Annotated in this window: 120 protein-coding genes and 1 other annotated feature (2 of these 121 running past the window's edge); of the genes, 86 read left to right on the forward strand and 34 right to left on the reverse strand. The window is 39.9% G+C overall.

What is annotated here, in order from left to right:
- Both brnQ and AWM68_RS14240 read right to left on the reverse strand, forming a co-directional pair.
- On the reverse strand, nt 1-537 hold the start of the coding sequence (brnQ, locus tag AWM68_RS14235; protein WP_066243059.1) for a branched-chain amino acid transport system II carrier protein. It extends 798 nt beyond the left edge of the window; only the first 537 of its 1,335 coding nucleotides appear in the window; it begins with the start codon at nt 535-537; its stop codon lies beyond the left edge, outside the window.
- A gap of 51 nt (nt 538-588) precedes the next feature.
- Nucleotides 589-834 (reverse strand) — a binding site (T-box leader).
- 127 nt (nt 835-961) lie between these two features.
- Nucleotides 962-1,486 (reverse strand): GNAT family N-acetyltransferase, encoded by a 525-nt coding sequence (locus AWM68_RS14240; RefSeq protein ID WP_066243062.1) that lies wholly within the window; start codon nt 1,484-1,486, stop codon nt 962-964.
- Between the two features lie 175 nt (nt 1,487-1,661).
- Between AWM68_RS14240 and AWM68_RS14245 the strand changes: the two genes are divergently transcribed.
- The 15 genes from AWM68_RS14245 (at nt 1,662) to AWM68_RS14315 (ending at nt 14,584) form a co-directional block, all read left to right on the forward strand.
- A complete protein-coding gene (locus AWM68_RS14245; RefSeq protein WP_082820718.1) occupies nt 1,662-2,408 on the forward strand; it encodes a L,D-transpeptidase family protein in 747 nt (248 codons plus the stop codon).
- A gap of 178 nt (nt 2,409-2,586) precedes the next feature.
- Nucleotides 2,587-3,399: an ABC transporter ATP-binding protein gene (locus AWM68_RS14250; protein ID WP_066243065.1), complete on the forward strand. Its 813-nt coding sequence runs from the start codon at nt 2,587-2,589 to the stop codon at nt 3,397-3,399.
- Between the two features lie 69 nt (nt 3,400-3,468).
- Entirely contained in the window at nt 3,469-4,419 is a 951-nt protein-coding gene (locus AWM68_RS14255) for an iron-hydroxamate ABC transporter substrate-binding protein (RefSeq protein WP_066243068.1), read from the forward strand.
- A gap of 28 nt (nt 4,420-4,447) precedes the next feature.
- Nucleotides 4,448-5,491 carry a FecCD family ABC transporter permease gene (locus AWM68_RS14260; protein WP_066243070.1) on the forward strand — a complete coding sequence of 348 codons (1,044 nt, stop codon included), beginning with the start codon at nt 4,448-4,450 and terminating at the stop codon, nt 5,489-5,491.
- Complete coding sequence (locus tag AWM68_RS14265; protein ID WP_156488415.1) at nt 5,488-6,495, forward strand: FecCD family ABC transporter permease; 1,008 nt, start codon at nt 5,488-5,490, stop codon at nt 6,493-6,495. The genes AWM68_RS14260 and AWM68_RS14265 overlap by 4 nt, the downstream gene beginning before the upstream one ends.
- Before the next feature lie 111 nt (nt 6,496-6,606).
- Nucleotides 6,607-7,128, forward strand: a complete 522-nt coding sequence (locus AWM68_RS14270; RefSeq protein WP_066243073.1) for a sigma-70 family RNA polymerase sigma factor — start codon at nt 6,607-6,609, stop codon at nt 7,126-7,128.
- A complete protein-coding gene (locus AWM68_RS14275) occupies nt 7,121-8,434 on the forward strand; it encodes a DUF4179 domain-containing protein (protein WP_066243076.1) in 1,314 nt (437 codons plus the stop codon). The genes AWM68_RS14270 and AWM68_RS14275 overlap by 8 nt, the downstream gene beginning before the upstream one ends.
- A gap of 97 nt (nt 8,435-8,531) precedes the next feature.
- Nucleotides 8,532-8,951 carry a VOC family protein gene (locus tag AWM68_RS14280; protein ID WP_066243078.1) on the forward strand — a complete coding sequence of 140 codons (420 nt, stop codon included), beginning with the start codon at nt 8,532-8,534 and terminating at the stop codon, nt 8,949-8,951.
- 92 nt (nt 8,952-9,043) lie between these two features.
- Nucleotides 9,044-10,000: a heme-dependent oxidative N-demethylase family protein gene (locus AWM68_RS14285; RefSeq protein ID WP_066243080.1), complete on the forward strand. Its 957-nt coding sequence runs from the start codon at nt 9,044-9,046 to the stop codon at nt 9,998-10,000.
- Nucleotides 9,997-10,452, forward strand: a complete 456-nt coding sequence (locus AWM68_RS14290; RefSeq protein ID WP_066243083.1) for a dimethylamine monooxygenase subunit DmmA family protein — start codon at nt 9,997-9,999, stop codon at nt 10,450-10,452. The genes AWM68_RS14285 and AWM68_RS14290 overlap by 4 nt, the downstream gene beginning before the upstream one ends.
- Nucleotides 10,453-10,465: 13 nt before the next feature.
- A complete protein-coding gene (locus AWM68_RS14295) occupies nt 10,466-11,425 on the forward strand; it encodes a PDR/VanB family oxidoreductase (protein ID WP_066243085.1) in 960 nt (319 codons plus the stop codon).
- Nucleotides 11,426-11,581: 156 nt separating this feature from the next.
- Nucleotides 11,582-12,754 carry an MFS transporter gene (locus AWM68_RS14300; protein WP_066243088.1) on the forward strand — a complete coding sequence of 391 codons (1,173 nt, stop codon included), beginning with the start codon at nt 11,582-11,584 and terminating at the stop codon, nt 12,752-12,754.
- A 90-nt stretch (nt 12,755-12,844) separates the two neighbouring features.
- Nucleotides 12,845-13,075, forward strand: coding sequence for an excisionase family DNA-binding protein (locus AWM68_RS14305; RefSeq protein ID WP_066243091.1), 231 nt, complete (start codon nt 12,845-12,847; stop codon nt 13,073-13,075).
- A 41-nt stretch (nt 13,076-13,116) separates the two neighbouring features.
- A complete protein-coding gene (locus AWM68_RS14310) occupies nt 13,117-13,950 on the forward strand; it encodes an STAS domain-containing protein (RefSeq protein WP_066243093.1) in 834 nt (277 codons plus the stop codon).
- A 136-nt stretch (nt 13,951-14,086) separates the two neighbouring features.
- Nucleotides 14,087-14,584: a M15 family metallopeptidase gene (locus AWM68_RS14315; RefSeq protein WP_231868440.1), complete on the forward strand. Its 498-nt coding sequence runs from the start codon at nt 14,087-14,089 to the stop codon at nt 14,582-14,584.
- A gap of 206 nt (nt 14,585-14,790) precedes the next feature.
- Here AWM68_RS14315 and AWM68_RS14320 read toward each other — a convergent pair whose 3' ends face one another.
- Nucleotides 14,791-16,452: a glutamine--tRNA ligase/YqeY domain fusion protein gene (locus AWM68_RS14320; protein ID WP_066243097.1), complete on the reverse strand. Its 1,662-nt coding sequence runs from the start codon at nt 16,450-16,452 to the stop codon at nt 14,791-14,793.
- A 126-nt stretch (nt 16,453-16,578) separates the two neighbouring features.
- On the opposite strand from AWM68_RS14320, the gene AWM68_RS14325 reads away from it, so the two are divergent.
- From AWM68_RS14325 to AWM68_RS14360, 8 genes are all read left to right on the forward strand, one after another.
- Nucleotides 16,579-17,508 carry a dipeptidase gene (locus AWM68_RS14325; RefSeq protein ID WP_066243099.1) on the forward strand — a complete coding sequence of 310 codons (930 nt, stop codon included), beginning with the start codon at nt 16,579-16,581 and terminating at the stop codon, nt 17,506-17,508.
- Between the two features lie 289 nt (nt 17,509-17,797).
- A complete protein-coding gene (locus AWM68_RS14330) occupies nt 17,798-18,481 on the forward strand; it encodes an SIMPL domain-containing protein (protein ID WP_066243102.1) in 684 nt (227 codons plus the stop codon).
- 77 nt (nt 18,482-18,558) lie between these two features.
- Nucleotides 18,559-18,864 (forward strand): ArsR/SmtB family transcription factor, encoded by a 306-nt coding sequence (locus AWM68_RS14335; RefSeq protein WP_231868434.1) that lies wholly within the window; start codon nt 18,559-18,561, stop codon nt 18,862-18,864.
- Between the two features lie 23 nt (nt 18,865-18,887).
- Nucleotides 18,888-19,817 carry an ABC transporter ATP-binding protein gene (locus AWM68_RS14340; protein WP_066243109.1) on the forward strand — a complete coding sequence of 310 codons (930 nt, stop codon included), beginning with the start codon at nt 18,888-18,890 and terminating at the stop codon, nt 19,815-19,817.
- Nucleotides 19,814-20,911, forward strand: coding sequence for an ABC transporter permease (locus tag AWM68_RS14345; RefSeq protein ID WP_066243111.1), 1,098 nt, complete (start codon nt 19,814-19,816; stop codon nt 20,909-20,911). The genes AWM68_RS14340 and AWM68_RS14345 overlap by 4 nt, the downstream gene beginning before the upstream one ends.
- Nucleotides 20,912-20,938: 27 nt before the next feature.
- The gene (locus AWM68_RS14350) at nt 20,939-21,361 is read left to right on the forward strand and encodes a DUF6526 family protein (protein ID WP_066243115.1); all 423 of its coding nucleotides are present in this window, start codon (nt 20,939-20,941) and stop codon (nt 21,359-21,361) included.
- Between the two features lie 150 nt (nt 21,362-21,511).
- Nucleotides 21,512-22,051 carry a sigma-70 family RNA polymerase sigma factor gene (locus AWM68_RS14355; RefSeq protein WP_082820719.1) on the forward strand — a complete coding sequence of 180 codons (540 nt, stop codon included), beginning with the start codon at nt 21,512-21,514 and terminating at the stop codon, nt 22,049-22,051.
- A complete protein-coding gene (locus tag AWM68_RS14360; RefSeq protein ID WP_066243118.1) occupies nt 22,032-23,048 on the forward strand; it encodes a DUF4179 domain-containing protein in 1,017 nt (338 codons plus the stop codon). Before AWM68_RS14355 ends, AWM68_RS14360 begins: the two co-directional genes overlap by 20 nt.
- A gap of 63 nt (nt 23,049-23,111) precedes the next feature.
- Here AWM68_RS14360 and AWM68_RS14365 read toward each other — a convergent pair whose 3' ends face one another.
- Nucleotides 23,112-24,053, reverse strand: a complete 942-nt coding sequence (locus AWM68_RS14365) for a LacI family DNA-binding transcriptional regulator (RefSeq protein WP_156488416.1) — start codon at nt 24,051-24,053, stop codon at nt 23,112-23,114.
- A 90-nt stretch (nt 24,054-24,143) separates the two neighbouring features.
- On the opposite strand from AWM68_RS14365, the gene AWM68_RS21495 reads away from it, so the two are divergent.
- From AWM68_RS21495 to AWM68_RS14415, 12 genes are all read left to right on the forward strand, one after another.
- Entirely contained in the window at nt 24,144-24,302 is a 159-nt protein-coding gene (locus AWM68_RS21495) for a hypothetical protein (RefSeq protein WP_156488417.1), read from the forward strand.
- 142 nt (nt 24,303-24,444) lie between these two features.
- On the forward strand, nt 24,445-25,206 hold the full coding sequence (locus tag AWM68_RS14370; RefSeq protein ID WP_066243119.1) for a threonine/serine exporter family protein: 762 nt from the start codon (nt 24,445-24,447) through the stop codon (nt 25,204-25,206).
- A gap of 15 nt (nt 25,207-25,221) precedes the next feature.
- A complete protein-coding gene (locus AWM68_RS14375) occupies nt 25,222-25,677 on the forward strand; it encodes a threonine/serine exporter family protein (RefSeq protein ID WP_066243121.1) in 456 nt (151 codons plus the stop codon).
- 381 nt (nt 25,678-26,058) lie between these two features.
- Nucleotides 26,059-27,480, forward strand: coding sequence for an alanine/glycine:cation symporter family protein (locus AWM68_RS14380; protein WP_066243393.1), 1,422 nt, complete (start codon nt 26,059-26,061; stop codon nt 27,478-27,480).
- Between the two features lie 111 nt (nt 27,481-27,591).
- A complete protein-coding gene (locus AWM68_RS14385; RefSeq protein ID WP_066243123.1) occupies nt 27,592-28,590 on the forward strand; it encodes a cation diffusion facilitator family transporter in 999 nt (332 codons plus the stop codon).
- A gap of 478 nt (nt 28,591-29,068) precedes the next feature.
- A complete protein-coding gene (locus AWM68_RS14390) occupies nt 29,069-30,826 on the forward strand; it encodes an ABC transporter ATP-binding protein (protein ID WP_066243125.1) in 1,758 nt (585 codons plus the stop codon).
- Entirely contained in the window at nt 30,792-32,591 is a 1,800-nt protein-coding gene (locus AWM68_RS14395) for an ABC transporter ATP-binding protein (protein ID WP_066243128.1), read from the forward strand. Before AWM68_RS14390 ends, AWM68_RS14395 begins: the two co-directional genes overlap by 35 nt.
- Before the next feature lie 131 nt (nt 32,592-32,722).
- Entirely contained in the window at nt 32,723-33,994 is a 1,272-nt protein-coding gene (locus tag AWM68_RS14400; protein ID WP_066243130.1) for an ATP-binding protein, read from the forward strand.
- Between the two features lie 43 nt (nt 33,995-34,037).
- Nucleotides 34,038-34,208: a hypothetical protein gene (locus AWM68_RS21500; protein ID WP_156488418.1), complete on the forward strand. Its 171-nt coding sequence runs from the start codon at nt 34,038-34,040 to the stop codon at nt 34,206-34,208.
- A gap of 281 nt (nt 34,209-34,489) precedes the next feature.
- Nucleotides 34,490-35,986: a phytoene desaturase family protein gene (locus AWM68_RS14405; protein WP_066243133.1), complete on the forward strand. Its 1,497-nt coding sequence runs from the start codon at nt 34,490-34,492 to the stop codon at nt 35,984-35,986.
- Nucleotides 35,983-37,422 carry a phytoene desaturase family protein gene (locus AWM68_RS14410; protein ID WP_066243146.1) on the forward strand — a complete coding sequence of 480 codons (1,440 nt, stop codon included), beginning with the start codon at nt 35,983-35,985 and terminating at the stop codon, nt 37,420-37,422. The genes AWM68_RS14405 and AWM68_RS14410 overlap by 4 nt, the downstream gene beginning before the upstream one ends.
- Nucleotides 37,423-37,427: 5 nt before the next feature.
- Nucleotides 37,428-38,270, forward strand: coding sequence for a phytoene/squalene synthase family protein (locus AWM68_RS14415; protein ID WP_082820720.1), 843 nt, complete (start codon nt 37,428-37,430; stop codon nt 38,268-38,270).
- Between the two features lie 345 nt (nt 38,271-38,615).
- Here AWM68_RS14415 and AWM68_RS14420 read toward each other — a convergent pair whose 3' ends face one another.
- From AWM68_RS14420 to AWM68_RS14440, 5 genes are all read right to left on the reverse strand, one after another.
- On the reverse strand, nt 38,616-39,119 hold the full coding sequence (locus tag AWM68_RS14420; RefSeq protein WP_066243151.1) for a GNAT family N-acetyltransferase: 504 nt from the start codon (nt 39,117-39,119) through the stop codon (nt 38,616-38,618).
- 113 nt (nt 39,120-39,232) lie between these two features.
- Nucleotides 39,233-40,729 carry a phytoene desaturase family protein gene (locus AWM68_RS14425; RefSeq protein ID WP_066243152.1) on the reverse strand — a complete coding sequence of 499 codons (1,497 nt, stop codon included), beginning with the start codon at nt 40,727-40,729 and terminating at the stop codon, nt 39,233-39,235.
- A complete protein-coding gene (locus AWM68_RS14430; protein ID WP_331710052.1) occupies nt 40,726-41,841 on the reverse strand; it encodes a glycosyltransferase family 2 protein in 1,116 nt (371 codons plus the stop codon). Before AWM68_RS14430 ends, AWM68_RS14425 begins: the two co-directional genes overlap by 4 nt.
- Nucleotides 41,838-42,674: a carotenoid biosynthesis protein gene (locus AWM68_RS14435; RefSeq protein WP_066243153.1), complete on the reverse strand. Its 837-nt coding sequence runs from the start codon at nt 42,672-42,674 to the stop codon at nt 41,838-41,840. Before AWM68_RS14435 ends, AWM68_RS14430 begins: the two co-directional genes overlap by 4 nt.
- 2 nt (nt 42,675-42,676) lie before the next feature.
- Complete coding sequence (locus AWM68_RS14440; RefSeq protein WP_066243157.1) at nt 42,677-44,182, reverse strand: phytoene desaturase family protein; 1,506 nt, start codon at nt 44,180-44,182, stop codon at nt 42,677-42,679.
- 311 nt (nt 44,183-44,493) lie between these two features.
- Here AWM68_RS14440 and AWM68_RS14445 point away from each other — a divergent pair, with 311 nt between their 5' ends.
- The 3 genes from AWM68_RS14445 to fni are packed head-to-tail and all read left to right on the forward strand — an operon-like array spanning nt 44,494 to nt 47,104.
- Complete coding sequence (locus AWM68_RS14445) at nt 44,494-45,546, forward strand: glycosyltransferase (protein ID WP_269446796.1); 1,053 nt, start codon at nt 44,494-44,496, stop codon at nt 45,544-45,546.
- Nucleotides 45,547-46,059, forward strand: coding sequence for a hypothetical protein (locus AWM68_RS14450; protein WP_066243162.1), 513 nt, complete (start codon nt 45,547-45,549; stop codon nt 46,057-46,059).
- A gap of 1 nt (nt 46,060) precedes the next feature.
- On the forward strand, nt 46,061-47,104 hold the full coding sequence (gene fni / locus AWM68_RS14455) for a type 2 isopentenyl-diphosphate Delta-isomerase (protein ID WP_156488419.1): 1,044 nt from the start codon (nt 46,061-46,063) through the stop codon (nt 47,102-47,104).
- A 37-nt stretch (nt 47,105-47,141) separates the two neighbouring features.
- Here the strand turns inward: fni and putP are convergent, their stop codons facing one another.
- A complete protein-coding gene (gene putP, locus AWM68_RS14460; RefSeq protein ID WP_066243168.1) occupies nt 47,142-48,617 on the reverse strand; it encodes a sodium/proline symporter PutP in 1,476 nt (491 codons plus the stop codon).
- A 417-nt stretch (nt 48,618-49,034) separates the two neighbouring features.
- Between putP and AWM68_RS14465 the strand changes: the two genes are divergently transcribed.
- Both AWM68_RS14465 and AWM68_RS14470 read left to right on the forward strand, forming a co-directional pair.
- Nucleotides 49,035-50,939: an ABC-F family ATP-binding cassette domain-containing protein gene (locus AWM68_RS14465; RefSeq protein ID WP_066243170.1), complete on the forward strand. Its 1,905-nt coding sequence runs from the start codon at nt 49,035-49,037 to the stop codon at nt 50,937-50,939.
- Nucleotides 50,940-51,213: 274 nt separating this feature from the next.
- The gene (locus tag AWM68_RS14470) at nt 51,214-52,194 is read left to right on the forward strand and encodes a nuclease-related domain-containing protein (RefSeq protein WP_066243173.1); all 981 of its coding nucleotides are present in this window, start codon (nt 51,214-51,216) and stop codon (nt 52,192-52,194) included.
- A 41-nt stretch (nt 52,195-52,235) separates the two neighbouring features.
- Here the strand turns inward: AWM68_RS14470 and AWM68_RS14475 are convergent, their stop codons facing one another.
- The 3 genes from AWM68_RS14475 to AWM68_RS14480 all read right to left on the reverse strand — a co-directional run bounded on the left by AWM68_RS14475 (nt 52,236) and on the right by AWM68_RS14480 (nt 54,609).
- The gene (locus AWM68_RS14475) at nt 52,236-53,792 is read right to left on the reverse strand and encodes an ABC-F family ATP-binding cassette domain-containing protein (RefSeq protein ID WP_066243175.1); all 1,557 of its coding nucleotides are present in this window, start codon (nt 53,790-53,792) and stop codon (nt 52,236-52,238) included.
- A 141-nt stretch (nt 53,793-53,933) separates the two neighbouring features.
- Nucleotides 53,934-54,095 carry a hypothetical protein gene (locus tag AWM68_RS21755; RefSeq protein WP_186320646.1) on the reverse strand — a complete coding sequence of 54 codons (162 nt, stop codon included), beginning with the start codon at nt 54,093-54,095 and terminating at the stop codon, nt 53,934-53,936.
- 61 nt (nt 54,096-54,156) lie between these two features.
- Entirely contained in the window at nt 54,157-54,609 is a 453-nt protein-coding gene (locus AWM68_RS14480; RefSeq protein ID WP_066243177.1) for a DUF2269 family protein, read from the reverse strand.
- 122 nt (nt 54,610-54,731) lie between these two features.
- Between AWM68_RS14480 and AWM68_RS14485 the strand changes: the two genes are divergently transcribed.
- On the forward strand, nt 54,732-55,451 hold the full coding sequence (locus AWM68_RS14485; protein WP_066243179.1) for a 5-formyltetrahydrofolate cyclo-ligase: 720 nt from the start codon (nt 54,732-54,734) through the stop codon (nt 55,449-55,451).
- Here the strand turns inward: AWM68_RS14485 and AWM68_RS14490 are convergent.
- A complete protein-coding gene (locus AWM68_RS14490) occupies nt 55,448-56,017 on the reverse strand; it encodes a DJ-1/PfpI family protein (RefSeq protein WP_066243182.1) in 570 nt (189 codons plus the stop codon). The genes AWM68_RS14485 and AWM68_RS14490 overlap by 4 nt on opposite strands.
- Nucleotides 56,018-56,344: 327 nt before the next feature.
- On the opposite strand from AWM68_RS14490, the gene AWM68_RS14495 reads away from it, so the two are divergent.
- From AWM68_RS14495 to qoxD, 5 genes are all read left to right on the forward strand, one after another.
- Complete coding sequence (locus AWM68_RS14495) at nt 56,345-57,697, forward strand: L-cystine transporter (RefSeq protein WP_197468187.1); 1,353 nt, start codon at nt 56,345-56,347, stop codon at nt 57,695-57,697.
- Between the two features lie 403 nt (nt 57,698-58,100).
- Nucleotides 58,101-59,075, forward strand: coding sequence for a cytochrome aa3 quinol oxidase subunit II (gene qoxA / locus AWM68_RS14500; RefSeq protein ID WP_082820723.1), 975 nt, complete (start codon nt 58,101-58,103; stop codon nt 59,073-59,075).
- Nucleotides 59,076-59,093: 18 nt separating this feature from the next.
- Nucleotides 59,094-61,034 carry a cytochrome aa3 quinol oxidase subunit I gene (gene qoxB / locus AWM68_RS14505; protein ID WP_066243191.1) on the forward strand — a complete coding sequence of 647 codons (1,941 nt, stop codon included), beginning with the start codon at nt 59,094-59,096 and terminating at the stop codon, nt 61,032-61,034.
- Between the two features lie 14 nt (nt 61,035-61,048).
- Nucleotides 61,049-61,669, forward strand: a complete 621-nt coding sequence (gene qoxC / locus AWM68_RS14510) for a cytochrome aa3 quinol oxidase subunit III (RefSeq protein ID WP_066243194.1) — start codon at nt 61,049-61,051, stop codon at nt 61,667-61,669.
- A complete protein-coding gene (qoxD, locus tag AWM68_RS14515; protein WP_082820724.1) occupies nt 61,662-62,093 on the forward strand; it encodes a cytochrome aa3 quinol oxidase subunit IV in 432 nt (143 codons plus the stop codon). The genes qoxC and qoxD overlap by 8 nt, the downstream gene beginning before the upstream one ends.
- A gap of 390 nt (nt 62,094-62,483) precedes the next feature.
- Here the strand turns inward: qoxD and AWM68_RS14520 are convergent, their stop codons facing one another.
- From AWM68_RS14520 to pdxK, 7 genes are all read right to left on the reverse strand, one after another.
- The gene (locus AWM68_RS14520; RefSeq protein ID WP_066243195.1) at nt 62,484-63,446 is read right to left on the reverse strand and encodes a nuclease-related domain-containing protein; all 963 of its coding nucleotides are present in this window, start codon (nt 63,444-63,446) and stop codon (nt 62,484-62,486) included.
- 135 nt (nt 63,447-63,581) lie between these two features.
- A complete protein-coding gene (locus AWM68_RS14525; RefSeq protein ID WP_066243197.1) occupies nt 63,582-64,853 on the reverse strand; it encodes a glutamate-5-semialdehyde dehydrogenase in 1,272 nt (423 codons plus the stop codon).
- Between the two features lie 45 nt (nt 64,854-64,898).
- The gene (gene proB / locus AWM68_RS14530; RefSeq protein WP_066243199.1) at nt 64,899-66,032 is read right to left on the reverse strand and encodes a glutamate 5-kinase; all 1,134 of its coding nucleotides are present in this window, start codon (nt 66,030-66,032) and stop codon (nt 64,899-64,901) included.
- A 289-nt stretch (nt 66,033-66,321) separates the two neighbouring features.
- On the reverse strand, nt 66,322-66,597 hold the full coding sequence (locus tag AWM68_RS14535; RefSeq protein ID WP_066243203.1) for a spore morphogenesis/germination protein YwcE: 276 nt from the start codon (nt 66,595-66,597) through the stop codon (nt 66,322-66,324).
- 202 nt (nt 66,598-66,799) lie between these two features.
- Entirely contained in the window at nt 66,800-67,447 is a 648-nt protein-coding gene (bshB2, locus tag AWM68_RS14540; protein WP_066243206.1) for a bacillithiol biosynthesis deacetylase BshB2, read from the reverse strand.
- 9 nt (nt 67,448-67,456) lie between these two features.
- Complete coding sequence (locus tag AWM68_RS14545) at nt 67,457-67,807, reverse strand: YojF family protein (protein ID WP_066243209.1); 351 nt, start codon at nt 67,805-67,807, stop codon at nt 67,457-67,459.
- A 408-nt stretch (nt 67,808-68,215) separates the two neighbouring features.
- On the reverse strand, nt 68,216-69,028 hold the full coding sequence (pdxK, locus tag AWM68_RS14550; protein ID WP_066243213.1) for a pyridoxine/pyridoxal/pyridoxamine kinase: 813 nt from the start codon (nt 69,026-69,028) through the stop codon (nt 68,216-68,218).
- A 304-nt stretch (nt 69,029-69,332) separates the two neighbouring features.
- Between pdxK and treP the strand changes: the two genes are divergently transcribed.
- From treP to AWM68_RS14585, 6 genes are all read left to right on the forward strand, one after another.
- Entirely contained in the window at nt 69,333-70,736 is a 1,404-nt protein-coding gene (gene treP, locus AWM68_RS14555; protein WP_066243216.1) for a PTS system trehalose-specific EIIBC component, read from the forward strand.
- 81 nt (nt 70,737-70,817) lie between these two features.
- Nucleotides 70,818-72,506 carry an alpha,alpha-phosphotrehalase gene (treC, locus tag AWM68_RS14560; protein ID WP_066243217.1) on the forward strand — a complete coding sequence of 563 codons (1,689 nt, stop codon included), beginning with the start codon at nt 70,818-70,820 and terminating at the stop codon, nt 72,504-72,506.
- Between the two features lie 26 nt (nt 72,507-72,532).
- A complete protein-coding gene (gene treR, locus AWM68_RS14565; protein ID WP_066243220.1) occupies nt 72,533-73,249 on the forward strand; it encodes a trehalose operon repressor in 717 nt (238 codons plus the stop codon).
- A gap of 499 nt (nt 73,250-73,748) precedes the next feature.
- Nucleotides 73,749-75,149: a Na+/H+ antiporter NhaC gene (nhaC, locus tag AWM68_RS14575; RefSeq protein WP_066243224.1), complete on the forward strand. Its 1,401-nt coding sequence runs from the start codon at nt 73,749-73,751 to the stop codon at nt 75,147-75,149.
- Between the two features lie 96 nt (nt 75,150-75,245).
- Nucleotides 75,246-75,785, forward strand: a complete 540-nt coding sequence (locus tag AWM68_RS14580) for a helix-turn-helix domain-containing protein (protein WP_066243227.1) — start codon at nt 75,246-75,248, stop codon at nt 75,783-75,785.
- Nucleotides 75,786-75,897: 112 nt separating this feature from the next.
- Entirely contained in the window at nt 75,898-76,683 is a 786-nt protein-coding gene (locus AWM68_RS14585; protein ID WP_066243230.1) for a phosphatidylserine decarboxylase, read from the forward strand.
- A 24-nt stretch (nt 76,684-76,707) separates the two neighbouring features.
- Here AWM68_RS14585 and AWM68_RS14590 read toward each other — a convergent pair whose 3' ends face one another.
- The 3 genes from AWM68_RS14590 to AWM68_RS14600 are packed head-to-tail and all read right to left on the reverse strand — an operon-like array spanning nt 76,708 to nt 80,290.
- Nucleotides 76,708-78,606: a PTS fructose transporter subunit IIABC gene (locus tag AWM68_RS14590; RefSeq protein WP_066243233.1), complete on the reverse strand. Its 1,899-nt coding sequence runs from the start codon at nt 78,604-78,606 to the stop codon at nt 76,708-76,710.
- Complete coding sequence (pfkB, locus tag AWM68_RS14595; protein ID WP_066243236.1) at nt 78,603-79,541, reverse strand: 1-phosphofructokinase; 939 nt, start codon at nt 79,539-79,541, stop codon at nt 78,603-78,605. Before pfkB ends, AWM68_RS14590 begins: the two co-directional genes overlap by 4 nt.
- Nucleotides 79,538-80,290: a DeoR/GlpR family DNA-binding transcription regulator gene (locus AWM68_RS14600; protein ID WP_066243238.1), complete on the reverse strand. Its 753-nt coding sequence runs from the start codon at nt 80,288-80,290 to the stop codon at nt 79,538-79,540. The genes pfkB and AWM68_RS14600 overlap by 4 nt, the downstream gene beginning before the upstream one ends.
- 157 nt (nt 80,291-80,447) lie before the next feature.
- Here AWM68_RS14600 and AWM68_RS14605 point away from each other — a divergent pair, with 157 nt between their 5' ends.
- A complete protein-coding gene (locus tag AWM68_RS14605) occupies nt 80,448-81,284 on the forward strand; it encodes an aminoglycoside N(3)-acetyltransferase (RefSeq protein ID WP_419865590.1) in 837 nt (278 codons plus the stop codon).
- Between the two features lie 56 nt (nt 81,285-81,340).
- Nucleotides 81,341-81,721: a YggT family protein gene (locus tag AWM68_RS14610; RefSeq protein WP_066243242.1), complete on the forward strand. Its 381-nt coding sequence runs from the start codon at nt 81,341-81,343 to the stop codon at nt 81,719-81,721.
- A 419-nt stretch (nt 81,722-82,140) separates the two neighbouring features.
- On the opposite strand, the gene AWM68_RS14615 is transcribed toward AWM68_RS14610, so the two are convergent.
- Nucleotides 82,141-82,482: a DsrE family protein gene (locus AWM68_RS14615; RefSeq protein ID WP_066243245.1), complete on the reverse strand. Its 342-nt coding sequence runs from the start codon at nt 82,480-82,482 to the stop codon at nt 82,141-82,143.
- A 116-nt stretch (nt 82,483-82,598) separates the two neighbouring features.
- Here AWM68_RS14615 and AWM68_RS14620 point away from each other — a divergent pair, with 116 nt between their 5' ends.
- On the forward strand, nt 82,599-83,342 hold the full coding sequence (locus AWM68_RS14620) for an AIM24 family protein (RefSeq protein WP_197468182.1): 744 nt from the start codon (nt 82,599-82,601) through the stop codon (nt 83,340-83,342).
- An 861-nt stretch (nt 83,343-84,203) separates the two neighbouring features.
- Here AWM68_RS14620 and AWM68_RS14625 read toward each other — a convergent pair.
- Nucleotides 84,204-84,704, reverse strand: coding sequence for an Hsp20/alpha crystallin family protein (locus AWM68_RS14625; RefSeq protein WP_066243248.1), 501 nt, complete (start codon nt 84,702-84,704; stop codon nt 84,204-84,206).
- 11 nt (nt 84,705-84,715) lie between these two features.
- Nucleotides 84,716-84,934, reverse strand: coding sequence for a spore germination protein (locus AWM68_RS14630; RefSeq protein WP_066243251.1), 219 nt, complete (start codon nt 84,932-84,934; stop codon nt 84,716-84,718).
- A 157-nt stretch (nt 84,935-85,091) separates the two neighbouring features.
- Here AWM68_RS14630 and AWM68_RS14635 point away from each other — a divergent pair, with 157 nt between their 5' ends.
- The 7 genes from AWM68_RS14635 to abc-f all read left to right on the forward strand — a co-directional run bounded on the left by AWM68_RS14635 (nt 85,092) and on the right by abc-f (nt 89,100).
- Complete coding sequence (locus AWM68_RS14635) at nt 85,092-85,313, forward strand: spore germination protein (protein ID WP_066243253.1); 222 nt, start codon at nt 85,092-85,094, stop codon at nt 85,311-85,313.
- Between the two features lie 55 nt (nt 85,314-85,368).
- Entirely contained in the window at nt 85,369-85,995 is a 627-nt protein-coding gene (gerPC, locus tag AWM68_RS14640) for a spore germination protein GerPC (protein WP_066243255.1), read from the forward strand.
- A complete protein-coding gene (locus AWM68_RS14645) occupies nt 85,970-86,140 on the forward strand; it encodes a spore gernimation protein GerPD (RefSeq protein ID WP_066243256.1) in 171 nt (56 codons plus the stop codon). The genes gerPC and AWM68_RS14645 overlap by 26 nt, the downstream gene beginning before the upstream one ends.
- Before the next feature lie 9 nt (nt 86,141-86,149).
- Nucleotides 86,150-86,545 (forward strand): spore germination protein GerPE, encoded by a 396-nt coding sequence (locus AWM68_RS14650; RefSeq protein WP_066243259.1) that lies wholly within the window; start codon nt 86,150-86,152, stop codon nt 86,543-86,545.
- A complete protein-coding gene (locus tag AWM68_RS14655; RefSeq protein ID WP_066243262.1) occupies nt 86,542-86,742 on the forward strand; it encodes a spore germination protein GerPB in 201 nt (66 codons plus the stop codon). Before AWM68_RS14650 ends, AWM68_RS14655 begins: the two co-directional genes overlap by 4 nt.
- A gap of 12 nt (nt 86,743-86,754) precedes the next feature.
- Entirely contained in the window at nt 86,755-87,195 is a 441-nt protein-coding gene (locus AWM68_RS14660) for an Hsp20/alpha crystallin family protein (protein WP_066243265.1), read from the forward strand.
- A 267-nt stretch (nt 87,196-87,462) separates the two neighbouring features.
- Nucleotides 87,463-89,100 (forward strand): ribosomal protection-like ABC-F family protein, encoded by a 1,638-nt coding sequence (abc-f, locus tag AWM68_RS14665; RefSeq protein WP_066243268.1) that lies wholly within the window; start codon nt 87,463-87,465, stop codon nt 89,098-89,100.
- Between the two features lie 26 nt (nt 89,101-89,126).
- On the opposite strand, the gene AWM68_RS14670 is transcribed toward abc-f, so the two are convergent.
- Nucleotides 89,127-89,309: a hypothetical protein gene (locus AWM68_RS14670; RefSeq protein ID WP_066243271.1), complete on the reverse strand. Its 183-nt coding sequence runs from the start codon at nt 89,307-89,309 to the stop codon at nt 89,127-89,129.
- Nucleotides 89,310-89,438: 129 nt separating this feature from the next.
- Between AWM68_RS14670 and AWM68_RS14675 the strand changes: the two genes are divergently transcribed.
- The 3 genes from AWM68_RS14675 (at nt 89,439) to AWM68_RS14680 (ending at nt 90,861) form a co-directional block, all read left to right on the forward strand.
- Nucleotides 89,439-89,882, forward strand: a complete 444-nt coding sequence (locus tag AWM68_RS14675) for a DUF6376 family protein (protein WP_066243275.1) — start codon at nt 89,439-89,441, stop codon at nt 89,880-89,882.
- 116 nt (nt 89,883-89,998) lie between these two features.
- Nucleotides 89,999-90,151, forward strand: a complete 153-nt coding sequence (locus AWM68_RS21505; RefSeq protein WP_156488420.1) for a hypothetical protein — start codon at nt 89,999-90,001, stop codon at nt 90,149-90,151.
- A 251-nt stretch (nt 90,152-90,402) separates the two neighbouring features.
- Nucleotides 90,403-90,861, forward strand: a complete 459-nt coding sequence (locus tag AWM68_RS14680; RefSeq protein ID WP_197468183.1) for a hypothetical protein — start codon at nt 90,403-90,405, stop codon at nt 90,859-90,861.
- A gap of 146 nt (nt 90,862-91,007) precedes the next feature.
- On the opposite strand, the gene AWM68_RS14685 is transcribed toward AWM68_RS14680, so the two are convergent.
- Nucleotides 91,008-91,739, reverse strand: coding sequence for a Bax inhibitor-1/YccA family protein (locus AWM68_RS14685; RefSeq protein ID WP_066243281.1), 732 nt, complete (start codon nt 91,737-91,739; stop codon nt 91,008-91,010).
- Between the two features lie 255 nt (nt 91,740-91,994).
- On the opposite strand from AWM68_RS14685, the gene AWM68_RS14690 reads away from it, so the two are divergent.
- From AWM68_RS14690 to AWM68_RS14755, 14 genes are all read left to right on the forward strand, one after another.
- Complete coding sequence (locus AWM68_RS14690) at nt 91,995-92,846, forward strand: hypothetical protein (RefSeq protein WP_066243284.1); 852 nt, start codon at nt 91,995-91,997, stop codon at nt 92,844-92,846.
- A 34-nt stretch (nt 92,847-92,880) separates the two neighbouring features.
- Nucleotides 92,881-94,500, forward strand: coding sequence for a hypothetical protein (locus AWM68_RS14695; RefSeq protein WP_066243287.1), 1,620 nt, complete (start codon nt 92,881-92,883; stop codon nt 94,498-94,500).
- Nucleotides 94,501-94,751: 251 nt separating this feature from the next.
- Nucleotides 94,752-95,219, forward strand: coding sequence for a redoxin domain-containing protein (locus tag AWM68_RS14705; RefSeq protein WP_419865591.1), 468 nt, complete (start codon nt 94,752-94,754; stop codon nt 95,217-95,219).
- Between the two features lie 2 nt (nt 95,220-95,221).
- Nucleotides 95,222-95,392 (forward strand): hypothetical protein, encoded by a 171-nt coding sequence (locus AWM68_RS21510; RefSeq protein ID WP_197468185.1) that lies wholly within the window; start codon nt 95,222-95,224, stop codon nt 95,390-95,392.
- A gap of 127 nt (nt 95,393-95,519) precedes the next feature.
- Entirely contained in the window at nt 95,520-96,575 is a 1,056-nt protein-coding gene (locus tag AWM68_RS14710; RefSeq protein ID WP_066243294.1) for an SDR family NAD(P)-dependent oxidoreductase, read from the forward strand.
- 352 nt (nt 96,576-96,927) lie between these two features.
- Nucleotides 96,928-97,989 carry a ribosome small subunit-dependent GTPase A gene (gene rsgA / locus AWM68_RS14715; RefSeq protein ID WP_231868437.1) on the forward strand — a complete coding sequence of 354 codons (1,062 nt, stop codon included), beginning with the start codon at nt 96,928-96,930 and terminating at the stop codon, nt 97,987-97,989.
- Between the two features lie 299 nt (nt 97,990-98,288).
- Nucleotides 98,289-98,690 (forward strand): secondary thiamine-phosphate synthase enzyme YjbQ, encoded by a 402-nt coding sequence (locus AWM68_RS14720; RefSeq protein ID WP_419865592.1) that lies wholly within the window; start codon nt 98,289-98,291, stop codon nt 98,688-98,690.
- A gap of 232 nt (nt 98,691-98,922) precedes the next feature.
- Nucleotides 98,923-100,119, forward strand: a complete 1,197-nt coding sequence (locus AWM68_RS14725) for a branched-chain amino acid ABC transporter substrate-binding protein (RefSeq protein WP_066243302.1) — start codon at nt 98,923-98,925, stop codon at nt 100,117-100,119.
- Nucleotides 100,120-100,212: 93 nt separating this feature from the next.
- The gene (locus tag AWM68_RS14730; protein ID WP_066243304.1) at nt 100,213-101,199 is read left to right on the forward strand and encodes a branched-chain amino acid ABC transporter permease; all 987 of its coding nucleotides are present in this window, start codon (nt 100,213-100,215) and stop codon (nt 101,197-101,199) included.
- Between the two features lie 10 nt (nt 101,200-101,209).
- Nucleotides 101,210-102,499, forward strand: a complete 1,290-nt coding sequence (locus tag AWM68_RS14735) for a branched-chain amino acid ABC transporter permease (protein ID WP_066243306.1) — start codon at nt 101,210-101,212, stop codon at nt 102,497-102,499.
- 14 nt (nt 102,500-102,513) lie between these two features.
- Nucleotides 102,514-103,290: an ABC transporter ATP-binding protein gene (locus AWM68_RS14740; RefSeq protein WP_066243308.1), complete on the forward strand. Its 777-nt coding sequence runs from the start codon at nt 102,514-102,516 to the stop codon at nt 103,288-103,290.
- 11 nt (nt 103,291-103,301) lie between these two features.
- On the forward strand, nt 103,302-104,009 hold the full coding sequence (locus AWM68_RS14745) for an ABC transporter ATP-binding protein (RefSeq protein ID WP_066243311.1): 708 nt from the start codon (nt 103,302-103,304) through the stop codon (nt 104,007-104,009).
- A gap of 598 nt (nt 104,010-104,607) precedes the next feature.
- Nucleotides 104,608-105,078, forward strand: a complete 471-nt coding sequence (locus AWM68_RS14750; RefSeq protein ID WP_066243314.1) for a low molecular weight protein-tyrosine-phosphatase — start codon at nt 104,608-104,610, stop codon at nt 105,076-105,078.
- 15 nt (nt 105,079-105,093) lie between these two features.
- Entirely contained in the window at nt 105,094-105,519 is a 426-nt protein-coding gene (locus tag AWM68_RS14755) for a GNAT family N-acetyltransferase (protein ID WP_066243317.1), read from the forward strand.
- 91 nt (nt 105,520-105,610) lie between these two features.
- Here AWM68_RS14755 and AWM68_RS14760 read toward each other — a convergent pair whose 3' ends face one another.
- Nucleotides 105,611-105,865 (reverse strand): GlsB/YeaQ/YmgE family stress response membrane protein, encoded by a 255-nt coding sequence (locus tag AWM68_RS14760; RefSeq protein WP_066243319.1) that lies wholly within the window; start codon nt 105,863-105,865, stop codon nt 105,611-105,613.
- A gap of 158 nt (nt 105,866-106,023) precedes the next feature.
- On the opposite strand from AWM68_RS14760, the gene AWM68_RS14765 reads away from it, so the two are divergent.
- The 3 genes from AWM68_RS14765 (at nt 106,024) to AWM68_RS14780 (ending at nt 108,459) form a co-directional block, all read left to right on the forward strand.
- Entirely contained in the window at nt 106,024-106,899 is an 876-nt protein-coding gene (locus tag AWM68_RS14765; protein ID WP_082820727.1) for a YihY/virulence factor BrkB family protein, read from the forward strand.
- A 393-nt stretch (nt 106,900-107,292) separates the two neighbouring features.
- A complete protein-coding gene (locus AWM68_RS14775) occupies nt 107,293-107,889 on the forward strand; it encodes a DedA family protein (RefSeq protein ID WP_066243326.1) in 597 nt (198 codons plus the stop codon).
- Nucleotides 107,890-108,009: 120 nt separating this feature from the next.
- Nucleotides 108,010-108,459 carry a VanZ family protein gene (locus AWM68_RS14780; RefSeq protein ID WP_066243329.1) on the forward strand — a complete coding sequence of 150 codons (450 nt, stop codon included), beginning with the start codon at nt 108,010-108,012 and terminating at the stop codon, nt 108,457-108,459.
- Between the two features lie 40 nt (nt 108,460-108,499).
- Here the strand turns inward: AWM68_RS14780 and AWM68_RS14785 are convergent, their stop codons facing one another.
- Complete coding sequence (locus tag AWM68_RS14785) at nt 108,500-108,949, reverse strand: redoxin domain-containing protein (protein ID WP_066243401.1); 450 nt, start codon at nt 108,947-108,949, stop codon at nt 108,500-108,502.
- A 112-nt stretch (nt 108,950-109,061) separates the two neighbouring features.
- Entirely contained in the window at nt 109,062-110,240 is a 1,179-nt protein-coding gene (locus tag AWM68_RS14790; protein ID WP_066243332.1) for an MFS transporter, read from the reverse strand.
- A 92-nt stretch (nt 110,241-110,332) separates the two neighbouring features.
- On the opposite strand from AWM68_RS14790, the gene AWM68_RS14795 reads away from it, so the two are divergent.
- Nucleotides 110,333-110,716 (forward strand): OsmC family protein, encoded by a 384-nt coding sequence (locus tag AWM68_RS14795; protein WP_066243335.1) that lies wholly within the window; start codon nt 110,333-110,335, stop codon nt 110,714-110,716.
- Nucleotides 110,717-110,843: 127 nt separating this feature from the next.
- Nucleotides 110,844-111,692: a YfkD famly protein gene (locus AWM68_RS14800; protein ID WP_082820729.1), complete on the forward strand. Its 849-nt coding sequence runs from the start codon at nt 110,844-110,846 to the stop codon at nt 111,690-111,692.
- A gap of 239 nt (nt 111,693-111,931) precedes the next feature.
- Here AWM68_RS14800 and AWM68_RS14805 read toward each other — a convergent pair whose 3' ends face one another.
- Both AWM68_RS14805 and yfkAB read right to left on the reverse strand, forming a co-directional pair.
- Nucleotides 111,932-112,249 (reverse strand): winged helix-turn-helix transcriptional regulator, encoded by a 318-nt coding sequence (locus AWM68_RS14805; protein ID WP_066243338.1) that lies wholly within the window; start codon nt 112,247-112,249, stop codon nt 111,932-111,934.
- 103 nt (nt 112,250-112,352) lie between these two features.
- Entirely contained in the window at nt 112,353-113,471 is a 1,119-nt protein-coding gene (gene yfkAB / locus AWM68_RS14810) for a radical SAM/CxCxxxxC motif protein YfkAB (RefSeq protein ID WP_066243340.1), read from the reverse strand.
- Between the two features lie 156 nt (nt 113,472-113,627).
- Here yfkAB and AWM68_RS14815 point away from each other — a divergent pair, with 156 nt between their 5' ends.
- Both AWM68_RS14815 and AWM68_RS14820 read left to right on the forward strand, forming a co-directional pair.
- Nucleotides 113,628-113,819, forward strand: coding sequence for an SE1561 family protein (locus AWM68_RS14815; protein WP_066243343.1), 192 nt, complete (start codon nt 113,628-113,630; stop codon nt 113,817-113,819).
- Between the two features lie 104 nt (nt 113,820-113,923).
- Nucleotides 113,924-115,343, forward strand: the 5' portion of a protein-coding gene (locus tag AWM68_RS14820) for a fumarate hydratase (RefSeq protein WP_066243345.1). Its footprint extends 128 nt past the window's final position; only the first 1,420 of its 1,548 coding nucleotides appear in the window; it begins with the start codon at nt 113,924-113,926; its stop codon lies beyond the right edge, outside the window.

The following is a 115,343-nucleotide window of genomic DNA, read 5'->3' on the forward strand; positions in this document are numbered from 1 at the left end:
GTTAGCAGATGGTGATTGAAGTGGAGCATCAAGTTTGAAAAATCCTACCGCACAAAGAACAACCATTGATAAGAGCAGTGTTGGTGTAATCCAGCGTCCCATATATTTCTCCATTTTTGATGGATTAAGGCTGACCGTATAAACAAGTGCGAAAAAGGCAACTGTGAATAATAAAAGAATAAGTGCTGCGTTAGAATTTGTGTTCAGGAATGGTTTAACTCCCATTTCATAAGCAACGTTTGCATTTCTCGGAATGGCTAGGAATGGCCCGATACTTAAGTAGATGATTACCATAAAGACGGTGCTGAAAACAGGATGTACGCGATTGCCGATTGTTTGGATGCCTCCTTTTACAAGGGAAACAGCAAATAATACAGCAAACGGAAGTCCGACTCCGGTTAAAATAAAGCCTGCCATCGCAAGCCAGTATGAGGATCCGGCTTCAGCCCCCAAGAATGGAGGGAAAATAAGATTTCCTGCTCCAAAAAACATTGAAAATAGCATAAGTCCAATAAAAACGGTGTCCATCTTTCTCATAAGTAATCTCTCCTTTTATTGTGTTTAAAACATAAAAAAACCCGTCCCTATAGAAGGGACGAGTTATCGCTCGCGTTACCACCCTAATTCCACAGCTTGTAAAATAAGCTTGCGGCACTCAGTCAACGTACAATCATACGTGTTTCCTTGTAACGGCGGACTACCCGTCAAAGCTTACATGTCAGCTTTGCATCTCAGAGATGATTTTCAGATAAGGACTGAACATCGGCTTTCACCAAGCGCCGATTCTCTGGGGAACAGTGATCAAATCTTACTCTTTCTCGTCATTGATTTTAATATTAATTGTTAATTTATCACCCGAAAAGAATAAAGTCAACAACATATTCTGAAAACAATGAAAAGTTGAAACAGTCAGTGCCCATTTCATCTACTCTAGTTTAATAACTCATTCTAGGGTGATACCTTATAAGAATAATCCCATTACAATGGTGTTTTGGTAATCTCCTCTAATGTAATTATCTTTCTTCAACAAACCTTCCTGTTCAAACCCTAACTTTCTATAAAGGTCAATCGCCTTCGTATTACTTTCATTCGTTACAAGGCTGATTTTCTTTGTAATACCATTCTGTTTTGCCCACTCTAAAAGCTCATTCATTAAGGCTTTACCCAAGCCCATGCCTGTGTATTTTTCAGAAATAACAATCCCAAGTGTTCCTACATGTTTTGTCCGCTCTTTTTGTGAGGAGTTAATGGTTGCAATACCGATAATTTTAGAATCGATCGTTGCAAGCAGCATGATAGAATTCGGTTCTTGTGAAGTGGCTGTGATGTAGTCTTTATATTCCTGAAGGTCTCGTTTAAATTCATTCGCACCAAAAGATAAATAATCACTTTCACCGCCAACCACATTATAAAAATCAATCATGTTTTGAGCATCATCTGTAGCTGCTCTTCGTATATGGACGTTATCAAGGTTGCGCATCATCATTTCAGCTTCTTTCTGTTTATGTATAAAACAAATATAACCTACTAGTCTATTCAAGATACAAGCTGAAATTTCATGTTTTTTTGATTAAATTTTTTAACAAAGTAGTAATGCAACTCCTATTCCCTCGCATAGAATATGAGGATTTGTTATTTCAATAAAGAATAGGAGAGACAGAATGAAAACGAAAAAGTTATGGATTGGGTTACTTATGTTTTGTTTTATGTTCTTACTCGTGCAGCCGGCAAAAGCAGCAGCGTCATCTTTCATCATCATAAACAAATCCACAAACCAGCTAGCATATTTCGAGAATAATAAATTATCAAAAGTATTTAAGGTAGCAACAGGAAAACTGCCGTCTTATACACCAGAAGGTTCATTCAAAATCGTGAACAAGATTACAAACAGGCCTTATTATACAGGTAATATTCCAGGGGGAGATCCGCGAAATCCGCTAGGGAATAGATGGCTCGGACTGAATGCCCGAGGAACTTGGGGAACCACATATGCGATCCATGGTAACAACAACGCGGATTCCATCGGCAAATATGTAAGTGCAGGCTGTATCCGCATGTACAACAACGAGGTGCAGTGGCTTTATGCAAGAATTTCTGTAAATACCCCTGTTGTCATTACGACTTCAAGTAAAACATTTCCTGCACTTGCTGCAGCAAATGGTTACAAAATAACGAACGGTTCAACTGTACCTGTTGTTTCAGTGGTGAACTTGAAAAAGGGAAGCCGTGGCGCAGAGGTTATGGAACTTCAGCGCAGACTGACCAGCTTAGGATACAATACAAAAGGAATTGACGGCGTGTTTGGTGCAAATACAGATGCGGCGGTTCGACAATTTCAAAAAGCCAAAAAGTTAACTGTTGATGGAATTGTAGGACCAGCGACAAAGAAGGCTTTGGGGATGTTTTAAATAGTTGTTAAGATCAGCCTTTAGCAAAAGGCTGATTTTTTTGTGAACAGTTAAAAAATTCCGTTGACACCTTGAACACCATCTAATAAAATGAAAGACGAGATTGATAATCATTTTCAATTAAATAATTATGTACTAAATAAATGGATCAACAACTGTTAAAAAGGAGGGCGAATAGGTGTCTAGACTATATGCTGAACATTTACAGATATCATATGGTGAACGAGACATAGTAAAAGATCTTACTATCTCCATTCCAGACGGAAAAATCACGACGATTATTGGACCGAATGGCTGTGGAAAATCGACGGTGTTGAAAACGTTGTCGCGTATACTCAACCCGAAATCGGGTGTCGTTTATCTGGATGGCAAAGCCGTTAGCAAGGAATCTACTAAGAAAATCGCTCAAAAGATGGCCATCCTGCCACAATCACCTGATTCCCCAGAAGGGCTCACGGTCGGAGAACTTGTTTCTTACGGAAGGTTTCCTTACCAAAAAGGGTTTGGCAAGCTTATGAAACGTGATTTTGAAGTCATTGACTGGGCTTTAGAGGTTACAGGGGTACTAGAATTCAAAGAGCGCCCAGTAGATGCTCTTTCAGGTGGTCAACGCCAAAGGGTATGGATTGCAATGGCATTAGCACAAGAAACTGATATAATCTTGCTGGATGAGCCTACTACATATTTAGATCTGTCTCATCAGTTAGAAGTTCTTGAGTTGCTGCACCAGTTAAATCGTGACGAGAAGAGAACGATCGTAATGGTCATACATGATTTAAACCATGCGGCGCGTTTTGCTCACCACATGGTCGCGATGAAAGACGGATCGATCTTAAAAGAGGGTACGGCTGAAGAGGTTATGACTCGTACGGTCCTTCGCAATGTGTTTAACATTGATGCAGAGATCGGTGTAGATCCAAGAACGAGAAAGCCAGTATGCCTTACTTACGATCTAATCAGAAATGTAAAGTTAGTTGAGAACTTGGCGTAATAAAATCGCCTTTCTTTTTTACAGTTAATTGAGAATGATTTTTATTGTCAAATATAGGGGGATATTAAAATGAACAAACGAACAAAACAATTACTCGTTAGCTTTATGACATTGCTCTTAGTTTTCGTACTAGCAGCATGCGGAAATAAATCAGAAGAAGGCGCAAGTTCTGGAGAGAAAGATTCTTCTAAAAACGAAACAAGAATTTATAAGGATGAAAAAGGTAAAGAAGTGGAAGTGCCAGCTGAACCAAAACGTGTTGCGATGATGGCGGCAACATATGCTGGTAACTTATTAGAGTTGGGAATTACCCCAATTGCAGTAAACGAATATCCAAAACAAAATAAGTTTTACGGAAACAAATTAGACAAAGCAGAAGTGGTAACGGCTGATTCTTATGAAAAGTTATTAGAACTTAAACCAGATCTAATCATTACGTATTCAGATGATAAAAATATTAAGAAGTATGAAGCTATTGCTCCAACCGTTACGATGACATATGACAAGTATGATTATATGGAACAGCACGTTGAAATTGGTAAAATGGTTAATAAAGAAAAAGAAGCAAAAACATGGGTTGAAGAGTGGAAGAAGAAAGCCGCTGACGCCCGTGAAAAAGTAAAAGCAGCAATCGGTGAAGACAAGACGTTCATGGTTATGGAAGCATACGGTAAAGATATGTATGTTTACGGTAACAACTGGGGCCGTGGAACAGAAGTAATCTATCAAGCTCTTGAACTTAAAGCGCCTAAAAAGTTAGAAGAAGATGTATTCGGTCCAGGATGGAAAGCCATTTCTACTGAAGTGATCCCAACTTACGCAGGAGACTATATTTTTGTTGGATCAGGTGCTGGTAATCCAGACAATTCATTCATGGAGTCAGATGTGTGGAAAGAGCTGCCGGCAGTAAAGAACGGTAACGCAATTAAGTTTGATTCAGAGTCATTCTATTTCAACGATCCGATCTCTCTCGAAAAAGAACTGGATATTATCGTTGAAGAGTTAACGAAAAAGAAATAAAAAGCTTTTATAAAAAAGGAAAAACGCCATGTTCAAAACAAAAACCAAGCTCATAAAAGATAATAAAGTGTATTCGAGACCAGCAGTGGGTTCAGCGATTCTTGTGATGGGTTTCGCCCTGCTCGTGTTAAGTATTGGGCTAGCCATATCAGTAGGTGCCGCTAAGATCAACTTTCTTACCGTATGGAACTCTATTTTAAACTATGATCCTGCGAGGGAAGCTGATCGTATCATTGTTAGTCTCCGATTACCAAGAGAGCTTGGTGCAGCAATTGTTGGTGCTGCGTTTGCAGTCAGTGGGGCAATCATGCAGGGGATGACACGAAATCCCCTTGCTGACCCTGGATTGCTGGGTTTGAACGCAGGCGCAAGTTTAGCACTTGCCTGTGTATTTGCGTTTCATACAGGAGCAAACTATCTTACAGTTATGGTGATTTCTTTTATTGGTGCAGGAATTGGTGCAGCGATGGTATTTGGATTAGGTTCGATGAGCCGAGGTGGATTAACACCGATTCGAATTACACTAGCAGGTGCCGCCGTTTCTGCGCTGCTTTCTTCGTTAGGAGAAGGTATTGCTTTATACTTTAAGCTTTCTCAAGACCTTGCTTTTTGGACAGCAGGTGGTGTGTCGGGAACGAACTGGGAACAGCTGAAAATCATTGTACCTGTTGTTATTGTTGGTATCGCGGTTGCTGTTATGTTCTCAAGGCAGCTAACGATTCTGAGCTTTGGTGAAGAAGTGGCAAAAGGTTTAGGACAGCGGACTTTATTAACAAAATGTATTTTGATGACTGTCGTGTTGATCCTGGCTGGAGCTGCAGTTTCATTAGTGGGTGCAATTGCCTTTGTCGGTCTGATGGTTCCTCATATTGTGCGATTCTTGGTGGGAACTGATTATCGTTGGATTATCCCTTGTTCTGCGATCTTCGGAAGTGTGTTAATGGTTTTAGCAGATACATTTGCTCGAACTGTAAATGCTCCATATGAAACACCAGTAGGTGCCGTTGTTGCCATGATTGGTGTTCCTTTCTTCCTTTATCTTGCACGAAAGGGAGGAAGAAAACTGTCATGATGAATGTGCGTAAGATGAAGAGAGTTAAAGTAACGACGTTTGCTGCACTATTTTTGTTAATCATTATATTTGTTGTCAGTGTGGCAACTGGTTTTGCTTCATTAACTCCTTCAGAACTATTCCGAACGATTATTGGACAAGGAACACCGAGAGAGAATCTGATTCTTTTTGAGTTCCGGTTACCACGTATATTTGTTGCAATCCTAGCGGGGATGGGGCTCGCAGTGTCTGGTGCCATCCTGCAAAGTATTACAAAGAACCCGCTTTCAGACCCTGGTATTTTAGGTATTAATGCCGGTGCTGGTCTGATGGTCGTCGTTTACATCATGTTTTTTACGGTAGAATCATCAAGTTTTCTGTACGTGTTGCCGCTATTTGCTTTAGCAGGCGGAATGGCTACAGCTGCTGTCATTTATGTGATGTCATATATTAAAGGGGAAGGCGTCGAACCAACAAGGCTAGTATTGGTTGGTGTTGGGTTGGCTGCAGCTCTATATGGGGCAACGTTAACGTTATCAACACGTTTGGATATGGAAGACTATTCATTTATGGCGAACTGGATGGCAGGTCGAATATGGGGTGACGATTGGACATTTGTTCTATCACTGCTGCCATGGATCCTGTTGCTTGTCCCATATACGATGTTTAAATCCAATGTGCTAAACACGTTAAACCTGCATGAGAATGTTTCTATTGGTGTTGGCGTGAATGTCGGAAGAGAAAGAATACTTCTGATCATAGTAGCAGTAGCACTTGCATCAGCATCAGTGGCGGTGAGTGGCGGAATTGCTTTTGTAGGGCTTATGTCTCCTCATATTGCCAGGTCACTCGTTGGCCCGCGTCATCAATCCTTTCTTCCTGTTGCCGCATTAATCGGAGCGATCCTTTTGCTTGCTGCAGACACGATAGGAAGAGTGATCTTAGATCCAAGCGGCATCCCCGCCGGAATCATCGTAACCATAATTGGTGCACCGTACTTTATGTACCTTTTGGCAAAAAAATAAGAGATGAAATAAAATCAGTCCTTCACCTATAGGGCTGATTTTTTTATTTTTTTAAAACTTTTTCCAAGTTCCACGGTCTAATATATAGGTAAGGGGTTAGGAGGCGAGAAATTGGGGACAGAACAGTTAGTGAAGAAGGCCATAAAGGGAAACGACGATGCATTTTTGCAGTTAATTCAGACCTATAAAGTGGATTTATATAAAACAGCGCTCTCTTTTTTAAGAAGCGAAGAGGAAGCGCTTGAGGCAATTCAGGAAGTAACATACCGTGCTTATAAAGGAATTCGAAAAATAAAAGAGGCTTCTTATTTTAAAACTTGGCTTATTCGGATTATGATCAACTATTGCAATGATCAGTTGAAAAGCAGAAAACGAGTGATCTTGAATGATGAGATGCTCAGTTCATTAGGAGTTTCAGAGAATCATACAGAGATGGAATTAAAAGATGCCATGCTGGGTCTCGACGAAAAGTCACGTGAGATTCTTACGTTAAAGTATTTTCATGATTTGAAGATTAAAGACATTGCAGATACGATGCAATGTCCTGAAGGTACCGTAAAAACATGGCTTAATAAAGCGTTAAAAGCACTTCGGGAAAAGCTTGAGGAGAAAGGAGGTAATGTGAATGTTTGAAAAAGAAGAAGAACAACTGACCAACTTAAAGAAGGAATTCGATAATGTCCCTATATCACTAGATTCTATTGATAACGCCATCCTAACAGGGTTTCAAAAAGCGAAGGCAGATGAACGAAAATCTATTCGAAAAAAGAAAAGCATCTATAGTTTCCTAGCAGCAGCACTATTATTACTCGGTTTATTTTCAACTATTCGCATTTCTCCTGCCTTTGCAAGTTACATTTCAGAGATACCGGGTATGGAAAAGATCGTGAAAATGATTCTCGATGATAAAGGAAGAATGGCCGCTGTTGAAAATAAATACTATCAGGAACAAGGTATTTATGATGAAGTCGGTGATTTGAAAGTAACGATTGACGGAACAATATCAGACGAAATGGGTATTGTACTGTTTTATACTATCGAATCAAAAGAGAAGATGAACGAAATGATGTTTGGTGACGTTAAGATAAGAGCGAAAGACGGAACCGTTTTGGACGAAGCTTTTATTTCATATGGTGAGTCTCACCACTCGGAAAAAGGAGAATATGCTTTTAGCGGTGAAATAGAATATTTTTTTGAAGTACCTATTGCACCGAAAGAATATATTGTTGATTTAAAATTAAAGAATAAAGAGTTCACCATACCGTTGACACTTAAAGAGTTTAAGGAAAAGAAGGAATATGCTGTACAGCAAACGATGGAGCTGGAAGGTCAAAAAATTATTGTTGAAAAAGTCACGATCTATCCTTTACGTGCAGCGGTGAAACTAAAAATGGATCCTAATAATAAAAAGCAAATTCTTCAGCTTGAGGATCTGCGACTAGTTGGTGAGAACAACGAGGTATGGGGAGGAATTGTTAATGGAATTACTGCATCGGGTGACAAAGATTCAGACCGAGAAATCTATTTGCAAAGCAATTACTTTAATGAACCGAAAGAGTTGTATTTGGTTTTAAATAAAGCTCAAGCAATTGACAAAGAAAATGCAGTCGTCGTCGTAGATACAGAAAAGATGAAAATCTTAAAACAGCCTGCTGGTAACAAACTTAGTAACGTTAGAAAAGAAGACGGTTACCTTGTTTTTGACCTTAATGTAGGCAAACATTCAAAGTATTCAGGTATGGGTTTCGGTACGATAAAAGATGTGCAGGGTAAAGAAATAGAATCTCATGCACAATCTATGAGTGCAGATGAAGAATCCAATATGAAGCGAGTTGGAATAGAACTTCCGATTTTAAAGGCTGAACAAAATCCAATAACAATTGAACTTGATTTTTATCCTTTATGGATTAAAGGCAACGAGAAAATCAGAATAAAGTAATCTATTAGAGGTTGCCTCTAACAAGGGGCTGCCTTTTTGCGTTTACTCCCTTAACCCTCTATAATTCAAGTCAGTAGATCAAGAAGAGGTGATCGCAATGAGACTGGACCATACAGGCATTGCCGTTAGAAGGATAGATGAAGCAATAGAATTCTATACAAACGTATTAGGCGGTAAGCTAACTGAACGATATACGAGTGAAAAACCTGGAGTGGAAACACATATTGCGGTAATTGAGTTGGAGAATCAGGTCATCGAACTGTTAGAGCCAACAAGCAAAACTTCGCCGATCGAGCGCTTTATCCGTCAGAAGGGAAAAGGAGTCCATCATCTCGCCTATGAGGTGGATGATCTGATTCAAACCATTGAAGAGTTTGAAAGTAGAGGATATACCTTTTTAAAAGGTACGTATCGCACCAATCCATATGGAAGACGGTTGATTTACATGAATCCCGCGCATTCACAGGGACAGATTATTGAACTGTGTGATTATCCAGAAAAGAAAAAGGAGAGGTAACTTGAAAAAGTGAGTTCTCCTTTTTTTGTCTTTTCATGTGAAACGAATTTCTTTACAATAAATTATAAGAATATTCTGTAAAGGGTGAAGATATGAAATGGACAGCTGATCTGGAGCACTTTCCCTACCCGTTTAAGGGATCAACCTACCGTTATTCGAATAACTCCATCCCGATGATTACACCAATTAGTGTAGAAATTACCCCAGACTACAAAAATGAAATGCTTCTAAAGCGGAACCTTTTAACCCATCATCCTGACCGCTGCTATCAATCACTTCCCCACACCAAGACAGCACAGTGGGAAATTGTTGAACTCGTTATTGATCACCTTGCCGCGCATTATCCAAATGAATTTACAATTGAGAAACAAAATTCAACCTGGATTTTTTCTAACAAACTTTTAGACGAGAAGGTAGAATTCGTCTTTGGTGATTTACAATCACTGCCCTGTGAGCCGTTAGCTTTTATAAGCCATCACGTGCAGGAAGACCTCATTCTAATGATGCAGCGTGACGATGACTTGTATCTTGATGCCGGACAGCTCTGTTTTCCTGCGAACTGGTCGCTTGCCTTTAATATAGGTATGAAGTTCAAAAACATTCATCATCCAATTCCAGGTTTTAAAGAGGAAGGGTTGGACGATCGGATCTTACAGTTTTTGTTGAGACTTGAAGCTGGGAACCCATGGGAACGAAAAAATTGGTCACTGATGGCAGGTGACAGGCTTGATACTTCACTGGAAACCTTCGATCAATGGGGTCAGCTTCGTAAACAGGTTACAAAAGAAAATGCAGGGAAGCTTGTTCATATTCGAGTGGAGGTACAGAAATTGTTTCGGTTATCACAAACAAACAACATACTTTTCACCATTCACACGCACTTGCTTTCTCTTGAACAATTAACTGCAATTCCAGAGTGGCTGCAGCAATTTTATGATATTCTGTCAAAACTTCCTCCTCATATTGTCGAGTACAAAGGCATTTCTCTCTATAAAAATGCCGTGTTGAAATACTTGGAGAAACAGCTGGAACGAGTGAAGGCCACATGAATAGTGAAGCTCTCTTTATTAATGGAAAGAGAAAGTATATCTTTTGTGGAGATGATCAAGGTTTAAAACTGTTAAGTAGCGTGATGGAAAAGGTAATAGAAGAAGGACTGATTCATGAACGATTTCTTCTCTCAGACCGGAAAATGCCCTTGTTGGAAGATTTCTTAAGATCTCAAAATATGGGCACTTTTCTGTATTTGGCTATCCCGTTCTCAGAGCTTCAGCGATTCCGTACAGCTATAGAGGATATCGGATATTCTGATGAAGAAGTGCAGTACATTGGCTATGGGGAGAAAATCATTTCCTTGTTTTGCTGCCGTTGTCATGAAATCAATAAAACAAAGCATGAGCAAAAAAGACTGTTTTGTCAGGGCTGTGGTTTAGATCTTGAAGTTTCAGACCATTATTCTGACTTGCACGACGCATTCCTAGGCTATGTTGCAAAACTATAGGAGGTGGGCTTAGTTGTATAACGAATCTACAATATCCGTTAGAATCACCTCCATTGTGCAAGAGACGGAGCAAGTTAAGAGGTTTACATTAGCGGCAGCAAACGGCGATGGCCTTCCGCGGTTTAGTGGAGGTTCGCATATCTCGACTTACCTTGAAACGCCGAAAGGATTACTCATTAGGCAGTACTCTTTGACCAGTCATCCTGATGAATGTTCACACTACGAGATCGCTGTTCGTTTAAGTGAAGCTTCTAAAGGGGGTTCACAGTTCTGGCATCAAGCAATGAAAGTTGGAGACAGTCTTCAGATCAGTTATCCGAAAAACCATTTTCCATTAAGTTTTAAAGCGCTGCATCATGTGTTTTATGCGGCTGGAATCGGGATTACGCCATTTCTTTCGATGATGCATGAGCTAAAGAAGAAAGGACAAACGTTTGAGCTTCATTACGCTTCCAAATCAATACAACACTCTTCGTTTTATGAATTTTTAAAAGAGCATTATTCAGGCCAATGTCATTTTTATTTTTCAGAGGAAAATCATAGGATAACTACTTCGTCATTAAAAGATCATCTAATCGGCACACATGTATATTTTTGTGGGCCTGAATCTTTTATAGAGGATTTCACTAAAGTGGCAAGCGATTTAGGTTATCCTAAAAAGTCTGTACACCTAGAGCGATTTTCACCGCCTCAACTAAAAACTGTAAAGCCCTTTAAGGTCACACTCAAAAGCGGGACTAAAATAGGGGTAGATAAAAAGCAAACCTTATTAGACGCTTTATTGCAAAATGGCTTAAATGTTCCCTATTCATGCCGGGTAGGGAGATGCGGAACGTGTGAGCTTCCAGTCATAGAAGGTGAAGTTGATCATTTTGATTTCTTTCTTAGTGAAGATCAACAGAATGCCCAAAATTGCATTTTGCCCTGTGTTTCACGAGCAAAGTCGGATAAATTAGTGATTGAGGTTGAATAAGTCTTTCGTTTAGGTGGATAAGGGCAGACCATTGAAAGCTAAATGGTTTATATAAAAGATTAATAAGGTGTATAATTTAAAAGTTGATGTATGTAGAGTCTGTCTGAAAGAAATTTCAGCAGATTTTTTTATTTTATCTAGTTAGGAGTTTTACTTGTGAAGCATCGTAAATTATTGGTCTACCTCGTTGCCTTTGCTGCGTTTCTTGGTCCGTTTTCACAGACCATTTACGTGCCTTTAATTCCAGAGGTAACAAAAGAACTTCATACTACATCTTTTTTGGTCAACTTTTCGATCTCGATTTATACAGTGTTCTTAGCACTCATGCAAATGGTCTATGGACCTCTTACAGATTCAGTCGGAAGACGTAAGGTGATGCTGACGGGCCTGCTGATCTACCTTGCCGCTACGATCGGATGTTATTTTTCTTCATCTATTGAATTTCTATTAATGTTTCGATCCTTACAAGCAGTAGGTATTGCTGCTGGATCTGTAGTAGCGGTAACCGTTATTGGTGACCTGTTTGAAGGCAGAGACCGGATCCAGCACATGGGAACATTTCAGATGATGGTATCACTTGGTCCTGTAGTCGGCCCAGTCGTTGGTGGTTTTTTAAGTGCTTCGTTTGATTTTCATATGATTTTTGTTGCTTTACTATGTGTTGGAGCTATCATTTTTGCAGGGAATTTTATTCTTTTACAAGAAACGAAACCAAACACTGTGAAAAAGCAGAGCTTCAGATTTTCTGATTTCCTTTCCATTTTGCAAAACCGTATAGGATATACAGTCATCGGTCTCGGATTTATCCAATATTACGCATTGTACAACTTTTTAGTGTTTTTGCCCGCTATTATGAGTGAGAGGTACTCATTAACCGTTGAACAAAAAGGACTTGTTTTTCTTCCACTCTCATTAGGAATAGTTGTCGGGAGTTTTATCGGTGGAAAAATGAAAAATTATAATGAACATAAAGTGATCGTATACTCTGCATTTCTTAATGTTATTTCCTTATTCCTGTTTATTCTAATCTCTCATGTTTCTCTTATTTTACTCATCATTTCTATCTCATTTTTCGGTCTTTTCTTAGGTATGTCATTACCCGTTCAAACAGCTCTTCTCACGCAAGAGTTCCAAGCCAATCGAGCTACAGCGATAGGAGCGTATAACTTTTTCAGATACATGGGGATGAGCGTCGGTCCACTCTTAGGCAGCTTCCTTTTCCATCTAGGGGGCTATAATCTGGTATATGGCTTTGTTGATGTGATCTTACTTCTTTTTGTTATTTTGATGAATAAACAACGAATGCTTAATAAAAAAATGGGTTATTAGATTTTAGAAGTTAGAAATTAGGGTATATTGAATCCATACCGTTCTTGCTGTAATCTAAAATTAAACAAAAGTTAGACAGGATGAATGAGGATGTACCTTACGATAAAAGAAACAGCTGAATATTTGTCGATGCCTGAAGCGGTAGTAGAGAGCTTAGTTCAGCAGAATAAAATCCGCACAATCTTTGATGGGAACCAGCACCTTATTAATAAAGAACAGTTCAATACTCATTTTGAACAGCTAGAAAAATATAAGAAAATGGTTGAGGAATACTTGAGTGAACCCATTCCTGAAGATTGGGATGCAAAAGACGAAGACTGAATTTATGATAATAAAGGGTAAATGGGGAGAGTGGGAAAGAAATGCATAGAGATAAGGCACTGCATTCTTTTTTAATTGAAAAAACATGGCAATTGACGGAAGAATGGTATCAATCAATTGATAAATCAAAAGCTACGGGGGTATATGCTTCCACTAATCCTAAAACAATAAAAACGCTTAAAGAACAAAACCATGAATTTCATGTGCATTTTTGTGAAGTGTTTATAACAGAAGAAAATAAATTCCTTAGAGATTTTGAAAAATGGGTGATTATGATTGCTCAAGATGAGGAGCACTTGAACACACCTGTTACAGTAATCATGGAAGAATTTTTCAAGGTCCAACAACAATATCTCAGTCTAGTACAAGAATTCGTTAGTCTTCATAAGGGAGAATACTCTCAAACGATTATTGATGCGTGGAATAAAATCATCATTGAAACGTTTAATAAAATCGTCACATGGTTTGTTGAAGAAAATCAAAAATATAGTGAAGAAAAATTAATTGCACAGCAAGAAATGATTAACGAATTAAGTTCACCTGTTATTGCACTTAATAATCATATGGGTCTGTTGCCGTTAATTGGGATCATTGATACGCAAAGAGCAAAGCTGATTGTTGAAAATACATTAGAACAGTGTACCGAAAAAGAAATTACCCATCTATTCATCGATCTTTCAGGTGTCTTGATCATTGATACGATGGTAGCTCAGCAAATCTTTTCACTCATTGAAACCTTAGGATTAATCGGAGTGAAGTGTACATTATCTGGAATTCGGCCAGAAATTGCGTTAACTGCAGTCCAATTAGGTCTCTCATTTGAAAATGTTTCAATTAAATCGAGTTTGGCTCAAGCGATTGGCTCACAACTATAAAACAGATATGAAGAAACCAGAGTGAAATCTGGTTTTTTTGTGTTCAACAATTGTTTCCCTCCTATACAATGAAAGTAGACGGTTAAACAATGAAGGAGTTTTCGTTAAAGTGAAAATTATAAAGGGTATACTTTTTATTGCTGTACTTGCTTCTATCTATTATGTAATAACACTAGAATGGAAAAAGAGAAATACACCATTGCCCACAGAACTGCATCCGATTGTGGCTGAAAATAGAGATATTCTTATCCAAAGAGCGGCTGCTAAAGGAATTAACATTGTGATTACGGATGACTTCCGCTCTGCAGCTGAGCAGGATCGATTATATGCGCGAGGACGAACGGAAGAAGGAACAATCGTTACTCATGTAGAGGGTGGGGAATCTTATCATAATTACGGATTAGCTATAGATTTCGCACTAAAGTTGGATGACGGAACCGTTGTCTGGGACTTAGAACGTGATGATAATAGGAACGGGAAGTCGGATTGGATGGAAGTTGTCTCGATTGCGAAAGAACTTGGCTTTGAGTGGGGTGGAGATTGGCGTGGTTTTAAAGATTACCCTCACCTGGAGATGGACTTTGGTCTCAGTATTCGGGAGTTGCAGTACGGTGAGAGACCGCCAGAGCAATAAAAAATCAAATAAGTTTGTACGGCGTGTTTGTCGAAAAGCCTATAAATCGATTTGAAGGCCCAGAAACCATTTTTAAGGGCCTATAAAAATTTTTGAAGACCTATAAATGTATTTGAAGGCCTATAATTTCAAGTTTAGGGCCTAGAAACATATGCGCACACAAAAAAAGAAGGGTCTCCACAGCTTGGATCCCTTCTTTTTTCTGATTAAAGTTTAAACGAACTCTTTAATGATACGATTTCGTTAAACACGATTTTATCTGCAGTCGTATGCTTCGGATCTACGTTAAAGTAGCCGTGGCGGAAGAACTGGAACTTGTCTTGAGGCTTTGCGTCCTTCATGTTTGCTTCAATATATCCTTGTTTTACGATAAGTGAATCTTTATTCACGTAATCCAAGAACGTTTTGCCTTCGATATCTTCTTCGTTTTCCATATCTTCATCTGAAATAAGCGGCAGGTACATACGGAACTCGGCTGGTACGGCTTGAGTCGCCTCTACCCAGTGAAGGGTTCCTTTTACTTTACGGCCTGTAAATCCAGTACCAGATTTTGTTTCAACATCATATGTGCAATGAAGTTCAACCACATTGCCGTTTTCATCTTTAATAAAATCTTCGCATTTAATGAAGTAAGCGTGCTTTAAGCGAACTTCATTGCCAGGGAAGAGACGGAAGTACTTTTTTGGAGGATCCTCCATAAAGTCTTCACGCTCAATGTAAATTTCGCGAGAGAACGGAATCTGACGAGATCCCATTTCAGGATTCTCTGGATTAATCTCAGCATCAAGCATCTCAACTTGTCCTTCAGGGTAGTTCGTGATCACTACTTTTAACGGATCAACAATCCCCATCGTACGAGGTGCTTTTACTTTAAGATCTTCACGGATAAAGTGCTCAAGCATAGCTGTGTCCGTTACACCAGATCCTTTTGAAACTCCAGCTGCTTTTACAAACTCGACGATTGACTCTGGCGTGTAGCCTTTACGGCGCAACCCTGAGATTGTAGGCATGCGAGGATCATCCCATCCGTCCACATAACCTTCATCTACAAGCTGCTTCAGTTTACGTTTACTCATTACCGTATTCGTTAGACCTAGGCGGCCGAACTCAATTTGCTGCGGCTGGCTTTCCATCTCACATTCTTCAACAACCCAGTTGTAAAGAGGGCGCTGGTCTTCGAACTCCGTTGTGCAAAGGGAATGAGTAACGCCTTCAATCGCATCCTCAATCGGGTGCGCGAATGCATACATTGGATAGATGCACCACTTGTCACCTGTATTGTGGTGGGTCGCATGAGAGACACGATAAATGACTGGGTCACGTAAGTTAATATTAGGTGAGCTCATATCGATCTTCGCACGAAGTACTTTTTGGCCGTTCTCAAACTCACCCTTACGCATGCGATCGAATAGGTCTAAGTTTTCTTCAACAGAACGATTTCGGTAAGGGCTCTCTTTTCCTGGCTCAGTTAGTGTTCCGCGGTATTCACGGATCTCGTCAGCAGTCAAATCATCCACATACGCTTTTTCTTTTTTAATTAAAGTAACAGCACGATCGTACATTTCTTCAAAATAATCGGAAGCAAAGCGAAGGTTTTCCCATTCAAAACCTAGCCACTCAACATCCTTTTTAATCGCATCAACGTACTCTTGATCTTCCTTTAATGGGTTCGTATCATCAAAGCGCAGATTCGTTTCTCCGCCAAACTCATCTGCGAGTCCGAAGTTAATTACAATTGATTTTGCGTGTCCAATATGAAGATATCCATTTGGCTCTGGAGGAAAACGTGTAACGATTTTCTTGTGTTTTCCGGATTCCAGATCGTTTTGGATGATTGTTTTAATAAAATTTGAAGAGCTATTCTCCATCCCGTATCAAGCCTTTCCTTATATGTAAACTAAGATATACTTTACATTATAACAAAAATAAATTTCAACTAAACGTATTCTTTTAGCGTTGTAGAGATTATTTAACATAGAAATGGTGGGATTAACATGAATGTGATCGACTTACATTGCGATGCATTATTAAAACTATGGGAAACGGACGGAAAACTGCGATTTGCGGATGCACCACAGCTAGCTACAAACAAAGAACGGCTGCAAAAGGGAAAAGTAAACGTTCAGTTTTTTGCTATTTTTATAGAACCTTTTATTCCGAGCGATCAAAAGTTTCAGTCTGCTCTTGAGCAAGTGAAGTATTTTTATAATGAAGTACTCGGTAAAAATCCAGAGATGAAGCATCTGAAAAATTGGAGTGATTTTCACACCTTAAAAGATGGAGAAATCGGGGCTGTGTTGACACTTGAAGGTGTGGATGCGATTGGTGATGATCTTACAAAGCTAAGTATTCTGCACCAACTTGGCGTGCTCTTGATCGGGCTAACTTGGAATCATGCGAACCTTGCTGCAGACGGGGCACAGGAACCGCGAGGCGCAGGACTTACGGTGTTTGGTAAAGAGGTGGTGAAGTTCAATAACAAGCATCATATTTTAACGGATGTTTCTCACTTATGTGATCGTGCTTTTTGGGATGTGATGGACATTGCCGATTATCCACTTGCGAGTCATTCTAATTCACGTGTACTGTGCGACCACCCGAGGAACTTAACGGATGAGATGGCGAAAGAGATGTTCAGTAAAGGTGGAGTGGTGCACGTAGTATATAACCCTCCATTTACGAAAAGTGAGGGTTCAGCGAGTATTCGTGACTTAATCAAGCATATTGACCATTTTTGTGGTCTAGGCGGGGTAAAACAAATTGGGCTCGGATCCGATTTTGACGGTATCTCGCAACTTATTACGGATTTGGAAGATGCCTCTATGACCCAAAACGTAATTAATGAACTATTAAAACATTATTCCGAAGAAGAAGTCCGAGGATTTGCTTCTCAGAACTTCTTGAATTTCATATCTAAAATTTGATTTGAGGGTAAGAGCTGACTCCGATGATTGAAATCGGATGTCAGCTTTTTTGAGTGAAGAATTATAGTGAGAGTGGCATGCGAGCGTAAAATTTTATAAACGAGCATAAAACCTCGTAGACGAGCATAAATCTCTGTGAACGAGCATAAATCCCCGCGAACGATCATAACTTCCAGCTTTATCCCCTGAAAATCAACTTCTCACCTGCAAACCATAACAATACACTCTTCTTTTCTCCCCCACACTCTCATAGCTTATATAGAATAAGTAGGCGGAAGGAGTCTGTTTTATGTATTACAACTACCCAGGTCTTCAACATACAGACGTGAGACAGCAAGATGACCACACAGTGAGAAATCGCCTTATTGTAACGGGTGAAGGGTCTGTATCAGCTGTTCCAGATCAAGCTCTTCTTACAATAGGGGTCATTACAGAGAACCAAAACTTAAGTACTGCACAAAAAGAGAATGCTGATAAAACAGCGTCTGTAATTCAATCGCTTCTATCACTAGGCATTCCTCAAAGTGATATTCAAACTTCCAGTTACCGCATCGAACCTCAGTATAACTATGAAAATGGCCAGCAAATATTTAGAGGATATCGTGTAGAGCACCAGCTGCAGGTAACGGTAAAGAATATTCGTCAAACAGGGCAGGCGATCGATCAAGCGGTAGCAAATGGCGCTAACTCGGTTTCGTCCATTCAATTTACTGTTTCAAGTCCTGATGCATTTTATAATGGAGCATTAGCACTGGCGATTCAGAATGCTCAGCAAAAAGCAGTCACGATGGCAAGAACATTGGGTGTTACACTGCAGCCTGTTCCGGTTGAAGTTCAAGAAACATCTCAACAGCTGCCGCCTAGACCCATTCCATTTCAAGCTGTTATGTATGCACAAAGTGCCGAAACACCTATACAGCCTGGGGAGAACAAGATTACAGCTTCTGTAAAAATCCAATACACATATAGTTAGGAAGGACAGGTACAAATTGACAGGAAGTTAAGAAACGCATTATACTTAACCAAATGGTTAAATATAATGCGGATAATTTGAATGATGTATTTTCTGTTCTGTCTGATCCTACGAGAAGAAGTATCATCGAGCAGCTATCAAATGGGGAAAGGAGTGTTCAAGAGTTAGCGGAACCTTTTGATATGTCGCTGCCTGCTATCTCTAAGCATTTAAAAGTATTAGAGAATGCAGGTCTTGTCACGCACCGAAAAGAAGGGCGTTACCGCTACTACTCGATACAGCCAGACGCAATGGACGGAGCCTGTGAATGGATGGAGACACTAAAACAGGTATGGGCAAAATTTGAAGGTATGTTTTGCTGCAGCAAAAATAAAAAGCAGTGAAGTGTATGTTTGGAGAGTGAAAAATGGAAACCCAGCAAGAAATTATTAAGGTAGAGGGACTTGTGAAACGATATGGAGACTTTACTGCAGTAGATGGCAGTGAGTTTTCCGTACATAATGGTGAGGTGTTCGGACTGCTCGGACCAAATGGAGCAGGGAAGACCACTACGCTTGAGATGCTGGTTGGTCTTCGGAAGCCTGATGAGGGTACAGCTATCGTTGGTGGTTTTGATATAACAAAAGAGCTTGACCAAGTGAAAGAAGTTATTGGCGTACAGCTTCAGTCTACCACTCTTTTTGAGTTGTTAACGGTTAACGAAATCCTGCATCTTTACGGAAGTTTTTACCGAGAACATATCTCTATTCCAGATCTAATTGATGACATGCTTTTAACAGAAAAAAAGAATAGCAGAATTAAAGGGTTGTCTGGTGGACAGAAGCAACGGCTTGCGATTGCGCTCGCGCTTGTTCACGATCCAGAGATTATATTCTTAGACGAACCGACAACAGGACTTGATCCACAAGCACGCCGTACGCTGTGGGATATTATTTTGCGATTGAAAGAGCGTGGAAAAACGGTTGTGCTGACGACTCATTATATGGACGAGGCACATGTGCTATGTGACCGTATCGCGATCATGGATCAAGGGAAGCTTATTGCACTCGACACGCCTAGTGAACTTGTAAAGAATCTGCAGTCTGACAGTGCTGTTGAATTCCGGTTTGACGAAGAAGAAGTGGATGTGAACTTGTCAGAGGTTGACGGGGTAAAGCAAGTGGGAAGTCAAAAGGATGTTCATGTGTTGTATACGGATGATTTGCAGAAGACACTAACAAGTTTAATCGCTCTAGCTTCTGAAAGAGAACTTAAACTCATAGATTTACAAACGAGAACAGCAACGCTTGAAGATGTATTTATTCATATGACAGGAAGAAGGTTAAGAGAAGGATGAGATCATACTATTTATTAACACTCGCTCAGCTTCGAATTTTTCTCAGAAACCGTCAAGTGTTGTTCTGGACACTTGCTTTTCCTATCGTTCTGATGGTGATGTTAGGCTCTTTCCTTGGTAATGGCAACGGTGTGTCGATAACGGCAGCTGTTGTGGATCAAGACAAAAGTGATCCGTCTAAGAATCTGATTAAAGAATTCGAAAAGACAGAAGTGATGTCGCTAGAAAATAAAATAACTGAAAAAGAAGCATTAGATAAGCTGAAAAAGGGAGATTTGACGTTAGTTATTACCATTCCCGAAGGTTACGGAGAAAGCCTTTCAGCAGAAAATAAAGCAGAGCCGTTTAAACTGCCAACCTATTATAACGAAACGAACATGGCCATGTCACAGGTCGGACTGCAACTCGTTACGAATACGGTTGATTCAATAAGTAAAAAACAGGTAGACTATCAGCCTGTTGTTGTTACAGAGTCTAAAGGTGTAGAAGCACTAAACCTGCGTTACATCGACTTCCTTGTACCGGGTATCGTAGCCATGATGATTATGAGCAATAACATGAACGGTGTTGCCGGTCAGATCTCTTCATGGCGCGAACGGGGAATTCTCCGTCGAATGCAAGGTACGACGCTTAAAGCTTCTACATTTATTGCTGCGCAGATTACAGCTCGTTTCATGCTGAACGGTTTACAGGCGATGATTGTACTCGCTGTAGCTTGGCTTGCTTTTGGCATTGAAGTCAGAGGTTCATGGTTAACCGTTATCGCGTTCGTAACGCTAGGAACGTTAGCATTTATGGCAATCGGCTTTATTATTGCCGGTATTGCCAAGACTCCAGAGAGTGCGGGACCGATCGCAGGCTTCTTGTCTTTTCCGATGCTGTTTCTAGGTGGGGTGTTCTTTCCGATAAGAGATATGCCTGAATTTCTGCAGCCATTTGTACAGATTTTGCCGATTGCCCATTTAAGTCATGCACTGCGAGAAACGATGAACGTTGGAGCTTCATTACTTGATCTTGGTATGGAAGCCATGATTTTAGGGGGATGGCTGATCGGAGCGTTTGTTGTAGCAAGCTTTACGTTTAAGTGGGAGTAAATCACTGAAAAGGAAAGAGGAGAAGAAATGGACACACAAAATGTTAAAAATCATGCACGGATGCATCCAATCTATCACTATGTATTGTCATTGTTAGTGCTTGGTGGATTGATACTGAGCATCGTTTACTTCTTTAAAGCAGAGAATTTATTTTTAGGAGTAATCTTAGTGGTGATGTCACTTGCATTGCTGATTATATTTACATTATTGCGTTTATACCCGTTAAAAGCACAAGACAGAGCCATTCGTGCTGAAGAAAATCTTCGTTATTATGTGTTGACAGGAAAACTTTTAGATGCAAATCTTACGCCAGCGCAGATTGTGGCACTGCGGTTTGCGCCAGATAATGAATTTCCGGGTTTAGCAGAAAGAGCAGCAGCAGAGAACATGAAACCCAAAGTGATTAAACAGGCCATTACGAACTGGAAAGCGGATCATTATAGAATTTAATCCTAAAGCCTGCAGAAGTTGATAACTTCTGCAGGTGTTTTTTTATGTGTAGCGTATTGGATAGAGTGGCGCAAATGAGTTGTCTTTATTTTATAACTTGAAACTTTTTTCTTCACCATCCTCTCTAATAGGTGAAAAGGGGGCTAGGAATTGATAGATGTTCAAATAGTAAAAAAAGCAATTAAGGGCAATGAAGAGGCTTTTGAACGGCTTATTAAACAAGAGAGCGACAAATTATATAAAACAGCGTTTCTCTATGTTCGGAATAAAGAAGACGCTTTAGATGTCCTTCAAGAGACCGTTTGTAAAGCTTTTGTTGGAATACACAAATTAAAAGAACCTAAATATTTCAGTACGTGGTTGATTAAAATTTTGATCCGTACAGCATATGAAGTCCTTCAAAAGAAAAAGAAAACCGTTTTAACGGGAGAAGCGTTTTTTCATCAACTTACTGATAATACGAGGATACAGCCTGAACAAGATTTAGATTTAACGTATGCCATATCTCATTTAGAGCAAAACTATCAAACCGTTATTGTTCTGTTCTATTTTCATGATTTATCGATAAAGACTATTTCAGAAAAAATGCAAAAGCCGGAGGGCACGATAAAAACGTATTTACATCGAGCAAAGATAGAATTACGAAGTTTGCTGGAGGGAGTAGGGACATATGGACATAAAATGGGTTGATAAGAAGAATCAGATTGAACTGCCAAGTGAAGATATTATTCGTGCTATCAAGAAAGGTATGAATGATGGAAGGAAGATTAAACAGAAAAAGAGAGTACGGGCCAGAGTGAAATTTTCTGCTTGGTTGTCTGGCACAGCAGCTGCGGTTGTTCTTGCTTCAGGGTTTGTCCTTTCACCTGTTAACACCGTGTTAGCTGAGATGCCTCTTATAGGGAAAATCTATCAAAAACTTGATGTTGAAATAGGTAAAGAGCTATTCAAGAGTAACCTTGTAACTGAGATTAATCAAAAAGCGACAAGCAACGGTGTTGATGTAACGGTTACGAGTGCTTATTACGATGGCAATGTAATAGGGGTAACAATAAAAGCAGAAGGTGAAGATCTTTCAGTTGAAGATATGAATAAGGAGAAGAGTCCTGAAACAGGGTATACAATCGGAGGGAAAGATCAAGATTTGCTTCCTGGATTGAGAGGGCCGCTTCAAAAGCTAAAAGAAGGCAGCTATATAGCTGCATTAGAGTTTGAATTGAATGAAAAAGAACTGCCCAAAGACTTCACGCTTCCTCTGCAATTTACGCATATAGCAAATAAGGTGGGCGACTGGAAGTTTTCAATCCCTGTTAAACAGTTGCCTGTAGAAACGATAAAGCTTGATGAAGTTAGTGCTTCAAAAGATGGTATGCATCAAATTCATATCAATCAATTATCGATTGGAAAAGCGACAGCTAGCTTGCACTACGAATTTCATCGTGCCAACACTGAAACAAACTTAGTCATGCATGTTAAAGTATTCGATGGAAACGGTAAAAGAGTGCCTTTAAGAAATGACCGTGTGGTGGATGTGACAAAAAAACCAGAAGGGGTTATTGAAAATAAAGAATTACAGATTGGAAAGATAGATGAAGATGTTGCCTACTTAATGGTATACCCTGAAGTTGTTTCGTTAACAAACCAGGATAGAATTCAACTTCCTGCCTTAAAGTTGCTTATAGATTAGTGGAAAATAAAGCATGGAGAGATCGCTCTCCATGCTTTTGCTTTTAAACCGTCTCCCTCTCAATTAAACGGACGTTGATTTCTTCATGTGTAACTTTTTTACCGTTAAGGCTTGCTGAAAAAGTTTTTTTCCGGTGACAACTAATGGAATCTCAAGCGTTGTAATATGCATAACTTTTGATATTGGCTGGTTGTCAAAGCTCATTATAGCCAAGTCTTTTGGTACGGATAACCCGCGTTCTCGGATGCTTGTTACTATTCCCGCAGCGACTTGATCGCTTGTTACGAGTAAAGCGGTTGGTCGATGCTGCATCTTCAATAGGGATTCGACCACATCAACGCCATCTTCAACATGAAAACGATCTGTAAAAATATGATTGATTTCAAATGGAAGACTGTGCTTGGATAGGAAATCTTTATACGCCCTTTCTCGTTGAGTGCTGTTTGTCCCAGTTTGTCTTCCGATTGAGTATCCGATTTGGCGATGTCCTTTTTCGTACAAATAATCTAGAGCCAAGGTAAATGCTTTATAGTGATCAATAAATGTGGAGGATATCTTCTCGTTTCTTGAATCTTCACAAAGTATGATTGGTCCATGAGCCAGATAACTTTCGATTACGTCCCACGAACTAATTCTAGAGCAGATAATGAGTGCATCGATCTGCTTGTCCTCAAGCATCTTTAAAGCTTCCATCTCTTTTGCTTTTTCATAGTTCGTTTGAATAAGTACGACCTTATAGTTGTGATCTAATGCCGCGTTTGCGATTCCCTCAATCAATAAACCAAAATAAGGGTGGTTAGAGAACGGAATCACTACACCGATCAAATGCGTCTTTCCTCTGCTTAAATGAACGGCATTTATGTTTCGATGATAGTTGTATTTTTTCATAGCTTCTTTAACAGCTGAGACTTTTTCAGCACTTACATATGGCTGGTTGTTGATCACACGGGACACGGTGGTTACAGAAACGCCAGCCAATCTAGCAATATCCCTTATATTAGCCATGCATTCACCTGCTTCTTTAAAAAGTTTTTCTTGCTTTGAAACGCGTTTCATATCATACGCTTTGCATAAGAAGATAAGGAGGGAAATTTTATGCTGATTTTTTCAGGAATCATAAGTCTAATCGTAATGTGCCTCTCTATAATTATTCTGTCTATGCTTCCCGTTTCATTGCATGAAAAAAACAAAATGAAAAGACCAAGGACAGAAAAAGACCCTTTCAGTTACTTATTTGATGTTTATGGTGACTAATACCTAAATCAATTGTAGTAACATCTGTAAACTTGTACAACTCCATTGCCGAAAACAGATACAATCAGTTAAACTGTTAAAATATTAACGGTCCGTTTTTGGATAGACTGAAGGTAAGTAATTAATTGGAGAGTATGCTTAAATGGAAATGGAGAAACAGGAAACCTATGATATCATGGCCGTTTGTCTTTTAGCAGGCAAGATTATGCTGCAAAGTGGAGCGGAGACTTATCGTGTTGAAGATACAATGATGCGGATTGCGGCTTCTTTTGGAGCTTATCAATCGCATCCTTATGTAACACCGACAGGTATACTTTTTTCAGTCGAAGGTTCAGAGCCAACAAAAACGAAGCTGATTCGTATCGTGGAACGGACAACAGACTTAGAAAAAGTTGCCGAAGTTAACGGAATATCGCGTAAAATAAGCGCAGGAGAATACACGATTGAAGAAGCTTACAAAGAACTGAAGAAAATCAGTGAATCCGGATCTCCTTATTCACTTTGGATCCATGTGCTAGCTGCGGCGATTTCTTCAGGCTGTTTCTTAATCATGTTTCAAGGGAATTGGGGAGACTTTATCCCTGCATTTATTACAGGGGGATTAGGCTTCTTATCTCTTTTGTATTTTCACCAGCTCGTTCCTATTAAATTTTTCTCAGAGTTTTCGGCTTCACTAATAATTGGCCTGCAGGCACACTTGTTTGTCTCAATAGGAATTGGCGGAGAACTTGATAAAATAATTATCGGATCAGTAATGCCGCTTGTCCCTGGGTTGCTTATCACGAATGCTGTTCGTGACTTGATGGCAGGACACCTGATCTCTGGACTGGCTAAAGGGGCAGATGCATTTTTAACAGCTTTTGCAATCGGGGCTGGAATTGCAGTTATGTTTTCATTTTTTTAAGGAGGGATGTTTACGATGACGATTATTGAGCAAATCATTACAAGTTTTATCGCGTCGGCGGCTTTTGTTATTATTTTTAACGGGCCAAAACGCTCTCTATTTCATTGCGGTCTAGTCGGGATGATCGGTTGGATTTTTTATTTTCTTTTAGAATCAAATGGTGTGGACATGGTATTAGCAACAGTTATCGCAGCGTTCTCGATTGCCATAGCTTCACAATACTTTGCAAAAAAATATAAAACACCTGTAATCATCTATAGCGTAGCAGGAATAATTCCACTTGTTCCAGGAGGCATAGCTTATAATGCGATGCGCAACTTTGTGCAGAATGATTATAATTTAGCCATTAATTTAGCAGCAAAAGCATTCATGATATCAGGATCGATTGCCATAGGTCTTGTTTTTTCAGAAGTGATTAATCAGATTATACGAAAATCGAAGCTTAAATCGATTGTAAACAAAACGCACTAGTATAAACCATCTGCCGGCCAGATGGTTTTTTTTATGGAAATAAAAGTTTTAAGGTTAGACTAGGCAGAAACCTTAAATGACTCTTTCCCTGCTTATATTCTACTAGTAATTTGTTGGTTTCTGGGATTCAACTAGTAACTTGTGCACGACTAAAGATACAAATGTCCACACTGGAAAGAATTTTATCTTGTTTTCTTACCAAGTCTAACGTCATAATAAGAGAATAAAATTGTTCATATATTGTCACAATTTGTAATCATATATGATTTATTTTATAATTAAAAATAGATAAAATTTTCAGTCAAATACAAGGGGGTAAAGTTTTTGAGCAACTTTGAAACGTTTGTAGGAGATGCAGTAGCGATTCTTTGGAGTCAGCCGATGATTTATTTTTGTTTAGGTGTAGGGCTATTATTTTCGATTTTAACTCGATTTTTGCAAGTGCGGCACTTTAAAGAAATGATCAAACTCATGATGGAAGGTAAAAGTTCAAAAGCTGGTGTTTCCTCTTTCCAAGCCTTAGCGATTGCGCTTTCTGGCCGTGTAGGAACTGGTAATATCGCTGGTACAGCGACAGCGATAGGCTTTGGTGGTCCTGGTGCAGTATTCTGGATGTGGATGATCGCTTTTATTGGTGCGTCCAGTGCATTTGTTGAATCAGCACTTGCTCAAGTATATAAAGTAAAGCAGGACGGGGAGTATCGTGGTGGACCTGCTTATTACATTGAAAAAGGAATCGGCTGGAAGTGGTACGGAATCATTTTCGCCATTTCAGCATTAGCTGCTATGGCATTACTAATGCCTGGTATTCAGTCTAACTCCATCGCTGCAGGGCTTGATAATGCTTTTAATATTAATCCATCTGTGACGGGTATTTTCTTAGTCATTATTTTAGCGGCTATCATTTTTGGTGGTGTTAAACGTATTGCGAACGTTGCACAATATGTAGTTCCATTTATGGCGATAGGCTATGTATTAGTATCGTTAATTATCGTTGCTTTTCATATCCCACAGGTCCCAGAGGTGCTTTCTCTTATTTTCAGAAGTGCATTCTCATTTGACTCTGCATTTGGCGGTATTGTTGGTTCGGCTATTATGTGGGGAGTAAAGCGCGGTATTTATTCCAATGAAGCAGGACAAGGTACTGGTCCTCATCCAGCTGCAGCTGCTGAGGTGTCACATCCTGCCAAACAAGGTCTAGTTCAAGCATTCTCTGTATATATCGATACATGGCTTGTATGTACAGCTACAGCTTTCATGATACTTTTTACAGGGATGTACAATGTACAGAACGAAGCAGATAAAACGTTTATTGTTGAGAATATTCCTAACGTAGAAGCAGGTACTGCTTTTACACAAGAAGCGATTGAATCAGTACTGCCTGGTTTCGGTTCTGCTTTTGTTGCAGTATCACTATTTTTCTTTGCCTTTACAACAATTATGGCTTACTACTATATTGCAGAAACGAATATTGCTTACCTCATGCGAGGCCGAAATAACAGAATTCCTATGTTCTTGCTGAAGATTGTATTGCTGGGAACAACGTATTACGGAGCTGTAAAAACAGCAGACCTTGCTTGGGCACTAGGAGATCTCGGTCTTGGTATCATGGTTTGGCTAAACTTGATTGCCATCTTAATTTTGGCAAAGCCAGCACTTCGTGTTTTAAAAGATTACGAAGAACAAAAGAAAGCTGGACTCGATCCTGTTTTTGATTCAACAAAACTTGGCATAAAAAATGCTGAGTATTGGGAAGGCGGATATAAAGAACCAGCTAGCCACTCGAAGGAAAAAGTATCATAAATGACTATGAAACAGGCTGTTTTTTTACAGCCTGTTTTCTTTATAGGGTTTAATTTATCTCCATTTCAGGAATTCTTATAAAAAAGACATAACAGAAGTGGAGGCAGACCCTTGATCGATCTACTTAAAAAAGGAAATAAGTCGTCTGGAATTGCTGCATTAGGAAACACGGTACTTGCTATAGCTAAAGGTATTGCTGCTTCAGTAAGTGGAAGTGGTGCCATGTTTGCAACAACACTGCATTCAGCTGCGGATGCCTTAAACCAGGCATTTGTCTTTTTCGGAAGTGCTCTTTCTGAAAAAGAGCCAACAAAGAAATTCCCATCAGGCTTTGGGCGTGTGGTTAATCTATTCGTATTGGTCGCAGTTATTGTCGTTTCTATCATGGCCTATGAAACGATATTAAAAGGATGGAAGCTTATCCAAGATCCGCATCCTTCTACAAATCTACTATTGAATATTGGCATCATGGTTTTAGCCATTTTAGTAGACGGTTTTATATTAATAAAAGCGATGAAGGAAATCGTACATGAAACACGAAGTGAAGCGAAGGGGTTCGGAATCGTAAAAGAATCCTTTAAAAATGTCGCATTGGCTGCACCGCCAACCCGTTTGGTATTTTACGAAGATTTGATCGCTACATCAGGTGCATTTCTTGCGCTCATCTCAATTGTACTTGCAGACCTAACAGGGGCCTATATTTTGGACGGAATCGGAACATTATTAATTGGAATTCTTCTTGTCGTTATTGCGTTTAAACTCGGAATTGAAAACACTAGAGGGTTAATCGGGGTCGCTGCGCCAAAAGTAGTGGAAGACCGCATTGCAGAGACGATTCTCTCAGATCAGGATGTTGTAGATATTAAAGAGCTTCGTATTATGCAAGAAGGAAGAAGATTTCATGTTGAAAGCTACATCGAGTTAAGAGAAGGTTTTACGCTTGCAGATGCTGATGATATTAAATTCCGTGTAAGAGATACGTTACTAGAAGACCCTGATATCGGTGACGTTACAATGGGGATTCTTGAAACAGACCACGTGAAAACATGGCCAAAAGAAGCTGAAATTGAAGTGAATGGGAAAGAAGACAGGACTGAGAAAACCCGCTAAAACAACGTTAGCGGGTTTTATGTTGGAGTGAGTTGGGGGAAGAGGGGGAGGAGCGAGAAGTTGCGTTGGCTGCAGATGATTAGGGGTGGGGGGTATAATGCAGGTCGATATATGGGCATAACTCGCGGAATTATGTCCAAAACTCGCGGAAAAAACTACAAAACTTGCGGAATTATGCAAGAGATTTCAGGGGATAGTAGCCTTATACCCTAGGTGGTCTGTGTAAAAGATAAGTTTCAAAAGCCATAACATGCATTATTCTGTTATTAAACCACTCTCTATCCAGCCTTTTTGTATGTGCAACAAAATAATTCACTTGGATCACTCCAATATCACAACAGGCAATGACCTAACAACCACTCGAATGATGATTCAATATATAGAGAAGTCGAAATAGTTAAATATTTTTATAAAAAAGGATAAAATAGAAGTAGATTGTTAAGTTTGTTAAACATCGGTGACGTTCGGGGGATAATTTATGCGGAAAGTGTTTTCTTATTTAAAAGCGTACCGGGTCGCGATCGGAGCAGCACTTTTTTTGACTCTATTGGAACTGGGCGTTGAATTGCTGCAGCCTTTAATTATGGCAAAGATCATTGATGACGGTATTTTAAAGAGCGATTTGAGCGTGGTTAAGTTTTGGGGCATTGTGATGTTTAGTCTTGCTTTAGCTGCTTTTGCAGCAGGAATCGCCAACTCGTTTTTTTCAGCTCATGTCAGCCAGAATTATGGATTTGATATAAGGCGGCTCGTGTTTGAAAAAGTACAATCTTTTTCGTTTGTGAATTTTAATAAATTTCCTGCTTCTTCGTTGATCACAAGAATGACGAATGATGTGACACAGCTTCAGAATACTGTATTTATGAGTTTGCGGATCATGCTAAGAGCACCGCTTTTATTAGCTGGTGGAGTGATCATGTCTCTTATTGTCAACTGGAAGCTAGCAATGGTATTGGTAGTGGCATTACCGTTTCTCTTGGTTTTTCTAAAATGGGTGCTTAATACTGCCGGCAGCATGTTTCGGGATGTGCAGGATAAGCTTGATGGCGTGAATCGGGTTATGCGTGAAAACTTAATGGGAATGCGTTTGATTAAGGCGTTTTTGAGAAGAGACTTTGAAAAAGACCGCTTCGAACAGGCGAGCGTCGATTTAAAAGTACGAACAGTTTCATCTCTTCGTTTAATAGAAGTTTCAATTCCAGTATTGTTGTTTGTAATGAATATTGCCATTCTGTTCATCCTTTGGTTCGGCAGCAGACAGGTGAACTTCGGCACGATTGAAGTAGGGGAAGTTGTCGCGATCGTTAATTACTCATTCAGAATCTCATCAGTACTAACGATCATTTCTTTTATCATTATGGCTTTCTCACGGGCAAAAGCATCAGCACAACGAATTGGGGAAGTACTGGATACAGAGGTGGATCTGATTGAGGCTGCTGGCGCTGATCGGTCATTATTATTAAAACAAGGAGCAGTAGAATTTAAGGATGTTTCTTTTAGTTATCCGGAAAGTGATGTGCCTGTTCTAAAAAACTTATCATTTTCGGTTAAGTCAGGAGAGACGCTAGCGATCCTTGGATCAACGGGTTCCGGAAAAACCTCGCTTTTTCAGCTTGTTCCTAGACTTTACGATGTTACAGCTGGTGAAGTACTCGTTGACGGAAAAAATGTAAATGAATATCCGATTGAAACGCTCAGAAAAGGAATTGGTGTTGTTCCACAGGAAGCAGTGCTATTTACAGGTTCAATTTCTGAAAACATCGGCTGGGGAAAAGAAGGAGCAAGTCAAAATGAAATCATTTCTGCAGCAAAAGATGCACAAATTCATGAAACAGTAGAAAAATTACCGAATCAATATGATACAAGAGTAGGACAGCGGGGTGTTAACCTGTCTGGCGGGCAGAAACAAAGGTTGTCCATTGCAAGAGCGTTAGTCCGCAAACCCAAAATTTTAATGCTGGATGACAGCACAAGTGCACTGGATCTAAAGACAGAAGCAAAGCTGTTGAAGGCGTTACGAACTTACTCATGTACCACGTTTATTATTACGCAAAAAATAAGTACAGCGATGGAAGCCGACCGTATTCTGCTTTTAGATGATGGTGCTGTTGAGGCTTGGGGAACACATGAAGAACTCCTTAAAAACTCTCCGTTGTATGTTAGAATCGTTCAATCACAGTTTGGGGAGGAGGACTTTCAGCATGTCAAAGGGTTCAAACAGACCTCATCCACATAATCATTTATTTGGTAAGAAAGTAAAACCGAAAAACTGGGCAAGTACAATAAGACGTATCGGAAGCTACTTTTCTGATCATAAATGGCTGTTAAGCTTGGTGCTGCTTATGGTGATTATCAGCTCTGCTTTAAGCTTACTTGGACCTTTTTTAATCGGAATGGCTATTGATTCTTACATTGTTAAAGAGAATGTGGACGGTTTAAATAAAATGTTAATAGGCCTTGTTTTTGTCTTTATAGGCCAATCACTTTCCATCTGGCTGCAAAACTATTGGATGATCGGGATTGCACAAGATACCGTATTAAAAATGAGAAACGATTTATTTAATCAATTTCATAGGCTTTCGATTTCATTCTTTGATAAAAGGCAGCACGGTGAATTGATGAGCCGAGTTACAAATGATATTGAAAATGTGAGTTCTACACTAAACAGTTCTTTCATTCAAGTGTTTTCCAGCATCCTAACGCTTATTGGAACAGTAGGTGTAATGATCTATTTAAGTCCCATCCTAACGCTGATCTCCCTTTCGATCGTACCCCTAATGTTCTTTGGGTTAAAGTGGATTACAAAGAGAACAGGTGCGAGGTTTAAAGAACAACAAAGAAATTTGGGTGAGATTAACGGATATATTGAAGAAATCACCTCTGGTCAGCGTATTGTGAAATCATTTTCACAGGAAAAAAGAGTGATTGAGGAATTTATGCAAAAAAATGAGAGATTGAAAGAGTCCGGGTATTGGGCTCAGACTTTCTCAGGTTTTATCCCGAAATTAATGAACGTTCTTAACAATGGGAGCTTTGCTTTAATTGCGGGTATCGGGGGAGTTCTTGCTCTTAATGGGAAAGTATCTATCGGTGTAATCGTCATTTTTGTTGAGTATTCACGACAGTTTACACGACCGCTTAATGATCTGGCGAACCAGTTTAATACGCTTTTGTCAGCTGTTGCAGGAGCAGAAAGAGTTTTCGAGATTCTTGATGAATCACAAGAGGAAATGGATGAGACAGGTGCTATTGAACTGCCTTCGGTAAAAGGAAAAGTAGATTTTCGTGACGTTGGTTTTTCTTATGAAAAAGATGAAATGACTGTAAAGGGATTAAGTTTTTCTGTAAAAGAAGGTGAAACAGTTGCACTAGTTGGTCCTACAGGTGCGGGCAAGACGACAATCGTGAATCTGCTCTCACGGTTTTATGATGCAGATTCTGGTCAAATCCTGATTGATGGGAACGATATAAAGAAAGTAAAAAGAAGTTCTCTCAGAAGTCATATGGGTTTTGTGTTGCAGGATTCTTTTTTATTTGAAGGAACCATTCTTGAAAATATTCGGTATGGGCGTTTGAGTGCCACAGACGATGAGGTTATTGCAGCTGCCAAACTAGCTAATGCTCTTTCCTTTATTACGAAACTGCCTAAAAGCTATAAAACGATCTTGAACCAAGAGGGCAGTGGGATCAGTCAAGGCCAAAAACAGCTCTTATCGATCGCACGAGCCATTTTAGCAGACCCTTCTCTGCTTATTTTAGATGAAGCAACAAGCTCTATCGATACAATAACTGAGATGAAGATCCAAGAAGCCTTGCAGCGCTTGATGCAAGGGAGAACGAGTTTTGTTATTGCACATCGATTGAACACGATTCAGCAAGCCGATCAGATTCTTGTTCTTCAGGATGGAAGTATCTCTGAAAAAGGGACTCACGAAGAATTGTTAAATAACAAAAAGTTTTATTACTCCTTGTATCATAGCCAGCTGAAGCAGGACGCATAACGCTGTCGATAAGTTACTACTTAAGTCTTATAAAAACAATGCTATAGTCACAAAAAAAGGGAGATTCTTGGAGGAATCGCCCTTTTTTTGTCGTATTCTTTATACAAGCCATTTGGACTGGGGAGTAGACCATGATTGTAGAAAAGCTGCTTTTACATGTATTAATTGTTCTTGCACCCGTATTAAGCTATAGCTTGCTGTTCGAAAATCGTAAAATAGGAAAGTCCCCATACTTTTTAGGTCTTTTATACGGAGCATCTGCGTCACTTTGTATGTATTTTGCTTATTATGATGCAGGTTTATATTGGGACCTGCGATATGTTCCTGTCGTTCTTTCTATCTTTTACGGTGGTCCGATATCTGGGATCATTACGATCACAGCGCTAATGATCACCAGAACCGCTATGGGCGGAGAGACACTTTTTTTAGCTTACATATCTGCAGTTGTTGCATGTGCGGTCCCTTACATCATTTATAAATACTTCTGGAAATCTGCACCGAAAAAAAGAATCTACCTCTCTATTATCATAGGTTCTTGGCCTGCGTTTGTTCAGCTCATCATTCTTCTAAGTTACCTTACCTTTATTAATAAAGACTTCATACAGTTAGATCAAGATTTATTTATATACATGACCGTTTTTGGCCTTATTCAAATGGTAACTTTTGTTTTTACCGCTATATTAAATGAGTCTGTCATTGAAAGAAATTTAATGAAAGACGAGATCAGGCGCTCAGAAAAGCAGCATACGCTTGGTGAACTCGCAGCTTCGATCGCTCATGAAGTTCGTAATCCATTAACAGTCGTTAAAGGATTTCTTCAGTTAATGGCAGGTGAGGATGAGCGGCATAAGCATTATTATCCGCTTATTTTAAGTGAGCTTGGAAGAGCTGAGAACATAATCAGTGATTATTTAAATTTTGCTAAACCCGAATTTAAGAAGATCGAGACGTTTCCTCTACCACTGCTTGTTATGGAACTTAGTATTTTATTAAATCCATACGCTTTAAAAGAAGGAATCTCACTGACCCATTCCATAGAATCAGATGCTGTTATTACAACGGATCGTAATCAGCTAAAGCAAGCGTTGATCAATATTTTGAAAAATGCTGTTGAAGCAACTCCAAAAGAGGGACGAGTCTCGATAAAGCTCATGGAAGATGGAGATCATGTAAAGATTATAATTAGGGATACAGGAAAAGGAATGACAAAGGAACAACTATCGCGTGTAGGCTCCCTTTTCTTTTCGACAAAAGAACAAGGTATGGGATTAGGTACCATGGTATCTACTCGCATTATTGAATCTATGGGTGGAAGAGTGGATTATACGAGCAAGGTTGGTAAGGGAACAAAAGTAAGTGTCACATTACCTTTAAATATGATGCTCGATGAACTGCAGGTTTAAAAGTAATTATAAAGGGGAAAATGCTGAGAAGAGGTGAAGCAGCATGGATAACTTTATGTCTGATGTTTTTCGGTTTTTAGGCGGCTTCTTAAATGTTAGCTTATTATTAGTGATTATTATTGTTATACTGATTGTTCGAAAGACTAGGAAGAAAAAGCCAAAAAATGAGGAAGAAGACTATCTTACTCATAAAGAAAGACATTCGAAAGAATAATGTTCCAAAAGCCTGCAGAATATGCGGGCTTTTTTTAGTCATTTTATTGGCATTTATGTTTTATGTTTAAAGTTTATTTCATTTAAGTATTTGAGAAGGTTTTCCATCCCTTTCGTCGAAATGAATTACATACCATATGTGAAACAGCACACATCAAGAAAACTTTTTTTGAGTGTGCTTTTTTATATCTTTTAAATTTGCTAATCTTAGAACACTCATCGTATAATTTTTGTATAATACATTGTATATATTTTGTAAAGGTAGATGGAAGGTGTGAAAACATGAAATCTGTAGCTGTCATTGGTGCAGGACCTGGTGGCTTAACGGCAGGAATGCTTTTAGCCAGCAAAGGTTATCAAGTAACAGTATACGAGAAACAACCGTTTATCGGAGGACGTACTTCTGCTTTACATAAAGAAGAGTATACGTTTGATCGAGGTCCCACGTTTCTTAATATGCCTCACATATTGGAGGAAATGTTTCACCTTGCCGGGCGGCGATTAGAAGATTATATCCAATTAAAAAAAATTGAGCCGATGTACCAGCTTAAATTCAAAGATGCGGTACTAGATGCTACGACAGATCAATCGGTCATGTATAAAAATATAGAAAAAGTCTTTCCTGGAAATGGCGAAGGTTACAGACGTTTCATGAAAAGAGAAAAAGAAAAGTTTGAAGCGTTAATGCCTATTTTGCAAAACAAGCATGACTCTCTTTTAGATTATCTGCAGTTTAAATTTATTAAAGCATTACCGAAGCTGACGATTACAGATTCTTTGCATGATCAGCTATCCACTTATTTTTCTGATGAAAGTCTCCGTCTTGCTTTCACGTTTCAGGCAAAATATTTAGGCATGTCGCCGTGGGAATGTCCTGGTGCGTTTACGATCTTATCTTATATGGAACACGCATATGGAGTCTATCATCCTATCGGCGGTGTTAATAAGATCACAGAAGCAATGGCAAAAGTGATTAAAGAATATGGCGGAAAAGTCGTTACGTCATGCGGAGTGAAAGAGCTTGTCATTGAAAAAGGGAAGGTTAATGGACTTAAACTAGATTCTTGTGAAACGGTGTATGCCGATGAAGTGGTCGTTAACGCAGACTTTGCACACGCTATGGAAAGGCTGATGCCCAAAGGCTCAACGAAGAAATACACCAGTGATAAATTGAGGAAGAAGAGCTATTCGTGCTCGGCGTTTATGCTGTATGTTGGCGTGAATCAAAAATACGATCTCCCTCACCATACCATTGTTTTCTCAGAAGACTATCGAAAAAACGTTGAAGAGATTACCAAAAAGAAAATCTTATCTCAAGATCCATCCATCTATATTCATAATCCTTCTGTTACAGATCCAACGCTTGCTCCTGAAGGGAAGTCGGCTCTATACATTTTAGCCCCTGTTCCAAATAACTTTAGCATGATTGACTGGGAACATCACAAGCATGATTTTAGAAAACTAGTTCTTCAGCAGCTTCAAGAACGAACAGAGTTCAAAGATCTTGAGAAATATATTGAAACGGAGCATATGTTTACGCCATTGGATTGGGAAACACAGCTTCATGTTTACAAGGGAGCCACGTTTAACCTCGGACATCAATTAACTCAAATGATGTATTTCAGACCGCACAATAAGCAAAACGAGATAGAAGGATTGTGGCTTGTAGGGGGAGGAACACACCCCGGAAGCGGTTTACCCACGATTATGGAATCGGCTCGTATTACAACTCGATTGATGACAGATAAACATAGCGCTATGGAGGTTCAATCAGTATGAATGCTGGAATTGTTGGCGGAGGAATTGGTGGCTTAATTACAGCACTCTACTTAAGAAAACAAGGTAAGGAAGTTACGATTTACGAGAAAAGCTCCGGACTAGGCGGAAGGCTGAATTTTTTTAAAACAGAAGGATATAGAATCGATAGCGGACCAACCATCGTTCTGCTTCCTGAGATGATTTATGAAATCTTAGATGAGATCGGCATCGAGCGTGAAGAAATAGAATTGATTCCATGCACGCCGATGTACAAATTAAACTATCCAGACGGTTCTCACTTTTATAAAACAAGTGATCTTCCTGGACAGTTGAATGAGATCAGTAGAATGTATCCTGGTGATGAACAAGGCTTCTTGAGATATGTAGCCGATATGTATGAACGTTTCCATCAAGGAAAAACAGCATTCTTGGATCGTTCTTTTGTGAATAAAAGGGATTTTTGGACACCTAAAAATCTCCACACGCTTACAAAACTGAAAGCCTATCAATCAGTTAAAGATTTCGCAAAAGTCTATTTTAACCATCCTAGAATGCAGGAAGCTTTTTCGTTTCAGACATTATATATTGGCGGATCACCTGAAAATTCACCTGCGATGTACTCGCTCGTGCCGTTCAGTGAGCATGCTCATGGCATTTGGTATATAAAAGGCGGCTATGCGAGTATCGTAGATTTATTGCAAAGAAAACTAGCTGAGCAAGGTGTCGAGATCAAAGTGAATACTCCAGTAAACTCCTTGCTGATAAACGGAAATGCATGCAATGGTGTGGTCACAAAAGAAGGTACCCAAATGCACGATATGGTGATCTACAATGGTGACTTTCCAGGCATTCAACATCTCATTCCAGGTCGTAAGCCGATTAAAAAAAGTTACCAATCTTCTTCCGGCTGCTTTTTATTGTACTTAGGGCTGGATCGAACATATGACGAAGCAGATGTGCATCAGTTCTTTATGACAGATTACTTTGATGCCCATATGCAGGAAGTCTTTGTACGTAAAAATCTGCCTCGTGATCCCGCGGTTTATACGTTCTACCCATCTAAAATAGATCCTTCTCTTGCACCAGAGGGAAAAAGTGTACTCTACGTGCTCGTTCCGGTTCCATCTGGAGATACGGTAGATTGGGAAGCTAAAAAGGAAACCTACGCAGATTTTATTTTGCAGCGGTTGGAAGACAGAGGATACCCAGGTCTTAAGAAAGCGATCACTTGGAAAGAAATCCGAACGCCGAATGACGCCCTAACAGACGGATTGTATCAAGGTGGCAGCTTCGGTATTGCTCCAACATTAAAACAATCAGGTGTGTTTCGTCCTCAGATTAAACCTCTGCCATATGAAAATCTGTATGCAGTTGGCGCATCCATACATCCTGGGGGAGGTGTACCCATCGTTATGCAGAGTGCGAAACATCTCGCAAAATATCTTGAAAGGGCGTGAAAAATTTGGTAACGGTACAGGAGTCTTATTCTTATTGTGAAGAAGTTATTAAAGTTCATTCTAAAACGTTCTATAAAGCATTTTCATTTTTGCCCGATGAGAAAAGACGCGCCGTTTGGGCGGTTTACTCATTTTGCAGAACTGTAGATGATATTGTAGACGAAGGGAAGCGGCCACTAGAAGAGCTTGCTGTTTTCAAAGAACAGTTTAAACAGTTCTTAAATGGCAAAATTCCTGCAACCGAACCAATGTGGATCGCGCTTCAGCATGTTTTTCAGCAGTTCGAGATGGAGGAACAAGCCTTTCTGGATATGATTAAAGGACAAGAAATGGATCTATACAAATCGCATTATGAAACAGTAGAAGAGTTGGAATATTACTCTTACCATGTGGCTAGCACAGTTGGCTTAATGCTGCTTCCTATTCTTGCTCCAGAACAAAAAGAGCTCGTTCGGAAAGGAGCTATTTATCTAGGGATTGGGATGCAGTTTACAAATGTACTTCGCGATATTGCAGAGGACTTAGATCGCGGCCGAGTGTATTTACCTTCGAGCATAATGGCTGAACACGGGTATACAGAGGATGACTTGAAAAAAGAAGTGGTCGATAATCGTTTTATAATGGCGTGGGAAAGTATTGCTATGCGTGCAGAAGTATTTTATGCGAAGTTTAACGAAACCCTAGATCATTACCCGATCGATTCAAGAATGCCTGTTCAGCTAGCGTCCATTTATTATCGAGAGATTTTAAATAAAGTCCGCAAGCAAAATTATAAAGTGTTTAGCAGCAGAGCGTTTGTATCGAGTGAGGAGAAAGGAGATCTATTTAAGAAGATTGCTGTGGAATAATTTTTAGTTTAGCTGAAAAGAGCTGATAACTAGGATGTGTACCTAGTTGTCGGCTCTTTTGTTATTTCTATGGTGCTTTTGAAAGTAGTTGATTTCCGCTCCAGGATGCTCGCTTTCCGGGGGGCGTGCGGTGAGCCTCCTAACGCTTTGCGCTTTCAGGAGTCTCACCTGTCCCGCTGATCCCCCAGGAGTCTCGCACCTTGCGCTCCAATCAACAAGTCAATGAAGAGAAAGTACAAAAAAATTAAATTCAACAATCTTTTAAATAAGAGATTAGAAAAAATAATAGAGTCAGTAAAGAGAAGAAATCAGGAGGTTCAGCCTGTTTGTCAGCTTTTTTGTTATCTAAAGAAACAACACCATATGCTCTTCATCTATAAAATGACCATCTACTTTAAGTGCTTTTTCTTCGTAACCATATGTCTTAAAGCCTAATGAGGTATATAAGTTCTTTGCTTTTTCATTATTAGCTGCTACAGTTAAGTTTAATTTTTCAATAACAGGAATGCTTTTTGCGTGTTCGATGACAGCTTTCATAAGAGCCTTTCCTACTCCAGCTTTACGGTTCTCGGTACTCACATACATGGCGTAGATATTGCCGCGATGCTGCATCTTTAAGCCCTTCTCTTGAACGAGGGTAACGTTGCCGACGAGCTTTTCTTCATGAAACATTCCAAACGTATAGCTGCCTTCTTCTTGCAATCTTTCTGCTACTTGTTTGATGGGTTCTTTTCTTTGTAAAGCTTCTTCATAGCTGGAAGAAAAAGCTTCGGGGCTTAGTTTTAACGCTTCAAGTCGAAGCTCCCAGTATGGCTTTGCATCTTCGGGTTTTAAAAGTCGAACTTCCATGTTCCATCCCCCAATATGGTTTTAGAAAATAGTGTACCACAAAATGGAAAGTGTATGAAAGAAGTTATTGAAAATGAGCAAATGCCTCCGGGCGTTTGCTCATTTTTGAGAATTTATGATAATTGTTTGGGGTCAGACCCCCACTGCTTTAGCACTTCACGGGCGACATTGCGGCCGCTGATGATTACCATCGGAGAGCCGCCGCCAGGATGTGTTGTACCTCCTGCAAAATACAAGTTGAGGATATCTTTTGAACGGTTAGAAGGGCGTAGGAACGTGTTCTTTCTTTCATTGGCTGATATACCGTATAAAGCTCCCCGATACGCTCCGAACTTCCGCTGAATATTATGCGGCGTGATCATTCTTTCTTGAACGATAAAGGGTCTTAACTTCAGACCGAACGATTCTAAACGATCATAAACAAGGTTTTTGTAGCGTTCATATTCAACTTGATCCTCTAGTTGTTCTTTTTGTATAGGTGGTGCGTTAACCAAAATAAACAGATTGTCCCCGTCGGGTGAAACAGATGGATCTGTTATAGAGGAATTCGATATATAAATCGTTGGATCATCTGGATATATGCCATTAAACAAAGTCTCAAATTCTTTTCTGTAGTCTTTTGAAAAATACACTTGATGATGAAGCGAGTTTTCCAGTCTTTTGTTTAGGCCAGCTAATAGTACAAAGGCTGAGATGGATGGAGAGTAACTCTCTACTTTTTTATTCCTCATAGACGGGCGAAATGGTTCCTCTACGAGCTTGGGATACGCTTCTAATAAATCACCGTTCATCACAACCGCATCGACCTCGAAATCATCACCATTCGAAAGTTTGATTGCTTTCGCGTAATGGTTCTTCACGTAAATTCTTTCAACCTTAACACTTGAATAAAGACGTACACCGAGCTTCTCTGCTAACTGCGCCATGCATTCAGCGATTTTTACATTGCCTCCCTTAACATAATACACACCTTGGATCATCTCTAAATAGGCGATTAATGCAAAAGTGGCAGGTGCTTGAAAAGGAGACGATCCAATATAGGTCGCATAACGGTTAAAGGTTTGGAGAAGAAGCGGATGCTTAAAAAACTTCTTGTGAAAGCTGTCCATATTTTGCAGGGGCCGTACTTTCATAAAAGCGCGAAAAAGAGAAGGAGACAGATAGTCTTTCATACTTGTAAAGGTCCTTGGGAAAAATTCTTTTTCAGCTAGATGATACAAACGTGTTACTTCATCAAGGTATTCAGGATATTTTTGTGCAGCATATGGGTCTAGTGTTTGCAGCTGACTCATCATTTTGTCCATTTCAGTCGACATATCAAAAACTTCTCCATTGCTGCTAATGTTCCGAGTGTGTGTTTTTAAAGGTATCCATTCAAAATAGTCTCTAGGATTCTCCCCAGCATCCCTAAATACTTGGTCAAAAACTTGAGGCATCGTAATCGTATTAGGTCCAAAGTCAAACGTATGTGTACCTAAAATAATTGGCATTAGCTTTCCGCCAAAATGCTCATTTTTTTCAAAAACATGAACTTCACAATCATTTGCAGCAAGTGAAATGGCTGCTGACAAACCACCTAGGCCGCCTCCGATAATTGCAACTTTCTTCACTGATAAAGACGCCCCTTCCATTCGTAGCCTTGTTTTTTGAGTCCGCGCCACATAGAGGCGTTCATAAGAACCACCAACCCTATTGCTGATAACGGCATGAGCAAGGAAAGAAGTGGTTTTTGTCCCGTTCGTAAGTCCACATATGCCTTTTGTATGACTGTGAACAGATAAGGTGTAACCCATAACAGCTGATGAGTTATGATGCCGTATATGAATAAAAATAATGGTGCGATGTAAAAGGTACTATAAAAAAGGGATAAAGAGATGACGAGTAAGATTGATCGACCTAACCCAGGAAAAAGGTTCTTTGTAAATCCGTTCCATACCTCTTTATTGCTTCGATACATATAACAAGAAACGTAACGTGTCACATTTGCTAGAACAACACGATAATCTGACTGTTTCATAGTCTTTGCTAAGTCTACATCATCTACGAGCGAACTTTTTATCGCAGCATGACCTCTTATTTCGTGATAGGCATCACTTTTAAACAACATAAAAGCACCATGTGCAGCTGTTGCTGGCGGCCATTTCGTTAAATTTGCAAGAAAAAGTGGCAGATGAAAAAGTATGATAAAATGCTGCAGTGGAACGATAAGTTTCTCGAAAAACAAGGAAACAGGAAACCTTGGAAAACCTGAAAGCAGACTTGCTCTCTTTTTCTTTAATAAAGACAATGCTCCTTGAATGGTATGGGGATGCAGCCGAACATCTGCATCTATAAACAGCAGGTAATCGCTCGTATGGGATTGACTAAGCTGGTGGCAAGCATGAACTTTTCCGGCCCATCCAGAGGGAAGAGGTTTACCTTGAATAACAGTAAAACGCTCGTCACCCTCAATATGCAGAAGGAGCTTCTTATATGTATCATCATCAGAATGGTCATCTAAGATCGAAAACGAAATATTACGATATGTTAGTCCTTTTAGTGTAGAAACAAGTTCGGCGACATTCTCCTCTTCATTACGCATCGGTACAAAAACAGCAACCCTCTCTGAATGTTCAGCCCCCGGTGAGGGCTTTTTTAGAGAGGGTAAAAAAAGACTATTTAAGATAGTTGCTGCTAAAAAGATTATGGAAAGGGAAGCAAAGAAAATGATCAAGAATATCACCTTTTTCCGAGACTGTATGCTGTGTCATTCTGAAGCTCTAATGGTTTGTTTTTAATTCGGTACAAACTCAATACGACTAGACTTATCATGGTTACACCAATCGATGCCAAGTAAAGTTTTGATGTGAACCCTAGCAAAATAAACATGCTCATTACCATGATGAAAACAGCTAGAGTACGAGAATGCCAGTATGGATGAGTGCTCGATTTTGTTTTCCTTGCAGCATACAAACCGATTACTAACAGAACATGAAACAAGCTAGCTAAAAGAAACCAGCCTACAAAGTTTTGAAAAGGTATTCCATAATAAGCGCCAGACCCATCCCAAAACCAGTATCCTTTTACTAGATAAGCAACAGGATCAATGATACCGTCCATCAAAACTGCTATTGAAGCGCCTGTTAGGATATAAAGTGGCAGCCGAATTGCTGCATGATCCTGAAATGGTTTTACAATACCAAGAGCGATGGCGTGAGAGACAGCTACGATCATTACCCACGCAAAGCCGATGGCTACAGGAACACTCAACCACTTAAATCCAAGCTTGTCGCTATAGTCGTAATGGCCGAAAATTAAACCTGTTTTCACACCGATACTTTCTGCAACAATGCTTCCAATCAAAACAAAAAACGTAAAAATAGCGCCGAAGTTACCGTAAGTCCGAAAAAAATACAGACCGCCCAATATGCCGCATATTATCAAAAATACGCTGTTCGCCCACTCCAAAGCCGGTGGGAGGATATCAAAGCCAAGAAGTATTAATCCTACGCTGTACCAAAAGATAAAGAACCTGAAGAGTACTTTATCTAATGTGCCATAATGTGCAGTTTGCAAAATTACCCGATCTCCTTTGAAACGGTTTTTAAGTCTTCTCCAATTAAATCAGCTGTTAGCTGACCCGATAGCGTTACCATTGGTACACCGCCGCCTGGGTGTGTAGAACCTCCAACAAAATATAAATTGGAAAATTGATTGCTTCGGCTCGGAATCTTAAATCCGCCGTTCATCTTTCGGTCTGTGCGAATTCCGTAGATGGAACCGCCGTTTGGTCCGTAGAGCTCTTTTAACGTGTCAGGTGTAAACGTATATTCCCACTCCACGTGCTTTCTTAGATCTGTTGCTCCCATTCTTTCAAGTTTGTTCAGCACGAGTTCACGGTAACTCTCGAGGTTGGTTTCCCATGTCTCTCCTTCTTTTAGAGGCGGAACATGTGTAAGGACGAACCAGTTATCTTTCCCTTCAGGAGCCTGGCTAGGGTCAGACTTTGAAGAAATGCCGACATAGATGGTAGGATCATCAGCTAATATGCCGGTGTTAAAGATATTATCGAATTCTCTTTCCTGACTTTGAGAGAAGAAGAAGTTATGATGTGCGAATTCATCGTACTTTTTATCAACACCAAGCAGCAATACAAGTCCAGAAACGGTAGGTTCGAACTTGCTAAGATCTTCTACTGCCTTTTTAGCATGTGGATGGTTGGAGAGTAGCGTTTTATAAGCTGGAATAGCTTCCAAGTTAGAAACGACAATATCAGCATAAAGCTCATCTCCGTTCTCAAGCTTCACGCCTTTAGCTGTCGAACCTTCCGTTAGAATGCCGGCCACTTTATGATTCGTACGAACATCAACGTTGAGATCATCTAGCACACTCAAAATAGATTCAGCAATTTTATACATGCCGCCCTCAACATAATAGATACCGAGACCTAATTGAACATGAATCAGCTGTGAGAGAACAGCTGGAGCCTGGTAAGGAGAGGAACCGATATACATGATGAAGAAATTAAATAGTTGTTGAAGATGTTTGTCTTTAATGAACTTCCTCGTTGCTTGATCCATCGATTTAACAGGATCCATTGCAAGAAGTTCTTTGAAACTATGAAGAGCACGCAGGTCGTTTAAGCCTGATAAGCTTTTCTTATAAAAGCTCTTCATGCTAAGTTCGTACATCTGGCTGCAATAGTCGAGATATTTGAAAAATGAGGCTGCATCTTGAGGGTTTACTTTGCCAATTTCTTTAAGCATCTGAGGCAGATCGCTCGTTACATCAATAACGGTGCCATCTTCAAAAAAAGTTCTCCATTGTGGTTCGATGCGCTGGATGTTTATGTAGTCGTGTATGTTCTTTCCAGCAGATTCGAAGAGCTGTTCAAGCACCCATGGCATCGTTAAGATCGAAGGCCCTGTATCAAACGTGTAGCCTTTACCAGATCGCTGATTAAGCTTACCGCCAATACGCTCATTTTTCTCGAGTATAGTTACCTCGTGTCCATCAGCCGCTAATCGAAGAGCTGCTGATAATCCTCCAAGTCCGCCGCCTACAACTAAAACTTTTTTCTTCATCAAATTCCTCCTCGGTATTGGTTATAAAAAGTTTCTAGAGTTTCTTAGCTGTTGCTGTACGCCTATTCATCTATATTGTATAGTTTATGTACAATGGTTGTAAAATTATTGGACACTTTTGAGAACATTCATCTGTAGAATTTTTATTATCATTCAGTTCTTGACTGAAGCTGATTATTCCTCTTTTTTCAAGAATTGTTTGAAAAAAGAATACAAAGCCAAAGATGTAAATAAAAGCTCTACAAAAGGAGATCGCCGAATTGTTTTCAACCCTTTTATACTTATCGATCATGTGGCTTTGTGGATGGTGCATGCTTATAAGTATCCGAGTTCTCACCTCAAATGGCCCAAGGCAATCTAAGTCTATCTCGGTTATTATTCCCGCCAGGAATGAGGAGGCAAACTTGAAAAAACTATTGCCTACTTTATTGAACCAGACGATTAAACTTCATGAGATTATCGTTGTTAATGATGATTCTCAAGATAGAACAGAAGAGGTTGCTAAAGAGGCGGGAGTGACGGTATTAAAGCCTGATTCTCTTCCGAGTGGATGGTTAGGTAAGCCGTGGGCTTGCTGGAACGGTGCAAACCATTCATCTGGAGACCTTTTGTTATTTTTAGATGCGGATCTTACTCTAGAAAAAGACGCAATTGAACGTTTATGCAGTGAATGGGAGTCAAGAGGTGGCATTATCAGTGTTCAGCCGTATCACCAAATGAATTCAGTTTCAGAAAGACTCTCTTCTCTCTTTAATATGATCGTGATGGCTGCCATGCAAAGTTTTACAATGTTTCGGAAAAAACCAGCTGGCGCGTTTGGACCCTGTCTTCTGATTGATCGGGGAAGTTACACGAAGATCGGAGGCCATGAAGGAATCAAACATCAAGTTCTTGAACATATGGAAATGGGAAGAGTTGCTCTGTCACAGCATGTTAAAGTTACTTGTTTTGCTGGGTATGATGCAGTTTATTTCCGAATGTACCCAGAAGGGCTAAAATCCTTGTTTAACGGATGGTGTAAAAGCTTTGCGCTAGGCTCTTCTAAAACGCCATTGATGTCACTCCTATTGTCTGTGGCTTGGATCACAGGAGGAATCAGTTTAACGCTTCAGCTGCCATTTTTAACTTTTCAAGATTTTAATGAAATGGTTATTTGGGGCGTTTTTTATATCCTTTATATGATACAGATTCACTATTTGATGCAGAAGGTTGGCACGTTTACTCTTATGTCAGCATTATGGCACCCTGTACACTTTTTATTCTTTTCGACTGTATACGTTTGGTCTTTTGTTTTAAGCGCCATTAAAAAAGAAGTAAAGTGGAAGGGAAGAGAAATTTCCGTTTCAGAAAAAGGAGATGTGTAGATGCTGATTGAACTTTCTCCGTTTTGGACGATTGTGAGTAATATTTTTGCTTGGCTGGTTCTTCATTTAAGTGTGGCCTATATCATACACAGAATTCCTTTTGCTTATTTTACAAAAGAACGGAAATGGGACGCGCCTTCCAAATGGGAAAGAAACGGACATTGGTATGAAACGCTGGGGATACGCAAATGGAAAACCATCCTGCCAGATGGTGGTGATTTTTATCGCGGAGGGTTTGCAAAGAAAACACTAGAGAAGGATTCTGTTGAGTATTTGGCTCGATTTTTAGCAGAGACCCGTCGTGCTGAATTGACTCACTGGTGTTCCATGCCTCCAGCCCTATTATTTTTTTTATGGAATCCTGTGTGGATCGGAAATATCATGATTGTTTATGCGCTTCTGTTCAATCTTCCTTTTATTTTTATCCAAAGATACAACAGGTTTAGATTGATTCGGGTTCTAACCTTGAAAAACAAAACACTTGAACGAAAAACGAGGAGAGGTGTTGGATAAGTTGGATCATTCGAAAGATCTTACAGAAAAGCGGAAAACAGAACATATTCATATTAGTCTAAATGAAGATGTTGAAGGTAAAAACATTACAACAGGTTTAGAGGAATATCGCTTTATTCCGAACGCATTGCCTGAGCTTTCTTTTGATGAGATTTCTCTTTCAGCTGCCTTTTTAGATAAAAAGCTGCGTACACCTTTCTTAATCAGTTCGATGACAGGCGGAACTGAAACTGCCTATAAGATCAATCGGAATTTAGCGATGGCTGCTCAAGAAAAAGGGTGGACGATCGGACTAGGTTCAATGAGAGCGGCAGTAGAGAACGAGGATCTTGGCTATACGTTTCAAATTCGTAAATGGGCGCCTGATGTACCCATTATCGCGAATATTGGCGCTGTTCAGCTCAATTATGACTTTGGAATCGCACAGTGTAAAAAAGCAGTAGAGATCGCTGAAGCTGATTTTCTTGTGTTGCACTTGAATACATTGCAGGAAGTTTTTCAGCCAGAAGGAGATACGAACTTCTCCAATCTGCTTTCTAAAATAGAAAAAATGGCGCAATCCTTACAAGTGCCTGTAGGTGTAAAGGAAGTTGGAATGGGAATCGATCAAGAAACGGCTTCGCGGCTTATATCAGCCGGGGTTCAGTTTATTGATGTTGCTGGTGCAGGGGGAACATCATGGATTCAAGTAGAGAGTTTCCGCTCAAAGAATTCAATCCGTAAAGAAGCGGCAAAAGCCTTCTTGGATTGGGGCATTCCGACTGCAGACAGTTTAGTGGCTGTTCGAAGGTTGAATAAGACGGTTCCCCTAGTTGCGAGCGGTGGATTAAAGCACGGTGTTGATGCGGCAAAATCTCTGGCATTAGGTGCAAATCTTGCTGGATTTGGCCGAATGCTCTTACCAGCTGCGGTAGAAAATGATGTTGAACCGCTTCTCGAACAAATGGAACGAATCGAGTTTGAGTTGAGAGCTGCCATGTTCGGAATTGGTGTTGGAAGTGTTGAAGAACTTGCTCAAACAAAACGTATTGTAAAGAAAACATAGAAAAGCGCTCCTGTTATCAGGAACGCTTTTTTCTATCTTATTTTAAATCATCCAATGTTTCTTCCATGTCATCGAATTGGTTTTGTACTTTTTTAGATGGATTTTTCGTCATTAAGCTTACGATAATAATTGCGATTAAACTTAAGAAGAATCCTGGAATCATTTCGTATACTTTTTCTTTTAAATCAGGGAACTGTACCCAAGTTAGTACAGTTACAGCACCAACGATGATTCCGGCCAATGCTCCCCACTTTGTCATCTTCTTCCAGAACAAGCTTAGAAGAACGAGTGGTCCGAATGCCGAACCGAAACCTGCCCATGCATATCCAACTAAACTCAGAATCGTATCACTAGGGTTTAGTGATAAAAGAACCGCAATAACGGCGACAATAAGGACGGCAATACGCCCTATTAAAACAAGCTGCTTTTGGGATGCGTCTTTTTTAATAAACTGTTTATAAAAGTCTTCTGTTACAGACGATGATGTTACTAACAGCTGCGATGAGATTGTACTCATGATTGCTGCCAATATCGCCGCTAGTAAGAAACCTGTGATGAGGGGGTGGAACAGTAAATTGGCGAACTGAATAAAGACCGTTTCAGGGTCAGCCAGTTCTCTTCCTTCTCTAGCAAACCAAGCTACACCAATCAATCCTGTTAGTGAAGCACCGATTAGAGAGATGATCATCCAGCTCATACCGATTCTTCTAGCTGTTTTAATATCTTTTACAGATGTAATCGCCATAAAACGAACGATGATATGCGGCTGGCCAAAATAACCTAATCCCCAAGCCAGTAATGAGATTAATCCAAGCGTTGTAAGTCCTTTAGTTGCTTGCAGAAGGGATGGATCAACACCCCGAATGGTATCTGTTATCGTTTTAGTATCCCCGATATCCGTAAAGGCAACAACGGGTACTAAAATTAAAGCGATAAACATGATACAGCCTTGAACGAAATCAGTCCAACTAACTGCCAAGAATCCCCCAAATAGTGTATAAGCTACAACTACCCCAACTGTAATCAGCATACCTGTTAGATAAGTTGTACCGAATGCACTTTCAAATAGTTTTCCGCCTGATACTAATCCTGCAGATGCATAAAGGGTAAAAAAGATAATGATAACAAGACCAGATACGATACGTAAAATTTTCTGCGTATCATTAAATCTGTTTTCAAGGTAGTCAGGAATCGTGATTGAATCATCGGCTACTTCGGTATACGTTCGAAGTCGTGGAGCTACTAGAATATAGTTTAAGTAGGCACCAATTGTTAAACCGACAGCGATCCAAATACTGCTGATTCCATCAGTAAACATCGCACCAGGAATACCCATCATCATCCAACCACTCATATCAGATGCACCGGCTGACAGTGCTGTAACAGCTGGACCCAGTCCTCTGCCACCTAACATGTAATCATTTAAATCAGATGTTTTTTTGTAAGCCCAGTAGCCGATGTACAGCATACCGGCCATGTAAATAACCAAAGAAATAATAACTCCTGTTTGCATGTAAAAATTTCTCTCCTTTTCTTTTTTCATGAAATGGGTCATGTTAGTTTGCTCAACGGATGACTTGTTTATGAAAAAGTTGGCAGGTCGAAAAAACTTGAGCTTTTTTATGCAAAAAAGAGCTTGCATGGAGTGAGAAAAAAACTTGAAGTCAAAAGCGCGGCGGAAAAAACGCATAAAATCTTTACTGGTTGTTTTGCTTATCCAGTATCAACAACAAGAAAAAAGCAAAGCCGAATTAAAAATTGAAAATAGCGGCATCCGTTTTGAGCAAAAAACGTGCCCACTCCTTTTCAGAACATGTTTATCACTATAACAAAAATGATGAAAAAACCCAAATGATTTGGGAAAGATGCTATTCTGACAGGGTTGAGCTACAATAGAAGCAAAGACTTTGAGCTAAGGAATGATATTGTTTTGAGTATTTTACTAGTTGAAAATTTATATAAAACTTATGGGGAAAAAACACTGTTCGATGATATTTCTTTTTCGATCAGCGATAAACAAAGAATCGGCTTGATTGGACCGAACGGAACCGGCAAGTCGTCATTATTAAAAGCTTTGGCAGAAATTGAGCCTGCTGAACGAGGTACGCTTTCACACGCCAATACATTTCAGATTGAGTATGTGGCACAGGAACCAGAACTAAATGAAGACCTTTCTGTATTGGACCAGATCTATTATGGGGATTCACTGATTATGAAAACGATGCGTGAATACGAGCAAGCTCTTCTTGATCTCGAATCAGACCCATCGAATGAAACGAAGCTTAAACGTTTGATGAATACCCAGCAAAAGATGGATGAAAATGAGGCATGGGAAGCCAATACAGTTGCAAAAACCGTATTGACGAAACTCGGCTTACGTGACTTTACACGGCAAGTGAAGCATTTAAGCGGTGGCCAAAAGAAACGGGTTGCCATTGCAAAAGCGTTAATTCAACCGGCAGATCTCCTTATTTTGGACGAACCGACAAACCATCTGGACAATGAAACGGTTGAATGGCTGGAAACCTTTTTAGGAAGCTATAAAGGAGCATTACTGATGGTTACCCATGACCGCTACTTCCTAAACCGCGTAACAAACCACATCTTTGAACTTGATAACGGGAAACTCTATGTCTATGAAGGCAACTACGAAACGTATTTAGAGAAAAAAGCTGAGCGTGAAGAAATTGCTCTGCAAAATGAAGATAAAAGGCAGAACACACTTCGCAGAGAGTTAGCTTGGCTGCGACGCGGTGCAAAAGCCCGTACGACAAAGCAAAAAGCTAGAATTCAGCGAGTGGAAAGTATGCAAGAAGAAACAGGACCAGCAGCAAAAGGATCAGTGGAATTTGCGATAGGTTCACAGCGGCTTGGGAAAAAAGTGATTGAAGTTGAAGCATTGAGTAAGAGCTTAGATGGAAAAGAGCTTGTAAGGGATCTGGATTATTTGATCGTCCCTGGTGAGCGTCTCGGGATTATTGGACCAAACGGGAGCGGGAAAACTACTTTATTAAATATGTTAGCAGGAAGAATGGCACCAGACGCAGGTTCAGTTGAAGTTGGTGAAACGGTTAAGATCGGCTATTATACGCAAGATCATGAAGAACTGGACGGCAATCTGCGTGTTGTCGATTATATAAAAGAAACCGCACAAGTGATCACAACTGTAGATGGACAGACGATTACAGCCGAACAGATGCTGGAACGATTCCTTTTTCCGCGCTATATGCAATATACGTACATTCGCAAACTTTCGGGTGGAGAGAAACGTAGATTGTATATGCTAAAAGTTCTGATGGAAGAACCAAATGTTCTATTTTTGGACGAGCCAACGAACGATTTGGATATTCAAACTTTGGGCATTCTTGAAGAATACCTAGAAAATTTCCCTGGAGTCGTGTTGACAGTTTCCCATGACCGGTACTTTTTAGACCGCGTCGTCGATCATCTGCTAGCTTTTGAAGGGACAGGGAAAGTTGTAAGATTCCAAAGAAGCTACTCGGATTATATGGAAGAGAAAAAAGAGCGTGACGAAGAGGCAGCGGCTGTGAAGAAACAAGCAGCAGTTGTAGAGGATGCGCCTGTAACTCCGCGAAAAGAAAAGAAGAAAAAGCTTTCGTATAAAGAGCAGCAGGATTGGGATACGATTGAAGACCGGATCATGACTTTGGAAGAGAAGAAAGAACAGATTGATGTGGCAATTGTTGCTGCAGGCAGTGATTTTGGCAAGATCAGCGAGCTTATGATTGAACAGAAAAAAGTGGAGAGCGAGCTTGAGGCCGCGATGGAGCGTTGGGAAGAGCTGTCTCTGTTGGTGGAAGAGTTGAATAGTTGATTGAGTGGGGGCACCTCTTGCGAAGAAGTTTTGCAGGGGGTGTTTTTTTGTGGCGGGGGTGGTTGTCGTAGTTTGTCGAAAAGCCTATAAATGATCTTGAAGGCTTATAAAAAGAAATTAAGGGACTATAAACTACTTTGAAGGCCTATAACTAGAAAATAAGGGCTTATAAATCTAATTTCAGGGCCTACAAAAATAATTATTACAAAAAAAGGATTCTCCACCGAAGTTCGCGAATGTTTGTAAAGTTGAATTTTTACTAGGATGTGATAAGTTGATAAAAAAAGCTAGAACAAAACCGTTAAAGCTACTAAAATATGAAGTTTTATTAGAACGAATTATCCCGAATCATACCCAAAAACCGATAATTGAGAGCAGCCATAGAAAATATTTAGCGGGTTATAAAGGAGAATTAACTTTAGACTATTTTCTAACAGATTTGGCTAGGGATGATTACCACATTTTCCACGATTTACGAATCCCCAGAAGTGAAAACAACCAACTTTATTTCCAACTAGATGCCCTCGTTATCCATTCGAAATTTTGTATCATCATTGAAGTTAAGAACTTAATAGGCAATTTGTATTTTGATCATCAATATGATCAAATCATACGTTCTAGAGAAGGGATAGATGAGACATTTCCTGACCCCGTAAATCAAGCTGAACTACAAAAGAATCATTTTTGTAACTGGCTGCTTAAACACAAGTTCCCCGTAATACCGTTACATACCCTTGTTGTAATCACAAATCCAAAATCTTATATTCGAATTTCGCCTAAGTACGGAAATAGGGCACAAAAAATTATCAGGGGAAGAACACTGGCTAATAAAATTAAAGAATTTAGAAGTATAGAAAGTGAAAATATCCTCCAAAAGAAAGATATTAAGAGGCTTTCTTCTATGCTGTTAAAAGAACATACACAGCATAATCCTGACATTCTAAAAATGTTCAATATTCATCACAATGATATATTAACAGGCGTTTTTTGCCCTAACTGTATACAGGGAGCAGTACTAATAAGAATAAAACGAAACTGGTTGTGTGCAAGCTGTTCCAAAACATATATGCATGCGCATAAAAAAGCAATCATAGATTATGCACTTTTGTTCAGTCCAACCGTCAAAAATAAAGATTTGCGCTCATTTCTACATATGGAATCACAAACATCAGTAAAAAAACTCCTCTATAGCATGAACCTTAAACCAACCGGCGCAAGAAAAGCCGCAACCTATACCATTCCTCTACCAGAATAGTAGACATAATAAAAACCCCCACCAAAGTGAGGGCCTCAGATTTAAAACACCTTTGTCGTCCAGCTTTCACAATTCCAGACGTCGTTTGCTACTTCTTTATAAAATTCAGGTTCGTGGGAGATCAATAGAACGCTGCCTTTGAATGCTTTCAACGCACGCATTAACTCATCTTTTGCCTCAACGTCCAAGTGGTTTGTTGGCTCATCCAGAACTAGAACATTATTTTCGTGGTTGATCAGCTTACATAAACGAACCTTCGCTTTTTCTCCACCACTAAGCACTTCAACTTTACTCTCGATATGTTTTGTCGTTAGTCCGCACTTCGCGAGAGCAGCGCGAACTTCATGATGAGAGAAGCCAGGGAACTCACTCCAGATTTCTTCGATACACGTGTTATAGTTTGCCGATTTCACTTCTTGCTCGAAGTATCCGATCTCTAGGTTCTCACCGCGTTCAACAGAACCTGAAACAGGCTTGATTTCCCCTAAGATACTGCGGAGCAATGTGGTTTTACCGATTCCGTTCGCACCGACTAAAGCAATTTTTTGACCGCGTTCCATACGCAAGTTCAGTGGTTTTGACAATGGCTCATCATATCCGATGACAAGGTCTTTCGTTTCAAAGATAAGCTTGCTTGGCGTGCGTGCTTCTTTGAAGTTGAACTCTGGCTTCGGCTTTTCTTTTGCCAGTTCAATCACTTCCATCTTATCGAGCTTCTTCTGACGTGACATCGCCATGTTACGAGTGGAAACACGCGCTTTATTACGGGCTACAAAATCCTTCAATCCTGCAATCTCCTGCTGCTGGCGCTTAAACGCTGCTTCCAGCTGGGATTTTTTCATCTCGTGAACCGATTTGAAGTGATCGTAATCGCCGACATAACGGTTCAGCTCTTGATTTTCCATGTGGTAGATCAAGTTAATAACGCTGTTTAAGAATGGAATATCATGCGAGATCAAAATAAAAGCATTTTCGTATTCCTGCAGATAGCGCTTCAGCCACTCGATATGCTGTTCATCCAGATAGTTTGTCGGCTCATCGAGCAATAGAATTTCCGGCTTTTCTAATAAAAGCTTAGCCAGCAATACCTTCGTACGCTGTCCACCGCTCAGATCGTGTACGTCACGATCTAAACCGATATCATCAAGACCTAATCCGCGTGCGATTTCTTCAACTTTTGCATCGATTACGTAAAAGTCGTTGTTCGTCAGTGTATCTTGAATAACCCCGACATCTTCTAGCAGCTTTTCAAGCTCTTCGGGTGTTACTTCACCCATCTTTTCATACATGCTGTTCATTTCTGTTTCCATGTCGAGCAAGTATTGAAACGCGCTTTTTAAAACGTCGCGAATAGACATTCCTTTTTGTAGAACGGTGTGCTGATCCAAGTAGCCAACACGCACCTTTTTTGCCCATTCCACTTTACCTTCATCAGGCTTTAATTTGCCTGTAATTATATTCATAAAGGTTGATTTACCTTCACCATTTGCACCGATTAAACCAATGTGCTCTCCTTTTAACAGACGGAAAGACACATCATTAAAGATCGCTCTGTCGCCAAAACCATGGCTTAAGCCTTGTACCGTTAGAATACTCATCTATATAACACCTTTTCTGTCAGTAATTTGTACCCTCTTGATTATAGTATTGAATGGGGAAGGAACTCAATAGGTGCAAGCCGAATCGTAAAAAAGAAAAAGCACCCATGGAAGATTTTCCAAGAGTGCTTTACCGATTAATTATTCCTGCTCACCAGTTCGATTTTTAAAGGCTTCTTTTGTAGCAAGATTTACTGAATCTGTTTCGTCGCTTTTCTCGACAAGTCTGTTTTGCAGAGTATTATCAGGAAATCTTCCTGGATGACCTTGTTTTTTATGTTCAAAAGATTTTCCGCGTGCCATGTTTTTCACTCCTCATCTCTTTAAAAGATATTGTGTCCAAGAGAAGAGCGATTTATGAACATTAAAAAGGCTTTACCACCATTAAAATGATAAGTAAGACAGCTAAACCGTGCAAAGAATATACATAAGGATCGAGCTCTTTATCTATTGTGCGATACGATTCAGGAAGATCATCCCCTTCATGAGAACCCAAAATATCGCTCATCTGTTTTTGTTTCTTAGGGATGATGCCAATAACAAGAACCTGTGCTATTACATAAATAACCAATGAAGTAACGTACCATACTTCGCTGAATAATGAAGGATTTAAAAAGCCTAATATAAGTCCGGTTGCAAGAAGTGTTAAGCTGCCAATCTTAGGCAATGTTTCAATCTTAGCGTTTACTTCGAGTGCATACCGTGCCTGACTGGCTGTTTTTGCAAATTTTGTAACGACTGGCATGGCAAAGCTTGCACCTAAACCGACTATGGCTGCCAAGATATGCAGCAAAACGAGAGCACTATAAAGAGTCATCCCAAAACTCCTCCTTTAAATATGTATGAATGAATACTTCTTCAATTTATTACGCTGAACAGGAAAATAGTCCTTCTTTTTGACTGTGGCTTTTATCCTAGTTATAAAAGGAGTAACTTAGAATGAAAACAAAACATGAAATCAGGGAAAAAGTGTGGAATAAGCTAGCTGAAGAAAAATTAGGTAGATTTCCGTTCCCATTAACGAATCGTATCCCTAATTTTAAAGGGGCAGAGGCTGCTGCAAGGTTTATTTCAGAAATGAAAGAGTATAAAGAAGCAAGTGTGATCAAGGTGAATCAAGATTCGCCGCAGCTGCCGCTTCGAGCACAGATTTTAAAAGATGGAAAAATGCTTCTCGTTCCAACACCTCGTTTAAAAGATGGCTTTATTCAGGTGAAACCAGAGTGGGTTCCAAAAGGAGAGGAGCGAAAAGCCGCAAGTCTATCGAGCATTTCGAATTATGGAAGAGTTTTGCCATTATCACAAATGCCAGAAATTGATTTAATTGTTGTTGGTTCGGTGGCGATTCATCGTGACGGCAGACGTCTTGGAAAGGGAGAAGGATACGCCGATCGAGAGTATGCAATCATCCGAGAGCTCGGTAACAAAGAAGTGCCTGTGATCACTTCGATTCAAAGTGCACAGCTCGTTGATGATGAAATCCCTGTTGATGTCTTTGATTTAACAGTTGACTGGATTGCAACGGAAAAAGGGTTAATCGAAACTTGCTCTCCTTATCCTAAACCAACAGGGATTGTTTGGGATGAAGTAAGTGAGGAGGATCTGAACATCATGCCTGTTTTAAAAGAAATTAAGGAACTGACAGTAAATAAACGTTAGGACATTGTAGGCACTTTAAAATATTTAAGCGGATTTTCCGTGTTGGCAGGAAAAACGTTTAGCCGGCGTAACACCTCTTCAGCGAACTGGATATAGTTAGAACCAGTTGCAGTGATTACATTTTGGTCACATACAAGGTGTTCTTCACGTTTATTGCTCCAGTTCATTACAGATGTATAGTTTGAGTCATCTTCAGTAAGAGACGCTGTGTATTGGATATGATTTAAAATACCAGTTGCACCTAACAGGACAGGTCCTCCACAGATCGCGCCGATCAGCTTGCCTTTATCAAAAAAAGTACGGATCATCTCGGTAACCGCTGAATTTTGCAAAAGAGGAAACGGTGTTCCGCCAGGGATAATAAGAGCAGCATAATCATCTGTTGCTACTTCATTTACGGATAGGTCAGGCTTAATTTTAAGCTTGCCTGCTGATGTGACGGTCTGGGTAGAAGAGTGAGGAGAGCAGGTAACAAGATCATATTCTGATCCGCTTAAACACGTATTTAATATAGCTACTTCGAATTCTGCAAAAGAATCGTAAACAAATAATAGAACTTTTTTCATAGAATTTACCTCCGTTTTAAATGCCTATATCCAAATTTTAGCACCTGCTCATAGTAATTTGCTACAAAAACAAGCATATATTGTTTTCAAAGTGAATATAACTGAATCACAACCGAATATTTCTTCTGAGATTTCAAGCATAAACACACTAATGACTGGCTAATTAATTAAAGCCTTGTCTTTTTTTGTGTGAGGAGGTGGCCGCTAAAAGTAATCCTGCAGTAATTCCTACTTGACAGATAGGTTTTATTGTATTAATTTATTTTAGTTAACTAAAGGGGGGACTTGTAGGTGACTACTTACTTAGTTTTATTGAACATTGCTATTATGCTAATTCTTTTAGGTGTATTGTATTACATGCAAAAAAAGCACGTTTCTTTCTCAAAGCGTGTGTTTACGGGTCTTGGATTAGGGATTCTCTTTGGTCTTGGACTACAATACGGCTATGGAGCTGATTCTGAGGTAGCTTCGAAATCAACTGACTGGTTTAATTTAGTCGGGGGTGGATACGTAACATTCTTAAAAATGATCGTAATGCCGCTCGTGTTTATTTCCATCCTTTCAGCGTTCACACGTTTGAACTTAAAAGGGAATATCGGAAAACTTAGCGGAATGATCATCGCCATTTTAATCGGAACAACTGCTATTGCAGCAGTTGTCGGTATCGCTACATCTGTTGCGTTTGACCTTGAAGCTGTTCAGATTGAACAAGGTGATGCGGAAACTGCTCGTGGTGAACAGATGGAAAGTACGTTTACAGAAGTAAAAGACTTAACACTTCCGCAACAGATTCTATCCTTGTTGCCAGCAAATCCATTTCTTGATTTCACAGGAGCTCGTCCAACTTCAACGATCGCAGTGGTTGTCTTTGCTGCATTCCTTGGAGTAGCTTATCTAGGGGTAAGACGAAAGCAAGAAGAGCATGCAGAATTGTTTGCCAAGATTGTTGATGCTTTCTATTCTGTGATCATGCGTGTTGTAACATTAATTCTTCGTTTAACACCATACGGAGTACTTGCTTTAATGACGAAAACAGTTGCGCTAAGTGATATGGGTGCGATCGCAAAGCTTGGAAAGTTTGTTATCGCGTCATATGTCGCACTGTTGATCATGTTCGGAATTCACTTATTGTTATTAACGTTCGCTGGTTTAAGCCCAGTTACGTATATGAAAAAAGCATTCCCGGTTCTATCCTTTGCCTTTACTTCGCGTACTAGTGCCGGAGCGCTACCATTAAACATCCGTACACAAAAGAGCATGGGTGTACCTGATGGAATCGCAAACTTCTCAGGTTCGTTCGGCCTTTCAATTGGTCAAAACGGGTGTGCCGGAATCTATCCTGCGATGCTTGCGGTTATGATTGCACCAACTGTCGGAATCGACCCATTATCACCATCTTTCTTATTGACGCTTGTTGTAGTTGTAGCGCTTAGTTCGTTTGGTGTTGCTGGTGTTGGAGGCGGAGCTACATTTGCTGCGATCCTCGTGTTATCAGCGATGGATCTTCCGATTGCCTTAGCAGGTCTATTGATCTCTGTTGAACCGCTGATCGACATGGGACGTACTGCTGTAAACGTAAGCGGTGCGATGACGTCAGGCCTTTTAACAAGTAAAGTTCAAAAACAATTAGACACAGACGTTTACAACGACAGCGAAAATCAAGTCGAAGTAAGTGCATAACCAATAATGAAACGATCTTGCCTTTCTGGCAGGGTCGTTTTTTATTTGTAAATTTTTCATATGAAGGTGTGAATTGGAGGGTTTAAGGGTAAAAATTAAAAACTGAACTTTCAAATAGAACAAGTTTCTTTTCCAGCTCAAGAAGGCTCTTCCATAATCGTGAACATTCTATGGCGAAACTGTGATAAAGTTGTGAGCTTTATTTGAAGTAATCGTGACATTTGTTGGGGAGCAGGTCACATTTATTAGGTTTCTGGTACTATGAGGGCAAAGGTTTTTTGTCATTTTGATTTTGCCTATGATATCCATTGTGATTTAATTCACAATACTCTATAATCACTCTTGGTTCGTTTTATTGGGCAAAAGTTAAATGCTTGTAAATAGAGAAAGGAAGGTGGACCTGGTGATGCGACGGTTGAAGCCGTTTTTAACATTCGGGTTAATGATGGCCGTGTTTATGCTAAGCGGCTGCAGCGATATGATTGTTTTAGATCCAAAAGGACCTGTAGGAGAAGAACAGAAGGATCTGATCATGTATTCTATCTGGTTTATGTTATTTATCCTGCTCGTTGTTTACGCACTTACTGCTTTTATTGTTTATAAATATCGTGATCACAAAAATCATAAAGGCTATGATCCAGATAACGAAGGAAGTCATCTTCTTGAGACGATTTGGTGGATCATTCCGATTATTATCGTTATTGCATTAGCGATTCCAACGGTTAATAGTATCTACTCTCTGGAGGGACCTCCTGAAGAGTCGAAAGATCAAAAGCCATTGGTGATTCATGCAACATCTGTAAACTGGAAATGGGTATTCTCATATCCAGAGCAAGATATTGAAACAGTTAACTATCTTCATATTCCCGAAGATCGACCTGTTTTGTTCAAACTGACTTCTGCTGATTCTATGGCATCCTTTTGGGTTCCTCAACTAGGTGGCCAAAAGTATGCGATGGCTGGCATGGAGACAGAGCTTTATCTGCAAGCTGACGAGCAAGGCACGTATGAAGGACGTAACTCTAACTTTACAGGAGAAGGATTTACTAACCATACGTTTGATGTGATGGCTATGTCTGATGCAGAGTTTGAAAAGTGGGCGAGTGAAACAAAAGCTGATGCTCCTGAGCTTTCGAAGGGGCAGTACGACAAGCTTATGCTTCCTGGTCACGTGAAACAAATGACTTTCTCTTCTACTCACTTAGATTGGGTAGACCACGCTAAAAACGCTGAGTACGCTTTAGATGCTCGCAAACGTTTAGGTTATGAAGAGAAGCTTCCTCACTCAAAAGCAGGGAAGGAAGAAAAGAAAAAGCGTGAAGAAGAGATGAAGAAGCTTGAAGAATCAGAGTCTCATGGGGATTCTCATGCCCATTAACAGAGGAGGCATTTCAATATGAAATGGGATGAATTTTTCGTAACAGGCGACCCGATGATTTATGGTGCTGACGTATCCATCGTACTAACGATGGTGGGTATCCTGTTCTATCTTACTAAATATAAAAAGTGGAAATGGTTGTGGGACGAATGGCTTACAACGGTTGACCACAAAAAACTCGGTATAATGTATATCGTTTCCGCTGTGCTTATGTTGTTCCGCGGTGGTGTCGATGCGCTCTTAATGCGTACACAGCTAGCGGTTCCTGAGGCGAAGTTCCTCGATTCACAGCACTATAACGAAATCTTTACAACACACGGTACGATCATGATTATCTTCATGGCGATGCCGTTCTTGATTGGTTTGATTAACGTCGTTGTTCCATTACAGATCGGGGCACGTGACGTAGCTTATCCTTATTTAAACGCAGTTAGTTTCTGGACGTTCTTTATCGGTGCGATGTTATTCAACATCTCATTCGTTATCGGTGGATCTCCATCAGCAGGTTGGACGAGTTACATGCCACTTGCGAGTAACGAGCTGAGTCCAGGACCTGGACAGAACTATTATTTGCTCGGACTGCAAATCGCAGGTATTGGTACGCTCTTAACGGGTATTAACTTCTTAGTTACAATCCTTAAGATGCGTGCACCGGGAATGACATTGTTCCGTATGCCAATGTTTACTTGGTCATCACTTGTAACAATGGTTATCATTATTTTCGCTTTCCCGATTCTAACTGTTGCACTGGCACTTATGACATTTGACCGTTTATTCGGAAGCCATTTCTTCACCCTGCAAGGAGCAGGAATGGATATGCTTTGGGCGAACCTTTTCTGGCTATGGGGTCACCCAGAGGTATATATCGTAATCCTTCCGGCGTTCGGTATGTTCTCTGAGATTATTTCTACTTTCTCTAGAAAAACGTTATTTGGTTACAAAGCCATGATCTGGTCTATGCTTTTAATCGCAGGATACAGCTTCTTGGTTTGGGTCCATCACTTCTTTACGATGGGTTCAGGAGCACTTGTTAACTCCGTATTCTCTATCACTACGATGGCGATCGGTATTCCGACAGGGGTTAAAATATTTAACTGGCTGTTCACGATGTACAGAGGTAAGATTCAATTTACGACACCTATGCTTTGGTCACTTGGATTTATTGTGAACTTCGTAATCGGTGGGGTTACAGGTGTCATGCTTGCAATGGCAGCTGCAGACTATCAGTATCACAACACATACTTCCTAGTATCTCACTTCCACTATGTATTGATCGCTGGTACAGTATTTGCTTGTTTCGCTGGTTTAATCTACTGGTATCCGAAGATGTTTGGTTACAAACTGAACGAACGTATCGGTAAGTGGGTATTCTGGATTTTCACTATTGGATTTAATGTATGTTTCTTCCCGCAATATTTCCTTGGTCTAGACGGTATGCCACGTCGTGTTTACACGTACAGTGAAGAGTCTGGCTGGGGTCCATTAAACATGGTATCTACGATCGGTGGATTCATGATGGGTATTGCATTCTTAGTTCTTGTTTACAACATGTACTACAGCTTCCGTTTCGCGAAGCGTGAAACAACTGGAGACGCTTGGGATGGCCGTACGCTTGAATGGTCTACTCCAACAGCAATGCCTCCATTCTATAACTTTGCTAAAATTCCAGAGGTAACAGGTCTTGACCACTTCTGGAGACAAAAGCAAGCAGGAAAAGTTGAGAAGTTAACAGCTAATGAACTTAAACCGATTCATATGCCTAGCAATTCTGGTGTACCGTTCATCATGGCATCATTCTTTTTCGTTGCCGGATTCGGTATGGTATTTGACTGGATGTGGATGGCGATCATCGGATTGGTTGGTGTATTCGGAACATTGATCTACCGTTCATTCGAGTATGATGACGGGTATTATGTAAGTGTTGAAGAGATTATCGAAACAGAAAAGATTTCTAAATAAGGAGGCGTGAAAAAATGGCACATGCAGAAACACACGACCCCAACACGCCTTTAGAGTATCGTTCGGAGATTGGGCGTCTAAACATTCTCGGTTTCTGGATTTTTCTAGGGGCAGAAATTGCGTTATTCTCAACATTGTTTGCAACGTATATGGTTTTAACACATCGTATTGCAGATGGTCCTGCACTTGGTGAGCTGTTTGAAGTGAAGAGTTTGTTAATTCAAACCTTCCTGCTTCTAACAAGTAGTTTCACTTGCGGACTTGCCGTTCATGAGATGCGACGCCACAATGTAAAAGGTTTGATCACGTGGATGGTCGTTACGCTTGGACTTGGTCTTGGATTCCTTTACTTCGAGATTCAAGAGTTCTTGCACTTCATCCATGAAGGTGCAAACATCGGTACGAGTGCAGCATGGTCAGGATTCTTCATTCTTGTAGGTACTCACGGTGCCCACGTAACGTTCGGTATCTTCTGGGTAACGATGGTCTTGATTCAAGTGGCGAAGCGCGGTCTTACGCCAGCCACTTCTGCAAAAGTTTTCATCACCAGTCTTTACTGGCACTTCTTAGACGTAGTGTGGATCTTTATCTTCACTGCCGTTTATCTGATGGGGATGGTGATGCATCATGGCTAATAAAACAGCAGCAAATGAACACCACGGTTTTCCGTGGAAACATTTAATCGGATTTGTGCTTTCCATCGTGCTTACGTTATTTGCACTATGGATCGCACTCGGAACTGACTTATCCTTAACATGGATTCTTATCATTATTTTTGGTTTTGCATTCTTGCAGGCAGCCTTGCAGCTGTTGATGTTCATGCACGTAACAGAGAACTCGACAAAGAGTAATCTCACAAGTCGCGTACAGATCGGTAACATATTGTTCGCGGCGTTCGTTGCGATCGTTATCGTAATTGGCTCAGTTTGGGTAATGGCAGCAGGCCACGCGAAGCACGACAAGCATAACCACGCACCGAAGACAGAGAACCATGAGAATCACGGTTCTCATGGTGGCGGAAGTGAACATGATTCCGGTGAACATGGAAGTCATGAATAAGATATGATTTGATTTGAAAAACCTCTTGCTGAGTGATGGCAGGAGGTTTTTTTATGTGAGAAGGTTCTAGTGTGATGAGAGCCTTCTTTTTTAGGTTCAGTAAGGTGGAAAGCGTACTGTGATTTTCATCTGATGCTCTCTCACGGAGATTTATGTTCGTTCACATTGGGTTTATGCTCGTTCACGGAGGGTTTATGCTTGCTCACGAAGGTTTTTGCTCGTTCCCAGAGATTTATGCTCGCTCACGGAGATTTATGCTCGTTCACAGAGATTTATGCTCGCTCACGGAGATTTATGCTCGTTCACAGAGGTTTATGCTCGCTCACAGAGATTTATGCTCGTTCACAAAAATTTGATGGCCAGTTCACAATATTTTATGGTTAGTATTACTTATTGTGGTTCTGGAAGATGATAAACTCTTCCTTTTCCTGACCCTGTTTGCTTTAAATTCATATCTGATAATAAACGAGTAGCTACATGTCGTGATGAAACTTGAAGAAAGTCACAGAACTGTTTGTTAGTGATTGTTGTCCCATATAAAAGAGCATAATCCTCAAGTGTAGGCAAATGAAGGTCATGAGCTTTATGCGAACATTTGGGACAAATCCATGTTCTGTATTGTCTCACCACAGGCATATAAAAGCATTCCGTACAATAAACTCCCTTGATAATGTCCTTTTCTTCAATCTGATACCTTTTTAATAAGTCAGGGTTTTCTGGTGTATGATGTTGGACGAGCATCTTGGACAGTTTACCAAACTCTCTTTTGTTAAGTTTCTCCACGCTATATATCTTATCAATGATCTTGATTCTTTCCTGCAAATAGGGACTATGCGTAATATATTGAGGGACGTCTTTACTTGAAGGAGGAGCTTGAATGATGGTTCTTGTATTACTCATAACTACTAGAGAGCGGACAGGAATGGGAGGAATGCGATTTCTTGCCATCCACTCGATCAAATGGGATTGCTGGCGTTTCACTTGGAAAATGGGATTCTTAAATGCTTCTTCAGTGCCGTCATCCTTCAATCGGATGACTTGGTTGAGGTGGTCGAAAACTAAAGTTCCGGTAATGTACTTCACTTCGAGGTTCAAAAGATAACGAGGGGAGAGCAGTAAGGTGTCGATTTGAAAATAACTTTCGTGCGCGGTAAGTCTTAAATCATGGAGAACAGAAAATTCCCGGAAAGGCTTCAAAAAATAATCATTCGACTGTTCGCCAAAATGTCCGGCTAATCTGCCGCTCAACTCATCTTCTATTGATAAATACCTTGGATGATGCCTAATAATTCTGCGCTGCATAACTTCCAGCTTCTTGATCCTAACAGACTTCGTACGCTCTTTTATTAACATAAACGACCTCCTTCTCTACATAAAAAATTCTGCCTCTATAGCCAATTACCCTGCTGCTTTTCTACAAAAATATACAAAAAAAGACAGCCCTCAACGGGACTGCCTTCAAATACATAAAGATTTTATCTAACCTGTTTATCTAATCTGTCCATCGCCAGTCATACGATACTTAATCGTTGTTAAAGCTGGCAATCCCATCGGTCCGCGTGCATGGAGCTTCTGTGTAGAGATACCAATCTCCGCTCCAAATCCAAGTGCTGATCCGTCTGTGAAACGGGTCGAGGCATTGTGGTATACTGCTGCTGCGTCAACGCTGTTTAAAAACGTTACAGCGTTCTCTGCATTCTCAGTCACAATGGCTTCTGAGTGTTTTGTACCATAACGCTCGATATGCGAGACAGCCTCTTCAACAGAACTTACTACTTTAACAGCGACCGCTAAGCTTAAATACTCTTCTGCCCAGTCTTTTTCGTTAGCAGGGATAACATCAGGCAGTAATTCTGCTGCTTTTTCGTCACCGTGTACTTCAATACCATGCTTTTCAAAAAGTTCCTGAACTTTACCTGCATTCTTCAACAACCATGCCTCATGGAAAATAAACGTTTCTGCAGCATTACAAACTGCTGGTCGGTCGGTTTTAGCATTCTCCATAATTCTAAGCGCTTTTTCCACATCTGCAAACTGATCAACATAAACATGACAGTTACCCACACCTGTCTCGAGGACAGGAACAGTAGCGTTTTCGACAACTGTCTTAATCAGGGCACCTCCACCACGAGGAATCAACACGTCGATGTGTTCTTTCATCGTAAACAATTGACTAGCAGCTTCTCTGTCAGTAGAAGCGATAAATTGAACAGCAGTTTCAGGTATTTTTGTTGTAGCTAATGCCTTATGAATGACAGAAACAATAGCCGAATTAGAGTGAATGGCGTTTGAACCGCCCTTCAGCACGATCGCATTACCTGATTTTAATGCTAAACCCGTTGCATCGACTGTTACGTTCGGACGAGCTTCGTAAATCATACCGATCACGCCTAATGGAACGCGTACTTGTTCCACTTTTAGTCCGTTATCGAGCGTCCAGTCTGACAAAATCTCGCCAACAGGGTCATGTAGCTCCACAACCTCACGCAAGCCATCTGCAAATTCCTTCACACGTTTTTCGGTTAATCGTAAACGGTCCATCAGTGCTTCAGAAAAGCCTTTATCTTCACCGTTATCCAAATCTTTTTGGTTTTCTTTTAAAATATATTCAGATTCTTTTTCAAGAATATCCGCAATCGTTAATAATGCTTCGTTTTTTTCTTTTTCACTCAACAGCGCTAGCTTTTTAGAAGCTTGCTGTGCTAATTTTGCTTGATCTTTAACGTTAATTTGTTTGGTTGTACTAGTAAAAGTACTCATCCAACGCCTCCTTGTATTTTTCAATCATTCCTTTTCATTTCAGAATTAGTGAATAGGAACTGCTAATCGCGTGTGACAGACTAAATCGTTATTATTGATCGCCTCTTCAGGACCTACATTGTTCAATTCGTCGGTTGAGATTCCTTTGATCTTGATCAACTGTTTAGACGAATAGTTGGAAACGCCAAGACCTACTTCATTTCCGTCCAAGTCTTTAATACGAACAACTGAGCCTTTTTTGAAGTGGCCACTCACATAACGAATGCCAGTAGGGTAAAGGCTTTTTAGTTCATCAATCCCTTGTTTGGCTTTATTGGATACAACAATCTCGCCTTCTGGACCTGAATGAAAGGCGATCCATTGACGCTTTGTATCCAGGTTGAACTCATTTTTATCAGGTACAAAATACGTACCGCGCGCATTGCCTTCAACAGCCCCATGAATAATATCTGTTGAAGTAGCGTTGCCGAGGAATGAAGAGATACCAGAAGCCATAGCAATCTTAACAGCATCAATTTTAGAACGCATTCCGCCAGTTCCCACTTCACTGCCTGGTTCGCCAGCTGACTCTTCGATTTCTGGCGTAATCTCGCTTACTCTCGTTAATAACTTAGCTTCTGGATTTTTTCGTGGGTCTTCTGTATAGAGACCGTCAATATCAGAAAGGATGATGAGCTGGTCTGCATCAACAAGACCTGCAACCTTTGCCGAAAGCGTATCGTTGTCACCAAACTTCAAGCGCTCTACGGTAACCGTGTCGTTTTCGTTTACGATCGGAATGATGCCCCGGTCTAAAAGGACATTGATAGTATTACGAGCGTTGTGGTACCGATCTCGGTCTGAAAAATCACTTCTTGTTATTAAGATTTGTGACGCAGTATAACCGTGAGATACGAATCGCTCAGAATAAGCTTCCATTAACAGGCCTTGGCCGATTGAAGCTGCTGCTTGTTTTTCTGCTAAGGAAGTTGGCCGATTTAAACAGCCTAAACGTCTATAGCCAGCAGCGACTGCACCAGAAGATACGAGCAACACTTCATGACCCTCATCTTTTAATTTCACAACTTCATCTACTAGGCGTTCAAGTTTTCTTCGACTGATGTCTCCAAGTCTGCTAGTTAAAGAACTCGATCCAATTTTAATAACAATGCGTTTATTCGTTGAATTATTTAAATCCATATCTAGTTAGAATCACTCCTGTTTTGTTAATGGTACAAATTTGTTTACCGGTCAAAATTACAACGGTAACGAGTATAACATGGTGAGATTCAAACACAACAGGGTTTGGTGAGATAGTGTAGGAAACGGGCAAAAAGTGAAGAAAACGGTAGATAAGAGGGTTATTTTGAACATAGGGAGTGATAGGCTCGCAGGAAGGTTTAAAACTATATATACAGAGATATTCCGGTAGATAATTTTTCCATAAAATGCAAAAACCCCTCTAAAAAAGAGGGGAATAAAGTTAATATTAATATTTTGCTTTTTCCATTTTTCGTTTCGCCAGATATGGACGACCCCATACGATATATGCTGCGTAATGAGCAAATACGACGTTTGCAATGAATACTGTGATGAAGAAACTATGAACGAATAAGCTTAAACTGTCATTAGCCATAAATAACACGACGTAAGTCCATAACAGGGCGATGAACGGCGTTTGCCATAAGGCTAACTTGCGACTATCATTCCACAAAAATAGCGGTGTGGCAGTCGCTACAAATAAGTAAACCATAAAAACATCCATTACTAATCAACCCCTTGAAGTATTGTTTACGCTTACAATTTTGACGAATTAGCGTCTAAAATGTGAACGATTTGTTACAATTAGTATACCACAATAGGAGGAAAATGCCACATGGATTTGTACATTTTTTTGAAAATTCAAGTTTCTGAACAAAAAAAGAGCTCGAAGCCCTGTCAGGGCAACGAGTTCTTGATGAATAATATTATAATGGATAACGCCAAAACCTCTCATGCTTTACCCATTCTAGCATAGCAGGATCCTTCTTAACACTCTCTACGAGCCATTGGGTTTGTGATTTATGCGCTTTAATGCAATTCATTTTTTCCTCAAAAACATCAGATATATCTGTCACAATGTGTGGTGCACCAAGCTCAGCCTCAGAGTTTTTTGCAAAAGCTACACATAAGAGTTCAGGACGCTCCAACTCCGGCATGCTTTTAACTGCCCGAACGACAGCTCTTGCTGTAGCTTCGTGATCAGGATGGACGCTATATCCTGGATAAAAAGTGATCAGCTTAGTAGGTTTTACCTCTTCAATTACAGATAAAAATTTGTCAGCTAATCCTTTTTCATCTTCAAATTCTACTGTCTTATCACGCAATCCGAACTGGCGCAAATCGTCAATGCCTACAGCCGCACAAGCATCTTCCAGTTCTTTTTGACGAATAAGAGGAAGGGATTCCCTTGTTGCAAAAGGCGGATTTCCCATGTTTCTTCCCATCTGGCCAAGGGTTAAGCAAATGTAGGTAACAGGTGACCCTTTTTTCGTATGTTGAGCAATCGTTCCTGACACCCCAAAAGCTTCATCATCGGGGTGAGGGAAGATCACCAATAAATGATCGTTCATCATGTAACCTCCTTATACATCAAATGGGGAAGAGCTAAGCTGCAGTGCAACTGCAAGACGACCTTCTTGATCATGGCCTGCCATCAATAATCTTCCTTTAGAATCAATTTCCCAATGTGTTAATCCTTCAGCATAAATCCAGCCGAGTTCGATCTTTAAGCCCACTCTAAAAGGACCATTTCCCATAATCTTTCCTGACAGGGGGGTCACTTTTCCATTTCGGATATATGCGTTAACGGTAAGGACACTATCGTTATTGTGATTGGCATAAGCGCCATTGGTGGTTTCTAAATGTAGATAAAGTTCTTTTCCAATAAGCTGATCCAGTGTGTTCTGGACTTCATTGGCTTGTATGAGCTGCATATCTTCACACTCCTGTGCAGAATAGATGTATTTATTATAATTCAAAACTCAAAATAACGTGTATGATATGCCTGTATTGTTTACTCTTTGTAGTTTGAAAGTAGTTGATTTCCACTCCAGGTGCTCGCTTTCCGCGGGGCAGGCGGTGAGCCACATTTGTACGTTTCACTTTTAAGTGTCTCACCCGCCAGCCTGTCCCGCAGGAGTCTCGCACCTTACGCTTCAATCAACTAGTCAATGAAGAGATTGAAAAACAAATGCAAATACTACTAGTTTTAAGAATAGTTAACCTTCGCACCAGTATGCTCGCTTTTCTCATGGCGACGGTGAGCCTTCTTGATCTTACACTTGACCTATATTTACTATGATAAAAAAGAGACTAATCAACAAGATCAGTCTCTCCAAAAATTAATTGTTTAATTTTTCACGGTAAGCGCCATGCCATGTTGGCCCAACGTATTTGTTTAATTCAAACCCTGCTGCGATTGATTCTGTGATGAAGTCTTTTGCAGTAAGGATGGCTTCACGTACAGGTTTTCCTTTTGCAAGCTCAGCTGTAATGGCTGCTGAGAATGTACAACCCGCTCCGTGTGTCCACGTTGTTTCAATTCGATCAGATTCTATTACTTCGAATTCTTCTCCATCATATAAAACGTCAACTGCACTTTCGTGGTCTAATTTACCGCCGCCTTTGACGATTACATATTTCGCTCCATTAGCTTGAATCTTTTGAGCAGCTTCCATCATTTGTTCTACTGTTGTGATTGGTGCCATACCTGCTAGCTGTGCAGCTTCAAAAAGGTTTGGAGTTACTACAGTTGCTTTAGGGACTAATACATTTTGAAGAGTGCTCGCCAGTTCTGGGTGAAGAGGCTCTGCACCTTTACAAACCATAACCGGGTCAACCACTACATTTTGAAGATTGTGCTTCTCGATTAAATCAGCTGTTGTTTGAATCACTTCAACGGAAGCGAGCATACCTGTTTTTAGTGCATCAACGCCAATTCCAGATATAACCGTTTCTAATTGAGCTTTAAAAAGATCGAGTGGAAGCATGAATACTTCATGGAACCATTCGCGGTGTGGGTCTTGAGCAACCACAACATTTAAAGCGGTCATCCCGTAAACGCCTAGCTCCTGGAATGTTTTTAAATCGGCTTGAATACCAGCGCCGCCGCTTGTATCTGAACCTGCAATTGTTAGTGCTTTGTTAGGTGCCATCATTAAAATCTCCTTTATTCTCGTTTCTCTACCTGTAACAGATTATAGCAAAAGTTAAAGGGAAAAGGAAAAATTGAAGATTGCGGCATACAGGAAAATAGTACCATTGAAAACGTAACCATTGACTTATTTGTATATACAGGTTAAATTAGTTTTATGATTTGTATATACAAGTAGAACATCAAGAAAACATATATACACATTTGATTAAAGTACTAGTTTTCATCAAATGATAAATAAGGGTACAGAGGTATAAGGCTTTTTTTATCAAGTCGATTGGAAACGGTTTCTAGGAGGGAACTTCATGAGCAAAATTCGTGAATCAGCTGAACAAATCGTCGAGGCTCTCGGTGGTAAAGAGAATATTTCAGCAGCAACGCACTGTGTTACGCGCCTTCGTCTCGCTCTTAAAGATGAAGGGAAAGTGGACGAAAAAGCGTTGGAGAACATTGACCTTGTAAAAGGATCATTCTCCACAAATGGACAATATCAAGTCGTAATCGGTCAGGGTACAGTTGATAAAGTGTATAACGAGTTTATCGATATTACTGGAACAGGCCGAGCTTCGAAAGAAGACATCAAAGACGAAGCAAGCAAGAAGCTTAATCCTCTTCAAAGAGCGATCAAAGCTCTTGCAGATATTTTTATTCCGATCCTTCCTGCTATCGTAACGGCAGGTTTATTGATGGGGATCAACAACATTCTTACAGGTCCAGGAATCTTCTATGATGAGAAGTCTTTTATAGATGTTCATAAAAACTGGGCAGATCTAGCGGGTATCATTAATTTGATCGCGAATACTGCGTTCGTATTTTTGCCAGGGCTGATCGGTTGGTCAGCGGTTAAGAAGTTTGGCGGAAGTCCGTTACTTGGTATCGTTCTTGGATTGATGCTTGTCCATCCAGACCTTTTAAATGCTTGGGACTATGGGAAGACAAAAGAAATTCCAACATGGAACTTATTCGGTCTTCCGATTGAAAAAGTAGGTTACCAAGGTCAAGTACTGCCAGTATTGATTGCGTCCTATGTTCTGGCAAAAATAGAGCTTTTCTTGAAAAAACGTATTCCAGATGCACTTCAGCTTTTGTTAGTAGCACCAATCACACTACTCGTAACAGGATTTTTAGCATTTATCGTTATCGGACCAATAACTTTCACGATCGGTAATAGCATTACAGACTTCTTCGTATCGATCTTTGATAACTTTGCTTGGTTAGGCGGATTGATCTATGGCGGTTTCTATTCATTGCTCGTTGTAACAGGGATGCACCATACGTTCTTAGCTGTCGATCTGCAGCTTATTTCAAACACTGGCGGCACATTCTTATGGCCGATGCTAGCACTATCTAATATTGCTCAAGGTTCAGCAGCACTTGCTATGTTTGTTGCATCGCGTGACGAAAAGCTTAAAGGACTAGCTGGTACTTCAGCATTATCCGCTTATCTTGGAATCACAGAACCAGCAATGTTCGGGGTAAACTTACGCTTCCGATATCCGTTCATTTTCGCAATGATCGGTTCTGCGATTGCAGGTATTGTAATTACGATTGCGGGAGTTCGCGCTTCATCTATTGGGGTCGGCGGTATTCCTGGTTTCCTTTCAATCTTGCCTGGCGGCTGGGGATCATTCTTTATCGGAATGGGAATTGCACTTGTCGTCCCATTTGTACTGACATACCTTTATGCAAAAGTAAAAAAAGCTAAGTAAAACAAATTAACAAACAACCGGAGAGCACAATTTATTTCCGGTTGTTTTCATGATTACAACAATTTTATGGCGGTGATAAATATGAAGAAAGAACCATGGTGGAAGCGCTCGGTCGTATATCAAATCTATCCAAAGAGTTTCAACGACACGACAGGGAACGGAACAGGAGATATTCAAGGAATCATCGATAAGCTTGATTACCTGAAGAGTTTAGGAGTAGACGTTTTATGGCTGACGCCAATCTATGATTCTCCACAGCGTGATAACGGCTATGATATTCGTGACTACTATAAGATCTTTGAAGATTATGGAACGATGGAAGACTTTGATCGACTATTAGCAGAAGCCCATAAACGAGAACTGAAGATCATTATGGATATTGTAGTGAATCATACAAGTACAGAACATGAATGGTTTCAATCATCACGTCTTTCTAAAGAGAATCCTTACCGTGACTTTTATATTTGGAAAAACCCTGTTGAAGATGGGGAACCGACAAACTGGGTATCAAAGTTTGGCGGATCGGCTTGGAAACTTGATGAGGAAACGGGTCAATATTATCTGCATCTCTTTGACGTAACTCAAGCAGATTTAAATTGGGAAAACACTGAGGTTCGTCAGAAGGTGTATGAAATGATGAACTATTGGTTTGAAAAAGGGGTAGATGGCTTCCGTCTGGATGTGATCAATCTTATTTCCAAGAATCAGGAGTTTCCGAACGACGATGGATCTGTAGCCCCTGGTGATGGACGTAAATTCTATACAGATGGACCGCGGGTTCACGAATATATGCAGGAGATGAACCGTGAAGTTTTCTCAAAATATGACGTTCTTACAGTAGGGGAAATGTCATCGACCACGATCGATAACTGTGTAAAGTATACAAACCCTGATAGTAATGAATTAAGCATGACATTTAACTTCCACCATTTAAAAGTGGATTACCCAAACGGTGAGAAGTGGAGTGTGGCTGATTTTGACTTCTTAAAGCTAAAAGAAATCTTGTCAACCTGGCAAGTTGAAATGCATAAGGGAGGAGGTTGGAACGCACTTTTCTGGTGTAATCACGATCAGCCGCGAATTGTTTCCCGCTATGGAGATGACGGGAAGTATCGTGTGGAATCAGCGAAAATGCTCGCAACAGCCATCCACATGATGCAAGGAACGCCTTATATCTATCAAGGTGAAGAATTCGGAATGACGAATCCAAAGTTTGATTCTATTCACCAATATAGAGATGTTGAGTCGTTAAACATGTTCAGCCTTTTAAAAGAAGAAGGACGCAGTGAAGACGAGATCTTAGAAATTCTAAAACACAAATCACGTGACAATTCGCGTACGCCTGTGCAATGGGATGACAGTGTCAATGCTGGTTTCACGTCAGGTGAACCCTGGATCCCAGTAGCTGAGAACTATAAAGAAATCAATGCAGAAGCTGCAGTTAACGATAAAGACTCCATTTTTTACCATTACAAAAAGTTAAATCAGCTTAGAAAAGATGTGGATGTCATAACATACGGAGATTACCAGCTGATTTTAGAAGAACACCCTGAGATCTTCGCATTTGTTCGTAACGCAGAGAATGGGGAGAAACTGCTAGTTGTTAACAACTTCTATGGGAAAGAAGCAGAATTTAATCTTCCAGAGGGTGTTGATGTTTCAGGACTTAATCCAAATGTGCTGATCAGCAATTACGAGTCTCTGCCAGAAGATTTAACTTCATTTACATTAAGACCGTATGAATCTGTCGTTTTTCACTTAAAAAAATAATGCTACAATATACATGGTGAATAATGATGCGAAAAAATAAATTTCAAGAAATCTATCAAGAACTATCAATTCAAATACAAGAAGGCAAGCTGCGTGCGAATACGCAGCTTCCTTCAGAACATGACCTTGCTGACCAATACGACACCTCAAGGGAAACAGTCAGAAAAGCACTCAATCTTTTATCGCAAAACGGATTTATCCAAAAGATCCGTGGTAAAGGATCGATCGTCTTAGAAACAAATAAGTTCAGCTTTCCTGTTTCAGGTCTAGTAAGTTTTCAAGAGCTTTCAGTAACGATGGGGAAAAGCAGTGTAACGACGGTTCATGATTTTAGATTGATCGAACCGGATCAGTTTCTACAGCAGCAGTTGCAGACAGATTCAAACGAGTTGATATGGAAGGTTCTTCGTTCAAGGCAAATTGATGGCGAAACCATCATTTTGGACAAAGATTATTTTTTGAAAAAATACGTTTCAAAGCTTACAAAGGAAATTGCAGAGAAGTCCATTTACGATTATCTGGAAAATGAGTTAGGACTGAAGATCAGTTTTGCGAAAAAAGAAATCGTAGTCGTTGATTGTACGGAAGAAGATAAGCGATTGCTGGATCTAGGTGGGTTCGAACATATTGTAGTTGTAAAAAACTATGTGTATCTAGAGGACGCCAGCCTTTTTCAATACACAGAGTCACGACATCGATTAGATAAGTTCCGATTCGTAGATTTTGCGAGACGGGGAAGATAATAAGGAAGGAGCAGGTCATGATGCCTGCTCTTTTTGTCTTTTTAAAAGGCTATTTGCGTATTCAATGGTTGCTTTTAAGAGTAGTTGATTTCCATTCCAGGTGCTTCGCTTTCCGCGGGGCAGGCGGTGAGCCACATTCGATCATTTCATTCTTAAGTGTCTCACCTGTCCGCCTGTCCCGCAGGAGTCTCGCACCTTCCACTACAATCAACCGTTCAGAGAAGAAATTAAAAAGATTCAAAAGCAACAACCTTTGAAAAAAGAGCCTTATAAAATAACAGTGAATTAATGTCACCAACAGGGTTGTCTTATCATTTAATCTGCTGGATTCAAATCCGACACCCTTCGCATTCTCTTCTTTAATTTACCATGCTTGTGTTGACAGCTTCTGTAAAGTCCGTTATCATAATAAACAGTTACTAACATGCTTCAACGCATAAAAGCGTTTAAGTAAAACAGTAGATTGATCTTATGATTAATACGAACGGAGAGATTCATCATGAAAAGACAAATGACATTACCCGTGGCACTCGTTTTATTTGCAGCGATATTTGCTGTTATGTTTACGAGCCTTGTGTATATAAAAGTAGAACCTCATATCCCGTTGTTAGCCTGCTTAGTCTTGCTCGGAGCTATTGGCGCAGCGTTTGGAGCTTCGTGGAAAACAATTGAGAAAGGAATTCTAAACGGAATTATCTCTGGCTTGCAACCCATTATGATTTTATTGACAGTTGGACTTGTCATTGCAAGCTGGATGTTAAGTGGAACAGTCCCAACGCTATTGTTTTACGGTATGGATATCATACAACCAGAGTGGTTCGCAGTAAGTGCACTATTCATTACCGTGATTGTTTCTTCATTTACTGGAAGTTCTTTCACGACAGTTGGTACGGTTGGTGTAGCACTTATGGGGATAAGCCACGTGCTTGGCGTTAACCCGGCATTAGCAGCGGGTGCAATTGTATCTGGTGCATGCTTTGGAGATAAGATGTCACCATTATCAGATTCGACGAACTTTGCACCTGGGGTTGTAGGAGTAAATATGTTTGAACACATCCGTCATATGATGTGGACGACTGTTCCTGCATTTATCTTGACAGCTATCGCTTTCTTTTTACTTGGAGGAAGTGGCGGTAACGCAAATCTTCAAGAGATCAAAGAAATTCAAACTGTGTTATCAAGTGAATTTCCGATTCATGCTTTAACCCTTGTGTCACCCATTATTGTTTTGGTTTTAGCTTTCCGCAAATTGCCGATCATTCCTATCTTGCTAGCTGGAGTAATTGTTTCCATTGCCGTAGCCTTCTTTTTAGTACCTGATCTGACATTGCAAAAAGTGATCAATGTGATGCAAAACGGGTTACAGGCTGAAACAGGGAACGCGACAGTAGATAGCATAGTCAACAAAGGCGGATTGATGTCTATGATGTGGTCGATCTCACTTGTTTTGGTGGCTCTAGCATTAGGTGGAGTCATTCAAGCACTTGGAATGTTCGATCTTTTATTTGGAGCTGTAAAAGACACAACACAAAAAGCAGGGAAATTGATTGCGACAACACTAGCTTCTTCTGTTGGTATCAATTTGCTTGCAGGTGAAATGTATCTTTCAATCCTTTTACCAGGACAGGCGTTAAAAGATGCTTATGTAAAATCGGGAGTCCCATTAAAAAATTTATCTCGCACAGTAGAAGATGGCGGAACACTTGTTAATCCTCTCGTACCTTGGAGTGTAAGTGGTGCATTCTTCGCTTCAACTTTAGGAGTATCCGTTGTTGAATATATCCCATTCGCTTTATTCTTATGGCTATCACCAATGTTTACGTTATTACTAGCGTTTACAGGCTGGAGTATCGGTCAAAGTAAAAGTGATGAAAGAAATAATGAACATGCAGCAGCTTGAAGATGAAGAAGCGTCCTTAACAGGGCGCTTTTTTAGATTGAAAAAATTATCAATTATTGTTATCATTATCGATAACAATAACAAAAGGATGATTTTATGAAGCAGAAAAGTAGAGCGGATTTAATTTTACATCCTGTTCGCATGAAGATCATACAACATCTTGCAAAGGGTTCAGCTACCGTTTCTGAATTAAGAGAATGGATTTCAGATGTTCCGCAGGCTACATTATATCGGCATTTAAATGTACTTTATAAGAGTGAAATTATTTTTGTATCGGATGAGCGGAAGGTTCGTGGAGCTGTTGAACGAACATATGCCCTTGACCAGAATACGGCTTATATTTCAGCAGAAGAAGCGGTTAATCTAACTAGAGAAGAACATATGAAAATGTTCATGACATTTATATCCAATATAACCGGAGAAGTAGAAGCTTATTTAAAAGGCGATACAAATCTAAGTACAGATATCTTTGGGTATAATCAGTTAGATCTTTATTTAGACGAAGAAGAGTGGGAAGACTTAAGTAGTGGAATGCAGGAGTTAATCAGTAAATATGTATCCAACCGGCCTTCTAAACAAAATAAAAAGGTAACCCTCGTACAGATGTTAATACCAGAACCAAAAGAGAAACAATAGAAAGGCTGATATATTTTGCAGAATGATTTATACTTTGCATATAATGTATTTCCAACATCAGGAACCGTTATCGAAAATGATAACATTCATTTTAGTAGGGTAGGTGTTAGTAATGAATATGACTCGTTTTTATAGAAATCTATTCGAATTGAACGGTCATCCAATCGTGGCACGTTCATTAAAAAAATTCGCTCAGTCCAAAGTAAGCAAGCCTTTAATCCCGCATTTTGTGAAATTGTATAAAATTAATATGAACGAAGCGACTCGCAAGCTTCATGAATATCGTTCACTTCATGACGTTTTCATACGTGATTTAAAGCTAGACGCTCGCCCGGTTACATCAGAAACGAATGCGTTTGTGAGTCCTTGTGACGGCGTTTTATCCGTTGTAGATGAACTTACAGCTGAAAGCCGCTTTACTGTAAAAGGACAAGAGTATACAGTTGCTGAACTTTTAGGTTCTGAAACAGAAGCAGAGAAATATTCTGGCGGACAAGTATTTGTTTTTTATTTAAGCCCTACAGATTATCATCAAGTGCATGTTCCGGTAGACGCTGAAGTTGAGTCGGTATATACGCTTGGACGCGAAGCTGCACCAGTTAATGAACTAGGTCTTCGCCATGGAATACGGCCTTTGACCCGCAATTACAGGCTGGTTTCTAAACTCAATGCTGCTGGTCAGCCACTTGCACATGTTATGGTAGGTGCGTTGAATGTTAATACCATTGAGCGAACAAATCATGAGCCTGTTGTGAAAAGAGGAGATTCGTATGGCTATTTCTCATTTGGTTCTACAGTCGTACTATGCATTCCAAAAGGAGCGTTAAACTTCACAGGAAGAAAAGGATCAGTCAAAATGGGTGAGATCTTGGGGCAATGGATTCCAAAGGGAGTTTAATCAACATATTAAAAAAGAACACGCTTAGGCAGCGCGTTCTTTTTTGTCTTCTTGTACTTCTTTCTTTAATCCACCAGCGATAAGCGCAGTCACGATCGAACCGATCAGAATCGCTAATACATAAAGCAATGGATTTCCATTCACGATCGGAATGACGAACGCTCCTCCGTGCGGGGCAGGAAGTCCGATGCCAAACACCATTGAAAGCGCCCCAGCTATAGCTGAGCCTGCGATTGCTGCAGGAATTACACGGCCAGGATCGGCTGCTGCAAATGGTATTGCACCCTCAGTAATGAATGAAGCTCCCATAATATAATTTGTTTTACCTGCTTCTCTTTCAGCTTTTGTATATTTCCTTTTAAAAATGGTAGTGGATAAAGCAAGCCCAAGTGGGGGAACCATTCCACCAGCCATGATCGCAGCATGTGGAGCAAAGTTACCGGCATCGATCATGGCAATCCCAAACGTGAAAGCTGCTTTATTGATAGGTCCACCCATATCGACCGCCATCATTCCGCCTAAAATCAAACCAAGCAAGACAAGGTTTCCAGTACCCATTCCTTTTAACCAAACGGTTAATCCATCGTTCAATGCTTTTACAGGTTCAATGACAACGAACATCATGATGAGACCGGTTAAAAGAATGCCAAACAGCGGATATAGAAGTACAGGTTTGATCCCTTCTAGCGAATTCGGCAAATTGCTGAAAATCTTTTTCAACCCAACTACAAGATAACCAGCTAAGAAACCAGCGATTAAGCCGCCTAAGAAACCAGCTCCACCTGTTGCTGCCATAAATCCTCCAACCATACCTGGTGCAAACCCAGGCCGATCAGCTATACTCATCGCGATAAATCCAGCCAGTACAGGAATCATAAGAGCAAAAGCGTTCCCGCCACCAATTGTACTAAGTGCTTCAGCAATCGGGTGATAAGATGGATCATTCGGATCGGCTGCTTTTATGCCAAAGATAAATGAGATGGCGATTAAGATTCCGCCTCCAACAACAAAGGGAAGCATGTTGGAAACACCGCTCATCAAGTGTTTATAAAATCCGCTTCTTCCGGGCCGGGCAGTCACTGTATCTTCGTCAGACGAAGATTTCCCAGTACTTTTGTAAATAGGTGCATCTTGATTCAGTGCTTTTTGGATTAGTTCTTGAGGTTTTCTGATTCCTTGTGCAACTGGAACTTGAATGACATGCTTGCCGTTAAAGCGTTCCATGTCCACCTGCTTATCTGCTGCGACGATAATTGCATCTGCTTCTTCAATGTCCTTTGAAGTAAGCTCATTCTTCACTCCGCTGGACCCGTTTGTTTCCACTTTAATGAAAACATCCATTTCCTTTGCTTTTGCTTTTAAAGCATCTGCGGCCATATACGTATGAGCGATTCCTGTTGGACATGCAGTAACAGCTAGAATTTTTTGTTTAGAAAAAGCAACGGGTTGCTCGTCATCTTTCTCCATCTCTTTTTCTTTTGCATCAATCGCTTGTAAGATTTCTTCAGCTGAACTCGCAGAGTCAAGTTTGGACCTGAACTCAGCATCCATTAAGAAGCTGGAAAGACGTGAAAGAGTGGCTAGATGATCGTTGTTAGCGCCTTCATAAGCGGCAATCATAAAGAATAAGTGTGCATTCTGACCATCTAGGGATTCATAATCAATCCCAGCTTGTGAGCGTCCGAAAGCGATGGCAGGTTCTCTGACCGCATTTGTTTTTGCGTGAGGAATTGCGATTCCCTCACCAATGCCAGTAGTGCTCTGATTTTCTCTTGCTAGAATCGCCTTTTTGTATTCAATTTTATCATTGAGTTTCCCAGCAGATTCTAATTTTTCAATAAGTTCGTCAATAACGGCTTCCTTGGATTGAGCTTCTAAAGACAGTAAGATCGTATTTTTTGTTAGTAGATCAGTGATTTTCATTTTAACTCCTCCTCGAAGTTAGCTGATAGCTCTTCTATATGAATCTGTTTTCGTAAAATTTCAACTTGTTCCTTTGTGCAAAGGTCCTCTGAAAAGGCAGTAGCACTTCCTGAGGCAACGCCGTATTGAAACGCGGTTATTAATTCTCTGTCTTGGATGATTTGTGAAAGAAATCCTGCTACAACTGAATCTCCAGCACCAACAGAGTTTTTCACTGACCCAACAGGTACGTTAGCCAAAAGTACGTGATCTTTACTTATCAAAATGGCACCTTCTCCGGCCATAGAGACGATTACATGCTGGACACCTTCTTCAAGCAGTTTTTTGCCGTAAAAAATAGCATCTTCTTTATCTACAATCGTGGCTTGAAAAAGATCCCCAAGTTCATGGTGATTCGGCTTAATTAAGAATGGTTTATGTTTGAACGTCTTTCTTAAAGCTTCACCAGACGTGTCAATAACAGCCTTAATCCCTTTTTGAGTACATTTGTCTGTGATCTGTGCGTAAAAATCATCCGAGATGGAGGGAGGGATACTTCCTGCTAAAACGAGAATGTCTCCTTCGCTCATCACATCTATCTTTTGAAACAAGGAAACTTGATTTTCATTCGTTATGGATGGTCCTTGCCCATTAATCTCTGTTTCTTGTTGGGCTTTGAGTTTTACATTAATTCTTGTAACTTCTGTCACATCAATAAAGTCGTGCAAAATATCCTCATCTGTTAAAAAGTCCTTAACGAATGCCCCAGTAAAGCCGCCTGTGTAACCAAGTGCCGTACTCTTGATGCCTAAACGCTTAAGAACTCTTGAAACGTTGATGCCTTTTCCGCCTGGGTAGATGTGTGTGCTTGTTGTTCGGTTTAATTCGCCTTCTTTAAAGTTTTCTACGCTTGCTACATAATCGATGGATGGATTGAGTGTGCAAGTATAAATCATGATGTCACAACCCTTATATCTGTTTTGTCTTGGTAATCGTAAGCAACCTCTTCGTCAACTTCATTAGTGATAATAATCGCTTCGTTTAATTCAGCTACTTTTGAAAAAGATGCTTCGTTAAATTTTGTATGGTCAGCTAGCACGAACGCTTTCTGTGAAAGCGATATAGCTAGTTGTTTAACTGCGGCTTCTTCAGGATCTGGTGTAGTAAATCCTGCATGAAGATGAATGCCGTTTATTCCGAGAAACACTTTATCAAACCTGTACGAATTTAAGCTTTTTAATGCTGCACTCCCAACGAGTGCTTTTGTTTTTGATTTTACGAGACCGCCTATCAAATAGGTTTTGATCTCGTATTCATTCAAAGCGTCAAGATGGGAGATCGCATTTGTTACGACAGTTACTTCTTTATCTTGTAAGAATGGAATCATCTTCAGCGTTGTAGTACCTGCATCGAGGTAGATGCAATCACCTTTATCAATAAAATCACTGGCGAATTGAGCGATTTGCTCTTTTTCAGAAGCATTTCTTGCGGATTTTTCTACTACACTCAACTCTTCGCTTTTTTGATGGAGGAGAGACGCACCGCCGTGTACGCGTTTTAATTTCTTTTCTTTTTGGAGCTGACTTAAATCTCTTCTTATTGTAGATTCAGAGGACACTGTAGCATCCACTAATTCTTGTATGGTTACGACTTGCTTTTCGCCTAATACTTCAATAATTTTCCGATGTCTTTCAGGTGTTAGCATCCTGACACCTCCATAGCTTCAGTTTCGTTGACATCATTGTAACGTAAGCCCTTACATTTTTCAATCAAAAACAATCAAAAATAATCAAAAACAATCATATCCAAATGTATCCACCCAGTTTGGTATAATAATGAAAACATCGTAAAACAAGAAAGCAGTGAGTAAATTGACAGATAGAGAATTAAACACAGATTATCCGAAAACAAGAGCTTCATTGGCTGATGATCTTAAGGCATTGGGATTAATAAAAGGGATGACAGTTATCGTCCATTCAAGTTTAAAGTCTTTAGGATGGGTGGTTGGCGGCCCTGTTGCTGTCGTGCAGGCTTTGATGGATGTTGTAACGGAAGAGGGCACTTTAGTCATGCCAACACATACTGCTCATTACTCAGATCCAGCAGGTTGGTTGAACCCGCCAGTACCAAAAGAGTGGTGGCCAGTGATTCGAGAAGAAATGCCTGCCTTTGATCCAGAGATTACTCCGACTTATTTTATGGGGGCGATCGTTGAGGCATTTAGAACGTTCCCTGGTGTAATCAGAAGTAATCATCCGACAGAATCGTTTGCTGCTTGGGGGAAGAATAAAGAAACGATCATAAACGATCATTCCTTGGATTTTGGATTGGGTGAACAATCACCATTAGGAAAAATGTACAGATTGGAAGGTTTCGTATTGTTAGTAGGTGTTGGCTATGATTCAAACACAACCATGCATCTTGCTGAACACCGTATCCCAAATTTCAAAAGCGAAGTAAATGCTGGACCATTTTATAAAGATGGAAAAAGAGTTTGGGAGTCGTTCACTCAGGTTAGTTATCGAGAAGAACTATTTGAAGAGATTGGAATGGCATACGAAAAAACAGGTCACCCTGTAAGCAAAGGAAAGGCTGGACTCGCTGAGTGCAGGTTGATGCCACAGAAAGAATTAGTGGAGTTTACAGAGAATTGGCTGCTTCAGCATGACAAGAACAGCAAGCCTATTCATCATGCTTAATATTGGTTAAAACAGGGTATGTACATAAGCAAATCCAATGAAATGAGGGACTTGCTATGAGACGTACAGTACCCGCTACAATTATTTCATTTATTGTTGGTATCATTCAGCTTATCTTAGTTTTACGATTCATTTTTCAGTTGTTTAATGCAAATGAAGGAGCGACATTCGCACAGCTTATTTACGGACTAAGTCAACCGCTGCTGTTACCTTTTGCAGCCATTTTTCCTAACCTAGAACTCGCAAATGGGTTCGTGGTTGAATTGTCCACGATCGTTGCGATTATTGTGTATGGAGTAGTGGGCATGCTTCTGAAACGACTCTTCTCTGTAAGAAAAGAACCTGTTCACAGAGAGACCGTTATCAGAGAAGAACCAGGCATCCGTAACGAACAGACAGCACGTGAGAAAAGAATTATCAGGGAAGAAAGAAGATAAATAGGAAAAAAGCGTACATCTGACATATGAGATGTACGCTTTTTCATGGTCAGGAAACTATACTAAAGATCAAGCTTGTATAGCCAAACAGTCATGCATAGAAGTCAGAAAAATTGCCTATATTGTTCCGCGTAAATAGCTGTGCTGTGCGCGCAAATTACAATTGACGCTTGGATGTGCGTAGACTGCATTCTACTGCGCGGATGCAAAGAATAGTTGCGCGAATGTTTTTCTAAAAGCTTGTTGCTTTCAAATGTTATCTCCTATTATTGTTGATTGTAGTGTAAGGTGCGAGACTCCTGCAGGACAGGCGGGCAGGTGAGACACTTAAGAGTGAAACGTCCAAATGTGGCTCACCGCCTGCCCTGCGGAAAGCGAGCACCTGAAACGGAAATCAACTACTTTCAAAAGGGTATGTACTACGCGATCGTGATGACTTCGTACTTCGCGGAAAGCTCTACAAAATGCGCCATTCCGGAAATTTCTCCTGCAGCAAGTTCCTTTTCCACATTATAATGGTCAACGCAAGTTTTACAGCCGAACACTTTCACACCTTTATCTTCCATTTCCTTAAGATGCAGCGAACAAAGAGATTGTTCTGTGAGACAGTAAACGCCACGATTCATAAAAAAGATAGCAGCCGGCAGATCGGATTGTTGTTTTAATACGGTAAAATACGTTTCCATTACGTTTTCACCAAGAGCAGAGTCGTTACCAGTACCAAATGAATCAGTCGTTACTAGAATGATTTTATTTTGCATTCAAAATCACACCTCTCTTTTATAACTTTTGGCGTTAGCCAGGTTATGTGAATTATACCATGCTTTGTTTACGCAAAGTCACACTTTGGTATGCTAATAAGAGGAGGGTGATAATTGTGAATGAATCTCTTTTTACTGTAATAGAAAAAGAAGAAGGGCGTCGCGCAACATTTGAAGTCCTCGAATATAAACAATTACCCGTTACTAGTGCGGGTTCAAGTTCTTCGTATTATGCAAAAGAAACCGGAATAACGTTAAAGCAAGTCCGCATTACGTTACGACAGGGAGCTGTGCAGGCTGAAGCGGGGGCACTGCAGTTCATGAAAGGTGACCTTGGGTTGAAAAGCAATGCAGGCGGAGTAGGCGGATTTATGAAGAAGATGGCATCCAACATGTTAACAGAAGAATCCCTCTTTAAACCTTTATATGAAGGAACAGGTGAAATCTACCTTGAACCTTCTTACGGTCATTATCTATTACTGAATCTAAATGATGAAGAAGTTGTCGCAGATAGGGGAATGTTTTACGCAGCGGAGCCTTCTGTCCAATTAGGGGTGGCAAGGCAAAAACTTATTTCCTCTATAAAAGGGGACGAAGGGCTGTTTCAAACAAAGCTAAAAGGATCCGGCTTTTGTGTCCTTCAAAGTCCAGTACCATTGCAGCAAGTTATGAAAGTACAGCTTCATAACGAAAAACTCCAAGTGGATGGCAATTTTGCGCTTTTAAGAAAAGGGGATATCGATTTTTCTGTAAAACGAGCCTCCTCATCTATCATTGGCTCAGCTACTAGTGGAGAAGGATATCTTCATGTTTTTGAAGGAACAGGTGAGGTTTGGTTGGCGCCAACATTAGGAAAATAAAAAAAGATGAGCTCCTCTTTCGACTAATGGGTTCTCTTTGAGGAAGGAACAAGAAGACACGAGCCATCGCATAGAATTAAGATTATAAATCGCAACGGAAATTCGTTGCGTTTTTTTTTCGCTTTCTAGAGAATTTAATAAAAAATCCAGTTTTAAATTATCACCCAGATTACCACACGTTATAGAAAAAAATTAAATTGCTTCTTTTAAGTAAAAAACAGTATTTTGATCCGTATTTAGAAATGAATCTTACAGCAATTATTTAAAATATCGTATTTTAATCCACGAGATTAGATTGTTACTCAATATGTAGTCGTCAAAGTAAGGTGAAAGCTTAATAAATCTACGCTACCTGAGCGAAAACAGCTCTGTTGTGAGCGAAACGGAGCTCCGACTGAGCGAAAACCACATTCGATTGAGCGAAACGGAGCCCTGACTGAGCGAAAACCTAATTCGATTGAGCGAAAGTGTAATAAATAAAAGAACACGTACCGTAAAAAATGATGCTGTATCAATTTTCTGTAAGCGGGGTGCTTTAATTGAATTAAATAAGAATATAAGAAAAAGACCAGAAAAAACTCTGGTCTTTTTAATGTCAATTCCATATCCGATTATAGTGCTATCTTACCTGCTGAATGGTTTGTTGTGACTACATTTCTTCTCCAAATGAGGACAGTTTTCTTGAGACGGGAGCTACTCTTTTTTATTCAGTCCCGTTGCCGTTGTTAGTAGCGTTAGTATTGTTCGGTGTCATAGATTTGCCAGTAGTCGTATTCATGTTATTGGCCTCACTAGTATTTCCGTTTCCTGCATTGCTACTACCAGCAGCAACGCTAGGGTGAGCAGCTGCAGAAACCATTGCTACTCGCGCTGCCCCTTGCCTTTGCCACCTTTACCACTGTTTTCGTTCGTGACCTCAATCGGAACAGTTGGATTCACCACTTCCCCGCCATTTTTGTTGACGGCTATCGTAAGAATTCCATTTGTATATTGAGCCTTTACATCTTCATTTCGAAACATAAAAGGCAGCTGAACGAACCGCTCAGTGCGTTTCATGGCCTTTCTTTCTTGAAAATGTCCCGTTCGTTTATTTTTCATCGTTCGGATCTCTTCTCTTTGAGCTTTGATTTGAAGTCCTTGGTTGAGAACTTCAATCTGAATATCTTCGGGGTTATATTCTTTTAAATTTGCATACACCCGATAATCTTCTGTTGTTTCTTCTGTATCAACCTCAAAAGACATTTGTTCCGCATATTGCTCGAATTGGGACATTCCTTTATTTACGAACTGCTCAAAAGATTTTAGCCAGTCATCCATAGAACGGTTATTAAAAAAAGGCATCAATGGTCCTTTGTCAAACATCCGTATTCCCCCTACGCATTGCCGGCATTGTTCGAATCAAAAACATCAGGGTCCAGCGTATTTGTAGCACTGACCACATTTATTGTTTGTATAAAGTTCCCTGTATTTCCTCCGCCGGAACCGTTGTATCCTTTGCCTGACGTTTTTGGATTGATTACTAATGTATCACCGAAATTTACAACCCCTTCTGCTGCATTAATGTTAATAGGAGCAACAATTAAACAGGGCACTTCAGCACCCCCCTTATTTTTATTTACGAGTGTGACGTCGTCCTTTACAGATAAGTTATGTAGGTAGAAGCCTAAAGGTGAATGTTTAAGTGCAGGCACAGAAAGATGGGCGAATGCATACTATGTGGGGAGTACTTGAAAGTGGGGATGAACGTATATGCCAGCTATAGTCGGATCTATATCAGTAAACTCCATATCGAGCGGCAGTATCTTTCATGTAGGCGATGTCCAGACAATCTGCCCTGTTAGTTATGCAAAAACGTATGCTGGAGCGGGTTCTTTTAACACGGGTGATAATCTTCGTCTGCATAATGGCTACAATGTGACGTATACGCATGATCCTGATGTAAATGACAACAGTCCAACAGCAAATTTTTAAACGACTAGCAAATTCCTTAGGAAGAGGGCATACATCTTACTAAGGAGCTGATCGTATGAACGAAGAAAATAACTATTATTTAAGTAAGCTTCAGCAGATGATACAAGATCAGAATGACAAGATCAGAGAGATGGAGCTTCAAATAAAAAGACTGCAAAAACAAGTGAAAGAAATCTCTTCAAAACCTCAAACGGTAGAATACAAGTTTGATCAGTTAAAAGTCGAGAAGCTCGAAGGGACTCTTCATATTGGTCTTGGGCATTCTGCGGAAAGCAAAGACTTGATCGAACAATTCAATTTAGGCCAGAATACAGTTCAAATGCCAGGAGAAATGCAGCGAAGTTCGATCGAAAACCCAAACTACCGTGAGATGATACAAGTGATGGATGATTTTTTCGCAAAAGAAGCTCCAGTTTATTTAAAATCTCTTGAAAATAAAATCAATGTTCCATTAGATGAGAACTATCGAATTTTTATATTGGAGGATGTGCAGCGTCAGGTTCCTGGCCGCATTAAACACTACCTTACGAAATATGAACCGAAAGATGAAAAAGGCAGAAGAGATATTATTCAAAAAACAAAAGAAGACATCTATCGCGGAATCGAAACATTTATCGTCCATTTAAGAGATTCAAAGTCTAATGGAGGTGACAAGAATGAAATTTTGCGTAACCAACCATGAGTTGTATGTTGGGGAAATCAGCATTATTGGTGTGGGCTTATCTTCAGTAGTATTAATCGGAGACGTAGATTGCATCAGCCTTGGATCGGCTTTTGACACACCGCCTGAATCACTTGTTTTAGGAACATCACTTGTTCCCTTATAGAGGTGACTTATGTACAGAACATCAGTGGTTGACTGTGTAATCCTTAATTCTCTTTCATCTTCTTCTGTTTTTCAGACAGGAGATTCAGATAGAATCAATTGTTATTCTGCAGCTCTTGCCATACAAAGGGAAAGTACAAAGTTCGGTACTTTTAATGTTCCTTACAGTAAATACAAAATTTTCTCACAGCCTGTTTTAGTGCCCGTATGTCCCCCGTATAAGATCAAAGAATCGTATAATGCGAACCATTTCATTAGGGTGGGGAAAGTAGATATTCTAGGGGTATCTAGTTCCGCGCTTCTTCATATCGGTTCAGTCAATGATATAAAGCTTCAATCTCGTGTTAAACATATTCGTAACTTTTTGACCAATCCTTATCCGGAAAGTGAGGAGGAGGAAGAATGAATCTCTTTGTTAGTCAGACGATCGTCATTCAGCAAATTAGAGTCGATGGTATACAAAACTCATCTGTACTGCAAGTAGGGAGTGCAGGGGTTATTCAGCCGATTTCGCAACTATTTAACACTGGCGGTTTTACAGGTCCTGCCCCTCAGATTCCGGATCCAGATGCTCCTTCTGTTCCTTTAGGGCCGCCTTCATAAGAGGTGATTGAATTGGACACTTGGAAGCAAATGATGGACTGGAAGAGGATGGCTGAAGAATATTTCGGAGATCAGTTCTTTACGCCTAACCAAGGAACGAAAGCCGATATAAGAAATGAAAGCCCTCTTTGCAACATTTATGAAACACCTCAGGAAATATGCTGTGTATTCGCTCTTCCTGGATTGAATCGAACCGAAGATGTTGAGGTTATGGTCGATCCGTTCAAACTGACTGTACAAGGGAAATTGTCATTAACGATGGATTCTTACCGGCTAAATGCCGAGGAATTTCAGCTTGGAGAATTTCAGCGTGAGGTCACACTTCCTGTAAAAGTTCTGCAGGAACCTGTGCAGGCTTTTTATCGGAAAGGGCTATTATTTATTAGATTATTAAAAGACTCGCGGCCTGGAGCAAACCAGCGAAAGGTAAATCTGAACTGGGTGCAGGAATGATGCAAGGACGCTTGACTAATTTACAGGATATCGATTACAATTTAGAAAAATAACGGAAGGAACAGGTGTATACGTCCAATGCGCAATTAATCTTATTTTAGCCATTTACTTGAATAAAAAAGTAGAATGCTAGATAGGATTTCTCTGCCCATTTTTAGGACTTAACAACAGCCTGTTTTTTGTTGCGAAAAAACGTGTAATCACGTTTTTTAGTGATATCATTTCGGCTACGGGCAGACCTCTCTAGTAATAACGGGAGGTTTTTTTATGCTTTTATTAGAAGCAAACAGACTAGAAAAGTCATATAAAGGAAATTTAATCTTGAGACAAACAGAGCCATTGCAACTTTTTTCTGAAGATCGTATCGGCTTGGTCGGAATGAACGGAGCAGGAAAATCCACATTCTTGAAGCTGCTTACAGGAACAGAGGATGCAGATGCAGGAACTGTTCGTCATTACGGGTCATTTTCCGTCGTAAGCCAGTTTGATGACGTGGAGAAAGAGATAAACGCCAAAAGTGAAGGAGTTTGGGACCTGAAAGGTAAAACGTACGAAACGATGAGTGGCGGTGAAAAAACACGTACTCAGATCGCTGCTGCACTCGAACAAAATCCTGATATTTTAATCCTTGATGAACCTACTTCCCACTTAGATATTGAGGGAATGGATCAGCTTACAAAAGTTCTTACTCACTTTAAGGGAGCTGTATTGTTCGTTTCTCATGATAGAGTGTTTCTCGATATGGTGTGCACAAAGATCATCGAATTAGATCAGCAAACGTTCACAGCTTATACCGGCAATTACTCAGAATATCTCATCCAAAAGAAACAAAAAGATGAGCGCAAACAGTTTGAATATGAACAGTATAGGAAAGAAAAAACAAGGCTGGAGAATACGGCCAAAGAAAAAGCATCAAAAGCAAAAAGCATGAAAGGTAAACCAGCACGCATGTCATACAGTGAAGCGAAGTTAGGAAAGGGTAAGCTTCAGGGTGCAAAACGATCACTTGAAAAAAAGTCAAAGGTAATCGAAAAAAGAATAGAGATGCTTGATAAAAAAGAAAAACCAGTGGATTTGCAAAAAGTTGAATTTAATATACAGCGCTTTTCTGTTATTCATGGGAAACAAGCACTCTCCGTAAAGGAACTCTCAGTCGGGTTTGATCAGCGTCAGTTGTTTCGGAAACTTTCTTTTTCGATTAAACCAGGAATGAAGATTGTTTTAACCGGAAAGAATGGGACTGGAAAATCAACGCTGCTTCAAGAGATCTATAGAGGGAATGAAAAGATTATAAAATCTAAACAACTTAAAGTTGGTTATTTTCATCAGCATCTAGAGCTATTAAACCCTGCCAAAACGATTCTTGAGAACGTGATGGAGAACAGTTTATACGATGAGACATGGGTAAGGACCATACTGGCAAGAATGCTGTTTAAACGTGAGGATGTATTTAAAAAAGTTGAAGTGTTAAGTGGCGGAGAAAAAATGAAAACAGCATTAGCAAAGATTTTTCTGAGTGATTATAATTTGTTATTGCTGGATGAGCCAACGAACTATCTAGATCTTTTCACGAGAGAAGCGCTGGAAGATGTCTTGATGGCTTACCCAGGAACTTTTATTCTCGCTACTCATGACAGAAGGTTAATCGAAAAGACGGCAACACATATCTTGGAGTTGCAGCCTCCAAAAGCAATATGGTTCGAGGGGAATTATAACGAATTCAAATCATCGGGCGTAAAGCAGGAGAAGGATGAAACTGCTCAAGAAGAAGAGATCCTTAAACTGAAGCTCGAGATGACTGAGCTAATCAGCCAGCTTTCCATTTGTACGAATGAGAGTGAAAAAGTTAAGCTTGATCATCGATACGAAGAGGTTCTAAGTGAATTAAGGAAGCTGAAGTCATAAGAAAGAGCCGTTCCAAAGGAGCGGCTCTACTTATTTTTGTCTGCTTTTATTGGTGGATCTTCCTGATCGGTGATTCCTGAATCATAGCTGATCTGTCTTAAATCTTCTTCGTCGGCAACAGTACCTCCTGCCATTCCTTCGTTTATCATCCTGTCGATGTCTAAATAAAGATCTCTTTTACCTTCATATTCTTTATCTTTTTCAGTCACGTTTTTCCCAGCCTTTCTTTTATAGTTACATCTCTAGGTTGTCCTATTTTGAATCTTTCTTTCGGCCAATTCGTATTTAAGATAAGGTAAGATAAGATTCTTAATATCACAAAGAAAAGAGGAGATCCTATGAAAAGTATATTAATTGCTGTTTTATTATCGTTTAGTGTTTTAACAGGTTGTTCGGTGGTAGAAGACGTGACGAACGGTGTGAATTATGTACCAGCAGCAACTGAATATATCAATGATGTACAACAATTTTCAAAAGACATTCCTGGCTTAGCTGAAAAGGCAATCTCTGATCAAAATGCTCGTGTTGAACTTGAAAAAGCACTTCAAGATATAAATGCAGATATAAAAGATTTTAACGAATTGACACCGCCGTCCGTTTTTGAAGATATTCATAATCAGGTGTTGGATCATAATCAAACATTGCAAGATGGCATTGATCAATATCTTACTGCAGTAAAGAATGGAGAATTTAGCCCGGATTTCCTGAAGGAAAGTGGTTTGTTAGATGACATTGCAGTATACACTGATTTGTTAAACGATATTAAAAAGCTCGGGGAGTAATATCTATTCTCGGAAGATTACTCACTACAACCACTGATTTTTTAATTTTTCATGTTACATTCCGACTCATTTCGGGAATATGACAATGAGATAATTGGTGAGGGTGGGTAAATAGAATGGATGATTATCATATGAAGATTGAAGATTACATGCAGTTGTTAAAAAAGAGATACAAAAAAGGCAGGATTCAAGCGAAACAATATCGGAAACGATTAGAGCTCATACACCTATGGCACATACGGGGTGTTGTTAAAGTGCCAAAGGAATAGTTAACAAAAGACTCTTTTTTGACGATAAATGTATAAACACGACTCGTCTTGGCAGGTGCAGCATGTTTCCAATAAATACTACATTCGTAAGGCTTGAGCATACAAAATATGATTATATCTTTCATATTGCGTTTGCCGTTCTTCTCTGTTTATATAGCTTTTTGATTCTCTTTTCCAGCAAACTGCTGGGTTTTTTGTTTTTTTGTTATGGTTTATTCTTGTTAGGTTTCACCGTTTGGAAAGGAATAAGAATGATTTACTCGATACCAGGAGTATTGGTGGGCTTAACCGCATTATTTTTTAGCAGATTGTTGTGGATGGACGCATTTCAAATTCTGCCTAATTTCTTTTATGAGATCTTTCAAGTTGTATTCTTTCTCGGATTTGGTGTTGGAATCACATTATTGTACAACTTAGCCAGCAAATCGGCTCCATTTTCAAATATATATCAAAGACATGGGATTCATGGAATGTACTTTGCTACAGGTATTTTGCTTTTCCCTTATACGTGGATCTTTAGTTATGGAGCTCTCAAGCAGGGTAATTATAATAGTTTAGTATGGGCGGTACTTATCCTCATACTATGGGGTATCTTATATGCTTTGCAGCTGATTACCCCTCCTAAGAAAGGAATGGGGATCGCACTTTACGCTGTAAATATAGGCGTGGGGTGCTGGACGATCTATAGATGGATAATGATAGTAACGTAAAAAAAAGAGAAGCCGTGATCGGCTTCTCTTTTTTATTCTATAACTTGTTAGCACAGTGATTTTCGGCGTGGCAACAAGTTTAGGATAACAGCATAAGGACAACTAAGGCTGACGCGAAAATGACCAGGCGTCAGCCAAGTTTTTTTTTAACGGTTTCTTAATTTAGCAAGCAGATGCAAAATCTCAAAATACAGCCAGATCAATGTGACCATAAGCCCGAATGCTCCGTACCACTCCATATACTTAGGTGCACCTCGATCTGCTCCGTATTCAATAAAGTCAAAATCAAGCACAAGATTCAGTGCGGCGATCACGACGATGAATAAGCTGATTCCTATACCGATCGGCCCTGTACTGTGAAGATAAGGAACGCTCATTCCGAAAAAGCCTAATATAAAACTAGTTAAGTAAACAAGCATAATTCCCATTGTTGCAGAGAATACAATCAATCGAAAGTTATGGGTTACTTTAATGATTCTGAACATATAAGCAAGCAGCAAGGCAAACAGAGTCCCGAATGTTAATGCTACAGCTTGCAATGTGATTCCATTAAATTGCGACTCGAAGTTAGCTGAGATTCCTCCGACAGCAAGACCTTCCAACGCAGCATATACCGGGGCAAGCAAAGGGGCGGTTTTAGGAACGAAAGCAACGATTAAAGCTGTTACGAGTCCTCCAATCATACCGATAACAATATAATGGCCGACCGGGTTTCCTAAATGGTACTGATACCATGTAAATATCGCAGTTGCCATCAATACAACAAGTAAAATAAACGTCTTATAAACGGTTCCTGACAGTGTCATTCTTTTACTGTAAGACGTTCCTCTAAATTTATCAAAAGTTGAACCTTTCAATGCAGGATTCGCACTTCTCATATAAAAACCTCCTTACCTCTCTAAGAGAAATATACGATATCTTAACACGAAAGTTTCATATACTGCATGTAAAAAATTGTTAGCTCCAGAATGTTTGCTTTCTGATGATGTGCAAAAACATTTTTAAGACAAAATCCCTCTTGCTTTTAATTGAAATATTGGCTTGATTAGGAAGGATTGACTATTTTGGACAAAGACCGACAAATACTTCATGTACTGTATGTATTATATAGTTGAAAGAAGGGAGGTGAATTTATGCGAATACCAAACCTCATTATGCAGAGTTTGATCGCGGGTGCCGTCCTTTTTATACCTGCTGAAGTTTTTGCTGAGAAGGAACCTGCAGCGAAACAAAACCCAGCTGCTGAACAAAATAGTCAGCAAGCCGGCCAACAAGGAAAAGCAAAAGAACAATCGTCAGAACCAGCAACAAAACAACAAGAGAGAATGGCGAAAACACAGTCTTCGGAAGTTGTTAGAAAGAAAGCTGATGCGACTAGACCTGACTCTAAAGGTTCTGAGGTAAGTTCTGAAGTGAGAAAAGTGAAACCTAGTGCTGTTTCAAAGCAGAAAACGGTTCCGGATACTAAGAACGTACGCAGTGTAAAAAAACCAGTTCCTCAAAGACATATTGAAAAGAATGTTCCAATAAAACAGCCTCAAATAAAACAGGCTGAAACAACAAACGTTTTACATAGAAAATTACCTTTAACCCATGCTGAAATGCTTAAAGAAACAGTTACGGAACAAAGGGAGAAGGGCGTTTCTAAGAATAAGAAAGTGATACAGCAGAAAAACGCTGTGTCTAAACTTCCTCAGAAGCTGCCTTTTAAACCAAATCCAAAACCACAAGATTCTAAGGCAATTCCAGCGACATCAGGACAAGGATCTTCCCAATCATCCACAAACACGGATGGCGGGACAGGTGCAACTTCTTTAGCTAATGTAAAAGCTAATTTAGTTCTGCCTTTGATCTTTGCTGACAATGAAAAGGTTTCTGTGTATTTTAACAGAATGGACCTCTTAAGAAGTCAATGGGTGAACGCACCGCCATCGAAACCACCAGAAAAAAGCTCTTTAATTTTTCAAAAAGATTGTGTGATGTAAAACAACTATCTGAAAATTTAAGGAGCGAATTATAATGAAAAAAGTCAACCGTACATTTGTAAAATCTTTAGTATTTGCTGGAACATTAACTCTTGCAGCTGTTGTAGGAACAGGTGCTGCTGAAGCGGCTGGTCATAAATCTGAGAAAGCGATTGCTGCTCAAAACGCAAATGCATCTCAAGGAAATGTACAAGCTAAGGAAGAAAACCTTGCAAAACCAGCTAAGGTTACAGTAAAGGTTCAAAAGCCAGCTAAAGCTGAAAAGCCAGTTAAAACGGAAAAAACGGCTAAACCAGCTAAAGCTGAAAAGCCTGTGAAAGACAAGAGTCATTCTCAAGCAGCTGCACATGCAAGTGAAACTGCAAAGAAACATGCTGCTCCAAACTCAGCGGTTCATGCTGTACCAACAAAGACAGAAGAACCAGTTGTAACAGAACCTGTAACTGAAGAACCAGCAGAAGAAGTTGTAGTACCTGTTGAGGAAGAAGTAATTGAAATTGACATTCCTGAGACAGATACTGAAGATGGTAAAACAGAAGATACAGTGACTGAAGAAGAGGATGCTACTCGCAACGAAGATTCTGATGTTGACTCTGACGAAAAAGTTATCAAAGAAGATGATGAAGACGAAGACTCAGAAGATAAAGCGGTTCAAGAGGAAAATGAAGATAATCCAGTTAAAAAAGAAGATCAACCAGATGTAATTGCTGACGAGGATGCAGTTAAAGAAGATGACGATTCTGACGAAGACGATTCTGAAGATGTTGAAGAAGTAAAAGAAAACAAATCTCTTCAAAACAAAGTCAATTCTAATGCATTTGAGCGTTCAAGTGAAAACGCAAAATTGCATGCTGTACCAAACGCGGCTGTACATGCTGAAACAACAGAAGAAGCACCAGCAGCTGAAGAAACAACAACAGAAGAAGAAGTAACAGAAGAAGCATCGGCAACTGAAGAAACTACGACTGAGGAAGAAGTAACTGAGGAAGCTCCGGCAACTGAAGAGACTACAACAGAAGAAGTTGTTGAACAAGAAGTAAAAGAAAACAAATCTCTTCAAAACAAAATTAATTCTAATGCATTTGAGCGTTCAAGTGAAAACGCAAAATTGCATGCTGCACCAAACGCTGCTGTTCATGCTGAAACAACGACTGAAGAAGTAACCGAAGAAGCACCAGCAACTGAAGAGACTACGACTGAAGAAGAAGTAACGGAAGAAGCACCAGCAACTGAAGAGACTACTACTGAAGAAGAAGTAACGGAAGAAGCTCCGGCAACTGAAGAGACTACTACTGAAGAAGAAGTAACAGAGGGAGCTCCGGCAACTGAAGAAACTGCGACTGAGGAAGAAGTAACAGAGGAAGCTCCGGCAACTGAAGAAACTGCGACTGAGGAAGAAGTAACAGAGGAAGCTCCGGCAACTGAAGAAACAACAACTAAGGAAGAAGTTGCTGCACTTTTGAACAAGATTCGTTCATTAGCAGCTGAGCACGCTTCTGAGAATGCAAAGCTTCATGCAGCAATCAACGCAGCCATTTTAGCAGTTGAAGATGTGGTTGAAGAAAATGCACCGGAAGTGGTTGAAGTTCCAGCTACTGAAGAAGATACAACTGAAGAAACAGTTAACATTGTAGTAGAAACTGAAACAAAATAGTAAGAATGAAGTCAGGGATTCGCGGTCCCTGGCTTTTTTGTACTGTAGTTTTCTTTTATAAGTCTTGAAAAAATTTTATAAGTCTTTAAATTTTTTTATAAGTCCTCAAAAAAATTTATAAGTCTTGATGCTTATTTATAGGTCTTCAGCGTTTCATTCAGCTTTCTAGTCATCACAATTACTAAATATTCCAACGTTTTCTTTTATGTGATCAGGGAAGTATATTCTTATGATGCAAGGAGGTGGGTTTATTGTTAAAAAAGGGTGATCATGCACCAGAATTCACATTGCCATCCACATTGAAAAAAGATATTTCGTTATCTGACTTTAAAGGGAAGAAAAATGTACTTGTGGCCTTCTACCCTTTGGATTTCACTCCTGGGTGAATAAAGGAAATAACCTCTTGGAAAGAGGATTACCAACGTTTTAAAGATGCCAATACTGAAGTGCTTGCGATTAGTGTTGACCATATTTATTCTCATAATGTTTTTGCTGCAGCACTTGGAACCCTTCCGTACCCACTTTTAGCAGATTGGCATAAAAAAGTGACAAAACAGTTCGGTGTCTTAAACGAAGAAAATGGGACTGCCATACGTTCTTGTTTTGTTATTGACCAGAATGGAATTGTGCAATTCTGCAACTACACATTCGATGCCAATGAAACATTACAATATGAAGAAGTATTTAATGCTTGTGAAGCATGTGGAAAGGAAGAGTAGCTGTGGACAACAAAAGAAAGAATAAACCATATGAAGATCCAACTGCTCATGCAGAGCAGGAGATCAATGCCTATTTTTATGATGAAAATCAAGAAACAGATGGGCATCCTACTGATTACATGAATAGTGAGATGGCCGCTGTTAATATAGCGAAACCAGATGATGAAAAATAAGGCTGCTTATCGCAGCTTTATTTTTTTGCTATATCTTGCATATCTTATGAAACCGGCACCATCGTAGTGATGTTGTGTTATTCTATATAAGAAGTATGCTGATATAGGAATAGGAAGGAACGGCTTAATGAATATTTTTCTTACCGGAGCAACTGGTTTTTTAGGTGGTCGCTTAATTCAAAACTTAGCACGTGAAGGACATACTCTTTATGTGCTGGCGCGAAACTTACAAAAAGCTGAACAGCTTCTTTTGAAGACGGCTGAATGGAACAGCGATATTCATATTATTCAAGGGGATATTACACTCCCTCATTTAGGTATGACTCAAGAAACAGAACAAGATCTTGCGGGTAAAATCGATGTTTTTTATCACATGGCCGCTCTTGTGAAGTTTGATTTGGATCTTAAAGATGAACTTTTTGAAATAAATTATACGGGAACACACCATTCCCTTGATGCAGCAAAGAAAATGGGTGTTTCCCAATTCTATTATGTAAGCACAGCTTATACGCTTGGGAAGGACGAGTTTGCAAAAGAAGAGCTGCATGATATAGATAATCACTTTAACAACCCTTACGAAGAGAGTAAATGTAAAGCGGAACATCTCTGTATGGAATATAAGGATCACTTTCATGTAACAATCTTAAGACCGGCAATCATAATTGGTGATTCGGTGACAGGGGAAGCGGATTCTAAGTTCACATTGTACGGTCTGCTTAGAAGTCTTGAAGTATTTAAGAAGAGATTTCAGCGTAAAGGAATCGGTAATCGTGTTTTTCACTTGCTGTGTGAAGAAGATAGTACACAAAATCTTGTGCCGGTTGACTATGTAGCAGATGTTTTGTCGGGTGTGTTAAAAAAGGGCAGAGAAAGTAACATATACCACATTACAAATAGCAAAGCACCCCTGAGTGCTGATGTTTTTCAGATCATGAGGGACAAAGCGGGACTCGGGCTCTTTAAGCTTGCTCCTTACGATTATGAACCATTTTTAAACGAAGAGGAAAAGCTGTTAAACGGTGTTATTGATGTTTATAAAAATTATCTGAATCGCAACATTACATTTGATGACTCTAACACGCAGCAATTACTAAAAGAGATCGAAGCTAAACCATTAAATATGGATATAGCGATGATTAAGCGAATTATAACTGGGTATAAAGGAAATTCGGTTTCAAAATAAAAAATATGCATCTATTTACAATTTATGCATATACTGTTATAGTGGAGAAGTGAAGTAAGTAATTTTAATGAAACCCAAGGAGGGATGTATGATGAGACAACTTAATGGATTGACTTCAGAGAGTGTATTTCATGTACAGCCTATTGGGACAATGGAGAAACGCAAATAATTTTTTTGCGTATGTCATTCTTCGCTTAAATTTGTCATTCGAACCATGGGCTGTACTCCAGTGCCATGGTTTTTTATATGAAGAAGGGGTATTTGTGTACCCATCTTTTTGTAAAGAACCTAAGTAGATAGGTTCTTTTTCTTTTATAAAAAAATTGACAACATTTATTCGGAGGGTATCACATTGAATTTAAAATCACTAGGTTGGAATCAAACATTTGAAGAATCATTTAAAGCATACGAAAGTCATCATTTTATTCCAGGAAGAATTAGTATAGAACATAAAGGGCTTTATACCGTTCTTACCGAACACGGTGAAATGCTAGGAGAAATAACAGGGAAAATCCGTTTTAACGCTACAGGTAGACATGACTTTCCAGCGGTTGGAGACTGGGTTGCTGTTCAGGCTAATCCCCAAGAAGGAAAGGCATATGTTCATGGAATCCTGCCGCGCAAGAGCAAGTTTTCTCGAAAAGCAGCTGGGCTTACAACTGATGAACAGATTGTAGCGACTAACGTAGATACGGTCTTCTTAGTGAATGCACTGAACCAAGACTTTAATCTGCGCAGACTCGAACGTTATCTCTTGATGGCTTGGGAAAGCGGCGCAACCCCTGTTATCGTCCTAAGTAAAGCGGATCTATGTGAAGACATACAGAAATATTTAGATGAAGTAGAAACGATCGCTTTTGGTGTTCCTACTTTTGCGGTTAGTGCCGAAACAGGAACAGGTCTTGATGCTCTTTCTTCTTATATTACAGAAGGAGAAACCGTTGCCCTATTAGGTTCTTCAGGTGTTGGTAAATCAACGCTTGCAAACAAGCTATTTGGGTCAGAGGTATTAAAAACAAATGGGATTCGCGAAGAGGATGGCAAAGGAAAGCATACGACGACTCACCGAGAACTGCTCGTGCTCGAGAGCGGAGGTATTTTAATCGATACGCCTGGAATGAGAGAACTGCAGCTTTGGGAAGGCGAGAACAGCTTAAGTCACAGCTTTCAAGACGTTGAAGGATTTGCAGAACAATGCCGTTTCCGTGATTGTACTCATCAAAATGAACCAGGATGCAGAGTGCAAGAAGCGATCGAAAATGGCGAATTGAGCGAAGAGCGCTATACTAGTTTCGTGAAACTGCAACGCGAGTTAGCGTACTTTGCCCGTAAAGAAGATCAAAAGCTAGCACTCGCCGAACGTGCGAAGTGGAAAAAAATCGCTGGAGATCGTACGCGCGTTCACCGTAAATAGAGGATAATGATAAGGAATGGCCTTTTTTAGGGTCATTCTATTTTTTTTGCACTCATTATATGTCAATTGTCCGCTTGAAAAGAACAAAAATTGATTATGTGTATCTAAATCACACACTCAAAATTAATTTCACGTTATTTTGAATATATTCACGTTATTTTCGATAATTTCACGTTACATGAATTAATTTCACATTAAATGAAATATATTCACATTAGCAGATATAACCATTAGATTTAAGGTTATTAAAAGGATTTTCATACCTTGTTATCAAATAAGAAGATAGAGGAGGGATGGATTTGTCTCAAGTTTTTACGATCCAAACGCATAAAAGAGATGAAATGTATGAGATTACGAGTACACTAGAGGCCTATCTTGAAGAGCAGCGGGTGAGCGATGGAGTCATGTACATATACTGTCCGCATACTACAGCAGGAATTACGATTAATGAGAATGCAGATCCCGATGTAGTCCATGATATGCTCATGCGAATGGATGAAGTGTATCCGTGGGAGCATCCAAAGTATCGTCATGCAGAAGGAAACTCAGCTTCACACTTAAAGGCAAGTACAGTTGGTTCATCTCAAGTCGTATTTATCCAGAACGGCCATCTTCTCTTGGGGACGTGGCAAGGTGTTTATTTTTGTGAGTTCGACGGACCCCGTAAACGAAAGTATCATGTGAAAATACTAACAAATTAATATACTTAATTATCAAGATCCACTGAACAAATCAGTGGATCTTTTTTAACTTCCTACTTTAGTTCTAGAAAAAACAAACAACAAAGAAATTTGTTGAATAATAGGGAAAACTTTTAAATTTAATATAAATCATCTATTTTTTCTAAAATTTAGTTGTCTATTTTCAGATATTCATGTACTATTTTTTTAAATAGTAGCAATTATCAAAATATTCATACAAGGGGGATTTTAGGTGGGGATTAAGAGAGGGTTAAAAGTATTAGCAGCTTCTGCATTATCACTAGGTCTTTTGGCAGGCTGTAATGCTTCTGGGGGATCAGAAGGCAGCAGTGGAGGAGGAAGCGGAAAAGTTATTAAGATCGCAACGCAAACTCCTTTATCAGGTGGAAGTGCAACACTAGGTGAATCCATCAAGTTAGGTGCGCAACTTGCATTGGAAGAGAACAAGAAGAAGTTTGAAGACTTAGGGTACAAGCTTCAGCTTCAGCCTTATGATGATCAAGCAGACCCTAAAAAAGGTGTAGCCAACGCACAGCTTATTGGATCAGATAAATCCATTCTTGGAGTTGTAGGCCACTTGAATTCTGGCGTATCTATCCCGTCATCTGAAGTTTATGAAAAGTATAAAGTGCCGATGGTTTCTCCAGCAAATACTGCAACGGAAGTAACAGATCGCGGACTTAAAACAGTAAACCGTATCGTAGCACGTGATGATTTTCAAGGTCCTGCAGGTGCAGACTTTGCGATTAATAAATTAGGAGCTAAGAAAATCTTCGTTGTCCAGGACAAAACAGCTTATGGAACAGGTCTTGCAGATGCGTTCAAAAAAGCAGCTGAAGATGCTGGAGCTGAAATTCTTGGTTACGAAGGAATTACCGTTGGTGAGAAAGACTTTAACGGAGTCCTTACACAGGTATTGTCAAAGAAACCTGATCTAGTATTCTTTGGCGGACTGTATACGGAGGGCGGTCAGTTGATCCGACAAGCTCGTGACAAAGGAATCGATATTCCATTCATGGGCGGAGACGGAATGGATTCTTCTACGCTTGTTGAAATCGCTGGTGACGCTGTTAAAAACGTATACTACACATCTGTTGCAGCTGACGCTAGCAAATCTTCAGATGGCCAGGCATTCTCTTCAAAATACAAAGAAAAGTTCAACAAGAACGTAGAATCCTACTCTGCTTACGGCTATGATTCTATGAGCGTTCTATTAAAAGGTTTAGAGGCAGCGATTGAAGGAAGTGATGGAGATCTTCCATCCCGTGAGAAGGTTGCAGAAGAAGTTCGTAAAATTCAAGACTTCCAAGGTGTTGTTACGAAGGTTGGCTTTGATGATATCGGTGACAACAAATTTGCAAAAGTTTATATCTACAAGTTCAGTGAAGCTAAATATCCAGGAGTTCAAGAAGGCGAAATCAGTAAGTAAACCTATGTTTACAGGAGAGGGAATGACCCTAATGGCCATATCCCTCTTCTTTTTTACACACATACTCCCTAGTTTTGAAAGAGAGGAATATTTATGTTAGCTGAAATTTTACAAAGTCTGCCTCAAGTTCTTGTCGATGGAATTGCTCTAGGAGCCATTTACGCGGTAATTGCTCTTGGGTACACGATGGTTTATGGAATATTGGAACTTATCAATTTTGCGCATGGTGAGATTTTTATGACAGGTGCTTTTATAGGGGTAGCGATGCTTATTCTGATGACTGGAATGGGCTGGTTGGCCGCTATGCCTGCCGTACTCGCATTGATCCTCGTGCTTGTTGTTACATCGATACTAACAGGTTTTATGGGTGTTGGCATTGAGCGGATGGCGTACAGACCTCTCAGAAATTCTCCTAAACTTATTACGCTGATCTCAGCAATTGGAGTATCGTTCCTGCTGCAGGATCTCGTTCGTTTCATTACAGAATACAAAAGAGGCAACTATATTTTAACTGGGCCATCCATGTTCAATGAGAAATTTTCCATTAAATTTTCGAGTATCTCCTCTTCCTTCAGTGATGCGTTTTTTAAAACATCAACACTGATTCTGATCGTTGCTGTTGTCATCATGATGGTTGGATTAGATTTTTTCGTTAATAAAACGAAGTGGGGCATGGCGATGCGTGCAGTGGCTCAAGATCGTGAAACAGCTTCTCTTATGTCGATTAATGTGAACAAAGTCATTTCTCTTACCTTTTTTATCGGTTCAGCATTAGGTGGAGCGACAGGCGTTCTGTTTGCTGTTCAGTATGGAACCATCGACCCGTATATCGGCTTTATTTTAGGATTAAAAGCATTTACAGCCGCTGTACTTGGAGGAATTGGAAATATTCGTGGTGCTATGGCCGGCGGGCTCATGTTAGGTATTTTAGAAATGTTCGCAGCAGCAAATCTGCAGCTGTTAACAGGAGGCATCTTTGGGGCTGAATATAAAGATGTATTTGCATTTGCAATCTTAATTATTGTCTTGATTTTCAAACCAGAAGGACTGTTTGGCAAAGCAGTTACTGAGAAAGTGTAGGTGAAGAGCCATGCAAAAGCTGACAAGTAAATTAAAAGGCAACAAGATGGCACAAATGATTCTGCTCGTCCTTTATGTATTGGTAACTTCGTTGAGCCTGTATCTTGCTCAAGCCTCAGTTACAGCTTTTCTTTTGCTTCTATTCTCATTATTGATTCTGTACTATACAGAATTGCCGGACCGCCTAAAGTGGCTGATTGCTGGAGTTGTTCTGATTGGGGTCATTCCCTTTGTTTCAAGTACAGGACCAGGTTATCAATCCTATATGGAAGTTGCCACAGTTGTTGGAATCTATGTGGCGATGGCATTAGGACTTAACATTGTAGTCGGTTTAGCAGGTTTGCTAGATCTCGGGTTCGTCGCTTTCTTTGCAATAGGGGCTTATACGTATGGTATTTTTGCAACAGGACAAGCTGCCAACTTTATGCCATTCGGAACGTTTCCTTTAACAGGCGAAAGCTTTTGGATCTTTATTCTGATAGGGTGTTTTGTCGCTGCACTTTTCGGGGTCTTATTAGGAATTCCTGTACTTCGTGTAAAAGGAGACTATCTGGCTATCGTTACGCTTGGTTTTGGAGAGATTATCAGAATCGTATTCAACAACTTAGATAAGCCTGTAAATATTACAAACGGTGCAATGGGCTTAGCGTCTGTTAAACCGCCAGAAATATTCGGGTATCAATTTGTGTATCCAAACCAATTCTACTTTATTGTTCTTGCCATCTTGTTCCTTGTTATTTTGGCTGTTAGAAGATTTGAGTTTTCTAAAATCGGCCGTTCTTGGAAAGCGGTAAGAGAAAACGAAATTGCTGCACAATCAGTGGGCATACATCTTGTGCGGACGAAGCTATTAGCATTTGCAATAGGGGCTTCTTTTTCAGGAATGATGGGGGTTGTGTTTGCAGCGAAACAGACCTTTGTTGACCCGACAAGCTTCACATTACTAGAGTCAATCACCATCCTTGTAATGGTTATTTTAGGAGGAATGGGCAGTGTACCAGGTGTCATTCTAGGTGCTGCTGTCATTACGATTCTCAACTTGCAAGTACTTACTGAAGTGACAAACTATTTAAATCAATTGAGTCTAGATGGTGTAATCAGTTTCCCAGAGGCACTCGCTCCAGCCAAAATGCAGCGATTTATCTTTGGTGCAATCCTCATTATCTTTGCCATCTATCGCCCTCAAGGATTAATTCCTGCTAAAAACCCTGTCTTTGATGAGGAATCACTTAAAGAGGGATCGGAAAAGCATCGAAAAGAAAAGATTACGGTGGAACCTGACAAAGGGTTTCAGGCATAGGGGGCGATATACACATGTCAATCTTAACGGTTAGCAATCTTACAAAACAATTTGGCGGTCTTGTCGCCGTGAATTCAGTGGATATGGCAGTTGAAAAAGGTTCAATTACAGCAGTAATCGGTCCTAACGGGGCGGGTAAAACTACCTTTTTCAACTTAATAACTGGGGTGTATCAGCCTGATAAAGGAAATGTTCAACTTGGCTCAACGTCCTTAGTCGGATTAAAGCCGCATGAGATTTCGAGACACGGAATAGCGCGTACCTTCCAAAACATTCGTCTATTTTCAAATATTACAGTTTTAGAAAATGTGATGGTAGGTTTGCATAAACAATTTAGAGCAGGAATTGTCGGGACCTTATTTCAAACAAAAAAAGTACGAGAGGAAGAGCGCTTGGCACAGGAAGAGGCTTACCATTGGCTTGAATATGTCGGCTTGGCTCAGCATTTGAATGAAGATGCACAAAATTTATCATATGGGGCACAGCGCAGGCTGGAAATTGCCAGAGCGCTTGCTACAAAACCAAAGCTGCTTCTACTAGATGAACCAGCGGCTGGAATGAACCCTAGGGAAACACGCGAACTAACAGAGTTTATTCACCGTATGAGAGAAGATCTAGATCTAACGATCGTTTTAATCGAGCATGATATGAAACTTGTAATGGAAATTTCTGAACAGATTTTTGTATTAGATCACGGTGAAAAGATCGCTGAAGGAAAGCCTGCTGAAATCCGCAATAATGTAAAAGTGATTGAAGCTTATCTTGGAAAAAGTGCCGTAACACCAGCGTAAGGAGGAAAACGATGAGTATTCTGCAATTAAAAGATGTAAACACATTTTACGGTGGTATTCATGCGCTAAAAGGAATTAGCATCTCTGTTGAAAAAGGGGAAATCGTTACATTAATCGGGTCTAACGGTGCAGGGAAATCCACAACACTAAAAACCATCAGCGGTCAGGTTCTTCCGAAAACAGGTTCAGTTTTCTATGAAGGTAAAGATATCTCTAAACAGCCTGCTCATCTTACAGCTCAAACAGGAATTGCCCACGTTCCTGAAGGCAGAAGAATTTTTCCGAAGTTAACGGTAAAAGAAAATCTTGAGATGGGTGCGTTTGTTGTAAAAGATAAGAAAGTCATTAAAGAAAGAATGGAGCAGGTCTTTAACTACTTTCCAAGATTAAAAGAGCGTTTATCTCAAAAGGGAGGAACAATGAGCGGTGGTGAGCAGCAGATGCTTGCTATGGGTCGAGCGCTCATGTCCAAGCCTCGTCTTTTGCTGCTGGATGAACCTTCAATGGGTTTAGCTCCTGTAATTGTGGAGCAAATCTTTGATATTATCAGTGACTTAAATAAAGAGGGCATGACGATTCTTCTAGTGGAACAAAATGCATTTCAAGCACTGCAGATTGCTCATCGTGGTTATGTCCTTCAAACGGGTGAAATCGTGATGGCAGGTCATGGTCAAGAACTCATTACAAACGAGTCTGTTCGAGAGGCATATCTGGCTTAAACAGAATTTTTCGTGAGCTCGGTCGTCTGGGTAGCAGTTGATTTCCGTTCCAGATGCTCGCTTTCCGCGGGGCAGGCGGTGAGTCTCCTGTCGCTTTGCGCCATTCCAACAACTTTCAAAACAATTATTTTTTATTCAACAGCATAATAACTGATTAAATAAAACCGGGTTTAACCAGCCTGGTTTTATTTTTGTATGATTTTATTAGGGATTATTGCTTTTGGTTTTTTTAATTCTCATCATTTGCATGTTGATTGGAGTGCAAGGTGGGACAGGCGGGCAGCCCGAAAAGTTGAAGTGGCTCGTTTAGCCCCGACAAGCAAAAGGTTAATGGATTTGAAGGCGCACTTTGCCTGCTGAGCCATTTAACTTTTGACCTCGAGGGGCTAGCCACTGCAACTAGACAGGTGAGAAACTTAAAAGTGAAACGTACAAAGTGGCTCACCGCCTGCCCCGCGGAAAGCGAACCGCCTGGAGCGGAAATCAACTACTTTCAAAAGCCAACAATGTATACGAAAAAGGATTATGTGTATATTGTCCCTTTATTATTGGATGAAATTGTTATACCTTTAAGGGTAAGAGGAAAGGGGTATGATTGATGATTAAAGTACTCTTTGTATGCTTGGGCAACATATGCCGATCCCCAATGGCAGAAGCTATTTTTCGGGATATTGTAAAAAGAGAAGGACTATCGGAATTTATTTCAATTGATTCTGCTGGAACAGGAAACTGGCATGTTGGTGAACCACCTCATAAAGGAACAAGGAACATTTTAAAAGAAAATCAGATCTCATATGAAGGTCAAACAGCTCGTCAGGTTAAGACAAATGATCTTACTCAATTTGATTATATTATTGGTATGGACGCTGAAAACATCGGCAATATGCATAAGATGGCTGCGCAATCAAAGACAGGGATGATCGCAAGACTTTTGGACTTTGTACCCGAAAATGAGTATGAAGATATTCCAGATCCGTATTTTACGGGTAACTTTCAAGAGGTTTATGATCTTGTAACAGCAGGTTGTGAAAGGTTATTCATTGAAATAAAAAATAGAGAGTCATTATAAAAAAGGGGAAATGAAATGGGAGAGATCAGGCAGTTATCTGCAGAACACGAAGTGCGTGAAGCGTTTTCTGTAATGAATCAGCTTCGGACACATCTTTCAGAGGACTTATTTTATGAATTGTTTCTTCAAATGGAGAAAGAAGGCTATACGTTATTTGCAAATTTTAATGAAGGTAAGGTTGTCGCATTAGCCGGGTTTGCCATTCTTACAAATCTCTATGATGGGAAACATGTTTATTTGTATGATCTCATTACAGACTCAAAAGAACGATCTAAAGGGTATGGTGAAGAACTGCTTGCCTTTTTAGAATCCTTTGCGCTCCAGAATAATTGCAATTGTGTTGCGTTAAGTTCTAATGTTAACCGAGTGGATGCTCATCGTTTCTATGAAGAAAAAATGCATTATGAAAAGCCGAGTTATGTGTTTAAAAAAAGATTTTAGAATAATAAAAAAGCTGGTCCAAGATGATCGTAGATCAACTTGAACCAGCTTTCTTTACGAATGGATTATGTGTTATAGATACTTATACTTATTATGCACGGCTACGCATGCTGCGCATGATAAAGCTTACGATAAGTACGACTACGATTGCACCGATAATAGCTGGAATGATTGCAAATCCTGCTACCGTTGGTCCCCAGTCACCTAACAATAATCCACCTAACCATGCACCAACAAAACCTGCGATGATATTCCCGATGATTCCGCCTGGTACGTCACGTCCTGTTAAAAGACCTGCTAACCAACCGATGATTCCTCCAATTATAAGTGCCCATAATAAACTCATGTAAAATTCCTCCTTTTTTTTTGTGTGTTGTAATATGGAATTATTCTTAAGTTACCCATTATAAAAAATTATAAACTTATCCTAAAAAAAGTTTTTATCCCCCCTATGAAAGGGAATGATAAAGGAACTAAACAATAACGTTAGGGGTGAGAGGAACATTGACTTTATGGCACATTCTTAAAAATATGAAAGCTAAATCATTTGGAATCGAGTTCATGCATGGTTTTCAAAGAGGAGACGTAACTGGGCTTGCCGCTCAGCTTGCCTATTATTTTTTGCTCTCCCTTTTTCCTTTTCTAATCTTCCTATTAACGTTAGGTGCTTTCTTTATAGAACCAGATGAAGCACTAAATCTTCTTGAACATTTTGTACCGGCAGAAGCCATGGACTCTGTACGAGAAAACTTACTTGCCGTACTAGAAGGAAGAAGCGGAGGACTTTTATCGATAGGAATCTTGGCTACTATCTGGTCTGCATCTAATGCGATCAATGCTGTGATCAAGACACTTAATGAAGCATATGGGGTAGAAGAATGCCGAAGTTTTATTAAAACAAGACTGTTAGCCATTTTTTTAACGTTTGGAGTAATCTTTGCTTTTATCGTTGCATTGGTTTTTCCGGTTTTCGGTAAGATGCTTGGAAATGCTGCTTTTTCTTACTTAGGATTAAGCGAGGAGTTTTTACAGATATGGGGAGTATTGAGATGGTTGATTAGCTTTTTCCTTATTTCTACCGTTGTTTCTGTTCTTTATTATCTTGCTCCATGCAAAAAACTAAAATACAGCGAGATTTGGTACGGTTCACTTGTTGCTACGTTTTTATGGCAAATTGTATCATTAGGTTTTGCTTTTTATGTTGATCATTTTGGTAATTATACAGCTACTTATGGAAGTATCGGTGCCATTATTGTTTTAATGCTGTGGTTTTATTTGACAGGTATCGTCTTACTATCAGGTGGTGTGCTTAATGCAACCTTTCATAAATATAAGATTGATTTTGCCAAGAAAAGGGGCTTGTTAAAGGCGGAATCCTAGGACATGCTAATAATACCTTATCGTGAGGAGGTATTATTGATATGGGAAAAAGCAACAAACAGACCCACAACAATAAGAACAACAAAAATGACAGTCAGCACAAAACGAGCAAATCTTCGAACAAGAAAAATGACTTTCATTAATCTAAGCGAGTGGTTAGAAAGCTGTCCTATACAGGGCGGCTTTTTTTATGCAGATGTGCCTAACAGGCCACTTCGGAATGATGGACCAACACGTTTGTGAACCCATGTATTTTTCCCATGAAACCACAGATCTACATACAACAAAAAGCACATGTTTTTGACGGTTTTACGAAAAGTTTAATGGGGATTCATACATGTGTTATAATGTTTCTCGTTATGCTTGAACGAATAGAAAGGGAGGGCGATAAGGATGGAAGAACTTATTCTCTCATTTATTGAGTTTTTAAAACAATATTCTTATTTAGGATTAATTATTGCACTTACATTTGAATTTGTCCCAGCAGAGCTTGTTTTGCCGCTCGCAGGGTTTTGGGTATATGAAGGTGATATGAACTATTGGCTTGCTGTCATAGCTGGAACAGTTGGAGGCACATTGGGACCTCTGACCCTCTATGCATTAGGACGATATGGCGGCAGACCGTTTTTGATCAAATACGGTAAATATGTGTTTATAAAAGAAAAAGAAATCGATGCGGCAGACCGCTTTTTTAATAAGTATGGTGCAGGGGTAGCTTTTTTTGGTCGCTTTTTACCAGGTGTCAGAACAACGATTTCCGTTCCATGTGGCATGGCTAAAATGAATGTATGGGTCTTTTCAATCTATACGTTTATCGCCATGTTCCCAATCACAGCATTCTACATCTATCTTGGGAAACAGTTCGGACCTCAGTGGAAAGATGTTGGAGCAAAGGCGGAGGAATATATGCTGCCGGTCGCTGGGATTATTGTTGTAGCAATCGTTTTATTCTTTGTAGTCAAGAAGACACGTAAAAAAACAACAGCTTAAAATATAGATATTTACAGGAGAAATTTTGTGTCTTTTACCTGTATCTCCTTAAGAGCTTGGCGTGTTACACTAAAAAGGCACTTATGGGAATTTCTTTGAAAAAGGCAGGAGAAAGGCAGTATGAAAAAAAAAGTCAGAGTGATGTTCAGTATTTTTGGGGCGCTTCTTTTTATCGTTTATTTTGCCGTTCTTATTAAAGCCACGCTTTTCTCCTTTAACGAATATGTGTATGGAAAATCAGCTAACCTTGTCTTGTTCGATAGCATAAGGCTGATGTGGAGAAGTCATGATTATTGGCTAATTTTTAAGAACATTATCGGTAATGTAATCCTGTTTTTGCCTTTTGGTCTATTGCTCCCTTTGATATTCCGAGTATTTAATTCTTGGCGGTTCATGTTTGTACTTGGTTTTGGTACTAGCTTTTTGATTGAAATATTGCAATATGAATATGCAAAACGCATCTTTGATATCGATGACATTCTACTGAATGGAATAGGTGCAATGACAGGGCTATTTGTTTATAAATTTTTGGCGTTAATGTTTCGATTGATCGAACGAGCATTCAGATAAATAATTAAAAACCGGGCAGCCGCCCGGTTTTTTTGTTCACTTATTTTGTTTCTTTTCCTAACACACGGTTAACACGCTTTGTAAGCATCTTCATTCCGTCTCCGCCAGCTTGATAATGACGAAGCTTTCCTTCTGCATCAAATACGTAATATGCAGGTACATACTCGTTTTCAAAGGCATCTGTTAACGCATGATCATTATCAACAAAGATCGGCTGTTTGATATCGTGTTCGGCTGCTACTTCTTTAATTTGGTTAAGATCCAAGTCTTTTTCAGAACGAGGCATGTGAACAGCGATGACATTCAGCTCATCTTTGTAGTCATCACGAAATTGATTGATGTTAGGCATCGCTTCCTTACATAACCCGCAGCTTACTGACCAAAAGTGAATAAGAGTGGGCTTATCCCCAATAAGATCGCTTTTCGATACTTCTCCATTGATCCACTCTGTTGCACCGCTAAGTTCCGGCATATCTGAACGTAATCTCATCATAACAATCTACTCCTTATTTTGCATACTCTAATTCTAGTTTAAAGAATGTTCAACTAAAGTCAAAATTCCTGCTTTTTATTATATGGAGTAATAAGAAAAAAAATATATTTTACGCAGATTTAGAGGACAGAGCGGTCTGTGGCTTGTTCTTCATGAAAAGAATCGGTAAACAAAGAATAAATAGCATACCGCAAATTGCAAAAACAAAAGCTCCGCCTTTAAACCAGCTGATGAAACTTCCACCGATCAATGGACCTGCCATACTTCCTATGCTGAAACTGATTCCAGCTAAAATATTTCCTGCTGGAAGATAATATTTAGGCAGCAAATCGCTCATGTAGGCAATGCCGAGTGAAAACATGGAGCCGACAAACATTCCTGATAAAAAGAATAAAGAGATAAGGATCCAAAAGCTATTCATACTCCAGTAGGTCGCTAAAAATGATAAAAAACCGGATACAAAAGAAAAGATTAGGATCGGCTTTCGTCCCCATTTGTCACTTAATATGCCTAAAGGCAGTTGAAAAACAAGGCTTCCAAGCACAAATGCCGGCAAGAGTACGGCCACCCAATCAAGGCTGATTCCGTTTCGAAGAGCAAAGACAGGGAAAGAGCCATGCAGTGTAGCTTCTAAAAAGCCATAAGCAAATGGCGGAAGCAAAGAAACCCAAGCAAGTTTGAACACATGTTTATAACGGTCAATCGCTGTTGCACCTGCAGTACGTGCTGATTCTGCCTCTGGTCTTTCATTACGAATGGTTGTCATTAAGACAAATGAAATCAAACAAAGGCCAGCTGCGAGCCAAAATGGAAGGTTCTCATTGATCTCTAGCATTTTTGTCATAAGTGGTCCGATTCCAAATCCAGCTCCAAATGCAATTCCGTACAGAGAAATGTTGCGCCCTCTCTTATTTTCAGGACTGTTTGATGTAATCCATGTTTGAGTAGAAAAATGGAGCATATGATCGCCAATACCGATCAGTAATCTTAACACAAACCAAAACCAAAATACTTTCCATACAGGAAACATAGCAAAACACAGAATGACGGCTAGAAGTCCTGCAAGGATGAGCGGTTTATAGCCAAATTTTCTAAGCGGCTTCTCAATAAAGGGAGAAGCAATCAGAATCCCGATATAAAGTGCGGTTGCGTGGAAGCCGTTTAGAGAAGCTGAAGTTCCCCCTTGTTCAAAAATAACTGCGATCAAAGGAAGTAACATGCCTTGTGCGAAACCAGAAATAAAAACGATGCTGACTAAGACTGAGAATCTGTACGTTGAAAGCTGCATTGAGCATCCCCTTTTCAAAACAAACTAAAACCATTGTACAATGGAATTTGTAAAAAGTTGAGTATTAACTTATATAGAGGAGATGCGTAAATTTGGAATTTAAGATGACCGATAAAGGTTTTGAGACTTCTGTAGAATATGGAACGCTTCAGATCAGCGGTGATGCGGAGTATGGATATAGACCGTTCAAATTACTCGTTTCTTCTGTAGCTGTTTGCAGCGGCGGAGTTTTACGGAAAGTTCTTGAACGTATGAGAATGCCGTATGATGACATCAGCGTACAAGCTAAAGTGACAAGAGTGGAAGACGAAGCAAACAGAGTTTCTGATATTCATCTTCACTTTGTGATAAAGGGAGTCGAGCTCTCTCAAGAAAAAGTTGAAAAAGCAATAAAAGTAACGAGAAAGAATTGTTCCATGGTTCAATCTGTTAAAGACAGCATAAACATCACAGAAAGCTTCGAAATTGTAGCATAAATAAAGGCAGCACCTCGGTTCTTACTGAATCGAGGTGTTTTATTTTCCAACAATACCCGAATAAATTGAGAGGTCCTGCATGGATAAATTTCAAGCGATAGAAAAAAATAGGGTAAAGGAGGATGTTATGAAAAGAAGAATTTTTATTATTATATTTGTAATGCTTTTTGTATTGACGAATACAGCGATTGCGGCAGAGAAAACAAAGCAGCAGCCAAAACAAAAGCCGGCAGAAAAAACAGAGAAAATAGAAAAAGCTGCTCCAAAAGCAGATATTAAAATGCCTAGCTCCGTTCTTAGTATATCTAAAGAAAACACATATCCGAACTCTGCACAGGATCTTCCGTACTTGGAGCCGAGCAAGTTAGCTAAAGCGATGCTTAAAACATCGGATGTACCGATCACAAATCCAGATTTGATCCGATTGCTAAATGAGTCGAGCATCAATGCTTCAAAAGTAGCTTTTTGGTACCGTGCAAAAATTTACTTAGGTCAATGGCCATTATCTTATCAGTCCACAGAGACTACGGTAAACTGGGAACATCAAAGAATAAACACGAACCGTTTAGATAATAGAGGTGCAAAATCTGTTGCTAAACTTTACTACAACCAAACTGCTCATAAGAAAGTTAGCGGAGGACTGACTGCTTCAATTCCGAATAGTGAAGCAGTTCAAAAGATGATGCTGATCTCAGCAGCAGAAAAGTCCAAACTTCCATTGTCATTCCAAACAGCTGTAGGAGCAGGTACAAAGAAGTCGAATGTGTACCACGTGTCACCTAAACAAGTGGGGTACTTACACAGTTACGTTCCAGCAGTAAATGAACGGGGACGGGTTACGTATGGTGAAGTATACATTGTGTTAAAAGGCGGCAAAAGAGAGATCGTCATTCAAAACGTAACGCAGCAGGGAATTGGTGCTTGGATCCCTGTTCAAGATCATGTATCGTTTAGCTTTCATACAAGTAATATGTAAAAAAGGACAACCTTTAATGGCTGTCCTTCTTTTTTGAATCTTGTTTCAATTGTATATTAGGAGATACACGGTTATCTTCCTGAATGCTTCATTGAATAGTTAATTGAAGTGTAAGATGCGAGACTCCTGGGGGATTAGCGGGACAGGTGAGACTCTTAACAGCGCAGAGCGCTAAGAGGGCTCACCGCACGCCTCCCGGAAAGCGAGCATCTGAAACGGAGATTAACTTCTCGATAACCTTAACAATGGTCAACCCATTGTTCACTCCAGTCTTGTATCGCATTGATGATTGTTTTTAAAGAATTTCCTTTATCGGTAAGTGAATACTCAATTCGCACAGGTGTCTCAGGATAAACGTTGCGTTTTACAATTCCCACAGACTCTAACTCCTTCATGCGCTCAGTAAGCATGCGATCACTCATCTCAGGGATTTGAGACTTAATATCTTTAAAGCGTTTAGGTCCATCCATCAAAACGCGAATGATGAGTCCTGTCCACTTTTTACCGATAATATCCATGGCTACTTCGTATTTCGGACACATAGTGCTATAATCCATTATCATTCACCTCTATTAGTACAAAGCTAAAACTTCAGTATATAATTTCCTATTATTATACGATTTAAACTTACTTTTGTAAAGTTTATAACTTTTTAACGCTTTAAAGCTTAGACGCGTTTAATGTGAAGTCGGTGTCCTTATAGTAAGAATGCTTAACAAGAACATTGGGTCCTAGGCATTGAACTGCAGGACAGTGGCAACTAAGCTCTTTTGCAAGAGCTGAATCATTCCATGTTTGATAAGCATCAATTAAGCTCTTATCTTTAATGTTTCCGAGTGCAGGAGCATCACCAAAATCCGTTACAATGATGTTACCGTCGAAAAGGTTGATGTTTAACCTCGAACGTCCGTCAGGATCATTTCGCACTGTAACATTCTCTTCTGTTTGAAGTCTTCTGATTAATCTCAAGTCCTCTTCATTGTTAGAACATGCGTAAAAGGGAAGAGTTCCAAAGAGCATCCACGTTTTTTTATCTCGAATATCAAGAAGATGATGAATACTCTCACGCATTTCTGTTAAAGTTATCGTCTCCAGTGTACTGGCAAAGTCACTGGGGTACATGGGGTGAATTTCATGTCTCTGACAGCCCATCTCAAGAACATGTTTGTGTATGTCTTCTAAGTAGGGAAGCGTCTTTTTGTTGAGCATCGTTTCAGCCGAGACCATAACACCTGCTTTTGTTAATGCTTGAGCGTTTTCAACAAGGCGTGAAAAATAAGCCTCTCTTTGTTGGACGGAAGGTTTTTTCTCCATCATTGCAAAGCCCGTTTCAGAAAACTCCTCCAACGTTCCCCAGTTATGGGAAATGTGAAGTACATCTAAGTATGGAATAATCTTTTCATAACGCGCTAAATCTAAGGTTAAATTGGAGTTAATCTGTGTGCGTGCACCTCGTTCTTTAGCGTACTTTAAGAGGGGTACAACATAGTTGTTAACTGATTTTAAAGAAAGCATCGGTTCGCCGCCTGTAATGCTGAAAGCTCTTAACTGGGGGATCTCATCAAGTCTTTTGATGACAAGGTCCAGCGGAAGAGGTTCAGGATCCTTTGTTTGCAAGGTGTAACCGACAGCACAATGAGCACAGCGCATGTTGCAAAGAGTTGTTGTCGTGATTTCAATATTGGATAGCTGCAATCTTTGGTGCTCACTCATATCTAAATAAGCTTCCCACGGATCATAATCTGGGGTTATCGCTTTAAATTTTGTATATAATTCCATTAAAATATTCTCCTTCATGACCAAAATGGACAATTTCTATCTTAACTGAACAAACGATAAAGAAAAAGGCTAACTTATGTTGTTAAATACTTAATCCAGTATTGGCAAAACCAGCTGGCCTTGTTAAAGTAGAATGGATGGAAAGGAGAGATCAACATGGGTAACTCTATTCAGGATAAATCCTCTCAAAAAGAATATATTAAAAATCGTATTGATTTATTAGTTGATGTTTTAGATTCTATAGATGCTGAAACAGCTGGGATTGAAGAGATCGACAGAATTATTGGAATGCTTGATGACTTAGAAGAAAAATGTAAACAATTTCGCCACGATTGGGAAGAAAAATAAGCTGAAATCCGTTTCTTTACTAAAGAGACGGATTTTTTTGTTATAATAAAGGCATTACATTTGTTTACGCTTACAATAGCAAGTCATAAAGGGGTAGTGAAGAGATGGAGAAATTTCAAGAAAGCATGTACAAGCTGATTGTTGAAACATCAACTAAATTGCCAAAAGATGTTCGACGCGCGATTCTTGCTGCTAAAATTAAAGAAAATGCAGGTACACGTGCTGCGATGTCTTTAGATACGATTACAGATAATATTTTAAAAGCGGATGAAAATGTATCGCCGATCTGTCAGGATACAGGACTCCCTACTTTTAAAATTAAAGTTCCAGTAGGAGCAAATCAGATTAAGATGAAAAAAGCGATTCGCCAAGCGATTGCAGATGCAACAAAAGATACAAAACTTCGCCCGAACTCTGTTGACTCCATTACAGGTGACAACAGCGGGGACAACCTCGGTGATGGTACGCCAGTTATTAAATTTGAGCAATGGGAAGAAGACTATATTGATGCTCGTCTTATCTTAAAAGGCGGCGGATGTGAGAATAAAAATATTCAATACAGTCTCCCTGCTGAATTAGAAGGATTAGGCCGTGCCGGACGCGACTTGGATGGCATTCGTAAATGTATCATGCATTCCGTTTATCAAGCACAAGGTCAAGGATGCAGTGCCGGATTTATCGGTGTAGGCATCGGTGGAGACCGAACTTCTGGATATGAGCTAGCAAAAGAAATGCTGTTCCGTTCTGTAGATGATGTGAATCCAAATGAAAACCTTCGCAAGCTTGAAGAGTACGTGATGGAGAATGCGAATAAACTTGGAATCGGTACGATGGGCTTTGGCGGCGAGACTACGCTGTTAGGCTGTAAAGTGGGCGTAATTAACCGTATTCCTGCAAGTTTCTTCGTTTCTGTTGCGTATAACTGCTGGGCTTATCGCCGCTTAGGGGTAAAACTAAACGCTGAAACAGGTGAAATCCAAGAGTGGCTTTATCAAGAAGGTGAAGAAGTGGATTTCAATAAGGCTGCGGAAGAAGCAGCAGCAGCTGTAGAACAGCAAGAAGAAAAAACAAGAAGCGTAACGCTCGAAGCACCAATTACAGAAGAGCAAATCCGCGAGTTAAAAGTGGGGGATGTCGTGACGATCAACGGCATGATGCATACTGGCCGTGATGCGATCCACAAGCATCTTATGGATAATCCGGCACCCATTGATCTTAATGGACAGATTATTTACCATTGTGGCCCTGTTATGGCCAAAGACGCTGATGGCAATTGGGTTGTGAAGGCTGCAGGACCAACAACAAGTATTCGTGAGGAACCTTATCAAGGCGATATTATGAAAAAGTTTGGTATCCGCGCAGTAATCGGTAAGGGCGGAATGGGTCCCAAAACTTTGGCAGCACTTAAGGAACATGGCGGTGTTTATCTAAACGCAATCGGTGGTGCAGCTCAATATTATGCAGAGTGTATGGAAAAAGTAGAAGGTGTCGATCTGATGGAATTTGGTGTTCCAGAAGCAATGT

The sequence above is a fragment of the Fictibacillus phosphorivorans genome (assembly GCF_001619875.1).
GTDB lineage: Bacteria > Bacillota > Bacilli > Bacillales > Fictibacillaceae > Fictibacillus > Fictibacillus phosphorivorans_B.

What these genes read in the sequence shown, in the direction of transcription:
- AWM68_RS14815 (WP_066243343.1), top strand. Translation starts at nt 113,628, where the DNA reads ATGGGTAACTCTATTCAGGATAAATCCTCTCAAAAAGAATATATTAAA.
- treP (WP_066243216.1), top strand. Translation starts at nt 69,333, where the DNA reads ATGAGCAAAATTCGTGAATCAGCTGAACAAATCGTCGAGGCTCTCGGT.
- AWM68_RS14245 (WP_082820718.1), top strand. Translation starts at nt 1,662, where the DNA reads ATGAAAACGAAAAAGTTATGGATTGGGTTACTTATGTTTTGTTTTATG.
- AWM68_RS14580 (WP_066243227.1), top strand. Translation starts at nt 75,246, where the DNA reads ATGAAGCAGAAAAGTAGAGCGGATTTAATTTTACATCCTGTTCGCATG.
- qoxB (WP_066243191.1), top strand. Translation starts at nt 59,094, where the DNA reads ATGAAATGGGATGAATTTTTCGTAACAGGCGACCCGATGATTTATGGT.
- AWM68_RS14610 (WP_066243242.1), top strand. Translation starts at nt 81,341, where the DNA reads ATGAGACGTACAGTACCCGCTACAATTATTTCATTTATTGTTGGTATC.
- AWM68_RS14525 (WP_066243197.1), bottom strand. Translation starts at nt 64,853, where the DNA reads ATGAGTACTTTTACTAGTACAACCAAACAAATTAACGTTAAAGATCAA.
- AWM68_RS14680 (WP_197468183.1), top strand. Translation starts at nt 90,403, where the DNA reads ATGATTTACTCGATACCAGGAGTATTGGTGGGCTTAACCGCATTATTT.
- bshB2 (WP_066243206.1), bottom strand. Translation starts at nt 67,447, where the DNA reads ATGATGAACGATCATTTATTGGTGATCTTCCCTCACCCCGATGATGAA.
- AWM68_RS14450 (WP_066243162.1), top strand. Translation starts at nt 45,547, where the DNA reads ATGCTGATTGAACTTTCTCCGTTTTGGACGATTGTGAGTAATATTTTT.
- qoxD (WP_082820724.1), top strand. Translation starts at nt 61,662, where the DNA reads ATGGCTAATAAAACAGCAGCAAATGAACACCACGGTTTTCCGTGGAAA.
- AWM68_RS14365 (WP_156488416.1), bottom strand. Translation starts at nt 24,053, where the DNA reads ATGGCTAATATAAGGGATATTGCTAGATTGGCTGGCGTTTCTGTAACC.
- AWM68_RS21500 (WP_156488418.1), top strand. Translation starts at nt 34,038, where the DNA reads ATGGATAACTTTATGTCTGATGTTTTTCGGTTTTTAGGCGGCTTCTTA.
- putP (WP_066243168.1), bottom strand. Translation starts at nt 48,617, where the DNA reads ATGCAAACAGGAGTTATTATTTCTTTGGTTATTTACATGGCCGGTATG.
- AWM68_RS14650 (WP_066243259.1), top strand. Translation starts at nt 86,150, where the DNA reads ATGTACAGAACATCAGTGGTTGACTGTGTAATCCTTAATTCTCTTTCA.
- AWM68_RS14750 (WP_066243314.1), top strand. Translation starts at nt 104,608, where the DNA reads ATGATTAAAGTACTCTTTGTATGCTTGGGCAACATATGCCGATCCCCA.
- pfkB (WP_066243236.1), bottom strand. Translation starts at nt 79,541, where the DNA reads ATGATTTATACTTGCACACTCAATCCATCCATCGATTATGTAGCAAGC.
- AWM68_RS14790 (WP_066243332.1), bottom strand. Translation starts at nt 110,240, where the DNA reads ATGCAGCTTTCAACGTACAGATTCTCAGTCTTAGTCAGCATCGTTTTT.
- treC (WP_066243217.1), top strand. Translation starts at nt 70,818, where the DNA reads ATGAAGAAAGAACCATGGTGGAAGCGCTCGGTCGTATATCAAATCTAT.
- AWM68_RS14745 (WP_066243311.1), top strand. Translation starts at nt 103,302, where the DNA reads ATGAGTATTCTGCAATTAAAAGATGTAAACACATTTTACGGTGGTATT.
- AWM68_RS14400 (WP_066243130.1), top strand. Translation starts at nt 32,723, where the DNA reads ATGATTGTAGAAAAGCTGCTTTTACATGTATTAATTGTTCTTGCACCC.
- AWM68_RS14395 (WP_066243128.1), top strand. Translation starts at nt 30,792, where the DNA reads ATGTCAAAGGGTTCAAACAGACCTCATCCACATAATCATTTATTTGGT.
- gerPC (WP_066243255.1), top strand. Translation starts at nt 85,369, where the DNA reads ATGAACGAAGAAAATAACTATTATTTAAGTAAGCTTCAGCAGATGATA.
- AWM68_RS14440 (WP_066243157.1), bottom strand. Translation starts at nt 44,182, where the DNA reads ATGAAGAAAAAAGTTTTAGTTGTAGGCGGCGGACTTGGAGGATTATCA.
- AWM68_RS14310 (WP_066243093.1), top strand. Translation starts at nt 13,117, where the DNA reads ATGCATAGAGATAAGGCACTGCATTCTTTTTTAATTGAAAAAACATGG.
- AWM68_RS14375 (WP_066243121.1), top strand. Translation starts at nt 25,222, where the DNA reads ATGACGATTATTGAGCAAATCATTACAAGTTTTATCGCGTCGGCGGCT.
- AWM68_RS14535 (WP_066243203.1), bottom strand. Translation starts at nt 66,597, where the DNA reads ATGGATGTTTTTATGGTTTACTTATTTGTAGCGACTGCCACACCGCTA.
- AWM68_RS14390 (WP_066243125.1), top strand. Translation starts at nt 29,069, where the DNA reads ATGCGGAAAGTGTTTTCTTATTTAAAAGCGTACCGGGTCGCGATCGGA.
- AWM68_RS14265 (WP_156488415.1), top strand. Translation starts at nt 5,488, where the DNA reads ATGATGAATGTGCGTAAGATGAAGAGAGTTAAAGTAACGACGTTTGCT.
- AWM68_RS14360 (WP_066243118.1), top strand. Translation starts at nt 22,032, where the DNA reads ATGGACATAAAATGGGTTGATAAGAAGAATCAGATTGAACTGCCAAGT.
- AWM68_RS14370 (WP_066243119.1), top strand. Translation starts at nt 24,445, where the DNA reads ATGGAAATGGAGAAACAGGAAACCTATGATATCATGGCCGTTTGTCTT.
- AWM68_RS14305 (WP_066243091.1), top strand. Translation starts at nt 12,845, where the DNA reads ATGTACCTTACGATAAAAGAAACAGCTGAATATTTGTCGATGCCTGAA.
- AWM68_RS14495 (WP_197468187.1), top strand. Translation starts at nt 56,345, where the DNA reads ATGCTAATTCTTTTAGGTGTATTGTATTACATGCAAAAAAAGCACGTT.
- AWM68_RS14800 (WP_082820729.1), top strand. Translation starts at nt 110,844, where the DNA reads ATGAAAAGAAGAATTTTTATTATTATATTTGTAATGCTTTTTGTATTG.
- AWM68_RS14420 (WP_066243151.1), bottom strand. Translation starts at nt 39,119, where the DNA reads ATGGAAGTTCGACTTTTAAAACCCGAAGATGCAAAGCCATACTGGGAG.
- AWM68_RS14710 (WP_066243294.1), top strand. Translation starts at nt 95,520, where the DNA reads ATGAATATTTTTCTTACCGGAGCAACTGGTTTTTTAGGTGGTCGCTTA.
- AWM68_RS14480 (WP_066243177.1), bottom strand. Translation starts at nt 54,609, where the DNA reads ATGACTCTTTATAGTGCTCTCGTTTTGCTGCATATCTTGGCAGCCATA.
- AWM68_RS14625 (WP_066243248.1), bottom strand. Translation starts at nt 84,704, where the DNA reads ATGTTTGACAAAGGACCATTGATGCCTTTTTTTAATAACCGTTCTATG.
- AWM68_RS14330 (WP_066243102.1), top strand. Translation starts at nt 17,798, where the DNA reads ATGTATTACAACTACCCAGGTCTTCAACATACAGACGTGAGACAGCAA.
- AWM68_RS14780 (WP_066243329.1), top strand. Translation starts at nt 108,010, where the DNA reads ATGAAAAAAAAAGTCAGAGTGATGTTCAGTATTTTTGGGGCGCTTCTT.
- AWM68_RS14405 (WP_066243133.1), top strand. Translation starts at nt 34,490, where the DNA reads ATGAAATCTGTAGCTGTCATTGGTGCAGGACCTGGTGGCTTAACGGCA.
- AWM68_RS14590 (WP_066243233.1), bottom strand. Translation starts at nt 78,606, where the DNA reads ATGAAAATCACTGATCTACTAACAAAAAATACGATCTTACTGTCTTTA.
- AWM68_RS14260 (WP_066243070.1), top strand. Translation starts at nt 4,448, where the DNA reads ATGTTCAAAACAAAAACCAAGCTCATAAAAGATAATAAAGTGTATTCG.
- AWM68_RS14475 (WP_066243175.1), bottom strand. Translation starts at nt 53,792, where the DNA reads ATGAGTATTCTAACGGTACAAGGCTTAAGCCATGGTTTTGGCGACAGA.
- AWM68_RS14760 (WP_066243319.1), bottom strand. Translation starts at nt 105,865, where the DNA reads ATGAGTTTATTATGGGCACTTATAATTGGAGGAATCATCGGTTGGTTA.
- abc-f (WP_066243268.1), top strand. Translation starts at nt 87,463, where the DNA reads ATGCTTTTATTAGAAGCAAACAGACTAGAAAAGTCATATAAAGGAAAT.
- AWM68_RS14290 (WP_066243083.1), top strand. Translation starts at nt 9,997, where the DNA reads ATGAATAGTGAAGCTCTCTTTATTAATGGAAAGAGAAAGTATATCTTT.
- AWM68_RS14735 (WP_066243306.1), top strand. Translation starts at nt 101,210, where the DNA reads ATGCAAAAGCTGACAAGTAAATTAAAAGGCAACAAGATGGCACAAATG.
- AWM68_RS14730 (WP_066243304.1), top strand. Translation starts at nt 100,213, where the DNA reads ATGTTAGCTGAAATTTTACAAAGTCTGCCTCAAGTTCTTGTCGATGGA.
- AWM68_RS14255 (WP_066243068.1), top strand. Translation starts at nt 3,469, where the DNA reads ATGAACAAACGAACAAAACAATTACTCGTTAGCTTTATGACATTGCTC.
- AWM68_RS21755 (WP_186320646.1), bottom strand. Translation starts at nt 54,095, where the DNA reads ATGGCACGCGGAAAATCTTTTGAACATAAAAAACAAGGTCATCCAGGA.
- AWM68_RS14410 (WP_066243146.1), top strand. Translation starts at nt 35,983, where the DNA reads ATGAATGCTGGAATTGTTGGCGGAGGAATTGGTGGCTTAATTACAGCA.
- AWM68_RS14785 (WP_066243401.1), bottom strand. Translation starts at nt 108,949, where the DNA reads ATGAGATTACGTTCAGATATGCCGGAACTTAGCGGTGCAACAGAGTGG.
- AWM68_RS14695 (WP_066243287.1), top strand. Translation starts at nt 92,881, where the DNA reads ATGAAAAAAGTCAACCGTACATTTGTAAAATCTTTAGTATTTGCTGGA.
- AWM68_RS14600 (WP_066243238.1), bottom strand. Translation starts at nt 80,290, where the DNA reads ATGCTAACACCTGAAAGACATCGGAAAATTATTGAAGTATTAGGCGAA.
- AWM68_RS14545 (WP_066243209.1), bottom strand. Translation starts at nt 67,807, where the DNA reads ATGCAGCTCATACAAGCCAATGAAGTCCAGAACACACTGGATCAGCTT.
- proB (WP_066243199.1), bottom strand. Translation starts at nt 66,032, where the DNA reads ATGGATTTAAATAATTCAACGAATAAACGCATTGTTATTAAAATTGGA.
- AWM68_RS14325 (WP_066243099.1), top strand. Translation starts at nt 16,579, where the DNA reads ATGAATGTGATCGACTTACATTGCGATGCATTATTAAAACTATGGGAA.
- AWM68_RS14585 (WP_066243230.1), top strand. Translation starts at nt 75,898, where the DNA reads ATGAATATGACTCGTTTTTATAGAAATCTATTCGAATTGAACGGTCAT.
- AWM68_RS14285 (WP_066243080.1), top strand. Translation starts at nt 9,044, where the DNA reads ATGAAATGGACAGCTGATCTGGAGCACTTTCCCTACCCGTTTAAGGGA.
- treR (WP_066243220.1), top strand. Translation starts at nt 72,533, where the DNA reads ATGCGAAAAAATAAATTTCAAGAAATCTATCAAGAACTATCAATTCAA.
- AWM68_RS14240 (WP_066243062.1), bottom strand. Translation starts at nt 1,486, where the DNA reads ATGATGATGCGCAACCTTGATAACGTCCATATACGAAGAGCAGCTACA.
- pdxK (WP_066243213.1), bottom strand. Translation starts at nt 69,028, where the DNA reads ATGGCACCTAACAAAGCACTAACAATTGCAGGTTCAGATACAAGCGGC.
- AWM68_RS14685 (WP_066243281.1), bottom strand. Translation starts at nt 91,739, where the DNA reads ATGAGAAGTGCGAATCCTGCATTGAAAGGTTCAACTTTTGATAAATTT.
- AWM68_RS21505 (WP_156488420.1), top strand. Translation starts at nt 89,999, where the DNA reads ATGGATGATTATCATATGAAGATTGAAGATTACATGCAGTTGTTAAAA.
- AWM68_RS14320 (WP_066243097.1), bottom strand. Translation starts at nt 16,452, where the DNA reads ATGGAGAATAGCTCTTCAAATTTTATTAAAACAATCATCCAAAACGAT.
- nhaC (WP_066243224.1), top strand. Translation starts at nt 73,749, where the DNA reads ATGAAAAGACAAATGACATTACCCGTGGCACTCGTTTTATTTGCAGCG.
- AWM68_RS14690 (WP_066243284.1), top strand. Translation starts at nt 91,995, where the DNA reads ATGCGAATACCAAACCTCATTATGCAGAGTTTGATCGCGGGTGCCGTC.
- qoxC (WP_066243194.1), top strand. Translation starts at nt 61,049, where the DNA reads ATGGCACATGCAGAAACACACGACCCCAACACGCCTTTAGAGTATCGT.
- AWM68_RS14740 (WP_066243308.1), top strand. Translation starts at nt 102,514, where the DNA reads ATGTCAATCTTAACGGTTAGCAATCTTACAAAACAATTTGGCGGTCTT.
- AWM68_RS14645 (WP_066243256.1), top strand. Translation starts at nt 85,970, where the DNA reads ATGAAATTTTGCGTAACCAACCATGAGTTGTATGTTGGGGAAATCAGC.
- AWM68_RS14280 (WP_066243078.1), top strand. Translation starts at nt 8,532, where the DNA reads ATGAGACTGGACCATACAGGCATTGCCGTTAGAAGGATAGATGAAGCA.
- AWM68_RS14675 (WP_066243275.1), top strand. Translation starts at nt 89,439, where the DNA reads ATGAAAAGTATATTAATTGCTGTTTTATTATCGTTTAGTGTTTTAACA.
- AWM68_RS21495 (WP_156488417.1), top strand. Translation starts at nt 24,144, where the DNA reads ATGCTGATTTTTTCAGGAATCATAAGTCTAATCGTAATGTGCCTCTCT.
- AWM68_RS14380 (WP_066243393.1), top strand. Translation starts at nt 26,059, where the DNA reads ATGATTTATTTTTGTTTAGGTGTAGGGCTATTATTTTCGATTTTAACT.
- AWM68_RS14485 (WP_066243179.1), top strand. Translation starts at nt 54,732, where the DNA reads ATGAAAACAAAACATGAAATCAGGGAAAAAGTGTGGAATAAGCTAGCT.
- AWM68_RS14350 (WP_066243115.1), top strand. Translation starts at nt 20,939, where the DNA reads ATGGACACACAAAATGTTAAAAATCATGCACGGATGCATCCAATCTAT.
- AWM68_RS14655 (WP_066243262.1), top strand. Translation starts at nt 86,542, where the DNA reads ATGAATCTCTTTGTTAGTCAGACGATCGTCATTCAGCAAATTAGAGTC.
- AWM68_RS14520 (WP_066243195.1), bottom strand. Translation starts at nt 63,446, where the DNA reads ATGTTAATAAAAGAGCGTACGAAGTCTGTTAGGATCAAGAAGCTGGAA.
- yfkAB (WP_066243340.1), bottom strand. Translation starts at nt 113,471, where the DNA reads ATGGAATTATATACAAAATTTAAAGCGATAACCCCAGATTATGATCCG.
- AWM68_RS14340 (WP_066243109.1), top strand. Translation starts at nt 18,888, where the DNA reads ATGGAAACCCAGCAAGAAATTATTAAGGTAGAGGGACTTGTGAAACGA.
- AWM68_RS14755 (WP_066243317.1), top strand. Translation starts at nt 105,094, where the DNA reads ATGGGAGAGATCAGGCAGTTATCTGCAGAACACGAAGTGCGTGAAGCG.
- AWM68_RS14490 (WP_066243182.1), bottom strand. Translation starts at nt 56,017, where the DNA reads ATGAAAAAAGTTCTATTATTTGTTTACGATTCTTTTGCAGAATTCGAA.
- AWM68_RS14775 (WP_066243326.1), top strand. Translation starts at nt 107,293, where the DNA reads ATGGAAGAACTTATTCTCTCATTTATTGAGTTTTTAAAACAATATTCT.
- AWM68_RS14635 (WP_066243253.1), top strand. Translation starts at nt 85,092, where the DNA reads ATGCCAGCTATAGTCGGATCTATATCAGTAAACTCCATATCGAGCGGC.
- AWM68_RS14345 (WP_066243111.1), top strand. Translation starts at nt 19,814, where the DNA reads ATGAGATCATACTATTTATTAACACTCGCTCAGCTTCGAATTTTTCTC.
- AWM68_RS14275 (WP_066243076.1), top strand. Translation starts at nt 7,121, where the DNA reads ATGTTTGAAAAAGAAGAAGAACAACTGACCAACTTAAAGAAGGAATTC.
- AWM68_RS14615 (WP_066243245.1), bottom strand. Translation starts at nt 82,482, where the DNA reads ATGCAAAATAAAATCATTCTAGTAACGACTGATTCATTTGGTACTGGT.
- AWM68_RS14805 (WP_066243338.1), bottom strand. Translation starts at nt 112,249, where the DNA reads ATGGATTATAGCACTATGTGTCCGAAATACGAAGTAGCCATGGATATT.
- AWM68_RS14445 (WP_269446796.1), top strand. Translation starts at nt 44,494, where the DNA reads ATGCTTATAAGTATCCGAGTTCTCACCTCAAATGGCCCAAGGCAATCT.